This is a genomic window from Bacillus sp. 11C, from assembly GCF_055486375.1.
In genome coordinates, this window is sequence record NZ_JBUPVZ010000007.1 from 1 (window position 1) to 112665 (window position 112665).

The 112665-nt window shown below is 45.1% G+C and carries 126 protein-coding genes, 4 riboswitches and 1 other annotated feature; of the genes, 27 read left to right on the forward strand and 99 right to left on the reverse strand.

Annotated features, from left to right (window positions below; genetic code table 11):
• Window positions 1-89: 89 nt before the first annotated feature.
• A complete protein-coding gene (locus tag ACY3LV_RS11310; protein WP_148963793.1) occupies window positions 90-272 on the reverse strand; it encodes a stress protein in 183 nt (60 codons plus the stop codon).
• 87 nt (window positions 273-359) lie between these two features.
• Window positions 360-515, reverse strand: coding sequence for a hypothetical protein (locus tag ACY3LV_RS11315; protein WP_087990954.1), 156 nt, complete (start codon window positions 513-515; stop codon window positions 360-362).
• A gap of 193 nt (window positions 516-708) precedes the next feature.
• Between ACY3LV_RS11315 and tnrA the strand changes: the two genes are divergently transcribed.
• On the forward strand, window positions 709-1041 hold the full coding sequence (gene tnrA / locus ACY3LV_RS11320) for a MerR family transcriptional regulator TnrA (RefSeq protein ID WP_003218544.1): 333 nt from the start codon (window positions 709-711) through the stop codon (window positions 1039-1041).
• 42 nt (window positions 1042-1083) lie between these two features.
• On the opposite strand, the gene mgtE is transcribed toward tnrA, so the two are convergent.
• From mgtE to ykoG, 6 genes are all read right to left on the reverse strand, one after another.
• A complete protein-coding gene (gene mgtE, locus ACY3LV_RS11325) occupies window positions 1084-2439 on the reverse strand; it encodes a magnesium transporter (RefSeq protein WP_087990953.1) in 1356 nt (451 codons plus the stop codon).
• 229 nt (window positions 2440-2668) lie between these two features.
• Window positions 2669-2835, reverse strand: a riboswitch (M-box (ykoK) riboswitch).
• 107 nt (window positions 2836-2942) lie between these two features.
• Window positions 2943-3080 carry a transcriptional regulator SplA domain-containing protein gene (locus ACY3LV_RS11330; protein WP_003218541.1) on the reverse strand — a complete coding sequence of 46 codons (138 nt, stop codon included), beginning with the start codon at window positions 3078-3080 and terminating at the stop codon, window positions 2943-2945.
• An 84-nt stretch (window positions 3081-3164) separates the two neighbouring features.
• A complete protein-coding gene (locus ACY3LV_RS11335; RefSeq protein ID WP_333560554.1) occupies window positions 3165-3680 on the reverse strand; it encodes a PepSY domain-containing protein in 516 nt (171 codons plus the stop codon).
• Between the two features lie 92 nt (window positions 3681-3772).
• Window positions 3773-4450, reverse strand: coding sequence for a PepSY domain-containing protein (locus ACY3LV_RS11340; protein ID WP_464863803.1), 678 nt, complete (start codon window positions 4448-4450; stop codon window positions 3773-3775).
• A complete protein-coding gene (locus ACY3LV_RS11345) occupies window positions 4450-5811 on the reverse strand; it encodes an ATP-binding protein (RefSeq protein ID WP_464863804.1) in 1362 nt (453 codons plus the stop codon). The genes ACY3LV_RS11340 and ACY3LV_RS11345 overlap by 1 nt, the downstream gene beginning before the upstream one ends.
• Window positions 5812-5814: 3 nt before the next feature.
• Complete coding sequence (ykoG, locus tag ACY3LV_RS11350) at window positions 5815-6501, reverse strand: two-component system response regulator YkoG (RefSeq protein ID WP_333517772.1); 687 nt, start codon at window positions 6499-6501, stop codon at window positions 5815-5817.
• Window positions 6502-6603: 102 nt separating this feature from the next.
• Window positions 6604-6716, forward strand: a riboswitch (TPP riboswitch).
• Window positions 6717-6810: 94 nt separating this feature from the next.
• Here ykoG and ACY3LV_RS11355 point away from each other — a divergent pair.
• The 4 genes from ACY3LV_RS11355 to thiX are packed head-to-tail and all read left to right on the forward strand — an operon-like array spanning window position 6811 to window position 10383.
• Window positions 6811-7374, forward strand: a complete 564-nt coding sequence (locus ACY3LV_RS11355) for a YkoF family thiamine/hydroxymethylpyrimidine-binding protein (RefSeq protein WP_464863805.1) — start codon at window positions 6811-6813, stop codon at window positions 7372-7374.
• Window positions 7375-7414: 40 nt separating this feature from the next.
• Window positions 7415-8014, forward strand: a complete 600-nt coding sequence (locus ACY3LV_RS11360) for an ECF transporter S component (RefSeq protein WP_148963799.1) — start codon at window positions 7415-7417, stop codon at window positions 8012-8014.
• Window positions 8001-9644 carry an ABC transporter ATP-binding protein gene (locus tag ACY3LV_RS11365; protein ID WP_464863806.1) on the forward strand — a complete coding sequence of 548 codons (1644 nt, stop codon included), beginning with the start codon at window positions 8001-8003 and terminating at the stop codon, window positions 9642-9644. Before ACY3LV_RS11360 ends, ACY3LV_RS11365 begins: the two co-directional genes overlap by 14 nt.
• Window positions 9619-10383 (forward strand): HMP/thiamine ABC transporter permease ThiX, encoded by a 765-nt coding sequence (thiX, locus tag ACY3LV_RS11370; RefSeq protein ID WP_464863807.1) that lies wholly within the window; start codon window positions 9619-9621, stop codon window positions 10381-10383. The genes ACY3LV_RS11365 and thiX overlap by 26 nt, the downstream gene beginning before the upstream one ends.
• Before the next feature lie 33 nt (window positions 10384-10416).
• On the opposite strand, the gene rsbRB is transcribed toward thiX, so the two are convergent.
• Window positions 10417-11250, reverse strand: coding sequence for an RsbT co-antagonist RsbRB (gene rsbRB / locus ACY3LV_RS11375; protein WP_333560559.1), 834 nt, complete (start codon window positions 11248-11250; stop codon window positions 10417-10419).
• Between the two features lie 223 nt (window positions 11251-11473).
• On the opposite strand from rsbRB, the gene isp reads away from it, so the two are divergent.
• Together isp and metE are read left to right on the forward strand one after the other, a co-directional pair.
• Window positions 11474-12433, forward strand: a complete 960-nt coding sequence (gene isp / locus ACY3LV_RS11380) for a serine protease Isp (RefSeq protein WP_333560560.1) — start codon at window positions 11474-11476, stop codon at window positions 12431-12433.
• 131 nt (window positions 12434-12564) lie between these two features.
• Window positions 12565-12720, forward strand: a riboswitch (SAM riboswitch).
• Window positions 12721-12847: 127 nt separating this feature from the next.
• Window positions 12848-15136: a 5-methyltetrahydropteroyltriglutamate--homocysteine S-methyltransferase gene (gene metE, locus ACY3LV_RS11385; RefSeq protein WP_464863808.1), complete on the forward strand. Its 2289-nt coding sequence runs from the start codon at window positions 12848-12850 to the stop codon at window positions 15134-15136.
• A 42-nt stretch (window positions 15137-15178) separates the two neighbouring features.
• Here metE and ACY3LV_RS11390 read toward each other — a convergent pair whose 3' ends face one another.
• On the reverse strand, window positions 15179-15805 hold the full coding sequence (locus tag ACY3LV_RS11390) for a histidine phosphatase family protein (protein ID WP_464863809.1): 627 nt from the start codon (window positions 15803-15805) through the stop codon (window positions 15179-15181).
• Between the two features lie 135 nt (window positions 15806-15940).
• Here ACY3LV_RS11390 and guaD point away from each other — a divergent pair, with 135 nt between their 5' ends.
• Complete coding sequence (gene guaD / locus ACY3LV_RS11395; RefSeq protein WP_464863810.1) at window positions 15941-16411, forward strand: guanine deaminase; 471 nt, start codon at window positions 15941-15943, stop codon at window positions 16409-16411.
• Between the two features lie 4 nt (window positions 16412-16415).
• Here the strand turns inward: guaD and ACY3LV_RS11400 are convergent, their stop codons facing one another.
• Both ACY3LV_RS11400 and ACY3LV_RS11405 read right to left on the reverse strand, forming a co-directional pair.
• Window positions 16416-17519: a glycosyltransferase family 2 protein gene (locus tag ACY3LV_RS11400; RefSeq protein WP_464863811.1), complete on the reverse strand. Its 1104-nt coding sequence runs from the start codon at window positions 17517-17519 to the stop codon at window positions 16416-16418.
• Window positions 17520-17644: 125 nt separating this feature from the next.
• Window positions 17645-18055, reverse strand: a complete 411-nt coding sequence (locus tag ACY3LV_RS11405) for an organic hydroperoxide resistance protein (protein ID WP_333560565.1) — start codon at window positions 18053-18055, stop codon at window positions 17645-17647.
• A 141-nt stretch (window positions 18056-18196) separates the two neighbouring features.
• On the opposite strand from ACY3LV_RS11405, the gene ohrR reads away from it, so the two are divergent.
• Window positions 18197-18640 carry an organic hydroperoxide resistance transcriptional regulator OhrR gene (gene ohrR / locus ACY3LV_RS11410; protein ID WP_087990939.1) on the forward strand — a complete coding sequence of 148 codons (444 nt, stop codon included), beginning with the start codon at window positions 18197-18199 and terminating at the stop codon, window positions 18638-18640.
• A 32-nt stretch (window positions 18641-18672) separates the two neighbouring features.
• Here ohrR and ACY3LV_RS11415 read toward each other — a convergent pair whose 3' ends face one another.
• The 11 genes from ACY3LV_RS11415 to ACY3LV_RS11465 form a co-directional block, all read right to left on the reverse strand.
• Entirely contained in the window at window positions 18673-19098 is a 426-nt protein-coding gene (locus ACY3LV_RS11415; protein WP_087990938.1) for an organic hydroperoxide resistance protein, read from the reverse strand.
• 131 nt (window positions 19099-19229) lie between these two features.
• Window positions 19230-20477: a glutamate-5-semialdehyde dehydrogenase gene (gene proA, locus ACY3LV_RS11420; protein ID WP_148963809.1), complete on the reverse strand. Its 1248-nt coding sequence runs from the start codon at window positions 20475-20477 to the stop codon at window positions 19230-19232.
• An 11-nt stretch (window positions 20478-20488) separates the two neighbouring features.
• Complete coding sequence (proB, locus tag ACY3LV_RS11425; protein WP_333517785.1) at window positions 20489-21586, reverse strand: glutamate 5-kinase; 1098 nt, start codon at window positions 21584-21586, stop codon at window positions 20489-20491.
• Window positions 21587-21649: 63 nt separating this feature from the next.
• Window positions 21650-21860, reverse strand: a binding site (T-box leader).
• 85 nt (window positions 21861-21945) lie between these two features.
• Window positions 21946-22848, reverse strand: coding sequence for a formyltetrahydrofolate deformylase (purU, locus tag ACY3LV_RS11430; protein ID WP_202328577.1), 903 nt, complete (start codon window positions 22846-22848; stop codon window positions 21946-21948).
• 70 nt (window positions 22849-22918) lie between these two features.
• A complete protein-coding gene (gene ykkD / locus ACY3LV_RS11435; RefSeq protein WP_003218500.1) occupies window positions 22919-23236 on the reverse strand; it encodes a multidrug efflux SMR transporter subunit YkkD in 318 nt (105 codons plus the stop codon).
• Window positions 23236-23574, reverse strand: a complete 339-nt coding sequence (locus ACY3LV_RS11440; protein WP_333560567.1) for an SMR family transporter — start codon at window positions 23572-23574, stop codon at window positions 23236-23238. The genes ykkD and ACY3LV_RS11440 overlap by 1 nt, the downstream gene beginning before the upstream one ends.
• 76 nt (window positions 23575-23650) lie before the next feature.
• Window positions 23651-23762: riboswitch (guanidine-I (ykkC/yxkD leader) on the reverse strand.
• 32 nt (window positions 23763-23794) lie between these two features.
• Entirely contained in the window at window positions 23795-24310 is a 516-nt protein-coding gene (locus ACY3LV_RS11445) for a GNAT family N-acetyltransferase (protein WP_333560568.1), read from the reverse strand.
• On the reverse strand, window positions 24300-24827 hold the full coding sequence (locus ACY3LV_RS11450) for a DinB family protein (RefSeq protein WP_464863812.1): 528 nt from the start codon (window positions 24825-24827) through the stop codon (window positions 24300-24302). Before ACY3LV_RS11450 ends, ACY3LV_RS11445 begins: the two co-directional genes overlap by 11 nt.
• 90 nt (window positions 24828-24917) lie before the next feature.
• Window positions 24918-25649, reverse strand: a complete 732-nt coding sequence (locus tag ACY3LV_RS11455) for a DUF421 domain-containing protein (RefSeq protein ID WP_464863813.1) — start codon at window positions 25647-25649, stop codon at window positions 24918-24920.
• A 215-nt stretch (window positions 25650-25864) separates the two neighbouring features.
• On the reverse strand, window positions 25865-27064 hold the full coding sequence (gene hmpA / locus ACY3LV_RS11460) for an NO-inducible flavohemoprotein (RefSeq protein WP_333560570.1): 1200 nt from the start codon (window positions 27062-27064) through the stop codon (window positions 25865-25867).
• Between the two features lie 244 nt (window positions 27065-27308).
• Window positions 27309-27827, reverse strand: a complete 519-nt coding sequence (locus ACY3LV_RS11465; RefSeq protein ID WP_087991041.1) for an acyl-CoA thioesterase — start codon at window positions 27825-27827, stop codon at window positions 27309-27311.
• Window positions 27828-28012: 185 nt separating this feature from the next.
• Here ACY3LV_RS11465 and ACY3LV_RS11470 point away from each other — a divergent pair, with 185 nt between their 5' ends.
• Together ACY3LV_RS11470 and ACY3LV_RS11475 are read left to right on the forward strand one after the other, a co-directional pair.
• Window positions 28013-28873 (forward strand): dimethylarginine dimethylaminohydrolase family protein, encoded by an 861-nt coding sequence (locus tag ACY3LV_RS11470; protein ID WP_148963816.1) that lies wholly within the window; start codon window positions 28013-28015, stop codon window positions 28871-28873.
• Between the two features lie 89 nt (window positions 28874-28962).
• Window positions 28963-30012 (forward strand): lactonase family protein, encoded by a 1050-nt coding sequence (locus tag ACY3LV_RS11475; RefSeq protein ID WP_087990927.1) that lies wholly within the window; start codon window positions 28963-28965, stop codon window positions 30010-30012.
• A gap of 41 nt (window positions 30013-30053) precedes the next feature.
• Here the strand turns inward: ACY3LV_RS11475 and ACY3LV_RS11480 are convergent, their stop codons facing one another.
• From ACY3LV_RS11480 to proG, 10 genes are all read right to left on the reverse strand, one after another.
• Window positions 30054-31043: an ABC transporter ATP-binding protein gene (locus ACY3LV_RS11480; protein ID WP_333517793.1), complete on the reverse strand. Its 990-nt coding sequence runs from the start codon at window positions 31041-31043 to the stop codon at window positions 30054-30056.
• Window positions 31044-31055: 12 nt separating this feature from the next.
• Entirely contained in the window at window positions 31056-31946 is an 891-nt protein-coding gene (locus ACY3LV_RS11485; protein WP_464863814.1) for a C40 family peptidase, read from the reverse strand.
• Window positions 31947-31963: 17 nt separating this feature from the next.
• The gene (gene ykfB, locus ACY3LV_RS11490; protein ID WP_333560573.1) at window positions 31964-33043 is read right to left on the reverse strand and encodes an L-Ala-D/L-Glu epimerase; all 1080 of its coding nucleotides are present in this window, start codon (window positions 33041-33043) and stop codon (window positions 31964-31966) included.
• A complete protein-coding gene (locus ACY3LV_RS11495; RefSeq protein ID WP_202328571.1) occupies window positions 33040-33999 on the reverse strand; it encodes a S66 peptidase family protein in 960 nt (319 codons plus the stop codon). Before ACY3LV_RS11495 ends, ykfB begins: the two co-directional genes overlap by 4 nt.
• Before the next feature lie 88 nt (window positions 34000-34087).
• Complete coding sequence (gene dppE, locus ACY3LV_RS11500) at window positions 34088-35737, reverse strand: dipeptide ABC transporter substrate-binding protein DppE (RefSeq protein ID WP_464863815.1); 1650 nt, start codon at window positions 35735-35737, stop codon at window positions 34088-34090.
• A 2-nt stretch (window positions 35738-35739) separates the two neighbouring features.
• Window positions 35740-36747, reverse strand: coding sequence for a dipeptide ABC transporter ATP-binding subunit DppD (gene dppD, locus ACY3LV_RS11505; RefSeq protein ID WP_333560576.1), 1008 nt, complete (start codon window positions 36745-36747; stop codon window positions 35740-35742).
• 4 nt (window positions 36748-36751) lie between these two features.
• Entirely contained in the window at window positions 36752-37714 is a 963-nt protein-coding gene (dppC, locus tag ACY3LV_RS11510; protein WP_464863816.1) for a dipeptide ABC transporter permease DppC, read from the reverse strand.
• Between the two features lie 5 nt (window positions 37715-37719).
• On the reverse strand, window positions 37720-38646 hold the full coding sequence (gene dppB / locus ACY3LV_RS11515) for a dipeptide ABC transporter permease DppB (protein ID WP_148963825.1): 927 nt from the start codon (window positions 38644-38646) through the stop codon (window positions 37720-37722).
• A 16-nt stretch (window positions 38647-38662) separates the two neighbouring features.
• Window positions 38663-39487 carry a D-aminopeptidase DppA gene (gene dppA / locus ACY3LV_RS11520; protein ID WP_333560577.1) on the reverse strand — a complete coding sequence of 275 codons (825 nt, stop codon included), beginning with the start codon at window positions 39485-39487 and terminating at the stop codon, window positions 38663-38665.
• Between the two features lie 127 nt (window positions 39488-39614).
• Window positions 39615-40433, reverse strand: coding sequence for a pyrroline-5-carboxylate reductase ProG (proG, locus tag ACY3LV_RS11525; protein ID WP_333560578.1), 819 nt, complete (start codon window positions 40431-40433; stop codon window positions 39615-39617).
• Window positions 40434-40603: 170 nt separating this feature from the next.
• Between proG and htrA the strand changes: the two genes are divergently transcribed.
• Window positions 40604-41962, forward strand: a complete 1359-nt coding sequence (gene htrA, locus ACY3LV_RS11530) for a serine protease HtrA (RefSeq protein WP_148963828.1) — start codon at window positions 40604-40606, stop codon at window positions 41960-41962.
• A gap of 489 nt (window positions 41963-42451) precedes the next feature.
• Here htrA and ACY3LV_RS11535 read toward each other — a convergent pair whose 3' ends face one another.
• The 4 genes from ACY3LV_RS11535 to ACY3LV_RS11550 all read right to left on the reverse strand — a co-directional run bounded on the left by ACY3LV_RS11535 (window position 42452) and on the right by ACY3LV_RS11550 (window position 46827).
• Window positions 42452-43423 carry a glycosyltransferase family 2 protein gene (locus tag ACY3LV_RS11535; protein ID WP_333560579.1) on the reverse strand — a complete coding sequence of 324 codons (972 nt, stop codon included), beginning with the start codon at window positions 43421-43423 and terminating at the stop codon, window positions 42452-42454.
• An 11-nt stretch (window positions 43424-43434) separates the two neighbouring features.
• Entirely contained in the window at window positions 43435-45636 is a 2202-nt protein-coding gene (locus tag ACY3LV_RS11540) for a glycosyltransferase family 39 protein (RefSeq protein WP_464863817.1), read from the reverse strand.
• A 22-nt stretch (window positions 45637-45658) separates the two neighbouring features.
• Entirely contained in the window at window positions 45659-45790 is a 132-nt protein-coding gene (locus tag ACY3LV_RS11545; RefSeq protein ID WP_148963831.1) for a hypothetical protein, read from the reverse strand.
• A gap of 86 nt (window positions 45791-45876) precedes the next feature.
• Window positions 45877-46827, reverse strand: coding sequence for a ring-cleaving dioxygenase (locus ACY3LV_RS11550; protein ID WP_333560581.1), 951 nt, complete (start codon window positions 46825-46827; stop codon window positions 45877-45879).
• A 386-nt stretch (window positions 46828-47213) separates the two neighbouring features.
• On the opposite strand from ACY3LV_RS11550, the gene steT reads away from it, so the two are divergent.
• From steT to spoIISC, 6 genes are all read left to right on the forward strand, one after another.
• The gene (gene steT, locus ACY3LV_RS11555) at window positions 47214-48530 is read left to right on the forward strand and encodes a serine/threonine exchanger (protein ID WP_333517804.1); all 1317 of its coding nucleotides are present in this window, start codon (window positions 47214-47216) and stop codon (window positions 48528-48530) included.
• Between the two features lie 276 nt (window positions 48531-48806).
• Window positions 48807-49424 carry a DUF47 domain-containing protein gene (locus tag ACY3LV_RS11560; RefSeq protein WP_003218470.1) on the forward strand — a complete coding sequence of 206 codons (618 nt, stop codon included), beginning with the start codon at window positions 48807-48809 and terminating at the stop codon, window positions 49422-49424.
• Window positions 49425-49436: 12 nt separating this feature from the next.
• On the forward strand, window positions 49437-50438 hold the full coding sequence (locus ACY3LV_RS11565; protein WP_148963834.1) for an inorganic phosphate transporter: 1002 nt from the start codon (window positions 49437-49439) through the stop codon (window positions 50436-50438).
• Between the two features lie 109 nt (window positions 50439-50547).
• Complete coding sequence (spoIISA, locus tag ACY3LV_RS11570) at window positions 50548-51294, forward strand: toxin-antitoxin-antitoxin system toxin SpoIISA (RefSeq protein WP_148963835.1); 747 nt, start codon at window positions 50548-50550, stop codon at window positions 51292-51294.
• Entirely contained in the window at window positions 51294-51464 is a 171-nt protein-coding gene (spoIISB, locus tag ACY3LV_RS11575; RefSeq protein WP_010330434.1) for a three component toxin-antitoxin-antitoxin system antitoxin SpoIISB, read from the forward strand. Before spoIISA ends, spoIISB begins: the two co-directional genes overlap by 1 nt.
• An 84-nt stretch (window positions 51465-51548) precedes the next feature.
• On the forward strand, window positions 51549-51701 hold the full coding sequence (gene spoIISC / locus ACY3LV_RS11580; RefSeq protein ID WP_138140496.1) for a three component toxin-antitoxin-antitoxin system antitoxin SpoIISC: 153 nt from the start codon (window positions 51549-51551) through the stop codon (window positions 51699-51701).
• On the opposite strand, the gene ACY3LV_RS11585 is transcribed toward spoIISC, so the two are convergent.
• The 37 genes from ACY3LV_RS11585 to ACY3LV_RS11765 all read right to left on the reverse strand — a co-directional run bounded on the left by ACY3LV_RS11585 (window position 51698) and on the right by ACY3LV_RS11765 (window position 80014).
• Complete coding sequence (locus ACY3LV_RS11585; RefSeq protein ID WP_464863818.1) at window positions 51698-52789, reverse strand: acyltransferase family protein; 1092 nt, start codon at window positions 52787-52789, stop codon at window positions 51698-51700. The two genes, spoIISC and ACY3LV_RS11585, sit on opposite strands and share 4 nt — an antisense overlap.
• A 75-nt stretch (window positions 52790-52864) precedes the next feature.
• Window positions 52865-53761: an N-acetylmuramoyl-L-alanine amidase gene (locus ACY3LV_RS11590; protein ID WP_333560583.1), complete on the reverse strand. Its 897-nt coding sequence runs from the start codon at window positions 53759-53761 to the stop codon at window positions 52865-52867.
• 11 nt (window positions 53762-53772) lie between these two features.
• Entirely contained in the window at window positions 53773-54036 is a 264-nt protein-coding gene (locus tag ACY3LV_RS11595; RefSeq protein ID WP_333560584.1) for a phage holin, read from the reverse strand.
• A 12-nt stretch (window positions 54037-54048) separates the two neighbouring features.
• Entirely contained in the window at window positions 54049-54318 is a 270-nt protein-coding gene (locus ACY3LV_RS11600; RefSeq protein ID WP_333560585.1) for a hemolysin XhlA family protein, read from the reverse strand.
• A 52-nt stretch (window positions 54319-54370) separates the two neighbouring features.
• A complete protein-coding gene (gene xepA / locus ACY3LV_RS11605) occupies window positions 54371-55210 on the reverse strand; it encodes a phage-like element PBSX protein XepA (protein ID WP_464863819.1) in 840 nt (279 codons plus the stop codon).
• A gap of 43 nt (window positions 55211-55253) precedes the next feature.
• On the reverse strand, window positions 55254-55418 hold the full coding sequence (locus tag ACY3LV_RS11610; RefSeq protein WP_333560587.1) for an XkdX family protein: 165 nt from the start codon (window positions 55416-55418) through the stop codon (window positions 55254-55256).
• Window positions 55415-55744 (reverse strand): XkdW family protein, encoded by a 330-nt coding sequence (locus ACY3LV_RS11615; protein WP_464863820.1) that lies wholly within the window; start codon window positions 55742-55744, stop codon window positions 55415-55417. Before ACY3LV_RS11615 ends, ACY3LV_RS11610 begins: the two co-directional genes overlap by 4 nt.
• A gap of 11 nt (window positions 55745-55755) precedes the next feature.
• Window positions 55756-57819 (reverse strand): terminase, encoded by a 2064-nt coding sequence (locus tag ACY3LV_RS11620; RefSeq protein WP_464863821.1) that lies wholly within the window; start codon window positions 57817-57819, stop codon window positions 55756-55758.
• A gap of 2 nt (window positions 57820-57821) precedes the next feature.
• Window positions 57822-58094, reverse strand: coding sequence for a hypothetical protein (locus ACY3LV_RS11625; protein ID WP_333517809.1), 273 nt, complete (start codon window positions 58092-58094; stop codon window positions 57822-57824).
• Window positions 58091-58669, reverse strand: a complete 579-nt coding sequence (locus ACY3LV_RS11630) for a YmfQ family protein (RefSeq protein WP_148963843.1) — start codon at window positions 58667-58669, stop codon at window positions 58091-58093. Before ACY3LV_RS11630 ends, ACY3LV_RS11625 begins: the two co-directional genes overlap by 4 nt.
• Window positions 58653-59699, reverse strand: coding sequence for a baseplate J/gp47 family protein (locus tag ACY3LV_RS11635; RefSeq protein ID WP_333517810.1), 1047 nt, complete (start codon window positions 59697-59699; stop codon window positions 58653-58655). The genes ACY3LV_RS11630 and ACY3LV_RS11635 overlap by 17 nt, the downstream gene beginning before the upstream one ends.
• Window positions 59692-60117: a DUF2634 domain-containing protein gene (locus tag ACY3LV_RS11640; RefSeq protein WP_333560590.1), complete on the reverse strand. Its 426-nt coding sequence runs from the start codon at window positions 60115-60117 to the stop codon at window positions 59692-59694. The genes ACY3LV_RS11635 and ACY3LV_RS11640 overlap by 8 nt, the downstream gene beginning before the upstream one ends.
• Window positions 60118-60174: 57 nt before the next feature.
• On the reverse strand, window positions 60175-60441 hold the full coding sequence (locus tag ACY3LV_RS11645; protein ID WP_333560591.1) for a DUF2577 family protein: 267 nt from the start codon (window positions 60439-60441) through the stop codon (window positions 60175-60177).
• The gene (locus ACY3LV_RS11650) at window positions 60441-61418 is read right to left on the reverse strand and encodes an XkdQ/YqbQ family protein (protein WP_119913747.1); all 978 of its coding nucleotides are present in this window, start codon (window positions 61416-61418) and stop codon (window positions 60441-60443) included. Before ACY3LV_RS11650 ends, ACY3LV_RS11645 begins: the two co-directional genes overlap by 1 nt.
• A gap of 15 nt (window positions 61419-61433) precedes the next feature.
• On the reverse strand, window positions 61434-62093 hold the full coding sequence (locus ACY3LV_RS11655) for a LysM peptidoglycan-binding domain-containing protein (protein WP_333560592.1): 660 nt from the start codon (window positions 62091-62093) through the stop codon (window positions 61434-61436).
• Window positions 62086-66693: a transglycosylase SLT domain-containing protein gene (locus ACY3LV_RS11660; RefSeq protein WP_464863822.1), complete on the reverse strand. Its 4608-nt coding sequence runs from the start codon at window positions 66691-66693 to the stop codon at window positions 62086-62088. The genes ACY3LV_RS11655 and ACY3LV_RS11660 overlap by 8 nt, the downstream gene beginning before the upstream one ends.
• A complete protein-coding gene (locus ACY3LV_RS11665) occupies window positions 66694-66834 on the reverse strand; it encodes a hypothetical protein (protein ID WP_333560694.1) in 141 nt (46 codons plus the stop codon).
• A 41-nt stretch (window positions 66835-66875) separates the two neighbouring features.
• On the reverse strand, window positions 66876-67322 hold the full coding sequence (locus tag ACY3LV_RS11670; protein ID WP_010330418.1) for a phage tail assembly chaperone: 447 nt from the start codon (window positions 67320-67322) through the stop codon (window positions 66876-66878).
• A gap of 290 nt (window positions 67323-67612) precedes the next feature.
• Window positions 67613-68056, reverse strand: a complete 444-nt coding sequence (locus ACY3LV_RS11675; RefSeq protein ID WP_087990896.1) for a phage tail tube protein — start codon at window positions 68054-68056, stop codon at window positions 67613-67615.
• A gap of 1 nt (window position 68057) precedes the next feature.
• Window positions 68058-69458 (reverse strand): phage tail sheath family protein, encoded by a 1401-nt coding sequence (locus tag ACY3LV_RS11680; protein ID WP_464863823.1) that lies wholly within the window; start codon window positions 69456-69458, stop codon window positions 68058-68060.
• The gene (locus ACY3LV_RS11685) at window positions 69455-69673 is read right to left on the reverse strand and encodes a hypothetical protein (protein WP_003220589.1); all 219 of its coding nucleotides are present in this window, start codon (window positions 69671-69673) and stop codon (window positions 69455-69457) included. The genes ACY3LV_RS11680 and ACY3LV_RS11685 overlap by 4 nt, the downstream gene beginning before the upstream one ends.
• Window positions 69674-69676: 3 nt before the next feature.
• Window positions 69677-70120, reverse strand: a complete 444-nt coding sequence (locus ACY3LV_RS11690) for a phage tail terminator family protein (RefSeq protein WP_464863824.1) — start codon at window positions 70118-70120, stop codon at window positions 69677-69679.
• A 12-nt stretch (window positions 70121-70132) separates the two neighbouring features.
• Complete coding sequence (locus ACY3LV_RS11695; protein WP_464863825.1) at window positions 70133-70618, reverse strand: HK97 gp10 family phage protein; 486 nt, start codon at window positions 70616-70618, stop codon at window positions 70133-70135.
• Window positions 70615-70971, reverse strand: coding sequence for a YqbH/XkdH family protein (locus ACY3LV_RS11700; protein ID WP_464863826.1), 357 nt, complete (start codon window positions 70969-70971; stop codon window positions 70615-70617). The genes ACY3LV_RS11695 and ACY3LV_RS11700 overlap by 4 nt, the downstream gene beginning before the upstream one ends.
• Window positions 70968-71351: a protein YqbG gene (gene yqbG, locus ACY3LV_RS11705; protein WP_333560598.1), complete on the reverse strand. Its 384-nt coding sequence runs from the start codon at window positions 71349-71351 to the stop codon at window positions 70968-70970. Before yqbG ends, ACY3LV_RS11700 begins: the two co-directional genes overlap by 4 nt.
• Window positions 71352-71368: 17 nt before the next feature.
• Entirely contained in the window at window positions 71369-72304 is a 936-nt protein-coding gene (locus ACY3LV_RS11710) for a phage major capsid family protein (RefSeq protein ID WP_087990890.1), read from the reverse strand.
• Between the two features lie 25 nt (window positions 72305-72329).
• Window positions 72330-73157: an XkdF-like putative serine protease domain-containing protein gene (locus ACY3LV_RS11715; protein WP_148963853.1), complete on the reverse strand. Its 828-nt coding sequence runs from the start codon at window positions 73155-73157 to the stop codon at window positions 72330-72332.
• 19 nt (window positions 73158-73176) lie between these two features.
• Window positions 73177-74664: a phage portal protein gene (locus ACY3LV_RS11720; protein ID WP_464863900.1), complete on the reverse strand. Its 1488-nt coding sequence runs from the start codon at window positions 74662-74664 to the stop codon at window positions 73177-73179.
• A 3-nt stretch (window positions 74665-74667) separates the two neighbouring features.
• Window positions 74668-75969 (reverse strand): PBSX family phage terminase large subunit, encoded by a 1302-nt coding sequence (locus ACY3LV_RS11725; protein WP_464863827.1) that lies wholly within the window; start codon window positions 75967-75969, stop codon window positions 74668-74670.
• Window positions 75966-76763 (reverse strand): phage terminase small subunit, encoded by a 798-nt coding sequence (gene xtmA / locus ACY3LV_RS11730; protein ID WP_464863828.1) that lies wholly within the window; start codon window positions 76761-76763, stop codon window positions 75966-75968. Before xtmA ends, ACY3LV_RS11725 begins: the two co-directional genes overlap by 4 nt.
• A 117-nt stretch (window positions 76764-76880) precedes the next feature.
• Window positions 76881-77390 carry a sigma-70 family RNA polymerase sigma factor gene (locus ACY3LV_RS11735; protein ID WP_464863829.1) on the reverse strand — a complete coding sequence of 170 codons (510 nt, stop codon included), beginning with the start codon at window positions 77388-77390 and terminating at the stop codon, window positions 76881-76883.
• A 113-nt stretch (window positions 77391-77503) separates the two neighbouring features.
• Window positions 77504-77710, reverse strand: coding sequence for an XtrA/YqaO family protein (locus ACY3LV_RS11740; protein ID WP_464863830.1), 207 nt, complete (start codon window positions 77708-77710; stop codon window positions 77504-77506).
• On the reverse strand, window positions 77707-78060 hold the full coding sequence (locus ACY3LV_RS11745) for a phage portal protein (protein ID WP_087990885.1): 354 nt from the start codon (window positions 78058-78060) through the stop codon (window positions 77707-77709). The genes ACY3LV_RS11740 and ACY3LV_RS11745 overlap by 4 nt, the downstream gene beginning before the upstream one ends.
• Window positions 78061-78144: 84 nt before the next feature.
• Window positions 78145-78312, reverse strand: coding sequence for a hypothetical protein (locus ACY3LV_RS11750; protein ID WP_087990884.1), 168 nt, complete (start codon window positions 78310-78312; stop codon window positions 78145-78147).
• Window positions 78312-79112, reverse strand: coding sequence for a DnaA ATPase domain-containing protein (locus ACY3LV_RS11755; protein WP_464863831.1), 801 nt, complete (start codon window positions 79110-79112; stop codon window positions 78312-78314). The genes ACY3LV_RS11750 and ACY3LV_RS11755 overlap by 1 nt, the downstream gene beginning before the upstream one ends.
• Window positions 79012-79848, reverse strand: a complete 837-nt coding sequence (locus ACY3LV_RS11760; RefSeq protein ID WP_464863832.1) for a phage portal protein — start codon at window positions 79846-79848, stop codon at window positions 79012-79014. Before ACY3LV_RS11760 ends, ACY3LV_RS11755 begins: the two co-directional genes overlap by 101 nt.
• On the reverse strand, window positions 79835-80014 hold the full coding sequence (locus ACY3LV_RS11765) for a hypothetical protein (RefSeq protein ID WP_464863833.1): 180 nt from the start codon (window positions 80012-80014) through the stop codon (window positions 79835-79837). Before ACY3LV_RS11765 ends, ACY3LV_RS11760 begins: the two co-directional genes overlap by 14 nt.
• 177 nt (window positions 80015-80191) lie before the next feature.
• Here ACY3LV_RS11765 and xre point away from each other — a divergent pair, with 177 nt between their 5' ends.
• Window positions 80192-80527, forward strand: coding sequence for an HTH-type transcriptional regulator Xre (gene xre, locus ACY3LV_RS11770; RefSeq protein WP_148963861.1), 336 nt, complete (start codon window positions 80192-80194; stop codon window positions 80525-80527).
• Between the two features lie 162 nt (window positions 80528-80689).
• Window positions 80690-81286, forward strand: coding sequence for an ImmA/IrrE family metallo-endopeptidase (locus tag ACY3LV_RS11775; protein WP_148963862.1), 597 nt, complete (start codon window positions 80690-80692; stop codon window positions 81284-81286).
• Window positions 81287-81336: 50 nt separating this feature from the next.
• Here the strand turns inward: ACY3LV_RS11775 and ACY3LV_RS11780 are convergent, their stop codons facing one another.
• Complete coding sequence (locus ACY3LV_RS11780; protein ID WP_087990878.1) at window positions 81337-82173, reverse strand: manganese catalase; 837 nt, start codon at window positions 82171-82173, stop codon at window positions 81337-81339.
• Between the two features lie 76 nt (window positions 82174-82249).
• Window positions 82250-82852, reverse strand: coding sequence for a poly-gamma-glutamate hydrolase family protein (locus tag ACY3LV_RS11785; RefSeq protein WP_464863834.1), 603 nt, complete (start codon window positions 82850-82852; stop codon window positions 82250-82252).
• A gap of 105 nt (window positions 82853-82957) precedes the next feature.
• On the opposite strand from ACY3LV_RS11785, the gene ACY3LV_RS11790 reads away from it, so the two are divergent.
• Window positions 82958-83335: a PH domain-containing protein gene (locus ACY3LV_RS11790; protein ID WP_464863901.1), complete on the forward strand. Its 378-nt coding sequence runs from the start codon at window positions 82958-82960 to the stop codon at window positions 83333-83335.
• Window positions 83336-83369: 34 nt separating this feature from the next.
• Here the strand turns inward: ACY3LV_RS11790 and ACY3LV_RS11795 are convergent, their stop codons facing one another.
• Window positions 83370-84323, reverse strand: coding sequence for an N-acetylmuramoyl-L-alanine amidase (locus ACY3LV_RS11795; RefSeq protein WP_333560605.1), 954 nt, complete (start codon window positions 84321-84323; stop codon window positions 83370-83372).
• A 125-nt stretch (window positions 84324-84448) separates the two neighbouring features.
• On the opposite strand from ACY3LV_RS11795, the gene ACY3LV_RS11800 reads away from it, so the two are divergent.
• Entirely contained in the window at window positions 84449-84703 is a 255-nt protein-coding gene (locus ACY3LV_RS11800; RefSeq protein ID WP_087990874.1) for a YciI family protein, read from the forward strand.
• A gap of 35 nt (window positions 84704-84738) precedes the next feature.
• On the opposite strand, the gene phrA is transcribed toward ACY3LV_RS11800, so the two are convergent.
• The 3 genes from phrA to yjoB all read right to left on the reverse strand — a co-directional run bounded on the left by phrA (window position 84739) and on the right by yjoB (window position 87414).
• Window positions 84739-84873 (reverse strand): phosphatase RapA inhibitor PhrA, encoded by a 135-nt coding sequence (gene phrA, locus ACY3LV_RS11805; RefSeq protein WP_087990873.1) that lies wholly within the window; start codon window positions 84871-84873, stop codon window positions 84739-84741.
• The gene (rapA, locus tag ACY3LV_RS11810) at window positions 84863-85999 is read right to left on the reverse strand and encodes a response regulator aspartate phosphatase RapA (RefSeq protein WP_148963867.1); all 1137 of its coding nucleotides are present in this window, start codon (window positions 85997-85999) and stop codon (window positions 84863-84865) included. Before rapA ends, phrA begins: the two co-directional genes overlap by 11 nt.
• A 143-nt stretch (window positions 86000-86142) precedes the next feature.
• Window positions 86143-87414 carry an ATPase YjoB gene (gene yjoB / locus ACY3LV_RS11815; RefSeq protein ID WP_464863835.1) on the reverse strand — a complete coding sequence of 424 codons (1272 nt, stop codon included), beginning with the start codon at window positions 87412-87414 and terminating at the stop codon, window positions 86143-86145.
• A gap of 147 nt (window positions 87415-87561) precedes the next feature.
• Between yjoB and ACY3LV_RS11820 the strand changes: the two genes are divergently transcribed.
• Both ACY3LV_RS11820 and ACY3LV_RS11825 read left to right on the forward strand, forming a co-directional pair.
• A complete protein-coding gene (locus ACY3LV_RS11820; protein ID WP_464863836.1) occupies window positions 87562-88026 on the forward strand; it encodes a DinB family protein in 465 nt (154 codons plus the stop codon).
• 223 nt (window positions 88027-88249) lie between these two features.
• Window positions 88250-89014 (forward strand): sulfite exporter TauE/SafE family protein, encoded by a 765-nt coding sequence (locus ACY3LV_RS11825; RefSeq protein ID WP_148963871.1) that lies wholly within the window; start codon window positions 88250-88252, stop codon window positions 89012-89014.
• Window positions 89015-89051: 37 nt separating this feature from the next.
• Here the strand turns inward: ACY3LV_RS11825 and ACY3LV_RS11830 are convergent, their stop codons facing one another.
• The 13 genes from ACY3LV_RS11830 to ACY3LV_RS11890 form a co-directional block, all read right to left on the reverse strand.
• Window positions 89052-90545 carry a UxaA family hydrolase gene (locus ACY3LV_RS11830; protein ID WP_464863837.1) on the reverse strand — a complete coding sequence of 498 codons (1494 nt, stop codon included), beginning with the start codon at window positions 90543-90545 and terminating at the stop codon, window positions 89052-89054.
• Complete coding sequence (locus ACY3LV_RS11835; RefSeq protein WP_464863838.1) at window positions 90542-91984, reverse strand: tagaturonate reductase; 1443 nt, start codon at window positions 91982-91984, stop codon at window positions 90542-90544. The genes ACY3LV_RS11830 and ACY3LV_RS11835 overlap by 4 nt, the downstream gene beginning before the upstream one ends.
• A gap of 78 nt (window positions 91985-92062) precedes the next feature.
• Window positions 92063-93064, reverse strand: a complete 1002-nt coding sequence (locus ACY3LV_RS11840) for a LacI family DNA-binding transcriptional regulator (RefSeq protein WP_464863839.1) — start codon at window positions 93062-93064, stop codon at window positions 92063-92065.
• An 87-nt stretch (window positions 93065-93151) separates the two neighbouring features.
• Complete coding sequence (locus tag ACY3LV_RS11845) at window positions 93152-94420, reverse strand: MFS transporter (protein ID WP_464863840.1); 1269 nt, start codon at window positions 94418-94420, stop codon at window positions 93152-93154.
• A 46-nt stretch (window positions 94421-94466) separates the two neighbouring features.
• Window positions 94467-95303, reverse strand: coding sequence for an SDR family oxidoreductase (locus tag ACY3LV_RS11850; RefSeq protein WP_333560612.1), 837 nt, complete (start codon window positions 95301-95303; stop codon window positions 94467-94469).
• Window positions 95300-96379, reverse strand: a complete 1080-nt coding sequence (uxuA, locus tag ACY3LV_RS11855) for a mannonate dehydratase (RefSeq protein WP_464863841.1) — start codon at window positions 96377-96379, stop codon at window positions 95300-95302. The genes ACY3LV_RS11850 and uxuA overlap by 4 nt, the downstream gene beginning before the upstream one ends.
• Before the next feature lie 24 nt (window positions 96380-96403).
• On the reverse strand, window positions 96404-97423 hold the full coding sequence (locus ACY3LV_RS11860; RefSeq protein WP_464863842.1) for a zinc-binding alcohol dehydrogenase family protein: 1020 nt from the start codon (window positions 97421-97423) through the stop codon (window positions 96404-96406).
• 5 nt (window positions 97424-97428) lie between these two features.
• Window positions 97429-98442, reverse strand: coding sequence for an ureidoglycolate dehydrogenase (gene allD, locus ACY3LV_RS11865; protein WP_464863843.1), 1014 nt, complete (start codon window positions 98440-98442; stop codon window positions 97429-97431).
• A 103-nt stretch (window positions 98443-98545) separates the two neighbouring features.
• Window positions 98546-99925, reverse strand: a complete 1380-nt coding sequence (locus tag ACY3LV_RS11870) for an MFS transporter (protein ID WP_464863844.1) — start codon at window positions 99923-99925, stop codon at window positions 98546-98548.
• 82 nt (window positions 99926-100007) lie between these two features.
• Complete coding sequence (gene uxaC / locus ACY3LV_RS11875) at window positions 100008-101429, reverse strand: glucuronate isomerase (RefSeq protein ID WP_464863845.1); 1422 nt, start codon at window positions 101427-101429, stop codon at window positions 100008-100010.
• A gap of 199 nt (window positions 101430-101628) precedes the next feature.
• Entirely contained in the window at window positions 101629-102807 is a 1179-nt protein-coding gene (locus ACY3LV_RS11880) for an NAD(P)/FAD-dependent oxidoreductase (protein WP_148963877.1), read from the reverse strand.
• 39 nt (window positions 102808-102846) lie between these two features.
• Window positions 102847-103269: a helical membrane plugin domain-containing protein gene (locus tag ACY3LV_RS11885; RefSeq protein ID WP_148963878.1), complete on the reverse strand. Its 423-nt coding sequence runs from the start codon at window positions 103267-103269 to the stop codon at window positions 102847-102849.
• A gap of 391 nt (window positions 103270-103660) precedes the next feature.
• The gene (locus ACY3LV_RS11890; RefSeq protein ID WP_464863846.1) at window positions 103661-104158 is read right to left on the reverse strand and encodes a cupin domain-containing protein; all 498 of its coding nucleotides are present in this window, start codon (window positions 104156-104158) and stop codon (window positions 103661-103663) included.
• Between the two features lie 130 nt (window positions 104159-104288).
• On the opposite strand from ACY3LV_RS11890, the gene ACY3LV_RS11895 reads away from it, so the two are divergent.
• The 3 genes from ACY3LV_RS11895 (at window position 104289) to ACY3LV_RS11905 (ending at window position 106901) form a co-directional block, all read left to right on the forward strand.
• Window positions 104289-105263: a DMT family transporter gene (locus ACY3LV_RS11895; RefSeq protein ID WP_464863847.1), complete on the forward strand. Its 975-nt coding sequence runs from the start codon at window positions 104289-104291 to the stop codon at window positions 105261-105263.
• Window positions 105264-105381: 118 nt separating this feature from the next.
• Entirely contained in the window at window positions 105382-106134 is a 753-nt protein-coding gene (locus ACY3LV_RS11900) for an ABC transporter ATP-binding protein (RefSeq protein ID WP_464863848.1), read from the forward strand.
• The gene (locus tag ACY3LV_RS11905) at window positions 106134-106901 is read left to right on the forward strand and encodes an ABC transporter permease (protein WP_464863849.1); all 768 of its coding nucleotides are present in this window, start codon (window positions 106134-106136) and stop codon (window positions 106899-106901) included. The genes ACY3LV_RS11900 and ACY3LV_RS11905 overlap by 1 nt, the downstream gene beginning before the upstream one ends.
• A 71-nt stretch (window positions 106902-106972) precedes the next feature.
• On the opposite strand, the gene ACY3LV_RS11910 is transcribed toward ACY3LV_RS11905, so the two are convergent.
• Genes ACY3LV_RS11910 through ACY3LV_RS11935 form a run of 6 tightly spaced genes read right to left on the reverse strand, consistent with a single transcriptional unit; the run spans window position 106973 to window position 112449 of the window.
• Entirely contained in the window at window positions 106973-107845 is an 873-nt protein-coding gene (locus tag ACY3LV_RS11910) for a DUF6282 family protein (RefSeq protein ID WP_464863850.1), read from the reverse strand.
• Complete coding sequence (locus ACY3LV_RS11915; RefSeq protein WP_464863851.1) at window positions 107842-108516, reverse strand: RraA family protein; 675 nt, start codon at window positions 108514-108516, stop codon at window positions 107842-107844. Before ACY3LV_RS11915 ends, ACY3LV_RS11910 begins: the two co-directional genes overlap by 4 nt.
• Before the next feature lie 13 nt (window positions 108517-108529).
• Window positions 108530-109639, reverse strand: coding sequence for an isocitrate/isopropylmalate family dehydrogenase (locus ACY3LV_RS11920; protein WP_333560622.1), 1110 nt, complete (start codon window positions 109637-109639; stop codon window positions 108530-108532).
• 6 nt (window positions 109640-109645) lie between these two features.
• Window positions 109646-110452, reverse strand: a complete 807-nt coding sequence (locus ACY3LV_RS11925) for an alpha/beta hydrolase (RefSeq protein WP_333560623.1) — start codon at window positions 110450-110452, stop codon at window positions 109646-109648.
• 5 nt (window positions 110453-110457) lie between these two features.
• Window positions 110458-111459, reverse strand: coding sequence for a beta/alpha barrel domain-containing protein (locus ACY3LV_RS11930; protein ID WP_464863852.1), 1002 nt, complete (start codon window positions 111457-111459; stop codon window positions 110458-110460).
• Between the two features lie 30 nt (window positions 111460-111489).
• On the reverse strand, window positions 111490-112449 hold the full coding sequence (locus tag ACY3LV_RS11935; RefSeq protein WP_333560625.1) for a DMT family transporter: 960 nt from the start codon (window positions 112447-112449) through the stop codon (window positions 111490-111492).
• Window positions 112450-112665: the final 216 nt, after the last annotated feature.

The following is a 112665-nucleotide window of genomic DNA, read 5'->3' on the forward strand; positions in this document are numbered from 1 at the left end:
AATTAGCTGAACAACTAAAGAAACAGCAGAAAACAAAAAAGCTTGTAGAAAAAACGTCGTTTTCTCTACAAGCTGAATATCCTTATACATTATCTTGTATAAGGATATCTTTTGTCATTTGGAATGCTTCGAAAGAAATATGCGTATTCCTTCCGCAGTTCAGAAATCGTCATTTTGTTCATGACTTCTTTATTATAAACTCCTATTTGAAAGAGTTTTTCAGAATAATGGCTTCGTTCTTTTTCTAAAGCCGATTTCAATAAATTACTCATGGCGTCCTCCTTTATTATGAGGTATCCTATACACAAGATACTCTATTTAAATGAACGTGGTATGAATCTAATGTAAAGAATTTATAATTACGAAGATTTTCGGTAATGTCCGTTTTGAACCGATCTTAATAATTGAAAAGCATGTTCTCCGGCGAGCTGCATAAACGTCTCCAGCATTTCATCACGCTTGATATCCAACTCTATAATTTCTTTTGCCAGTGAGACCGCTTTTTCTTCCTCCATGATTATCCTTCCTCCTCAGTTAATCGTTATATAAAGGATAAAACGCACTTGTGTGTTACGCATTATTCTTGTTAATTTTTCTTCCGTATTTTTTCAAAAATCTTCTATTTGATGTTAGGAAATATGACAAGCGTCAGGTTTTTTCTCTTTGTTTTTTGTATAATATTATCAAAAGACATCCAGGGGTGGAAAAATGGCCACAGAAGATCATTCTTATAAAGACAAAAAAGTGATTTCAATCGGGATTGTGAGTGAATTAACAGGATTGTCCGTAAGACAGATCAGGTATTATGAGGAACGAAAACTCATTTATCCGCAGCGTTCTTCAAGGGGAACAAGAAAATATTCTTTTGCCGATGTTGAACGGCTGATGGATATCGCCAATAAGCGTGAAGACGGCGTACAGACGGCAGAGATTTTAAAAGATATGCGGAAAAAAGAGCAAATGTTAAAAAACGATCCGCAAGTGCGGAAAAAAATGCTGGAGGGGCAGCTTAATGCGCACTTTCGGTACAAAAACCGTTAAATGATAAAAGTCCGACTCGCAATTGAGACGGACTTTTTACCTTTATAATGAGTGTATGAATGCAGTGGCAATGCCAAAGTAAATTAATAAAGACAAAATATCGTTTAATGTTGTGATCAGCGGCCCTGAAGCGATCGCCGGGTCTACTTTCAGCTTGTGCAAAATAATAGGGATAATTGTTCCTGACATTGTGCCGATAATTAAAGTGAAGAATAGTGAAGAAGCGACAACAAACCCCAGCAGTGCGTTTCCCTGCCATAAGATGGAGACAATCGCAATCAGCACAGAACAAACCGCTCCGATATAAATACTTGTTCTGAACTCCCGAAAGATCAGGCGTACAATCGTTTTTTTGTTCAATTCTTCTTTAGACAACCCTCTGATGACAACCGCGAGGGATTGTGTTCCCGTATTTCCTGTCATCCCTGACACCATCGGCATGAAAAATGCCAGCGCGACAACCTGCTGCAGCGCATCTTCAAAATAACTGATAATGCTTCCTGAAATCAGCCCGATAAACAAGAGCAAAATCAGCCATGGCAAGCGTCGGTATGCCGCCACATAAGACTTTGTGTCAAAGGTGATGTCTTTACCGGAAGCGGCAAATTTTTCGTAATCCTCATCAGCTTCCCGAATGACGACGTCGATAATATCATCGACTGTTACAATGCCGACAAGAACATTGTTTTCTTCCACAACCGGGATCGCCAAGAAATCGTAACGTTCAATCAGACGGGCAACTTCTTCCTGATCCTGAAGAGCGTCTGCTGATATGACGCGGGTAAACATTAAATCCTGCACCTTTTCTTCAGGTTCGCCCAAAATCAAATCACGGTAGGATAACACGCCCACCAGCTGTTTGCTTTCATTGATGACATATAAGTAGTTGATCGATTCAGCTATTTCAGCAAAGCTTTTTAATTTGACGACCGCGTCTTTTACCGTGTAATGCTGAGGAATCCACACAAACCGGTTTGTCATCATGCGTCCCGCTGAGTCGGCCGGATAGTTCATCAAAAGCTGTACAGCTTTTGACTCTGACGCTTCCATGCTGGACAAAAGCTGTTCCTTCAGTTCTTCATCCATTTCTTCAAGCAATTGCGCGAGGTCATCGTTGTCCATTTTGTTCATCGCAAGTGTTGCTTTTGTTTTTCCGACTTTATTTAAGACGGCAAGCTGAAATTCGCGCTCCAGCTCCCCGATCATATCCGTGATATCATCTACAGTTAAATAAGATAAATAGCGGGCGCGGTGTTTTTCCGGCATTTCTTTGAAAATAAATGCCATATCATAGGGCTGAAGCTCATCAATAACGCTTCTGAAATCCTTAATCTTCCCGTCTCGCAATAAAATAATGATGCGTAAAATGAGTTCGTCATAGGTCATGTTTTGAACCATAAGGACTCGTACCTCCTCTACGGAGACGTGCCGGCCTCGCCTGAAGGTGCGGCACGTCTCCTCACCGTGTAATCAATTGTCTTGCTGTCATAGTATATGGGTACTTCTTCAGATTGACTCGAATGGGGAGAATCCATACTCCGCACCTCCTTTGATAAGATTCGTTTTAAAGGCATAAAAAAAGCCTTCGGGATTGAAGGAGAAAGAAACACGGCAAAAAAAAGCGTGCGGGCGCCTTCAATCGTAGAGCTTTAGCACTGTATGGCATAGGAGCAATCATCCAGCTGCATTAAAAATCACCTTATGTCGATGATTTCTGTTGACCCATTGGCGTCTTTGGACATTTTTGGGCAGCAGCGTATCTCCATACAGGAGCCTCACCTAACGAAGTTCATAATTGAATTGACACACTGAGATTACAGAAAAAAACAAGCTGTGTCAACTCAAAAAAGTAATTAATGCGCTTTCATCACAATAACGGAACAAAACAAGGGCCTAAGCCCTTATTCTGTTGTTTGCGTTTCATCATCTTCCGAGAGCAAATGATATGTTTCATGAAGAAATAAAGCATATTCTCCTTCTTTTGTCGGATGAGGGACATATTCAGCCTGATTGATGTATTGCTCCTCTTTCTTTTCCATGTGTTTCGCCTCCTTTTCTATTTAGATTGTCCAAACGAAGGCTTCTTATCATGAAAAAACCCCCCGCTGCTGCGGGGGTTTTGATTAGTCGTCTATCTCCTGCTTGATGATACGGCCATCCTTTGCGGAGATGTCAAATTCCGCCTCAGTGCCTTGTTTCGTTTGGATCTCAATTTCGTAGATGTAAGCGCCGTCGTCTACATCAAGCTTGCTTTCTGTTACGGTTCCGTTGGTTTGCTTTAAGGCCATTTCTTCAGCTTCTTCTTTTGTTATAGCGACTTGTTCTGCTTTCTCCTTTAACGGGTCATTAAGCGCTTGTCTTGTCTTAATATCTACATAAACGTCGTAGTCTTCACCGTCTTTTTCGATCTCTACTTCATAGACTTCTTTACCGTTGTAAATATCTCTGTCGATGTCTTCCACTGTGCCGTCAACAACCGTTTTGGCAATTGATTGTGCTTCCTGTTCAGTGAGTGCACCAGTCTCGGAAGCGGCAGTCTGTGTGTTATCATTGTTTTCTTTCGCAAACGCGTTGTAGCTGAATCCGCCAGCCGCTAAACATCCTGCTAAAAGACCAACCATCCATCGTTTCTTAAGCATATGTGATTCCTCCTTTGTATGTGTATGAGTACAGTTTACATACTTAACATGAAAGGAAAACGAAAGAAAGATGAGAATTTGATGAGAAAACGTCAGTCTTCATACACAATGTTCGCAACTTTTCCGGTGTAGGCATTGATTTTCACTGTCGCTTCTTTATCATCCGGAAGATCAACATCCACTTCAAAGATGAGAGTGCCCCCACTTTCTTCGAGATCTGCGTCATCCGCCGTCCCGCCCGTTTCTCTCTCTGCAATGGTTTTCGCTTCGTTTTCCGTAATCGGTGTTTTGGGTTGGTCTTTACTGCTGATTTGGTCAGCAGACACAACTGCTTTTTCCTGCATGTCTACCTTCACTTCGTATGTTTTTCCGTCTTTTTTTTGAATGGTATATGTGGCAACACGATTCTGATGTGTTTGTTTTTTGACGGTTCCCGGGACCCGCTCAAGTGCGAGTTGCTCGGCTTCTTTTTCTGTCATGACAGATGGATTCATCTCTTTAACTCTGTTCATCGAAAGAATGTCTGCCGATTTTGCATCAGCTTTTATAAAATAAGTTCCCTTTGGATTTTCAAGGGTCATATCATATGTTTTTTTATCCTTTGATTGTGTTACATTCGTGATTTCGCCTTCATAAGAGGCTTCGACTTTTTTTACGACAGCCTTCTTTGACATTACATCTTCATGGGTTTGCCGAATGATAAGAACCGCACAGATGATGATGGCTAAAACCGCCGCTGCAGCAGAAATTGCTTTGATTGTTTTGTTCATCAGCCTCCCCCATTCTGTTCTCTGAATTCCATGGTGACAGCTGTTCCTTGTTCCGGCGTACTTTTTACAGACAGCTCAAGGCCGTGCTCATCGGCGATTTGCTTGGCAATGGAAAGGCCTAAACCCGTTCCGCCTGTTTTTCTGTTTCGTGCCTCATCCGCTCGGTAGAACCGTTCGAACAGGTGCGGGATATGCTCCTCAGGTATTCCGATGCCTTCATCCCTTACTGACAGAAACGGCAGCCCATTCCTCGTTTTGGCTGTCATCACAATGGCTTTTTCACTATATTTAATGGCATTATCGAGCAAAATGGTCAGCAGCTGCTTGATGCGTTCTTCATCAGCTATTACAAACAGGCTCTCCTTATCTGTTTCAAGAAAAATGTCACGCTGATAGACAGGCTGGAGCGTTTGCATGACAGTGCGCGACACTTCAACCAGATCGATTGTTTTCAGATCAAGCTCAATGCCTTCGTGGCTTTTGGCCAACGTCAGAAGCTGATTGGTCAGTTTTTTCATATGCAGCGCTTCTGAATAAATGGCTTCTATCGATTCCTCAAGCACTTCCGGCTTTTTTGCCCCCCATCGCTTCATCAGGCTGCTGTAGCTTTCTATAATCGTGAGCGGGGTTTTCAATTCGTGTGAAGCATCTTGAACGAATTGCTGCTGTTTATCGTAATGATCTTTCAGCATCATCGCCATCTCATTAAACGTCAGCCCCATCTGATATAACTCGTCGTGGGACTGTCCTTCCAAGGAAATCGTTTTGAATGCTTTCTCCCGCTGTATGTCTTTCATCGTCATCATTAATCGCCTGATTGGATTGATGATCCGGCGGGCGAGCAAGCTTCCCGCAAAAAAAGAAGCGATACAGACAGCAGCACTCGCAGCGATTAAGATGATTTTCAGCAGAAACAGACTCTCTTCTGTGTTCTCCAGCCTTTCAACCAGCTGAAGAGATACCACTTGCCCATCGGTCCAAATAACCGGAACAGCAGCTTCAGCAAACAGTTTGCCGTCATGTTTCCTTACATCTGCAGTTTCACCGCTATGAAAAGCGAGAGGGAAATCTTTATACGCTTTTTCTTTTGTCATCGTCATAACGGCTTTTTGATCTCCATTCACAACACGGACCATGCCGTTTGCCGGAAGATAGGCCTGCAGCATGTCCTGCAAAGCCACTCCTTCTGTTTCAGCAGCATGCAGTGCTTCGGCGATGTTACTGGTCTCATCTGCAAGCCGGGCCGCATCCTTTGATGTCAGGGCGGATGAAAAAATGAGATAGACCGCGGTATGGACCAGAATTAATAACAGTAACAGCGATAGTGATGTGTATAGATGAATCTTGGTCTTTAGCTTCATTTTTTACCCCTTAATGGCATAGCCAACCCCGCGAATCGTATGGATCAGCTGTTTTTCGTAAGGATAATCCAACTTTTTTCTGATGTATCTGATGTAGACGTCCACGACATTTGTATCACCAATATAATCAAATCCCCATACTGAGCTTAAAATCTGCTCCCGTGTCAGCACTTGCTGCGGATGCTTCAGCATATAGACGAGCAAATCAAATTCCCGCGGCGTTAATTCCACCTCTTTGTCTCCGCGTCTCACTTCACGTGTTTTTTCATTCACCCGTAAGTCGTCATAAGTAAGAAAGGTGTCAATATCTTTTGTTTTTGTCCCTTTTTGGCGCAGTGCCGCCCTGATTCTGGCAAGTAATTCTTCAATTTCAAACGGCTTTGTGACATAGTCATTGGCACCGATGTCCAGTCCAGTTACCTTATCAGGCACACTGTCGCGCGCCGTTAATAAAATGACCGGTGTTTGCGAATCCGTTTTTCTCAAGCGGCGCAGCACCTCCAGGCCGCTAAGTCCCGGAAGCATAACATCAAGAAGCACCAAGGTATACCCGCCTTCCGCTGCCGCATTCAGCCCTTCCGTACCATTGTGTTTCATGGTAACGCTGTAACCTTCATACTCCAATTCAAGCTGAAGCACTCTGGCGATTTTTTCTTCATCTTCCACAATTAATATGTGTCCTTTTTCCAAATCCGATCATCCCTCTCCTGACTCGATATGAAAAAAATGATTTCTTGGTTTACAAAATGATTCTTATCATCTATTATGATGTCAACATAAAAAATTGTATACGGAAAGCACTAGGGGTGCTGTTTTGGCTGAGATAAAGCGCGAGAGTAACGCGCTTTGATCCCTTATGACCCGATCTGGATAATACCAGCGTGGGGAAGTGCAGGTTGACCGAATGGTGTATTTTTTGTGCGCTTAATCGATCTCTTACTGCATATTCCCTTAGAATATGCAGTTTTTTATTTTACCAAAAAACAAGAGGTGAAAGAAATGCAGCAAATATGCGGTACAAGCAGAATCGCCGGTTTTCGGTTCTCTTTATATCCGATGACAGATGATTTTATCAATGTGATCAAGTCTGCACTGAAAAAAACCGACACATCTAAGGTTTGGACGAAAACCGACCATATCAGCACAATCTTACGAGGATCGGCTGATCATGTATTCGATGCAGCCAAAGCCATTTATCTTAACGCGGCAAACAGCGAAAAACACATCGTCATGAACGGCACGTTTTCCATCGGATGCCCGGGCGACACACAAGGAGATACATATCTTTCCGCAGACGATAATCGTGTCAATGAAGATGCTGTCCGGAGCCTGAACGCGGAAGCGCCGTGCCAATTTGCCCTTTATCCGATGAATGAGCCCGATTATATGGGCTTGATCATGGAAGCTGTCGACATTGCGAAAGCAGAAGGCACCTTCGTACAAGGTGTCCATTACGCGAGTGAGCTTGACGGGGATGCGCATGACGTATTCAGGACATTGGAAGCCGTTTTCCGTATGGCTGGAAAGCAAACAAAGCACGTAACCATGACTGTGAATGTTTAGGCTAACAGTCCATCTAGAAAAAACAGAAAGCAGGGATAAAATGAAAAGCTGGAAAGTAAAAGAAATTGTCATTATGTCCGTTATCAGTATTGTTTTTGCCGTGGTTTATTTATTATTTACGCATTTTGGAAACGTACTTGCAGGTATGTTCGGTCCAATCGCTTATGAACCTATTTTCGGTATTTGGTTTATCGTTTCCATCATCGCCGCGTACATTATTCGAAAACCCGGAGCAGCGCTAGTTTCTGAAGTCATAGCCGCTCTCGTTGAATGCCTGCTGGGAAATCCATCTGGCCCGATGGTCATCGTCGTCGGCATCGTTCAAGGTCTCGGGGCTGAAGCTGTATTTCTCGCGACGCGCTGGAAAGCATATTCTCTGCCTGTACTTATGCTGGCAGGAATGGGATCTTCAGTAGCCAGCTTTATCTATAATCTATTTGTTTCTGGCTATATTGCCTATTCACCAGGTTATCTTCTCATTTTGTTTATAATCCGTCTTGCTTCCGGCGCACTTCTTGCGGGACTTCTCGGGAAGGCTGTCAGCGACTCTCTCGCTTATACGGGCGTGCTAAACGGAATGGCACTCGGAAAGGAACTGAAAAAGAAACGGAAACGGGTATCAGAACATGCAAGCCTTTGATAAGCTTCTCACGGTTGACAGGCTCAGCTTCTCTTATGAAGAAGACGCGAACCCGGTTTTTCAAAATATTTCGTTTGAGCTTCAAAAAGGAGAATGCGCTTTATTGCTAGGACCGAGCGGATGCGGAAAAAGCTCGCTCGCCCTTTGTTTAAACGGTCTCTACCCGGAGGCTTGTGACGGCACACAGTCGGGGCATGTATTTTTACTTGAAAAGCCGGTCACAGACCCTGGAGCCTCCGAAACGGTAGCCCAGTATGCCGGGGTCGTCTTTCAGGACCCCGATCAGCAGTTTTGCATGCTGACGGTGGAGGACGAAATCGCTTTCGGGCTGGAAAATCTGCAGATTCCGAAAGAAGAGATGACGGAGAAGATCGATGCCGTTTTAGAAAAATTACGTATTGCTCATTTAAAAGAAAAAACAATATCCACTTTGTCAGGGGGACAAAAACAGAAAGTTGCTCTTGCCTGTATACTGGCCATGGAACCCGAGCTCATTATGTTAGACGAGCCGACTTCTCTTCTAGATCCTTATTCAGCGCGGGAGTTCGTTCACATGATGAAAGATCTTCAGCGTGATAAAGGCTTCAGCCTCCTTGTCATTGAGCATCAGCTTGATGACTGGACGCCTTGGGTTGAAAGAACGATCGTGCTGGACAAAGCAGGAAAAAAAGCGCTGGATGGCCGAACGCAAGATCTATTTCAGTACGAAGCGGCAACCCTAAAGCAAATGGGCATCGCGATTCCAAAAGTATCTGATCTGCAGAAAAAATGCAGTATGCCGTTTACTTTATCAAAGGAAACGCTGTTCAAAAAGCCTTTTCCTGCCGAGTATGCAGAAAAGAAAGAAACTCCTTCTGGGAAGAGTGTGCTGGAAGTCAGCGGCCTTTCATTCGCAAGAGGACATCAGACGATTTTCAAAGACCTTAGCTTTTCATTGCACGAAGGCTCTTTGACGGCGCTTGTCGGCCCTAACGGCACTGGTAAATCGACGCTTTTATCTGTTCTCGCACGTCTTATGAAGCCGCAAAGCGGCAAGATTCTTCTATATGATCAGCCGCTGCATTCATATAAAGAAAAAGAACTGCGAAAACGTTTGGGATTTGTTTTTCAAAACCCGGAGCATCAGTTCGTCACCAATACGGTGTATGACGAGCTGATGTTCGGTCAAAAAGTAAATGCTGAAACTAAGGAAAAAGCGCACCATCTGCTGGATCGTTTCAGTCTTGCGCATTTGGCTGATCATCATCCGTTTGCGATCAGCCAAGGACAAAAACGGCGCCTGAGTGTCGCTACTATGCTCATGCATGATGTAAAGGTTTTATTATTAGACGAACCAACCTTTGGCCAGGACGCCCATACGGCGGCTGAATGCATGGATATGATTCGGCGTATTAAGGAAGAAGGAACCGCTGTCCTTATGATTACGCACGATATGGAGCTTGTCTCTTCGTATGCCGACAGCGTGCTTGTTCTCCATGATACGAATCTAGCTTTTGACGGATCTCCAGCGCAGTTATTTTCTCAGGAAAAAGGGCTTGTCCAAAAAGCAAAGCTCACCCTCCCCCTTCTATATGAATGGATGGCCTACCAAGAGGAGGTGCGTGATGAAGCAGCCGTTACATCTCATTAATCCGACAGTGAAAGCCGCGGCGGTTTTTTTGTGTGTCGTCATGCTGTCGTTTATTTACAATCCTTACACTCCTGTGTGTTTTTATATCATCATCGTTGCCGGTGTCCTATTGGCGGCCAGAATCCCTTTAAAAAAATGGTTTTTGTTTACGATTCCGTTTTTGATTTTGGCATTCGGATGCGTATGGACAGCCGCTGTTTTTGGCAAGGTCCCGACAACTCCGGATAATTTCTTGTTTCAAGCAGGCCCTATCTCAATCAACAGCGATAATGTCTCTGTCGGCATTTCTCTCGGGTTTCGTATTTTGTGCTTTTCCGCGTTATCGATGATGTTTGTCTTTACGACCGATCCCATTTTATTTATGCTGAGCCTTGTCCAGCAATGCAAGCTCTCACCAAAGCTCGCATACGGGGTCATTGCAGGCTTTCGTTTTCTTCCGCTGTTAAAGGATGAAATCCAGCTGATCCAGCAGGCTCATAAAATCAGAGGAGGAGCGGCAGAGAGCGGCTTCATTGAGAAAATCAGCGCGCTAAAGCGGTATACCATCCCGCTGTTGGCCAGCGCCATCAGAAAAGCGGAACGGACAGCGCTTGCGATGGAATCAAAAGGTTTTACAGGAAGCAGAAACCGGACATATTACCGGACACTGACCGTAAACCGCCGCGATTGGCTGTTCTTTTGCCTCGTTCTCTTGTTATTCGCAGGATCTTTACTCGTATCCCTATGTTTTGCCTCATAAAAATCCGCTATCGGTTGATAGCGGATTTTTTTCTTATTGATGATAGTTTAATGCCTGGGCAAGATTGGTTTTAATTGTAATATTCGAAAAATCAATCCCCAGCTGTACAGCGGTTTGCGCGATTTCAGGCCTGATTCCTGACAGGGTTGACCTGACACCGATTAAAGTGAGCGCCTCAATCAATTTAAAGATTTGGTGCGCCACCATCGTATCAACCACCACCACACCTGATAGATCGATTAACAGATGCTCCACGCGTCTTTTTGCACAAGCATGAAGCGTGTTTTCCAGAATAAACTTTGCACGTTCAGTGTCAATGTCACCGACAAGCGGCAGCAGAGCTGTTGATTTGCTCAGGGTAATGATAGGCGAGCTTAATTCCAATATCATTTCTCTCTGGGCGTTTAATTGCTGTTTGGCATTTGCTTCAGCGTGATCGACGAATGTATAAATGGTAAAATCAAAAACTTTTACAATCAAATCGGCCCATTTTTGTTTCTCTCCCGGTTCAAACGCCGACTCATTTTCTTCTGCGAACTTCTCAAAATACTTCGTATATAATCTCCGGTTTCTCATAAACTCCCGAATCACATACTGAACCGGAGTGTCGAGATGCTTTTGATCGTTCGTCAGCTCAATGACCCACACTCGAAATTCTTCGAGAAATTGTTTTTCCGGTAAAACATACATGTCATTCAGATGCCGGTAAAATTCTCTGTCCTGTTCTTTCAATTCTTCCGTTACAGATGCATTATGTAAGGCATAAATCGAATTCGGATCGCTTTCTTCCATCGTTTCAATCCATTCATCAGCCATTTGTTCCACATACTCTGAAAAAAATGCATATAATTTTTCATTCAGTTTCATCACACTACTCCTTTCCCCAAACACTATTATAACTTGACTGACCGCTGAATCCCAGTCATACAAGCTGAAGCCATCCAATATTTTGAAAATTACTAATTCTTTGGGTTGTATCCTATTTTTTCAAAATGCTTCAAATGGCTCTGTCCGAGCGGTTGCTTTTTTCATATAATGTGAAGCAACATCCTTGTATCCACTTGCAAGCATAAAAAAGGAGGGCTTTTTTATGAATGGTGAAATCCGCTTGATCCCGTATGTGACGAATGAGCAGATCATGGATGTAAACGAGCTTCCTGAAGGCATTAAAGTGATTAAGGCGCCAGAAATATGGGCAAAAGGGGTAAAAGGAAAAAATGTGAAAATTGCTGTATTGGACACGGGCTGCGACATAAGCCACCCTGATTTAAAAAATCAAGTCATCGGCGGAAAGAACTTCACGGATGATGACGGCGGCAAGGAAGATGCGATTTCCGATTACAACGGACACGGCACACACGTCGCCGGAACGATTGCAGCTAACGATTCAAACGGCGGCATTGCCGGGGTCGCGCCTGAGGCAAGCCTATTGATTGTGAAAGTTCTTGGCGGTGCAAACGGCAGCGGCCAATATGAATGGATTATTAACGGCATTAACTACGCTGTGGAACAGAAAGCCGATATCATCTCGATGTCCCTTGGCGGACCGAACGATGTGCCGGAGCTTGAAGAAGCGGTGAAAAACGCCGTCAAAAACGGAGTGCTTGTCGTTTGCGCAGCGGGAAATGAAGGTGACGGAAACGAACGAACAGAAGAGCTTTCCTACCCTGCGGCTTATAATGAAGTGATCGCGGTTGGATCTGTTTCCGTAGCGCGTGAATTATCAGAATTTTCTAACGCCAATAAAGAGATTGATCTTGTGGCACCGGGAGAAAATATAGTGTCCACCCTTCCTAACAAGAAGTACGGTAAGCTTACCGGCACTTCAATGGCTGCCCCTCATGTCAGCGGAGCGCTTGCTTTAATCAAAAGCTATGAAGAAGAATCATTTCAACGAAAGCTTTCTGAAACTGAAGTTTATGCACAGCTGGTCCGCAGAACACTCCCTCTCGATATTGCAAAAACGCTGGCAGGTAATGGATTCCTGTATTTAACCGCTCCTGATGAGCTGGCAGAAAGAGCAGCGCAATCACATTTGATGACCCTATAAAATTATTTTTCTTATATAACATAAACCACATAGAGTAAATAAAATTTCAAATTCTATGTTGACAACAAATTTGAATTACTGTTAAGATTACCAACAAATGATTTAACTTTTCAAAAAATTAATAACATTTTCTCTTATCGAGAGTTGGGCGAGGGATTGGCCTTTTGACCCCAACAGCAACCGACCGTAATTCCATTGTGAAATGGGGCGCACTGCTTTTCGCGCCGAGACTGCTGTCTCATAAGGCACGGTGCTAATTCCATCAGATTGTGTCTGAGAGATGAGAGAGGCAGTGTTTTACGCAGAAAAGCCTCTTTCTCTCATGGGAAAGAGGCTTTTTGTTGTGAGAAAACCTCTTAGCAGCCTGTATCCGCGGGTTAACGAGAGTGTTTTACATATAAAGGAGGAGAAACAATGACAACCATCAAAACATCGAATTTAGGATTTCCAAGAATCGGACTGAACAGAGAATGGAAAAAAGCGCTTGAAGCGTATTGGAAAGGCAGCACTGATAAAGATACGTTTTTAAAGCAAATCGACGACCTCTTTTTATCCGCAGTAAAAACACAAATCGACCAGCAGATTGATGTTGTGCCTGTTTCTGATTTCACACAGTATGACCATGTACTCGACACAGCAATCAGCTTCAACTGGATTCCGAAACGATTCAGACATTTGACTGACGCTACCGATACATACTTCGCTATCGCCCGCGGAATAAAAGACGCCGTATCTAGTGAAATGACAAAATGGTTTAATACAAATTACCATTACATCGTTCCTGAATATGACGAAAGCATTGAATTCCGCCTGACAAGAAACAAACAGCTCACAGACTACCGCCGGATCAAACAGGAATACGGCGTTGAAACAAAACCTGTGATTGTCGGCCCTTATACGTTCGTTACGCTTGCTAAAGGCTATGAACCGTCTGAAGCAAAAGCGATCCAAAAACGTCTTGTGCCGTTATATGTACAGCTTTTGAAAGAACTTGAAGAAGAAGGCGTACAATGGGTTCAAATCGATGAGCCGGCGCTTGTTACAGCCTCTAGCGAAGATGTCCGCGGTGCAAAAGAATTATTCGAAAACATCACAAGTGAACTTTCATCCTTGAATGTGCTGTTGCAAACGTATTTTGATTCTGTTGATGCTTACGAAGAGCTGATCTCTTACCCAGTACAGGGAATTGGCCTTGATTTCGTTCACGATAAAGGCAGAAACCTGGAACAGCTGAAAACACACGGCTTTCCAGCAGACAAAGTGCTGGCAGCTGGCGTTATCGACGGACGCAACATTTGGAAAGCGGATCTCGAAGAACGTCTCGATGCCGTTCTTGATATTCTCAGCATTGCAAAAGTGGATGAACTGTGGATTCAGCCTTCCAGCAGCCTGCTGCACGTTCCGGTAGCGAAGCACCCTGACGAGCATTTGGAAAAGGATCTGCTGAACGGATTATCATACGCAAAAGAAAAACTAGCTGAGCTGACAGCTTTGAAAGAAGGCTTAGTATCAGGAAAAGCGGCGATCAGCGAACACATTCAGCAGGCTAAAACGGATATTCAGGCGCTCAAACAGTTTGCAACAGGCGCGAATTCCGAACAGAAGAAAGAGCTTGAGCAATTAACCGATAAAGACTTCAAACGCCCGATTCCGTTTGAAGAACGTTTAGCCCTGCAAAATGAATCTCTTGGCCTTCCGCTTTTGCCGACGACTACGATCGGAAGCTTCCCGCAGTCTGCTGAAGTGCGGAGCGCACGCCAAAAATGGCGGAAAAATGAGTGGTCTGATGAACAGTATCAAAACTTTATCAATGCAGAAACAAAACGATGGATTGATATTCAGGAAGAATTGGAACTTGATGTCCTTGTTCACGGTGAATTTGAACGGACAGACATGGTCGAATACTTCGGTGAGAAGCTGGCCGGCTTTGCCTTCACAAAATACGCATGGGTTCAATCATACGGCTCACGCTGTGTCCGCCCGCCAGTCATTTACGGAGATGTTGAATTTATTGAACCGATGACAGTGAAAGACACGTTATATGCACAGTCATTGACATCCAAGCATGTGAAAGGAATGCTGACCGGCCCAGTTACAATCTTGAACTGGTCTTTCCCTCGAAACGACATTTCGAGAAAAGATATCGCCTTCCAAATCGGGCTCGCCCTTCGCAAAGAAGTAAAAGCGCTTGAGGACGCAGGCATTCAAATCATTCAAGTCGATGAGCCATCGCTGCGAGAAGGCCTTCCATTGAAAACCCGCGATTGGGATGAGTATTTGACTTGGGCGGCTGAAGCATTCAGATTAACCACTTCTTCCGTGAAAAACGAGACGCAAATTCATACACATATGTGCTACAGCAACTTCGAAGACATCGTCGATACGATCAATGATCTTGATGCCGATGTGATTACAATCGAACACAGCAGAAGCCACGGAGGATTTTTAGATTACTTAAAAAACCATCCGTATTTGAAAGGGCTCGGCCTTGGTGTATATGACATTCACAGCCCTCGGGTGCCGTCAATTGAAGAAATGTACGACATTATCGTGGATGCGCTTGCCGTCTGTCCGACTGACCGCTTCTGGGTAAATCCAGACTGCGGATTGAAAACAAGACAACAGGAAGAAACGGTCGCAGCCTTGAAAAATATGGTTGAGGCAGCGAAGCAGGCAAGAGCTAAACAAACACAGCTTGTATAAGTAAGATAGAAACCATCTGCCTTTGGCAGATGGTTTTTTCTATTAGAAAGCGGAAATCGGTTTCCGATGCTTCCCATCCCCTTCTACTACTATTTTGGCTGCTCCATTTTTATCAAATTCCACAAGACTCAATGATGTATCATGTATGTAAGCAGAATTCCATATGTCATTAATGCGTCTTCTCTTAATGATATTTAACAGCATTAATATAAAAACAGAATGGGTAACCAAAAGAACATTACCGGCAGAATGACTGTCTAAAATCGTTTGGAGAGCAAGCCTTACCCGGCTTTCAAGATCAAAGAATGTTTCACATCCCGGCTGGCGATAAGCTTCGGGATGATGTAAATAAGCATGAAAAAGATCAGGTTCGCTTCTTTCAATATCCTCTTGTTTTTTTCCTTCCCATGAGCCTAGTGACATTTCTCTGAACATATGATCTTTAACCAACGGGGGCCGACGCGATCCCAGTATAGTTTTTGCCGTCTCTTCTGTCCGTTTGCTCGGGCTGATGTATACCTGATTCAATTCAATATCCTTCAGACGCTCCCCAAGAGCACGGGCGTTGTAGAGACCAAGTTCTGTTAAATCAGAATCCAGCCAGCCCTGCATCCGTTTTTCCACATTCCATTGAGTCTGTCCGTGCCTGGCAATATATAAATGCAGCATGATCACCCCTCCACTTTTCTCCTCTTATCTTAGCAAATCCCCCAAATATTTTGTTTATTTTGCACATTTTTGAGAATGTTCTTTTGACTTCTTTTCGGCTATACTGATAACACTCAATTGACAGGAGGGTTTAGGATGAATCATGAAACGTTCTTAAAACGGGCTGTCGACCTTGCTCGCGAAGGAGTGAACGCAGGAATTGGCGGGCCTTTCGGTGCTGTTATTGTGAAAGACGGAGCCATTATTGCCAAGGGGCAGAACAACGTCACAACAAGCAATGATCCGACTGCCCACGCGGAAGTGACGGCTATTCGAAACGCCTGCAAGGCGCTTGGAACATACCAGCTTGATGACTGCATTTTGTATACGAGCTGCGAGCCATGCCCCATGTGCTTGGGCGCCATCTACTGGGCCCGGCCGAAAGCCGTTTTCTATGCAGCGGAGCATACAGACGCCGCCGAAGCTGGATTTGATGATTCATTCATTTATAAAGAAATTCATAAACCTGCTGAAGAAAGAACAATCCCCTGTTATCAAGTGACTCTGACGGAGCATTTATCCCCGTTTCAGGCATGGCTTGCTTTTGACAATAAAAAAGAATATTAAAGGATCAGGCATGTGCGGCCTGATCCTTGGTTAATTCGCTGAGAAGCCGCTGCGCCCGTGCGCACTTCGGGTTTGCTTTCAGCGCTTTTTGCAAATACAAAACAGCAGTCATATGCTGACGCAATTCAGCATGGCAGACACCGAGCCAGCAGCTTGATCTAAAATCGGCTGCTCCCCTCACCTGTACGTACAGATGATGTTCACTACCGGTTTGCAGGCAAGCCTCAAACGCTGTGATCGCTTCTCTGACTTTTTTAAGCTGGTACATAATGATTCCTTTATAATAGTGAAGGGTGCAGTAATCCGGATAATGCCCCAGCGCTTCATGGATATCCTGTTCCGCTTCTTCGTACCGTTCTGCTTCAATTAATAATTTAACCTTTACATAATAGCTAGCTGGCGGCGGAATTTGTTTTTTTCTTTTACATTCATTGATACAATCCATTGCCTGCCGGAAGGCTTTATCAGTTTTGTTTCCTCTGTCATACTCAGCTGCTTTCTGACAAATGAGAGACGGCTCAGCAGAGGATGTCAGCAATTCTGCATTTAATAAACTTATGTTGCGTTGATGCTTTTGCTGTGCCTCCTGCTCTAAATAGCCGTAATGGTGAATGATACATGGCAGCGAGAAAGTGCTGCTTGCTTCTTCTCCCTCAGGTCTCTCGCCGATACTTCCCGTAAATGTTATGTTTCGCTGATTCCGGATCAGCCTGATCTGCCTTTGTTCAAACGCTTCATTTTCAACCCATTGCTTTCCTGTATAATTCACGACCTTCACGCAACCGAGAGACGGCAGGCTGTCAGTCAGCAGCGAAGGCAATAGGCTGCCCGTTTCCGGGTCTAGTTCTTCGTCGGCATCCAAGATCAATATCCACTCTCCCTTGGCATGCTGTAAACTAATATTTCTCGCTTGTGAAAAGTTCTGTTCCCATATATGATGATACACTTGGGCATGAAAGCTTTTGCAAATGTCTTCCGTCCGATCGCTTGATCCCGTATCAACCACAATGATTTCATCAGCCATATACTGCACACTCTCTAAACAGCGGGCGATATGGCGTTCTTCATTTTTCACAATCATACAGACGGACAGCTTTGGTCTTTTCATGTACTCACCTTTTCTCTAGTCTGAATTCACCTATACTACATGTATTCACACTTCAAAAAGTTCATGCCCGCCTCGCATGCTTCCGCATAAAAAAAACATCCTGAGAATCCTCAGGATGCCGGTCATTATTTTAATTCTAACGTTACCTCAATATTTCCTCTCGTAGCCTTTGAATAAGGACAGAATTCATGAGCAGCATTAACAAGCTCCTCTGCCTTGTCCCGATCCAAATCTTTCGTGTTCACCACAAGTGTGACGCCGATTTTAAACCCGTCGTCGCTCTCATCCTTCATAAGGCTGACCTGACCTTCAATTTCGGAATCAATGGTAATATTTTGCTCTTTGGCCACGTGTTCGAGCGCGCCGCCGAAGCACGCAGCATATCCTGCCGCAAAGAGCTGTTCCGGGTTTGTGCCGGTTTGTCCTTCTTTTTTTGCATTAGGCATGACAATATCAAAATCAAGAACACCGTCATCTGATGTAATATGTCCTGCCCGTCCGCCGCGAGCGGTTGCTTTTGCTGTAAATAGTGCCATCATTCTCATCCTCCTTATTTCGATCTAGTTGTTATATTTCCCATTCTGAACTTTTTAAACATGCTAGGTTTGCCGAGAATAGGAAAAGTAGCATTTTTCAGATACAATAGAATGGAATGACGGAAAGAGTTGGTGAACAAGATGGAAAATGAATTTGACCATATGAAATTGGAGAATCAGCTTTGTTTTTTGCTATATGCAAGTTCGCGGGAAATGACAAAGCAATACAAGCCGCTGCTTGACAAGCTGAATGTGACGTACCCTCAATATTTGGCCTTGCTATTGTTATGGGAACACGAAACGCTTACTGTCAAAAAAATGGGTGAGCTGCTATATTTAGATTCGGGGACGCTCACTCCGATGCTAAAGCGAATGGAACAGCAGGATTTGATTACAAGAAAAAGGTCTGAAGAGGATGAGCGGTCCGTGCTGATCAGCCTGACAGAAGACGGAGCGTTATTAAAAGAAAAAGCGGCTGACATTCCGGGAACGATCCTGGGGCTCTCAAAGCAGTCCGGGGAGGAACTGAAACTGTTAAAATCCGCTCTATATACATTGCTGGAAACACTTCATCAAAAAAATTGAGGATGCCTTTTATGAGGCATCCTCTTTTTCGTTTATTCAGCTACTTCAAGCGTAACATCGATATTTCCGGAAGTTGCTTTTGAATACGGGCAGACGCCGTGCGCTTTTTGCACAAGTGCCTGTAATTCTGATGCACTGATTCCTTTTCCTTTCACCTGAAGCGTCACACCCAGCTTGTAGCCTTGATCCGCTTCATCCTTTAACAGGCTGACATGCGCTGTAACCTCTGTTTCCACTTTCACTCGTTCTGTTCTTGCTACCAGCTGCAGCGCGCTGTCAAAGCAAGCTGCGTAACCTGCTGCAAACAGCTGCTCCGGATTTGTCGCTTTTTCTAATTTATTTGCTCTCGGTGTCCCCGGCATTGCGACATCAAGCTCAAGAACGCGGTCTGATGAAATTACCTTTCCTTCTCTTCCTCCTACCGCTGAAACAGTAGCTGTAAATAATGGCTGGCTCATTTTCCATTCCCCCAAGTATATATTTTATACAATTTAATTGTAGACAATCTAATTTACAGTGTCAATTTTTCAGCGCACAAAAAAAGCTTATCCCGGTGTGAGATAAGCTTTATCATTGAACTTTGCTCCCGCTATTCGCGGATTTGCCCTGTTCCTTTAATAACGTATTTAGTAGAAGTCAGTGCAGGAAGCCCCATCGGCCCTCTTGCATGTAGCTTTTGCGTACTGATGCCGATTTCAGCTCCGTAGCCAAATTCAAAGCCGTCGGTAAAACGGGTTGACGCATTATGATAGACCGCAGCAGCGTCGACAGCCGTTTGAAAATAAACCGCATTCTTATCATCTTCAGTTAAAATCGCTTCTGAATGATTGGTGCCGTATTGTTGGATATGCTTCACAGCTTCTTGGACATTGTCAATCGTCTTTATGCTGAGGACAGGCGCTAAAAATTCTGTCTCCCAATCTTCTTCCGACGCTTGTTTGCTTGAAGGATGAAGTTCACACACAAATTCATCACCGCGAATGTCAACTCCCGCTTTTTCCAGTTGGGCAAGCAATTCTTTCCCGTGCTTCTCCGCCCACGCCTTGTGAATCAGCAATGATTCAATTGCATTACACACAGAAGGGCGCTGCGTTTTGGCATTTACAACAACCTTTTCCGCCATTTGCGGTTTGGCTGTCTCGTCAATGAAAATGTGGCAGTTTCCTGCTCCGGTTTCTAACACAGGCACTGTTGATTCTCTCACAACGAGATCGATCAGCTTTTTGCCTCCGCGCGGGATTAATACGTCTAAGCCATCATTTAACGTAAAGAGTTCTTTTGCCGTTTCTCTGCTCGTATCCTCAATCAGCTGTACGGCGTCAATTGGAAGCGGAGACTGCTCAAGCGCTCTGTGAATGACACTGACGAGGGCTTTGTTGCTGTGTATGGCTGAGGAGCTTCCCCGCAGGACAACCGCGTTTCCCGTTTTTAAGCAGAGGGTTGCCGCGTCGACTGTAACGTTCGGTCTCGCTTCATAGATCATTCCGACCACACCAAGCGGAACACGGATTTTTTCGATAAGCAGGCCGTTCTCCTTTTCAATCGTTTCAAGTGATTCACCGACCGGATCTGCCAAATCAATTAAAAGCTCTACTGCATCCGCTATATCACGAATGCGTTTCTCATCCAGTGTCAGGCGATCAATGATATCAGATGTTAAGCCATTGTTCTTTCCGTTCTCAATGTCTTTCGCATTTTCGGCTAAGAGAAAGTCCTTTTCATGTCGGAGCCCGTTTGCAATGAGGCTGAGCGCCTCATTTTTTTCAGCCGTTGTTTTCATGATCAGTTCCGCTGCTGCTTCGTTTGCCAGCTTCGCTTTTACAGAAACTTCACTCATTTTTCCGCCTCCTAGTCTTTTAAATTGACCCAGTCATTCCTGTGGATCACCTCAAACGTTTTCTCAAAATCAAGTTCATCACTGCGTTTGCCTTTGGCCGCCACAATCTCCTCGGAGGAGTAATGCGTTTGGCCTTTTCCGATCACGCCGCCCGGCCCCCGGACTTCTACGACCGCCCCTTTTGGAAAACTTCCATTTACGCCCACTACGCCAGCCGGCAACAGACTGCTTCCGTTATGGATCATCGCCTCCTCGGCACCCGCATCAATCACGATTTCTCCTGCTATTGGCGAGTGGAACTGAATCCACTGTCTCGTGTTGTTAACTGAGGACAGTTCTTTGTCTCCGATATAAGTGCCATCTCCCCTGCCGTCCAAAATGTCCGCAAGCTTTTGCTCTCCGCTGCCTGTTCCAATGAACACTTTCACGCCAAGAGACAGCGCGGTTTGTGCGGCTAACAGCTTTGATTTCATACCGCCGGTGCCGACCTTTGATCCGGCTGAACCGGCATACCCCAGCAATTCGGGCGTGATCTCAGGCAAATCATCAAATCGTTTCGCCTCAGGATTTTCATTCGGATTGGCATCATACAGACCGTTGATATCAGTGAGAATCATGAGCTGGTCCGCATGAATCAATCCGCTGACTAACGCAGAAAGCATGTCATTATCCCCGAATGTCAATTCTTCAACAGATGTAGAGTCGTTTTCATTGATAATCGGAATGACGCCGCGCTCCAGTAATTCCATAATCGTTGCATACGCGTTTCGATACCGTTCTCTTTTCGAAAAATCATTTCTCGTTAAAAGGATCTGTCCCGGAGTCAGTGAGTATTGTTTGAATTGATTCATATATTGCTGCATTAACAGTGTTTGTCCGACCGCGGCCGCCGCCTGTTTTCCTTTAATGGTAACGGGGCGGGACGGATAACCGAGGCTGAAAAACCCCGCCGCTACGGCTCCCGAGGTAATCAGAATCATTTCATGTCCCGCTTTCTTCAACAGGGAAATAGCCTGAACATGCTCTCTGATTTTCGCCTCATCAATGCTTCCGTTGCTATTCGTGAGCGAACTGCTTCCTATTTTCACTACTATTCTTTGTTTTTTCATTTATTCTCCTCCGAGGCTCTTCGCCAGCCAACTTACAATAAAAAAACCCATTCGATCCTGATTCATAAGGACGAAATGGGTTTCCGTGGTGCCACCTTGATTGAACGTGCTTATGCACGCTCCGCTCTCCTGTAACGCCAGGTTATGCGCCTAGGTTTTCCCCCTAAGACTCCAAGGCAGGTTCGGCAGGTTTCATGCGGCAAAATGTTTCAGCGATTCATTTTGCTCTCTGTCACAGAAAGGTCTGCTTACTAATCCTCTTCAACGCTCAATGATTTTTTTATATTATGCAAAGAAAAAAGTCTCTTGTCAAGTTTTCGCCACCAAAAAATGCCCGCATAGCGCGGGCATTTTTCAGTCTAGTTAAAGACGATTGTTTTATTTTCATGAACGATAACGCGGTCTTCCAAATGCCATTTCACAGCACGCGCAAGCACGCTGCGTTCAATTGTTCTGCCGATGTTTTTCAGCGCTTCCGCATTGTCCCGGTGGTCCACACGCTCAATATCCTGTTCAATGATCGGCCCTTCGTCAAGATCATTTGTGACATAGTGAGATGTCGCTCCGATCAGTTTCACGCCGCGCTCGTAAGCCCGTTTGTACGGATTCGCACCGATAAAAGCAGGCAGGAACGAATGGTGGATATTGATGATGCGATTCGGATGAGCCGAAACAAAGTCAGGTGTTAAGATCTGCATATAGCGAGCGAGAACAATTACGTCAATCTCGTATTGCTCAAGCAGCTCAAGCTGCTTCTTTTCGACTTCCGCTCTGATGTCCTTGTTCGCTTTCATATAGTGGAATGGAATGTTCAGCCGCTCTACCAGCTCTCTCGCATCCTCATGGTTGCTGATGACAACAGCAATTTCCGCCATCAGGTTGCCGGTTTGCCATTCCCAAATCAGCTCATGCAGACAGTGAAGTTCCTTTGAAACAAAAATGGCGACACGCTTCAGCTCGCTTGCCAATGTTAAGCTCCATGTCATGTCGAAGTTTTCCGCTGTAGAGGCAAACGCCTCCTGCAGTGTTTCTTTTTTCTCGCGAATGTCCGCGCAGTCGAATTCGATTCTCAGGAAGAACCGGCCACCTTCAGGGTCTGTCGTATATTGGTTGGATTCTATAATATTGGCGCCGTGTTCAAATAAAAACGCGGAAACCGCCGAGACGATACCCGGCTGATCGGGACAGCTCACCAAAAGACGCCCTTTATCCTCATTTCCGTCACGGTATTCGTTTAACCGCTGGGTCATATATGATTTCATGAATAATCCCTCTTATCTTTGTAAGTCTAAACTATTTATCCATTATACTGAAGATTTGATAAAAATCAATTTATGACAGAATTTTTAAACCAACCGCTGAACATAAAATCAAAGCGATAAAAAAGATCCGTTTGGCGTCTTTCGGCTCCTTGTAAAAAAGGATGCCGACAAGCGCTCCGCCGGCTGTGCCAATGCCTGTCCAGACAGCGTAAGCCGTGCCCATTGGAATAGTCTCCATTGCATACGACAGCAAGGAAAATGAAGCGGCAAAACCAACAATGATCAACAGCACCCACTTCACGCTTTTTTCTTTCGCATATTGATTCATAAGGGCCACGCCGGCCATCTCCAAACAGCCCGCGCACAATAAACTGATCCAGTGCAGCATTATGCCTCGCCTCCTTTTTCCTCTGTCTCATCCGGTGTCACAAGCTTCAATCCGATCACACCGACTAGGAGCACGCCAATTAACAAAAGCTTCGGCCAGCCAATCGGTTCATGAAACAGTATCATTTCACTCAGCACTGTTCCTGTCGTGCCGAGCCCGGTAAAGACAGCGTACACGGTTCCGACAGGCAGACTGTTTGTCGCTTTCATTAAAAGATAAAAGCTGACTATAATGCCGGCGGCAGTGCCGCTCCATGTTAAGGCTGAGTCAGCGTGCTTTAAGCCTACCACCCAAACCACCTCGAAAACAGCGGCAAGCACGACTAATCCCCATTTCATTTCAGTCATTCCTTTCTATCTATTAAGATTATCCGAAAACAAAAAAAACCCGGACAGTCGTCTCACATGAGATTGACTCTCCCGGGCTTTTTTCCCTCCGTGTGCATACGCGCTTCTATTTACGCGTATGTGTTTTCTCTCGGACCAGTCCATGTCCATTGACATGCGGAACCCTAGAAAACTTTACCTGACATCATGATACTAAACTCAGCTCTATCTTTCAATTGGAAGATTTTCTTTCATATACTGCGATCGGTTTATTCCATTTTCTGATCGTTCTATCGTGCAGCATGCCTATTTTCTCCGCTACCCGTACGGACGCTTTATTGTCAGGGTCAATCAAAGCCGTTATTTTGCCGAATTGCCGCTCGTTGAAGCCGTAATCCATGCAGGCTTTAGCCGCTTCTTGCGCATAGCCGTTCCCCCAGTGGCGGCGGGCAAACATATAGCCGATTTCCATTACGGTTTGATTTTCGATCTGCTGAGGAACAATGCCGCATTGCCCCAAAAAGTCCCCTGTCCGCTTATCTTCGGCGATCCACAGACTGACGCCGTACCCTTTTTCATTTCTCTTGTTCCAATTGATCCACTCGCGGGTTTGCCTTTTATCTTTTAAGCCGGAATAATATTTCATGACGTCAGGATCGTTAAATAGCTCAAACAAAGAGGCTTGATCCTGATCTTCCATACAGCGCAAACGCATTCGATCGGTCACAAGCTTCGTTTTAGCGCTCATATTTCACCATATCCTGCTTCCATTCTTTTTTGAGGGCTTCAATATGGGCTTGATGATAGCGGTTATGATCCGCCATATGCCAAATGCCCCACCGTATGGTCGCGGTGTCACCATCGTAAGAAAGCGGCTGATGCAAATCATTTTCAGTTAAGGTGTAACATACCGATTTCAGCTCGTTTACGACATGCCGATGTCTTTTCAGGAGTTCATCTAATCGGGGCTGATTCTCCGGTTCAGGCAGCCGTCCGTTTTCATCTGTCATCGGGCCGTATGTCTGTTCAATATGATCCGGTATTCGGTTCTCCTTGATACGCCAGACCCATCTGATATCAACAGTTGCGATATGGCACAAAAGCTGAGCTGTGCTGTTTTTTGTTTGGCAGCACCCCTTATAATATAGTTCACTGTATGTCATGTGCCTTACAATAGAAGCCAGACAGAGACTGTTTTCTTCCACTGCGGAATACAGCAGACTGACCGTCGGCGCCATGTCGTTTCTAATGGATAAGTCCTTCATGTCCAGTTCCCCCCTAACTAGGTACATTTGACACCAAACAAAAATTCCCTTTAAAAAAGAAAAAGCTCTCGTTAAAAACAGAGAGCAATCTCAATTGTTATTTCCCGGTTTATATAAATAAGGATCATGCTGCGATTCATTTGAGGAATTCAAATCAAGCGAGATATCGCCATGGGCATTCATCGTGCCTAGTGTGATCGAGGACAGCAGTTTGGGGCTGTACCCTTTTTCTTCAAGCTGCTCAAACAGCCAGGATCGGTTTTTTTGGAGGTACTTCAAATTATGGTCAAGAATTTCGCCATCCAGTATGAGTGGAATCGGGATAAAATTCCGTTCAGCTTCCATATTCAAATCCCGCACCTGCACCGCTCTCGCTTCCTCTTTTGGAATGACGCTTACTTCTCCCGTTTCTTCTATGATGGCAAGATCAATATCAGCTGGATTCGCATAGCCCTTTTCCCTCAGCTTTCCGAGCAGTTCATTAACAGTCAGCCTTTCTTTGCGCAATCCCTGTTCATCAATATCTCCGTTTCGGATTAAGACTGTCGGGCTTACGACAAGCAACCATCTCCATTTATTAGAAAGGGAGAGTTTGGTCATCAGGAGATAAAGCACCAAAAAAGCGCCCGCGTAATAAATCGACATTGGCAGCTTGGATGTAAGAATCGGTTCACTGATAATCGTACCAATCGCGAAGGTCAAAAGCAGATCAAAATTGTTCATTTGTGACACGGCTTTTTTACCGGCAAGCCGAAACAGAATATACGCAATCGAAAATACGATAACTGGCTTCAGTAAAAATGCCCATACCATCCATAACACTGATCTTTACCTCCATCCGCTCGTTATATTGAGCCTATTGTTCCCTGAAGCAGATCCTCTATGCATCATACCCTTTTATCCGGCCTTAAATAGGCTAGGCGAATATCTCTGGCGGCGGGGAGTCAGTATCGTCGGATGCAGAAACAGTCGCCTCTCTGCCACTACTACCATGATAAAAAAACTCTTCTCTTAGTGAGAAGAGTTTCGCGGGGTGCTCAAACGGATTGCGCCAAACTTAATTGCGGGCCAAACAGCTCGTAATGGATTGACTCCGGCGCTGATCCTAGTTTTGACACAAGCTGATGCATCGCCGTAATAAATGACGGTGAACCGCAAATATAATAATCCGCATCTGTATTGATAATCAGTTGTTTGAGGAACTGTTGATCAATCTGTCCTTCATGAAACAGAAGGTCACCTGCACGATCTTGCTCTGTCGCCTCGCGATACACAAATGCGGTTTTGACAGAAGCATGGTTTGCCGCTTCTTCCACCTCATGGCGCAATGCGTGGTATTCACTGTTTTTCGCGGCATGAATGAAAAGAATCTGCCGTTCAGGCTGCTTGGAAACAGACGTTTTCAGCATGCTGATCATTGGTGTTATGCCAACTCCGGCACTGATTAGAACAAGATCTTTTTGTGATGAAGGATCTAAAACAAAGTCCCCCGCCGGTGCGCTGATCTCTATTGAATCTCCCTCATGCAGTCCATCGTGTAAATACGAAGACACGGCACCGTCTTTCTTCACTGAGATTCGATAATAGTCTTTTCTCGGCATATCAGACAGGCTGTATTGACGGATTTGCGTATATTCAGCATCAGGAATCCGCACTTTGATGCTGATATACTGCCCCGCTTGAAATTCAGGTAACGGCTTGCCGTCTTCCGGCTTCAAATAGAAGGATGTAATTTCTTTGCTTTCGTGCTCTTTTTTTGCGATGACAAATGGCTTATACTCCTTCCAGCCGCCGGCTTGATCCTCTGCCCGCTCATACATTTCTTTTTCAATTCCGATGAACGCGTCAGCGATTACTCCGTACGCTTTCTCCCATGCCTGCATAATGTCAGGTGTCGCAGCGTCTCCCAGAACATCTTTAATCGCAATCAGCAAGTATTTGCCGACGATCGGATAATGTTCAGCCTTGATTCCGATACTGCGGTGTTTGTGGCCGATTTGTTTGACGACCGGAATGATATTTCCGAGCTGGTCAATATTTGCTGCAGCTGCAATAACGGCATTTGCAAGGGCAGTGCGCTGTGTTTTTTTCTTTTGGTTTGTTTGATTAAAAATGTTCAGAAGCTCTGGATGGCCTTGGAACATCAGATCGTAAAAACGGCCAGTGATGGCTTCTCCATGCTGTTGTAATACGGGTACAGTGCTTTTAATGATTTCGATTGTTTTATTATCTAACATTTCATAAACAATCCTTTCAAAAGATGTATTTAAAATATATCTTTAAGATACAAGATCTCGCAGATAAAAGATATATCTAAAATGAATCTTTAATAAAGTTGTCACAAGATTTTCAATTTATCGTGACAATTGTTGCTTTTTTATAGAATCCCCTAGCAAAAACGGACTAACCCTTGTAATGATCACCATAAGAAAGGTGCAAAGCACAAAAAACCCAAAACAACATATGTCTTGGGTTTAACATTTACCAAGGCCTTTCAGTTCCGAGCGCATTTGCAAGGGCCTGGCTGTGCTTTTTGCGGTTTTTTCGTTCATTGGCGCGCTGAACCGCCGTATTATGCAGCATGATTTCTTCTTCTGTTTCCGGTACAACTCTCGGTACAGGCACCGGCTTGCCATTTGAATCCAATGCGACAAATGTCAAAAAGGATGTCGCGGCGAGTTCCCGTTCGCCAGTCATCAGGTGCTCCTTAATGACTTTTACAAACACCTCCATGGACGATGTGCCGACCCATGTCACATATGACTCTAAGCAGACAGACTCCTTTTGGCCGATCGGCTTCAGAAAATCCACTGAGTCCATCGAAGCGGTTACTGTTTCACGTCTGCAATGGCGCGCCGCGGAAATTGAAGCAATGTCGTCAATGTAACTCATTAATTTTCCGCCAAACAGCGTGTTATGGTTGTTCGTATCAAGCGGGAACACCCTGCTGGTTTTTACAACCTTTGACTCTTTACAAAATCTTGTTTCCGGTGTTTCCATATCTTTCTCCCCTTTGATGTCTGATCGTTTAGCTACATACACTCATATTCTCCTATTAAACAATATTCTCTGCCATTTGTCTAAAATTTAAAATGGTCTGTCAGATTTACTTTCCAACACGTTTAATGATTTTCATGATGAGGGAATAATACATGTATTCTTCATACGGTCAGGAGGAGAACCAAATGGACGTATCCATCCCGAAACATCAGCGCAAAACGGTATGCCGAACGGAATACGGCGCACTTGAGAAAGTCATTTTATGCAGACCGGAGCATATGACGATAAAAGATGTCATAAACGAAACACAAAAACATTTTGAAGATGACAATATTCATGTGAAAACCGCTACAGATCAGCACAGCCGCTTTATTGAAGCACTCAGGTCACACAACATCGACGTCATCCTTTTACCTGTCCGCGACGGACTCCCCGAGCAGGTCTTTACCCGGGACATCGGATTTGTCATCGGAGAAAAAGCCTTCCTCTCGAGCATGACGGAACCGATTCGCCAAGGGGAAGAAGCTATTATAAAAGAGTTTTTTCACACTCAAGGCATTCCTTACACCCACATGCTTCATACAAGCATTGAAGGCGGTGATGTCATTGTCGATGGTGAGATCGTCTACGTCGGAATCAGCCAGCGCACGGATATGTCAGCCATCGGTCAGCTGGAAGAGGCGCTTCCTGACTATACAGTCGTTCCCGTTCACCTGCATGAAAAATATTTGCATTTGGACTGCGTATTTAACATCGTATCTGAAAGCGAAGCGTTAATTTATCCAAAAGCCCTTGAGCCAGAGGAAGTTGAAATGCTGGCAAAACGCTATGATCTCATTGAAGTGCCCGAGGATGAACAATTTACACTTGGTACCAACGTCCTTTCAATCGGGAGAAAAACGATTATTACCCTTCCTTGCAACCGCCATGTCAATCAGCAGTTATCGAATAGAGGCTATCACATCATTGAAATCGACCTTACAGAAATTATTAAATCAGGCGGTTCCTTCCGGTGCTGTACGATGCCGCTGATGCGCGGCGAATGATCAATATTCCCCTTTTTCAAGTTTTGAACAGCTTATTTTATCAAGATACGTTAATATAGAGGTGACATCATTTTTAAGGGGGCATTCGCATGACAAAGTACATAGGGTATGTCGGAACATATACAAAAGGCGGAAGCGAAGGGGTTTATTCATTTGAGCTTGATACTGAGAAAAAAACACTCAGCGAGCCAAAGCTTGCCGCTAAGCTGGGCAACCCCACATATGTGACGCCGAATAAAGACAACACCATTCTTTATTCCATTGAAAAAGCAGATGGCCAAGGCGGAGTTGCTGCTTATAAAATTGATCAAAACAGCGGCGAATTGACATTTCTGAATCATCAGTTAATTGACGGCCCATCGCCGTGCCACGTAAACGCCGATGAACATAATCAATTCGTATTGACAGCCAACTATCACAGCGGGAAAATCCACGCTTTTCCGATTCAGGAAGACGGGAGCTTACAATCACCTGCTTCAGAAGCCGCTCACACAGGAAAAGGGCCGCACGAAAGGCAAGAAAAACCGCATATACATTACGCGGGGTTCACACCTGAACACAATTATGTCGTAGCGGTTGACTTAGGAATCGATAAGCTGTACACCTATAAAATGGAAGACGGAGTATTGACTGAATCCGGAAGCCATGCCTTCGCTCCCGGCACAGGACCTCGCCATATCGCTTTTCATCCGAAAGAAAAATACGCTTACGTGATGACAGAATTAAGCAATGAAGTGATTGCGCTTGAATATAATCCGACAGCCGGCGAATTCAGAGAAACCCAGGTCGTCTCTGCCATTCCTGATGATTTTACGGATAACAGCCAAGGAAGCGCAATTCATGTCACACAGGACGGCCGTTTTGTTTACGTCGCAAACCGCGGCCATGACAGTATCGCTGTATTTGAAGTGAATCAATATTCAGGCGAGCTGGCATTCGTAGAAAGAGTCTCGACAGAAGGAAACTGGCCTCGCGACTTCGTCCTTGATCCAACGGAAGCGTTTCTTGTTGCTTCAAATGAAGAAACAGGCAATCTTGTCCTGTTTGAAAGAGACAAAGAAACCGGCCGATTGACAGTGCTTCCTTCAACTGTTTCCGTCCCTTACCCGGTTTGTGTGAAATTTTTACATCAAGCATAAAAACAAAGACTGGCTCCGCAAAGCGGGCCAGTCTTTTTGGTTTATCTCACCTTTTCTTTCGTATCAGCATTTCGATACAAATGGCAAGCGACAAATCGGCCGGCTTCGATTTCTTGAAGCTGGGGACGGGATTCCCCGCATTCTGGCATCGCCTCCGGACAGCGGGTCCGAAACACGCAGCCGCTCGGCGGATTGACCGGGCTCGGCAGCTCCCCTTTTAAGAGGATGCGCTCGCGCTTGTCCTCCAATTCAGGGTCTGGAATCGGAATCGAGGATAAAAGCGCCTTTGTATAGGGATGCAGCGGTTCACGATACAGGATACCGCTCTCTGTGATTTCCATCATGTGCCCTAAATACATGACACCAATCCTGTCACTGATATGCTTCACCATCGAAAGATCATGGGCGATAAATAAAAACGTGAGCCCTTTCTCTTTTTGAAGCCGCTTCAGCAGGTTGACGACCTGCGCCTGAACCGAAACATCAAGTGCAGAAATCGGTTCGTCCGCCACGATAAATTCAGGATTCAGCGACAGTGCTCTGGCAATGCCGATTCTTTGCCTTTGTCCGCCGCTGAATTCATGGGGATAACGGCTGCCAAAATCGGGGTGAAGCCCCACTGCCTCAAGCAGCTCGTCCACGATGAGAAGCCGAGCTTTATGCGTATTGTAAAGGTTGTGAATTTCCATAGGCTCCAAAATGATGTCTCGAACGGTCATGCGCGGGTTAAGCGAAGCATAAGGATCCTGAAAAATCATCTGCAGCTTGCGGTTGAAGGCAAACTGCTCTTTGACACTTAGTGCGTGAAGGTTCGTTCCGCGGTATTTCACACTTCCTTCTGTCGGCTGATACAGGCGCATCAGCACCCTCCCCAAGGTTGATTTCCCGCACCCTGACTCTCCGACAAGCCCGAACGTTTCTCCTTCACGAATCTGAAAGGTGACCCCGTCGACAGCTTTGACTGTCCGCTTTTTTCCTGCGTCAAAATGCATTTTCAGCTGGCTGACCTCCAACAAAGGCAGTGGCGTCATTTGTCTCCCTCCTTATTCTGAAAAACAGCGGCGCACCGCACATCGTTCTTTTTCATAAATTGTTTCTTTTAATGTAAGGATTTCGATTGATTTTCCTGTCTTTGGAGAATGAAGCATTTTCCCACCGCCTACGGACAGACCGACGTGATGAATCGCTCCTTTTCCTTCCTCATAAGCAAAAAACAGCAGATCACCGGCTTTCATATCATCAAGCGGAACATCTTCCCCCGCCTTTGCCTGATCTCCCGCATCACGGGGGATGTTGTATCCATTGGCCTTAAATATACTGTACATAAACCCGGAGCAATCAAACCCAAACCCGCTGATCCCTCCCCACAGGTATGGAAGCCCGAGAAAAAAAGCCCCCGTTTGAACGATGTCTTCAGCAGTCCCTTTCTGTTCGCGGACAGGCACTGCATCACTTTGCTTCACAAACCTTTCCCCAAAAACGGTCGCAACCTTAAAATATCCGTTTTCTTCTGCAATGAAGGGGAGAACCGTCAAAAAGCTCAATTCGATCTCCTTTTCTCCATTACTTTTGTACAAAAAGGCAGCCGGTTTACTAATCATGACATCGTTTTGTATATGGATAGGACTTGTTTTTTTCAGCTGGTTCTTTTTCATCCAGCCCGGATATCCGCGCGGATCTTTTCGGGATGGCTGGCTCGGCACAATGACAGAAACCCATTCGCCCTGTTCCGCCGTCACCAGTACCTTTTCACCAAAGAGAACCTGAGTTTGGATGATATTGTCTGCACATAATCCAAGCCGCTCATCATACGTCATGCGCTCCAGCCAGTCTCTGATCATTACGGTCGGACGAAGCATCACTTGGTCAGCAGGACGCGGCGAATCAGGCGCGGTCCAAATGTTGGCCACTGCTGAGATGACAGTATGCATCATGGTTTTATTTCCCCTTTCTATAGCGCAGCTCCGGTGACTCCGAGACCCGGTCTATCAGGCATCGCAATCGTGCTGCCGCTGTATGTGATGCCGCCTTTGATGACATCTGTTTTCAGCATCAGCGGCGCGTCAAAATCAAACCTTGTGATGTTTTTTTGGCTTGCGGCGAAATGTGCCGCGGCCGTAATGCCCAGCTTCGTTTCGATCATGCTGCCGACCATGCACTCCACTCCGCACGCCTCAGCCATGGCATTGATTTTCTCTGCTCCGCTGATGCCTCCCGCTTTCATCAGTTTAATATTGATTAAGTCTGCGCTCCGCGTTTGAAGAACTTCGAACGCCTGACGCGGCGTAAAAACACTTTCATCGGCCATAATCGGCGTGGCTGTCGCATCTGTCACCTTTTTAAGCCCAGCGAGATCATCTTTAAGGACAGGCTGTTCGACAAGCTCAATACCAAGACCTGCATCCTCCATTTTCCGAATGGCAGCTATCGCTTCCTTAGGTGTCCATCCCTGGTTGGCGTCTAAACGAAGTTTCACGGCTGGTCCGACACGTTTTCTTATTTCTTGGATACGGGCGATATCTGTTGCGATATCATCTTTGCCGACCTTTATTTTCAGTGTTTGAAAGCCTTGTTTGAGATAATGCTCGGCATCCGCTGCCATCTCTTCAGGTGAGTTGACACTGACGGTATAATCTGTTTCCAGCGTATCCCGGTATCCGCCGAGCATTTGATAAAGCGGAAGTCCGCACATCTGCGCCCAGCCGTCGTATACCGCCATTTCCACAGCCGCCTTCGCGCTCTGGTTTCCTGTAAGGAGATGCTGGATGTCATGCAAAATGGCCCCACAACCAGACAGGCTTTTTCCAAGCAGTGCCGGTTTCAAGACATTGTGAATCGCACTTTCAATGCTATCCATGCTGTCTCCTGTAATCACCATCGTTGGAGGTGCTTCCCCCCATCCGATGGCGCCGCTGTCATAAGTGATCCTTACAATGACCGATTCAGCCGTATATACAGTGCGAAGTGCGGTTTTAAACGGTTTTGTCAGCGGTACGGCGATTCGACTTGTGTCTATTTGAATGATTTTCATGTCTTCAGCGCCCCTTCTGAAACGCCTGCCTCAATGACGACTGTTTTTTCTGCTGTATTCATAGCAGCTTGCGCGCCTACCGGTACGGCGATACTCGGTGAACAGTGGCCGATTTTAAAACCTCTCAGTGCAGGCTTGCCCGCCGATACAATATAGTCTTCAAGCACTTGCTCAAGTGAGAGGGACTTCTCTCTTTTCACCGGGACACAGTTATGAAAATCACAAACAAGAATTCCGGCTGCGTCCGTCAGTTTCCCTGCCATTTTCAGCTGATTCAGCATCCGGTCGATTTGGTAAGGCTCCTCGTCAATATCTTCAATAAACAGAAGCTTCCCTCTCGTATCCATTTCAAACGGCGTGCCCAGCGTAGACGTCAGCAAAGAGAGATTTCCTCCGACAAGCTCCCCTTCCGCTTTTCCGGGAACAAGCACGGTCAGCGGAGAAAGCTCTTCTGTATAGGTGAATTCCGTCTCTCGGAAGAGCTGCTCATACGACGCTTTTGTCAGCGGGTGAACGTCGTCGAGGCCAATATCTGAACTGAGCATCGGGCCGTGGAAGGTGACAAGACCTGTGTTTTGATGGATGGCAGTATGTAAAAACGTAATATCGCTGTATCCCCAAAAGATTTTAGGATGTTTGCGGATTAAGCTGAAATCAATGCCGGCGGCGATACGTCCTGTCCCAAAACCCCCGCATGCGCACAGCACTGCTTTTACCTCCTCGTCTCTGAACATCTCATGGAGATCAGCCAGTCTCTCATCATCCTGTCCCGCTAAATAGCCGTGCTGGTTTTTCAGCGCCTTGCCCAATTTCACCTTTAAACCGAGCTCTTCTAAAAATAAAAGCGCAGTTTCAAGCTTTTTTGGATCCGGCGGGCTTGCGGGCGCGATCACTCCAACTGTATCACCCTTTTTAAGCGCTTTTGGCTTGTGATTCAACTGAACCACTCCTTTCATTTGCTCTGCACCCTACGTATACGTGCAAAAAAGAGAAAAAATACCGCTCCTTCGCTATAAAGAAGCAGTATTTTCCCAATCGCCGGCGTTACTTTTTGTCAGCCCATTTTAAATCGATATAACCGACAGGATGCCGGACGATTCCCTTCACATGTTCGTTTTGCAGGTTGACCTGGTTGTAAAAATAAACCGGAATGATCGGCGCTTCATTGACCAGCAGCTTTTCAGCTTGATGCATAAGCGAGAAACGTGTTTTTTCATCGGCTTCATGTTTCGCCTGCTTGATCAGCTGATCGTATTCTTTATTGGCCCAGCCTGTGCGGTTCATCGAATTTCCTGTTTGGAAGGCTTCCAGAAAACTGATAGGGTCCGCGTAGTCAGGCAAAAATGAGCTTTGAGAGAATTGGAATTTCAGCGCTTTTTGATCCTCTAAAAATACGTTCCATTCCATATTGGCCAGCTTCACATCGACTCCAAGAGTATTTTTCAATTTTTGCTGGATCGCCTCGGCAATCTTTTTATGCTCTGGCTTTGTGCTGTAAGTAAGGTTGATCGCAGGAAGCTTATCATAGTTTTCTTCCTTCATGCCCTTTTCCAGCAGCTGCTTCGCTTTGCTTTCATTTGGCGTGACCAGGTCTCCGCCCGCTTCACGGAAATCCTTGCCGTCAGGCTGCGTAAATCCGGGCGATACAAAGGCACGCGCCGGTTTTTCATTGTTTTTCGTGACGTACTTGACAATTTCCTTTTGATCCACAGCCATCGCAAAGGCTTTTCTGATGTTTTTATTTTGGAACGGCTCCATGTTCACATTAAACCGGTAGAAATATAGGCCCGCTTGGTCAACAATGCTGACGTTATCCTGATCAAGCAGCTGATCACTTAATTCAGCAGGGACATAAGCGGTATCCAGTTCCCCAGACTGAAACATCTGGTAATCTGTATTTCTGTCACTGACCATCGCCCATTTCACCTTATCAAGCTTCACGGTATCTTGATCCCAATACGTGTCGCTTTTCTCCATTGTGATGCTGTCATCATGCTTCCATTCCGCCAGCTTAAACGGACCGTTCCCAACAAATGTATCCGCCTCAGCAAACCACTTCGGATTTTCTTTATCGACCTTTTCGTTTACCGGAAAATACGCCGGATTGGACACGACGCTGAGAAAGTATTTTTGCGGTGCTTCAAGCGTTACTTCAAGGGTACGATCATCCTTTGCCGTCACCTTCACATCGTCTTTTTTCCCTTTTCCGCTGTTATACGCTTCGCCGCCTTCAATAAAATAACCGAGAAACGCAGATGAAGCGCCTTTTTTCGGATCAAGCATCCGTTTCCACGCGTATTCAAAGTCTCCGGCAGTTACCGGATCTCCGTTTGTCCATTTCGCATTTTCCCGAATCGTAAATGTGTAGGTTTTTTTATCTTTTGATACAGACCACTTTTCCGCCATTGCTGGTTCAGGCTCATTCTCTTTGCCAAGACGCGTCAGCCCCTCCATGATGTTATTTAACGGCTGCCACGACACATTATTAAAACCGATCGGCGGATCGAACGAAGTCGGTTCATTTTCGTTATTTAAATACAGCACCTTTTCTCCGCTTGTTTTTGCCTTATCATTTCCGCTTTCTTTTCCGGCCTTTTCGTTTGCTGTACATCCCATCAGCGCAAACGAAAGTCCTAATGCAAGACCCATCCCCCATAGCTTTTTCACTCGTTTCATCCTCTTCCCCCTTTTCATGATCAATCCTTCGCATCTCCGGACAGCACCGCATGCTCGGCCCGTTGATCCTGCAGCCAGCAGTTGACGGTGTGCGTGTCAGATCTGATGGTCTTTCCCGGGTATACCCTGTCACACACGATCATCCTGTTTGGACAGCGTGCGGCAAACGGGCAGCCTGGAGGAGGTGAAAATAAATCCGGCGGCGTTCCGTCGATCGGAATCAGCTCCGCGCCCTCCATATCCAGCCGCGGGACAGAGCTCAGCAGCCCTTTTGTATAAGGGTGCTGCGGCTGATAAAAAATATCTTTTCTCGTGCCGATCTCCGCCATTTTCCCGGCATACATAACTGCGACTCTGTCAGCAACCTGGGCAACGATCCCTAAATCGTGTGTAATCAGAATGACAGACACATTGGTTTTTCTCTGAATCTCTTTAAACAGCTCCAAAATCTGCGCCTGAATGGGCACATCAAGAGCGGTGGTTGGTTCATCTGCGATTAAGATGTCAGGCTCGCAAATCAGGGCCATCGCAATGACAATCCGCTGTCTCATGCCGCCGCTGAATTGGTGGGGATACTGCTTCAGACGCTCTTCGGGATCGGGAATGCCGACCAATGACAGCATGGAAAGCACCTCTTTCCTCACCGCCTTTTTGTTCATTTTTTTGTGGCGCAGGAGCGCTTCCCCAAGCTGGTCTCCGACAGTCAGTGTCGGGTTTAACGCCGTCATCGGGTCTTGAAAAATCATAGAAATGTCGGCTCCCCTTATGCCTCTCATGTCTTTGTCAGAAAGACGGCAAAGGTCTTTGTTTTTAAATAGAACGCTGCCGTTTGTCACCTTCGCCGAATAGGGCGGAAGCAGACCCATGATGCTTTGAGAGGTAACGCTTTTGCCGCAGCCGGATTCGCCGACGATTGCAAAGGTTTCACCTTGATACAAATCAAAGCTCACCCCTCTGACCGCCTGAACCGTCCCGCCGTAAGTCGTAAAAGAAACGTGCAGATTTTTGACTGACAGAACTTTTTCCATACAACTACCTCCTCAGCTTAGGGTCGAGCGCATCCTGCAATCCGTCTCCCAGCACATTAAACGCATACATCGTCAAGGAGATGAAAAAGGCCGGAAAAAACAGGCGCCACCAATGCCCGGATAAAATCGCAGGCAGACCGTCATTCGCCATCACACCCCAGCTGGCAAACGGTGCCTGTATGCCGAGGCCGAGAAAGCTTAAAAAGGATTCTGCGAATATGGCGGCAGGTACGGTTAATGTCATTTGTACGATAATCGCTCCCATTGTATTCGGCAGCAGATTCTTCCGGATGATGCGAAAGGTTTTCGCGCCAAAGGTTTTCGAGGCGAGTACATATTCATAATGTTTAATTTGAAGCACCTGGCCTCTAACAATTCTCGCCATGCCGACCCATCCGGTTACAGTCAGCGCGACAATAATGGTGCCCAGCCCCGGCCCCATCAGCACCATCAGCAAAATGACAACAAGCAGATACGGCAGGCCGTACAGCACTTCGATAACCCGCATCATGATACCGTCAGTTCTGCCGCCTTTATAGCCGGCAACGCCTCCGTAAATGACACCGATCACAAAATCAATCAGCGCTGCCATCACGCCGACAAATAGCGAAATCCTCGCTCCATACCATGTTCGGGTAAACACATCCCGGCCGAGCTCATCGGTGCCGAACCAATGCTCGGCTGAAGGCGGACGATTTTGTTCGGTCAGCGATTGGTGCGCGACACTATGAGGTGATAAAAAAGGTCCGATAACAGCCATGACAAATAGAAATAAAAGAATAAAGAGTCCCGCCATCGCTAATTTATTTTTCTTCAGCCTCCTCCAAGCATCCTGCGTGTATGACAAACTCGGCCGCTTGACCGAATCGGCTTCTCGATTTTTTTCTTGATTCGAGACAAACCACTCATCCGGCACCTGAATATGCTGCTCTGGCTGGCGTTCATCTGTTTGTACAGGGAGATTCACACGCTTCACCCTTTCTTATGCAGTTTAATGCGCGGGTCTAAGAGACCGTAGGCCAAGTCGACCAAAAACAGCATGATGATCAGAATGACACTGTAAAAAACGGTCGTTCCCATAATCACGGGATAGTCCCTCTGATTAATGCTTTCAACAAAATATTTTCCCATTCCGGGAATGGCAAAGATTTTTTCAATAACAAAGCTTCCAGTTAAAATACTGGCGACGAGTGTGCCCAGAACGGTAACGACGGGCATGAGTGCATTTCTGAGTGCGTGTTTTACGATAATTTTGAACGGAGAAAGCCCTTTTGCTTTTGCTGTGCGGATATAATCCTGTGTCAGGACTTCGACCATGCTTGACCGTGTCAGCCTGGCAATGATCGCCATTGGCCCTACGGCAAGCGCTGCGGTCGGAAGCACCATATGGATCGGGCTCGTCCATGTGGCAGCGGGAAATAGGTTGAGATTGACGGCAAACTGCTGAATAAGCAATGTTGCCAGAATAAAATTCGGGATGGAGATGCCGAGTACCGCAAGACTCATCGCGGCGTAGTCCAAAAAGCCATTGCGGCGGAGCGCAGCGATTACGCCCAGCACGAGCCCAGAGATCACAGCAATGACAATCGCTGTCAATCCAAGCTCAAAGGAAACGGGAAATCCGCGTTCCAGCATATCATTGACGCTGTCTGACGGTTTTTTAATTGAAGGTCCGAAATCGAATGTAATGATGGATTTTAGGTAGATGATGTATTGGAAAATGAGAGGATCGTCTAAGTGATAGTAGGCTTCGAGATTTCTTTGAACGACTTCATTTGTGCCTCTTTCCTCGTTAAAAGGAGATCCGGGAATGACCTTCATGAGAACAAAAGTCAAGGTGGTAATCACCAAAATTGTAGCTGCCATTGCCCAAAAACGCTTCATCATGTATCGCACCAAAGCCTAAAACACCCCTTTAGCAGAATGATGTCCGCATCGCAAGCTCAGTCATGACAAGCATCGCCTGATAGGCTTCAAGCATGTCCTTCGCCTGAAATTGAACGGTTGTGGTACCCGGCTTCATTTCAGTTCCCGGCATCAGATTTGCCCATTCTGCCTGCCCGTAATTGGCAAATTCAATGCTCAAAACGGGTCTGTCAGGCGGTGTGAGCGGTTTGACTTTGTCCTTGTTTTGCAGGGCAAATGCGGTTTTTTCTGTCAGCAGCCGGCCGGCTTTCGCGGGGGACAAGCACTTCACTGCTGATCTTGAAATGGTTTGTTTGACAGCGGCTGTCGTGACATTCGGTATGAGCTCTTCCGCTTCTTTTGCGGCACGGTCATCACCGGCTACCATTAACACCGGGACATCATAATAACCGGCAACATATGCATTTAACCCAAGCTCACCGACAGGCCGATCGTTTATGTAAAAATGCCGGACGCCAAAAATCATGCTGTGTGACATCACACCGGGAGTCGAAGCTCTCGCATGGTAACCGAGAAACAAAGCGCCTGTAAACGTATCATCCAGCCCCTCTACCATCGAAAATGGTTTGACGTCACCGGAAATCAAGTCGGCTTCAGGGTGAAGCTTTTCAACCATCAGATTATTCATCTTCGAATGGCTGTCATTGACCAGCACCTCTGTACACCCGCTGTTAAACGCTTCGGCAATACAGTAGTTTGCTTCTTCGGTCATGATGAGCCGCCCGCGTTCATAATTGCGCTTGCCGGAATCCACAAAGGTATCGTCCGGAAGACCCGAAATACCTTCCATATCTACTGACATGTACAGTTTCATAACGTTCCTCCTTTTTACTAAATTATGAATATTCTAACAAATTATATTAAAAAAAGAGGAAAAATGCAATATAACTGGGGAAAATCACAACTTTTCATTGATAAAAAAAGAACCCTCTTTCAAGGATTCATGTCTGTTTCTCCGCCTGTTCTGCAAGCAGCTCATATTTTTTCAAGGTTTTATCAAACATCCGATCAAAAACGTCTGGCAAAGAGGCGCGGATCACCTCAGCCCCCTCTCCAGTAATTCCGCCTTTGGTTGCGACACGTTCCAGCGTTTCCCCGAAAGACATCTTCTTTTCGATCAGCAGTTTGCCAGTACCGTGTAACGAATGAATCAGAAAATCAAAGGCTTCTTCTTTGGACAGGCCGCTGTTTCTGACCGCAGACAGCGCCAGTTCTTCGAAAACTGCAGCTATGAATCCTGGTGCCGAGCTCGTCAAATTGCTGGCGGCATCCAAATTCGATTCTTTGATTTCCCGTACACTGCTGAAAGCCGATAACCGTTCATTCAGACGTTCTTTTTGATCGGCTGTCAGTGCTTCACTGTGAACGACAAGCGAGACGCCCGCTTCTGCTTCGGACGTTATGGCAGGAATGAAACGTGATAGACCAGCCTCCGTTTCAGCCTCCAAAAGACGCAGCGGCACACCGGCGGCAATGGAAACGATATGCGTATTCCTGTTTACATACGGGTGCAGACGGCGCAGTGTTTCAATGACATGGAGCGGCGGGACACATATCAAAATCAAACCGCACGTTTCAGCCCAGTTCTCAAGCGAATCCGCCGATACATTTGGATAATCTGACATCAGCGCCTGAAGCCGCTCCCCTTTCGTTCTTGTTTCAATAAAGAGCTCATTCTCCTTGATTTGGCCATGCTTCAACAGCTGCCTGGCGATCATATCGGCCATGCTGCCATATCCAATCAATCCAATCTGTTCCATCGACTCAGTCCTTTCATATACAATAAAGAGTGTACCGTTTTCAGCCCTTTTTCACAATTTCCCATAATCCTTTCATTTTTATCCCACAGTTTTTGTTTATGATAAACTCAAGTCATAAACCTATCATAATTAAATAGATTTAGTGAAAATAGAGAAACGGAGTGAACATGATGAATAACTATCGTGACGAAAACAGAACGGAAGGAAATGAGAATGAGGTCTTTCTAGCGAAAGAAAACGATCAGAGCCCCTCCTACTCAGCCCGCAATGTGATTCATGACCAGGAGAAGAAAAAACGAGGGTTCGGATGGTTCAGACCGCTGCTTGGCGGAGTGATCGGCGGCAGTCTTGCTCTCGGCATTTACACGTTTACACCGCTAGGCGACCATGATTCTCAGGACACTGGAAAACAATCATCCAGCCAGCAGCAAACGCAATCGGTTACAGCTAAAAGCACGTCCTCTGAATCTGGCAAAAGCTCGTCAAACTCAAGCAGCTCTTCTGCATTCAAGAGCGAGGATTCTTCTAAAATCTCAAATATGGTGGAAGACATTTCACCGGCGATTGTCGGTATTACAAATCTTCAGGCCCAGTCCAACAGCTCTTTGTTCGGCTCTGACTCATCCGGTTCCAGCGAAGGTACAGAAAGCGGATCGGGATCGGGTGTCATTTTCAAAAAAGAGAACGGCAAGGCTTATATCATTACGAATAACCACGTCGTAGAAGGTGCGTCTTCACTGAAGGTATCTTTATATGACGGCACTGAGGCGACAGCAAAGCTGGTAGGCAGTGACTCGTTAACAGATTTAGCGGTCCTTCAAATCAGTGATGACCACGTAACAAAAGTGGCAAGCTTCGGTGATTCATCTGATCTCAGAACAGGCGAGACCGTCATTGCGATTGGAGATCCGCTCGGAAAAGACCTGTCCCGCACAGTAACGCAAGGAATTGTAAGCGGTGTGGACCGAACGGTTTCAATGTCAACATCTGCTGGCCAAACCAGCATTAACGTGATTCAAACTGACGCAGCGATTAACCCAGGTAACAGCGGCGGTCCATTGTTAAGCACTTCCGGCAAAATTGTCGGCATTAACAGTATGAAAATCAGTGAAGATGATGTTGAGGGCATTGGATTTGCAATCCCAAGCAACGACGTAAAACCTATTGCTGAAGAATTGCTGTCTAAGGGGCAAATTGAACGTCCGTATATCGGTGTCAGTATGCTTGATTTAGAACAAGTGCCGCAAAACTACCAAGAAGGCACACTCGGCCTATTCGGAAGCCAGCTGAATAAGGGCGTATACATCCGTGAGGTCGCTTCAGGCTCTCCTGCTGAAAAGGCCGGTTTGAAAGCGGAGGATATTATCATCAGCCTGAAGGGCAAAGAAATCAATACAGGCAGTGAACTGCGAAATATCTTATATAAAGACGCAAACATCGGTGATACCGTTGAAGTGAAAATCCTCAGAAACGGCAAAGAAATGACGAAAAAAATCAAACTCGACCAAAAAGAAGAAACAACTTCTTAAGAAATAGCGCCTCAGGCCGCAAAAGCGGTCTGAGGCTTTTTATTGAACAAAAGACCTATCGCTCTATGAAACACTCTGCCTCAACATCTGACATTATACTAATCAGATGTTGAGGCATCATTTGAGAAAGCGGTATGAACATGAAAACCGTGGGATTGAGCATGATCTGGGCAGGGTCAAACTTTTCTGTGATAAGCTTTCTCCTTTCTGAATCGACTGTCGTGGGGAATTACACTGGGTGCCAGTAGTCTATTACACATAACCGATACGGCTATCATCATGCGTTTCTGTAAAGCCCTCCAATATATCAGCTGACATTCAGCATAGCCGAGGACGACTGCTTTTAGGCTTTGCCGTTTTTATTGCAGCATGCTAAAACCGCAGTCCAAGTTCACAATCCCTTAGTCTCATAAAATGATCAGCGTCTGTTGCTTTGATCATCTCACAGAATATAAAAAACCCCTGTCCGTAAAGGATAGGGGGTTCAGGTTATGACATATGCTGGTCTCTATAGAGTCTTTTATTTTCAATTCCATATGATTTCTGCACGATGTAAAGCGGCCTGTCTTTGGCTTCATCGTAGATTCTGCCGATATATTCGCCGATCATCCCTAGAATCAGAAGGACGATGCCGCTGAACAGGAGCTGGATCACAATAAGGGATGACCAGCCCGTAATCGTGCTGTCTGTGAATAGCTTCAGGTACAGCACGATAAACATATACAGAAATCCCGCACCTGACATGAACATCCCCGCATAGCTTGCCAGCTTCAGCGGTTTATGTGAAAATGTCGTGATGCCATCCATTGACAGCTTGAGCATTTTCTTCAGCGGGTACTTTGTTTCTCCGGCGAGCCTTTCATCACGTACGTACTCGACCGCTGTCTGTTTGAATCCCACCCAGCTGACGAGCCCTCTGACAAAAGGATTTTTTTCTTTTAATCTCTTCATTTCATCACAGACTTTTCTGTCCATAAGGCGGAAGTCCCCTGTATCAATCGGGATATCAATATCTGTCATGCTGCTGAGAAGACGGTAAAACATAGCCGCTGTTTGTTTTTTGAAAAAGGTTTCCCCTTTTCGTTTTGTCCGCACGGCGTACACAACCTCATAGCCTTCCTTCCACTTTTCAATCATATCTAAAATCAACTCAGGAGGGTCCTGCAAATCGGCGTCAATGACGGCAATTGCATTCCCCTGTGCATAATCCATACCCGCTGTAATGGCGATCTGGTGCCCAAAGTTCCTTGAAAAATCAATGATTTTCACTCTCGGATCGATCAGGCTGTGCTCTCTTAAAATCTCAATACTGCGATCTTTGCTTCCATCATTGACAAAAAGAAGCTCGTAGTTTTCCTTCGTTTGATCCATGACCTCTTTTAAGCGCTGATAGGTTTCATGAATGACAAGCTCTTCGTTATACACAGGTACAACAACTGAATATTGAATATGTCTGCTCATGTTTTTTCCTCCTATTCATCAGCATTTAGTTCGTATAATGCAGCTGACTGATTCATTCCGCCAGATCTGCCGCCCATTTGGCTGTTTTCGCCTGAAGACTCGCTATTGCTTGATGTATCAGCTGAATCATTATTTTCTGTTTTCTGATCAGATGATGATTGTTGATCAGAACTTGATTGCCATTTAGATGAAGACACTTCTTTCCCGTTTTTCTCAACCCATTCAACAATGTCATTGTTTCCGCCTCTTCCCATTCCAGAAGCCAAGAAGTATTTCACTTTTCCTTCTTTTACTAGTTTTTTAAATTGAGTCAGTGTGATAGCCGGGTCAGAACCGCTGAATCCGCCAATAGCCATGACAGCTTTTTTCGTTTTAATAATATATGGCGCTGCTGTGTTCGAGTCTGTTGTGGCGAATAGATATTCAGCTTCGGAGTTATTCTCCTCTAGATATTTGATCAGTTTTTCATTTACAGTCGCATCTGACATACCCATGCCTTTTCCGCTGGCTGAAGCGAGCTGAGGCCCTGTTTCAGGCTGTGAGCTGTTGCCTCCGTACAGAAGCGGTGTGCTTGCCCAATAAATCGGCATCACCAGCAATGCGAGAAGAGCTGCAAGTGATACATAATAACTGATCGGTTTTTGGCGCTGTTTGAACAGCAGCAGAGCAATCGCTGACAACGCCCCGATAATCCCTACGCCAATGCTCCAGCCTGCGCCGATTTGATCGTTGTAATTCCTGAGAATAAACAATTCAAACCCAGTTGTCGCAAGAATCGCTGCCGGCAGAAGCCATGATGTCCAGCCTGTCTGATTGCGGTACAGGTGAACAAGGGCAACCCACCCCGCCCCGACAAGAGCCGCAATCGGCGGTGCCAGCATAATGAGATAATAATGATGGAAAAATTCTGCGACACTGAAGAATCCGGCAATCGGTACAAGCCATGCGACCCAGAACACCGTTTCCTTCTGCTCTGCAGATAATCTTCTTTCTCTCGCACCCGCGATCAGTAAACCTGCGATTCCAAAAATCGCAAATGGCAGAAGCCAGCTGATTTGATCAGACAATTCTTGTTGGAAAAGCCGCAGCGGACCAGGTGTTCCCGTTCCGAACATTCCTGAACCTGATTGCATTTTCGAGCCGGTTCCTGCACCGCCTTCCCCTCCGTCTCCGCCAGGTCCGCCCTGATCGCCGTCTCCGCCGCTTGGAGGGCCTTCTTGACCGCCGCTCGGCATTTCTCCGCCGTTTGGCATTTGACCGTTGGATGGAGGTGCCGCCATATTGCCATTTGATGATTTGTCATCACTTGATGAGCTGTTGCTTGCTGACTGGTTAGGCGGCGTTTGAGTTTGTGATAAATTGTTATCAGAAGACGGCATTTCTTTTGAGGCGTCTCCGGTTGATCCGCTCTGTCCGCCGCCGGAATTTTGGCCTGTCAGCCGCTGAATCCCGTTATATCCGAAAGCCAATTCCAAAACAGAGTTGGTCTGGCTGCTTCCGATATAAGGCCGCTTGCTTGCAGGGATATTGTCAACAATGAGCGGCCATGATAACGAAACAGCTGCTAATACAGCTAACGCACTTACCAAAGAAATGATTTTTTTCTTGATTGTGGCGTTTGCCGCAATCAGATAGAACAATAAGAAGGCCGGTAAAATCATATAAGCTTGAAGCATTTTTGTATTGAAACCTATTCCAACGACGAAAAATGCTGCTAACAGCCAGATCAGCTTTCCTTTTCTGATCGCTTTAAAGAGGAGCCATGTGGCAAGCAATAAGAAAAATACCAGTAATGCATCGACATTGTTTGTTCGTGCTACAGCTACAGCAATCGGCGTACATGCCATAACAAATGAGGCAATGCGCGCCGCCGTTTTACCGAATGTCGGCTTAATCAGCAAGTACATCAGAAGGACTGAACCTACACCCGCCAATGCTTGAGGGAGAATGACGCTCCACCCGTGCATACCGAATATTAATGCGCTGATCGTTTGGATTTGGTATGTAACAGGCGGTTTATCAACTGTTATAAAGCCGGCAGCATCGAACGAAGCATAAAAGAAATGATGAAAGCTTTGCATCATACTTGTAACTGCCGCGGTGTAATAAGGATTCACCGTGTCGTCATTCCAAATGTTATAGATATTTAAAAATGCAGATGCGAGCAAAATGAGGATAAGGACGATATCCAGCTCGCGTTTTTTCTTTTCCACTTGTTCTTCACTCCTTTTTGTCTCACTTTGAAATAGTGTAACAAGCAAATATGAATAAACTATTAATAAACAAAGGCAATATTTTTGCCGAGGCCATTTCGTGCCAATCGTCCATATATACAACGGGTTTTAAGCCATTTCTCCCAACCGTCAACTGATATGTCCTGCCCAATGTTTATGCAGCCTTTATGATAATAAAAAAAGCCTCCCGGCAGCGCCGGAAGGCAAATCAATCTCAATTTAGTGTATCGGTTTTAGTTTTGCTTCTATTTCAGCTCTTCGATGCTCAAGATACGGAGGAAGAGCGATCGTTTGGCCGAGCTCATCAAGATTTTCATCAACCATAAATCCCGGTCCATCTGTTGATAACTCGAACAAAATGCCGTTCGGCTCTCTGAAATACAGCGCCTTGAAATAGTAGCGTTCAACGATGCCGGAATTACTATAGCCTTCCCGGCTGATGATCTGATGCCACCCGGCAAGCTCTTCTTCATCTCTTACCCGAAACGCGACATGGTGAACACTTCCTTTTCCTTGGCGTTCGCGCGGAAGATCGTTTCTTTCTATTAAATGGATTTCTGTTGCAGCACCGCCTTCTCCAGATTCCAAAATGACGGCGGCTCCTTGTCCTTCGACTGTTTCACGGCTGATTTCTGTAAATCCGAGAATATTCGTCAATACGTGTAAAGTTGGTTCAGCGTAAGGTACAGTCAGCTCAACCGGCCCTAACCCGCGAAACGAAAATTCTTCCGGAATACCGCTTTGTTTAACAGGCAGACCATATCCTTTTCCTTTCTCATCCGCAGTCAGCACAAGGCGCTGTCCTTCATGATCTCGGAATGCCAATATGTCACGTCCCGCTCTTTGGGTGACTCCGCTATGCGCCACCTGATGCTCTTCAAAACGTTCTTTCCAAAAATGCAGGGCTTTTGTGCTTGGAACACGCAAACCAATAGAAGAAATACTGTTTGTGCCCGCATGAAACGGCGCAATGCGGGGAATCTCGAAAAACGTCAGCTCAGTTCCCGGATTTGCCACTTCATCTCCGTAGAACAGATGGTACATTGTCGGTTCATCCTGGTTGACGGATTTTTTGACGAGCTTTAATCCTAATACTTTCTTATAGAAATCTAAGTTTTTTTGTGCGTCGGCCGTTAATGCCGACACGTGGTGAATGCCGTTGACTTTCATATGCTGTCCCTCCAGGTCATTTTATCTCGATTTCGAGATATTATATCATAGTTATATATTTAGTGTTCTAATAACAAGGTATTTTATTCCCATGGGAAAGTCAACATATCAGCTTCATCGGAGGTTCGTTATTTTGCTAGGTTCTTACAGCATCTTCTCTGACAGTTGAAACCCGACCGAAAAACACGAACTTTAGAACTTAAAAAACACATTTTTATTCGTTTATTAATTATTAAAGCAGGCGTTTCCATAGGTTTATCAGCCACACAGAAAGCAAATATCGAAAATCAGAAAATTTATTTTATTTCACTTTTCTAAAATAGGGTTTACAATATGAAAAATAGATTCTTCATCATGAAGCTTCAACATCATAGGAGGTTAAGGACATGCATACTGAAGACAACGGTTTGAAAAAAGAGATAGGCCTTTTGTTTGCCCTTACTCTTGTCATCGGAACCATTATCGGTTCAGGTGTGTTTATGAAGCCTGGCGCTGTGCTCGCTTATTCGGGTGATTCAAAGACAGCGCTATTCGCCTGGCTGTTAGGCGGTATTTTAACACTGGCGGGCGGTTTGACAATCGCGGAAATCGGAACACAGATTCCGAAAACCGGCGGGCTCTATACGTACCTTGAAGAAGTGTACGGAGAGTTTTGGGGGTTTTTGTGCGGCTGGGTGCAGATTATCATTTACGGTCCGGCGATTATCGGCGCGCTGGGTTTATATTTTGGATCTTTAATGGCGAATCTTTTCGGCTGGGGATCTGGACTATCAAAAGGAATCGGAATTATAGCCGTTCTCTTTTTATGCATCATTAATATTATCGGTACAAAATACGGCGGCTTTGTCCAAACGCTGACAACGATCGGCAAGCTGATTCCGATTGCATGCATCATCATCTTCGGTCTTTGGAAAGGCGATCAGCACATCTTTACAGCAGTAAACGAAAGCATTTCCGATATGAATTTCGGAGCAGCCATCTTGGCTACACTGTTTGCTTACGACGGATGGATTCTTCTGGCCGCTCTCGGCGGAGAAATGAAAAATCCCGAAAAGCTGCTGCCACGCGCAATGACTGGCGGATTATTAATTGTTACAGCCATCTATATTTTCATTAATTTTGCATTGCTTCACATCCTGTCTGCGAACGAAATTGTCACACTTGGTGAAAATGCGACAAGCACTGCTGCGACCATGCTGTTCGGTTCAGTTGGCGGAAAGCTGATCAGTGTCGGGATTATTGTCAGCATCTTCGGCTGCTTAAACGGAAAGATCCTTTCTTTCCCGCGAGTGTCCTACGCGATGGCGGAACGCAAACAGCTTCCATTTGCAGAAAAACTGTCACATGTGCATCCGACGTTCCGCACACCATGGATTGCGATTACCTTCCAGATTGCTGTGTCTTTGATTATGATGCTGATCAGCAACCCTGATAAACTTTCGGAAATCTCTATTTTCATGATCTACATTTTTTATGTAATGGCCTTTTTTGCGGTGTTTATCCTCCGCAAGCGAACAAAGGGAGAAAAGCGCGCCTACAGTGTTCCGCTTTACCCATTCATGCCGATTTTGGCAATCGCGGGCTCATTCTTTGTGTTAGGAAGCACACTGATTACAGATACACTGAGCTGTGGATTATCAATCCTCATCGGCCTTGCTGGACTGCCTGTTTATTACTGGATGAAAAAACGAAAAGCTAGCTGATAAAACGGTTCCCTTGTTTAGGGAACCGTTTTTTGGTGAAACAGAAGAAAAAAGTTGACAGGAAAAACACAACTTTTGATATACTTTTTACGTTAAGCAGCAGGGTTTTGCTAACTTGGGTCGTTTTTTTGTACCGAAGCAGGCCATGATAAGGAGACATGATTTACCGAAAAAGTCAAGCCGCGTTTTTTTCGACTTTTCCTGTTTTTTTTCGACAAAAGGCTATATAATAATTTGATGTGTGCATTGTCTCATTCAAACTATGGAGGGTTTTTAATGATAAGAAGAAAAAAAGATAAGTTCTCACTCCTTTTAACAGAAATCGCAAAGAATATAGACGAAACTGCCGAATATTTTGTGAACTTTAAGGTCACAAACCAAACGACGCTTAAAGAATTCGCAGATACGTTAAAGGAATATGAAACAAAAGGTGACAATCATGTTCATGTAATGATTAAAGAGCTTAACAAAGCGTTCATCACTCCTATTGAACGCGAAGATATCCTTCAGCTGACAAACAGCCTGGATGATGTGCTTGACGGAATCGAGCATTTCTCTGCCATGATGGAGATTTTTTCAATTACTTCATCAGACGAGCATATCGATAAATTCAGCGGATACATCAGAGAATGTGCAAAAGAAATTTTGATTACAATTGAGCTGCTGGCAGAAAACCGCTTAAAGGATATTCAGCCTCACGCGATCAAAATTAAAGAATATGAGCACAGCTGTGACAACCTGCACAGAAAATCATTAAAGAATCTTTTCGGAAATGAAACAGATCCGATCAAAGTGATTCAATACCGTGAAATTTACGAAACGCTTGAAGAAATTGCCGACTCTTGCCAAAGTGTTGCCAATAATCTTGAAACCATCATTATGAAAAACGCGTAACGAGGGGTAAAAATGGATATTCTATTCATATTAACGATACTAATAGTCATTTGTGCTCTGGTGTTTGATTTCATCAACGGGTTTCATGATACGGCGAACGCAATTGCCACTTCGGTATCCACAAAAGCGCTGAAACCGCGTCACGCCATTATAATGGCGGCTGTGATGAACTTTATCGGGGCAATGACATTTACAGGTGTTGCAAAAACCATTACGAAAGACATCGTGGACCCTTATACACTGGAAAATGGTTCAGTTGTCATTTTGGCTGCGCTACTCGCTGCGATTGCCTGGAACCTGATCACATGGTACTACGGCATTCCAAGCAGCTCATCTCATGCCATCATTGGAGCTATTGCCGGTGCAGCTATTGCCGCGGCCGGATTTGCTGCGTTAAATTATAAGGGCTTTATCAAAATTATTGAAGCACTGATCTTATCACCCATTATTGCCTTTGTTCTTGGTTTTATTCTTTACAGCATCGTTAAGCTGATTTTCAAAGACAGCAATTTGTCGAAAACGAACAAGCAGTTCCGCAGAGTGCAAATTGTAACAGCTGCCCTGCAATCGTATACACACGGAACAAACGATGCGCAAAAAGCAATGGGAATTATCACAATGGCTCTCATCACAGCGAATTTACATACTTCTGCTAATGTCATTCCAACCTGGGTGCAATTCGCCTGCGCGACAGCCATGGGTCTTGGAACTTCAATCGGCGGCTGGAAAATCATCAAAACCGTTGGCGGAAAGATCATGAAAATCCGTCCGGTAAACGGTGTTTCTGCTGACTTAACCGGGGCAGCCATTATTTTCGGCGCCACATTTATACATTTGCCGGTCAGCACAACCCACGTCATTTCTTCATCTATCCTTGGCGTCGGTGCGTCACACCGGGTAAAAGGCGTAAACTGGGGTACAGCTAAACGTATGCTCGTGACATGGGTCATCACGCTTCCGATTTCAGCGACACTCGGTGCCATCGCCTACTTTATTTTAAATATGATCTTTTAATGTTACACCGCTTCTGTCAAAGGAGCGGTTTTTTTGATGGAACAGGAAAATCAGCCGGATCTCTCGAATACAATAAGCAGAACCTATTTCAGATGTGAGGGATTCATGTATGCTTTTATTCTTTCAGATCATGGTCTGGTGCATCATGGCCGGATTAGGCTTATACGTGTACGCCACGTGGCGTTTCGAAGCGAAGGTCAAAGAAAAAATGTCCGCCATCCGGAAAACATGGTACTTGCTGTTTGTTTTGGGTGCTATGATATACTGGACATATGAGCCCTTTTCCCTGTTTACCGACTGGGAACGGTATCTCATTGTCGCTGTCAGTTTCGCTTTAATTGACGCTTTCATCTTCTTAAGCGCATACGTCAAAAAACTGGCCGGCAGCGAACTGGAAACCGACACAAGAGAAATCCTCGAAGAAAACAACGAAATGCTTCACATGTATCTCGATCGGCTGAAAACATACCAATACCTATTGAAAAACGAACCGATCCACGTTTATTATGGAAGTATAGATGCATATGCTGAAGGTATTGATAAGCTGCTGAAAGCCTATGCCGATAAAATGAACTTAACGGCCTCACTTTGTCACTATTCGACACAGGCCGATAAGGACCGGTTAACCGAGCATATGGACGATCCGGCAGACGTGCAGACACGGCTCGATCGAAAGGATGTTTATTACGACCAATACGGAAAAGTGGTTCTCATCCCATTTACCATCGAGACACAGAGCTACGTCATCAAGCTGACGTCGGACAGCATTGTCACGGAATTTGATTATTTGCTTTTCACATCATTAACGAGCATATATGATTTAGTTCTGCCAATTGAGGAGGAAGGTGAAGGATAATGGAACGCGCGTTTCAAAACGGATGCGAGCCCCGGGCGGCAAAACCGTCAAAGATCCTGAAAAAACGTTCAACCACCAGTGTCGCAAGCTATCAAGTCAGCCCGCATACAGCAAGAATCTTCAAAGAAAACGAACGGCTGATTGACGAGTATAAACGAAAAAAAGCATGATCACACTAAAAGGACAAGGGAAAACAGCTCTTGTCCTTATTCCTTTTCTTAAAGGGTTACATATACTAAAACAAACAGAGGATATTGTCAGGTGATACAGTGAAAAAATTAGTGAGGCGTGTGAAGTTTGTTGATTACGGAAGGTTTGGCCTTTCCGGGTATTCGCTTCGGGTGCGGGAGCGCAGTGCCATGGTATTGAAGCATCTAAAAAAACGAACAAAAAAAAGCGACATTTAAACAATATGTCGCTTTTTATAGTCATCATTTTTATCTGTTTGAATAATAAGCCGTGCATAAATGATTTCTAAATACTTCATCGGATGAATGATGTATTTCACTATTCGGTTAAATGCGCGCGATCCAAATAGAGACGTTATTCCTAATGCCATCGTAAAACATAACACCAATCGTGTGTCAGGACTTTGCTCGTTTAACCAGCTATTATGAGTAAATAACGGGAAGACAAAAATCATATGAAATAAAAAGATCGCAAGTGAATTTTCTCCCCATTGAGTCAATTTGTTTTTGCCAGCACCCACTGCATTTAATAAAAAGAAAATGCCTAACACAGCTAAGGAATAATGAAAGAATACAATTCCAGAATAACTATGATTCTCTATTTGGAACTTTTGATAGCCAAGAAAACCAAAAAACAGCTGATCAAATTTATCATGATGATCATCTAAAATAATGAATACCAATACAGATACAGATAAAATGAAAAATAGTTTAAATTTTAATTTGTCTAATGAACTGCATATTTTATTCATGAAATCTTTTGAACAATAAAAACCGGCCAGGAAAAACGGGAGGAAAACAAAAGTTCTTAATACTGACATTGTTTGCGTATGCATGTTGCTATAGTATATTTTGATAAATTCAATAATCTGATCTGCATAAAACCTAGAAATAAAGCTCAGCAGTAGCAACAAAATCAGCAATATCGCTTTAAAGACGTTTCTACAGTTTATTTTCTTGAGAATAATAGCTAACGCATACCAGCTGCCGAGACTGACAATATACCACAAATGAGTATGCGGCCTGCCGTAAGTAAATTGAATGACAGAAAAATTACCTGCGTAGTAACGGTACACACAGTAAAAGGTTTGAAAAATAACATATAAGAGGATAAGATTGATGACTTTTTTCATTGATGGCCTTTTTGAAAAATAACCATTAAGAAAAATAAAAGCAGGCATGTGGAATGAATAAATAATTTCAATCATATTTTCCAGCCCGCTTTTACTAACCCCCAGCAGATGGGCAAATACAACCAAAAATATCAATACGCCTTTGACATTATTTAATTTAATATCTTTTTGCACAGTATAACCACCCAAAATACAAATTCATCATATTCAGTATGGTTTTACTAGCAGGCATTGTCAATGTTTTCTTTTCTACAAAACTAATAAAGCACTAATCTTTGCTTTAGTCGCCGGCCCGTAAATACCGTCGGCCGCTAAACCGTTAACAGACTGAAAACGCGCAACCGCATCAGCAGTTTTCGGTCCGTAAATGCCATCAATTCCGTTATTGGCAGCTCCTTTATCAGGGTAAAAATAGAGAGCGGCCAGTGCTCGCTGTACCTGAAAGACATGTTCGCCTGAGGCGTAAGGTGTTGTCAGTTTGATTATTCCGTCCGGGAGCGGATATAGATCTGGTTCTTCAGCGTACGATGGTGCACTTACAATTAGCACTTGACCGGCCTGAATGAGATTCGGATCTTCGATATTGTTCCACTCTTGCAGCTGGGCAACAGTCACACCGAACGCTCTCGCTATGGATGTAAGCGTATCACCCTGTTTCACGACATAGGTTTGGCTCCCGCCTCCCCCAATCCCAGCTTTAAACATATCCCATATATTCAACAGCTGGCGCGGACATTCCTTCCCTGACCAATACTTATGAGGGACGACACTGGCGAGACTGATATGGTGCTCAGCCATTAATATTTTAATAAGCCACTGGGCATTTGCTGTTGCTTGAGCGAAATCTCCATCGGCATTTTCACAAATTTCAATCCCAATAGAAGCCCGGTTGCCGCTGCCGTTTCCGTCTCCCGCATGCCAGCCGTTTTCATTTAATGGCAGATGCTGATAAATTTCTGTATCATCAACAGTAAAATGCCAGCTAGTCGCCGTATCAGGATTTTTCAAATAGCGGGCATGTGCCTCGGCATCCGCTCCGGGTGCAGTGTTCGCTGTATTATGCACTGTAATGTAGAACGGTGTCATGAGGTAGCCTGGACGGTTATTTGCACCGACTGGAATAAAGTCTTGAATGATGTTAACCATATGATCTCTCCTTATTTCATCAGATTATTTTCCTTTAACAAGTCACGCTGTTTTTTCCCTTTTTCTGTTACATAGTTGTTTTTAAACCAAGCGGCAACTGTTGTCCCTATTGTAAAAATGAGAGATCCGGCAGAATAAAGAGCGTCAGCAAGCTGATTGACCTGCTCTTCTTGAATGTCCAATGGTGATTTGCCAAACATCAGCATGGTTTGGTTAATGAATGCAACCAAAAGAAGCACCGTCCTGATGACCGTGCCTTTGTCGTAAGTTTTCATGAAAATCCCCCTTTAATGCTGCAGCAGGTTGTACATAATAGCGATGGCTCCGCCAATGATCCCTGTGCATACTGCTGTAATGATGGCACCTGTGATGGTGCGTTTAATCCACGTTGTATTTTCATCAATTTTGTTTAACTTCTCGTTCAGCGTCATGATTTGCTGGTCTTGCCGGTCTGACACGCGTTCTAATACGGAAACCCGCTGCTCTAGCGCTTTGTGCTCACCTTTCATGTCTGCTAAATCCTGCTGAAACACATTCACATCTATCTCTTGCTGCATCATTCACTCCTCCTTTACATGCGGATCACCTCCCTTCCGAGGGCCGAAATGGTTATGAAAGCACGGTTCCTTTTACGGAAAGAGTCCCGCCTGTGATATTGGCAATCTCCATGATAATCTCCTTGAACCCTTTAATATCAAAAGCCCACGCCTCAGCTTTCCCTAACGTACTTGAGGCAGAGGACGCATCATCAGATTTCACGCCTCTGATCGGAAGTTTCTGTCCTGACATCGATTTACCCCAGAATTTCACCTCACTCGTTTCCGCTGTGCCGTATACTTCAACGAGTAAATGTGCGACACCGTTTACAGGTAAAGCAGCACCTTCTCCGGCGGAATTTGCATTTTCATGAAAGACAAAGTCAACCGTGTTGCCGGCTTCCACTTTCAGCCGTCCATCGTCTGTCTGAATCTCCGAAAAGTCAATCTGCAAAGGGGCTTTTTCACTTACACGCACATCCATTTCTCCCGCCCCGACTGATTGGTAGACTGCAAATTCCGATTGCTGAAGGTTCCCGTTCACATAACGGAAGCGGTAATAGCGTTTAGAGAGGTACACCCAGTCCGTCTCCGTCAGGACACCGGCTGCGACATTAACGGCTGCTGTCGTTGTCCAAGCATTGTTATTGTCGCTTTCTTCAACAAAGAGCGTACCTTCACGATCTGCATACACCCAGCCCTTTACTTTTGAAATCAGAACCGCGCCCAGCCTGTCTTGCCCGAGCTGACTGTATGCCTCAGTCGCCTTTAAGGCAGCGTTTGTTAAAATCTCTGCGACACCTGACAAGTTCGCAACAGGTGTCAAAAAATCATTTTTTCCTCCTCTGTAGGGCTTTACAGCTCCGGCTTTTCCAGCCTTATCGAGAGGAAACTCATATTGATACTTCACCATCTTCATCCTCCTTTTATCTAAAAACAGGCAAAATAAAAAAGCCTTATATGGCTTTACCGGTAATGTCTTTATACTGGTCAGGTGTAATCAGCTTTTTGTTCACACCCTCTGCCAGATCCTCAATTGAACAGTCTTTATATAAGATGGCCTGTTTCACCATCTCCGCTGTTGCCCACTCAAAATGCAAGGCAAGCACCCAATAATTCATTCAGCATGATCTCCTTTCAAGGAAAGTAATGAAAGCTTTATATCTGCCAGCTCGCTCCCCAAAGTTTTGTTCAGTTCTTCAAGTTGCTTGCGTACCAGCTTTTCCTGTGACAATTCCTGAGCGAGAAGCTCAACCTGATTAGGCAGCTCGTACGGCGGGTTTTTTTGTAGCTCCTCCCACCAGGATTCGAGCTCTTTTTGGGTTGGGATTGGAGCGCGCAGGTTCCATTTTTCAATATAAGAACCATTCCCGTCATTACGCAGCTCAAAATCTTTTCTTGGAACAGCATTCGGGTATTTGTACATGATGGCGTCGTATAATATCATTTAAGCTCCTCCTATATTGTAGGGAAATTTCGGCCGCCTATTTCAGTAATATCAAAATAATTGTACCAGCCTGAATTATCCGTAGTATACCTAGTTTTATCACCGCTGTATCCGACATATAAGTAAATCTCAATATAGTCACCTTTATTAGCAGGAACTGTCGCGGCTCCATAGAGACCTAAGTTTATTTCAGTAGTATCCGATTGGTCACCAGGGTTCGCCCTATAGTGTGCAATATTTTTATACCTCATACCATTTAAATAAATGTCCATTTCATAGTTTACATACCTTTGATAATTTTCTACATACAATCCCGCATTCACCAAAAACATCCCATCATTCGGAACAATAAATCTATTATTTTTTGCATCGAATGTATTGTGACTATCTTTAATTTTTCTGTTAAAATTTACCTTCTGAAGCTCTCCTTTTATCAATAGCTGCTTTCCAGTAGTTCCTATATTCGCATGAGCAAAGCCGGAAATTTTCTGCCAAGCCGTCCAGCCGGAACCACTCCACCAGTGCCGTATCCATGTGCCAGTATTCTCAAAATAACTGTTAGATTCATTTCCAGTCCCATAAAGATATTGAGTAAATCTATAATCATGATATTTCTCATTTTTTACGATTCCGTAACCAAGTGGATAACCCGTAGTATTTCCTTGACCAACATCCATTAATGTTAGCCCCCGAGGATATTCATCTCCTCCAGTTCTTGCATCTTGAATTGCATTAGAGCCTGTAAGTATGGTTAATTTTTGATTCGTATAATTTGTGTCAACATAGTTTTTAGCCTCAGCTAAGGATTTATCTGCTTTACTTTGCGAACCTTCTGAGGTTTCTAATACATACCAATCAGAATAATCAGTACCATTAACAGCTATCCTTGTATAAAGAGTTTTCGTAGAGATGCTAAACCAATCTTGGCGTGTAGCCCAGTTATTTGCAGATGGATAGATAACTAATAAACCGGTTCTGTTATCATTGCTCGGAAATTGATTTTGCAAAACTGGATTAGCTACCATATAATTAGTGTCTAAGCGATAAGTGCCTGGCGGCAGACTCAGATCATTCGCATCGGTTATTGAATTTAATGGTCTAGTAATAAAGGCTGTGCTATTAGTATAATCTTTTGATTGATTCAAAGCAGTATCAGCTTTTTTTTGCGCACCATCAGGCGTTTCTTGCTTAACATTTTCGACATTTCCGAGACCCACTTGTTGTTTAGTAATAGAATGCGGGTTAGTTTTATCATTTTTATGAAGTTCTAATCCAAATTGAACTTTATCCACAATATCCGTTGTTGCAATTTGTTTCCATCCTCTAAACTCACCGTCTGTGTGAATCATTCCAATCCACATTGTAATTCCCCAACTCTGGTAAGCTACTATCGTTTTCCTTCCTGCAACGCCTTCTATAATATCGTAGTTATACCAAGATACATCTCCTTCCACCGGATTGTTTACAACTGATTTACCAACTCCATAATAAAATCCAGTAGATAGTGTTAGGACATCAGTACCTTCTGGGATTAGCGTTCTTTTACCGTCATCTCCAGTAAGTTTAATCAGTTGTGCAGCATTCCATTTATTTCTTTCATCATCAGATATATGAGACTTAGTATCACTTAAATGAGCATCAAAATCTGCTTGCGAGGCTTGTTTCACATTTTCGACATTTCCAAGCCCAACTTGTGCTTTGGTTACCTGGTTAGGGTTATCTCTCCGTGCAGCAAAACTGTCTGTATAGGCTTTGGCGTTTCCTTCTGCTTGATCTGCCTTATTCTGAGCTCCTGCTGGTGTTTCCTTCGCATTCCATTTTTCGCGTTCTGCTGACGTAATATGCCGTGTTGAATCATTATGATGTTCATTAAATTCCGTCTTTGAAGCCTGCTGCACGTTATCCACATTCCCCAGCCCGACTTGCGCCTTTGTTGTGTTGTGGGGATTGTTCATGTCGTTTTTGTGGGCGGCGAGGTCTGTGTGGGCGTCTTTTATGCCTTTTTCCCAGCGGTTGACGTCGTCTTCGTTGATCGGGTCGTCGGGGAGCCAGTCTGTTTTTTCTTCGTATGCCATGTTTACACCACCTCAAAAGTAAATCTGAAATCGAGTGTTCTGTTTTCGCTGACGTCCAGGTCTGTTTTTCTCTCTGTGATTACATTGCCCAGTTCGTCAAAAATTTGCACCGTTTCGATATGCTTGATGTCTTCCTCACGTTTTGTCAGAACGGTGACTGTCGCTCCGTCAATTGCGAGTTCTACTATGTCTGTTTTTTGTCCGTTCAGCAGCACGTGATCAATTCTGCTTTTTAGATCTGCCGCTGTACGTTCTCTGTATATGGTTGAAATCAAGTTAAAACCACCTCATTGTTGTTAAGGGTGACCGAATAACCGACCTTCAGCTCACTGGCTGTTCGGTATCTGCGGTGATTCAGGATGACTGTGTCTTTGATTTGTAGCGTCTCGTTCAATCCGCCTCTGAGCGTATAGGCCAAATGAGCGGGCTTCATGTTTTCTATGGCTTCGATCAGCTCATTCATGTGCTGAAGGTCATCAACATTGATATCCACGTTAAATCGGTATTCGCCGGGCAGCAGGCGGACCTGCGCAGACGGTTTTTTCAAGAAACGATTGACTGCCTGCTCAATAGCCTTGTAGGTAATTGGCGGGATGTTCGACATTTTTGAAATCAGCCGCAATCGTCTGATCTCATCGGTGTCACCCGATTCCCGCGGCACGTTTAAAATCTTTTCCCAGCGGCTTAGCCCCCATGTCGCTGTCGGCACGAACAACTGATCCGTCAGATCAAAGATGCTGTTATTCTGTTTATCAAACTCAGGCGCTTCCGCTTTCAGCAGCTCGGCCATTTCTTTCAGGCTGGTAAGAAACGGCGGCAGATACGCTGTCATGTCATCTTGTTTGCTCAATGATCTTCACCTGCCCAAGCTTAGGAATTTCCACGTCGCTCAGTACCAGATTTTCTGAGGTGCCATTGATTTTAATGTTGGAATAATCACTGACTGACGGTGAATTATAGACGATATTGTTAATTTGAGAAAGACGGATGACGTTGTCTTCGAACGCCATTTTCTTAAAGAGGTTTAAAACGCCCTCTTTAATTTCCGACTTTACTTCATCAATTGAGTGATTGATCTCCGGCAGCACTTCGGCCGAAATCTCAACATCCTTCCAGACCGCGCTTTCCACTGTGACATAGGCTCCAATTGGCGCCTGTCCTTCACCCTGTCCTGGTTCAGGGTCAATATAATCTTTCACTTTTTGAATCAAGATATCGGAAGCCGGCTCGAGATTCACATTCGTGACGACAATTTTGACCGTGCCGTTTCCGCTCCAAAGCGGGAAAATCTTTGCTTTTCCAACACCGTCCACTTCTTCAGCCCACTCTTTATAGTGCATTTTGTTAGCGCTGACAGCCTCGCGCCGAACCCTTGTAAAATACCGTTCTCTTAAGCTGTCGTCTCCTTCTTCCTCTCGCCCCGGGATCAGGATTTCTTTAACAATGGCTGTCTCTAATCCGGGAATGGTATCCAGCGAAAGTAAATGGCGTCCAGTCAGATTGGCGTTTCCCGCATCACCAGGTGTTTCACAGATGAGCGTCCCATCTGCCGTATATTGAAAATAAAGATTATCCACATAAAAGCGGGAGCCCGCAGGAATGGTAACTCCCGACGTAAACTCTCCCGCTCTGACCGCCTTTGTTGCGGCTGTCCGTTCAATGCCGGCTTCCGCTGCGCGCCGGTCTAAAAATTCGCCTTGGGCGGTATCAGAAAAGACCAGCTCAAGCACGGTGTCCAGCCATATATATGACTTCGCAAGCTCGGCTGCCGCCGGGGCTAACGCATTATAAATGACGCTGCCTTCTCTTGTGTCAATATCTGCGGAGATGCTGTTCAGCATACGTTCCATAATATTTTCAAAGGTCTGCTCCTCAAACATCTTCGCCAATCACCTCCTCAATCTCAAGCGCCCCTTCATCTGTCTCCACCACAAAGGAAACATGAAACGCATCGCCTTGTTTTTCTATCTCAAAGTCTGTTACGGCGGAAATCCGGTCGTCATAAATCAGTGCTTCTTCTATCAGCCTCGGAATCTCCATTTTTTTATAGGCATCAGTCGTCTCATGATCTGTCAGTACGTCCGAAAGCTCATTTCCGACATTATGGCTGTATACCGAATACGCATATCGTTCTGTTTGTAAGGCGATATACACGAATTGTCTGATCGCTTCAAGCCCGGTAATCAGCTCATTTGTAATTCTTCCGTTTTCAAAATCTATTTTGTATGTTTGCGAGGTTTCAATAACGTCACTTTCATCCTCAAAATCCTCAAACTCCACTTCTGGTGTCAGGGCCATGATGCCCACTCCTTTTTGACAAGCTAAATAAAAAACCCCTTCGTGCAAGCGGTTTGTCTATACTTTATCTAAAATAAAAAACGATTGACCGCCAGTCAGAGCCGCGGTCATGACGCGGTCCCCCGGCTCGAGTGCATCGTCTCCTCCAGGCTGCATCCGTTTTGGGATGATAAGAGCGTCTGCCGGTATGATCAGTTTGCTGTTTTCTTTTAATTTGATTTCAACAGGAGAAACCGAAACCACCTCAGCCGGGAGCAGCTCCACCGGAGACTCAGCGTCAACTGCGCCGACGGCCAAATGTTTAATAGCCTCACTCAATCTCATCAGGAAACTCCTTCCGGCATGGTGTTCTTTTCGACAACATCAATGGTCATCGTATGTTTCGTTCCTTTAAACTCGTGCCGGTCCGTATCTACCCAATAGGTCTTCTTGATCCCGGCCTCCGGAATGGAAATATAGACAGGCAAGCCGCTCTGCACTTCTGGTATGCCGACCGCCTGAATATTTTTCAGTTCTTTTTTCACGCCCTTTTTTTCAGCAAGGCGCACATCTGCCCGCTGCTGAAGCTGAGCTTGGTTGATATCATCTGTGACCGTCTCCGTATATTGAAGCACACCGTATTTGTTTAAGCCTGAACTGTCCTTGGCAGACGCTTTATACGTCTTATTGTCCTTCTGCCGGCGGAGCACAACCCGTGTTGCAGTGTCGTTTATGGAAGTGCTGTATTGGTAACCCGTGATATTGACGCCTGTTTCCAACACCCATACCTCTGACGGATCTGGCCAAGCACGCAGACCGAGCTTTCCTTTTTCTGAATACAGCTGATAATGTCGCCCTGTCTGGCTTTTCGTCTGTTTCAACGCTTTTAAGATGATGTCATATAAGGTCGTATCATTTTTTATGACAAGGCTTTTGATCGTATGGCCTGTGTTCGCAATCGAAGTTGTCGGTATTTGAAAATCATTGGCGATCCGCCTGATCATCTGGTCGGCCCGCTGATTGGAAAACACGTACACATCTTGGTTTTTAACCAAGTATTGGAGCATATCATACGCACTGAAGGCAAGCGTATGCTCGTCCGGTGTTCTTGCAAAAACAATGCCGCGAAAAAGCTCTTTTCCCTTCCACTTAAACAAGACCGTATCTCCCTCAGTAACGCTGTAATACGTCTGGTCGCCCTGTTTGATGACGATGGTCGCTTCTATAGAGCGTGGCGCCTGATAACGGTGGCCTTCAAGCGATACGCTTTCTGCCACTAGCTCAAGCCACTCTGTGTCTTTAATGACAAACAGTTCTATCATCACACATCACCTGTTTCATTGCGGTATCTTTAATTTTTGGCCGGGAAAAATCCAGTGCCCCGGCTGCCTGATGTTCCGTTTGCTCCGTTTGATCATTGCGGTTTTATTAGCGTTCCAAATTTTGCGCCATTGCGTGCTGTTCCCGTAAAACCTGCCGGCAATGTCCCACAGCGTGTCTCCCTTTTTCACTGTATAGGTTTTAGGAGATGCCTTCGACGGACGTTTTGCCTTTGTTTTTTTCTTCTGCTTGATTTTTCGGGGAGAAGCGGTTTTGTATTCTTTCAGGACGATATCAAAATCCCTATCTCCTATTTCGTTGTCCCCTTCACTGTATTTAAGGCTTTCAATGCTGCATGTCATATTGATTTTTGTTCCCGTAATTAAAAATTGGACAGGCTTTTTAGCCTTCATCCATTTTTCAATTTTCGCAATGGCATTCTCAGGAGACGGGAGATTTTGATATTCAGCTATCGGTGTATACTTTTTTGGAAAAAAAGAAGAAAATGAAATTTCTTTCGCTCCAGATTCTTCAATAAACGTTATTTCTCCCAGCCCTGTTATCTTTACTGAGTCATTCTGTACACTATTCGCTATATCCATTGCTTCAGGAAGAACAGGAAACCGCAGCTTTTCCTTCCCCTGTGATATCCAAAATTCATAAACAGACTTAGTCAAAAGCTACGACCCCCTTTGTTCCGGTGTTCATGTCTTTTTGTAATTCATCAAGTAATGCCTGCTTAATTTTTGCTACCAGGCTGTCAGCGTCCTGTCCATTATGGAAATGCTGATCGCCATTAAACTCAATCTTAATTTCTTTCGTTCCGGCCGTTTGTATCGTTTGCCGGGTTCCAGAGGTAAAGGCTGAAACTTGTCCTGAGGAAAGCTCAGACTGCTGGGATTGAGACGGATCTGTCACTTCCATCCCGAGAGCTTGCGCCGCTTTCTGAAGGAGGTAACGGCCGCGGATGCCCCGCTCCTCCGGAATGATCCATTCCCGCTTGTTTCCTTCACCGACACGGGCAATTTGTTCTTTTGTGATCAGCCCGCCGTTTGCATAACCGACATAGGGACCGCCATGATTCAAGCTTTTTATACCTGGCACGTTATTGATAGAACCGTATCTGCTTTTGATATAGCCGATCGCAGCAGCTGCATTGTGAATCGGGTTTTTAATGTTCCCCATGCCCGGTGCTTTATGATCGTTAAAGGTACTCGGGATTGTTTGCATGAGCCCTTGTGACGGGTGCCCCGCTTTTGCGTTACTGTCCCATAGGTTAATTGCGTTCGGGTTGCCGCCTGACTCATTCTGGGCAATTGTCATGAGGCCAGGAAGCCAGCTCATCGGTGTCTTTGTGGCCATGAGAGCCGCCATAACCCACTGTTTCACATTCCCGCTCATCGCACCCATTCCTGAATAAGCAGCAGCCAGTGATCCAGCTTGTTTTTCAGCATATTTTTTTACATCTACTGAGCCAAGACCTTTGACAACACCAATTGAAGCAAAACGCCCCAAACTCATCATGACGCGGGAAGGTGAATGGATATCCAGCTCTTCACGAAATGCCTTCTCAACTTTTTTCGCGAGTTCCTTGGCTGCTTCGTGGACTTCACTTGTCTTAGAAGTCATACCTGAAACAAAATTCCCGATCATTCCGCTGCCCCAGCCGTTTGAGGATTCCTTAGAACGGACAAACGGTTTATTCACATGAGTATTAACGTACTGATCAGTTCCGGTTTGTGAACTATTTTGTCCGGAAGCAAACCCTTTGATCGTACCGCTGCCCCATGATGATGATTTGTTTACAGTAGCTTGGAACGGTGTTTTGACTTTAGATTGCAAAAAGCCGTCTGTACCGGTTGCAGTACCGTTTTGACCCTTGGCATACCCGCTTACCATTAGTTTTCCGTAATTGGGTGAAGCAGAAATCATTTGTGTAAATGGCGTATTGATGTTTTTCTTTTTCCAGTCTTCAATATTGACCGGCTCTTTGCTGATGCCTTTGCCAATGCCTTCTGAAAATTGCTGTCCGAGTGCGGACGCTTGGCCTGTAAGATTTGCAGTGTCCATTGATGGAGAAGCTGATCCTGATAACGGGCTGGCAGCTGCTCCTCCTGAGACAGATACCGAACTTCCACCAGAAGACGAAGCGGCTCCCATGTCATCTACGACTTGCATACCGAGTTTAGACGCCGCTTGTGAAAGAAGCATTTTGCCACGGCCTCGATTGTTATCAACTGGGATAACGAATTCCTTGCCGGCTTCACCGATCCACGAGATGGTTGGTTTGGTGATGTAACCGCCTGTGGCCTTTTTATCCGGATCCTTACCTTTATCCGGATCTCCGCCGCCGGTTACAAAATTGATCACTTTACTAGCTACGCCGCCAGCTTTATCCCAAATTTTCTTCACCCAGCCGAACGCTTTAGAAAAAGCATCTGAGATGGCTTCTCCAACCTTTGCAAGAGGTTCTTGGATATTCTTTTTAAACCAGCCGCTCAGACCCTTCCATATCTTCTTGACGGTATCTATTGCTTTTTGGAAAGCGTCAGAAATTCCCTTACCTACATCTGAGACTGTATTTTTGACCGGGTTCCAAACTGTATTCATGAACCATCCCGATACTGTACTGAAAACACTCTTAATCTTATTCCAAGCACCAGTCATTTTATCCCAGATTGTGGTTGCCGCTCCGATAACAGCGGATTTGACTGGCCCCCACACATTGCTCATAAACCAGGAAGCAACTGCACTGAACACATTTTTAATCGTCGTCCATGCGCCTACAATTTTAGACCAAATGGCTGTAGCCACACCAACAACCGCAGATGACACAGGTGTCCAGACATTGTCCATAAACCATGTTGATACGGTACTAAAAATGGTTTGTATCGTTGTCCATGCGTTTACGATGTTTGACCATAGACTTGTAGCTACACCCACAACCGCGGATGATACAGGTGTCCAAACATTGTCCATAAACCATGTTGATACAGTGCCCCAAGTACCCTGAATGGCTGACCACGCATTTTGCGCCCCCTCTGTAATGCTGTTCCATGTATCATTTAGAGCGCCAGCATCAATTGCCTTACCTAAACTTTCTCCACCGAAAGATCCTGCAATTCCTCCTATTGCACCGCCAATCACTGTCCCGACCCCCGGAACAACGCTTCCAATTGCCGCTCCTGCTGCTGCTCCTGCCAAACCTCCGCCGGCTGAACCTACTTTTTCACCGGCATTATCCTTATTGATTCCGGCTAAGTCAGTAAGAGACAAGATTTCGCCTAGTCCTGGGATTCCTTTCGCGGCTCCTTTTAAGCCCTTCAGTCCGCCCTTCAAACCTTTTGAACCTCCCAATGATTTCAGAAGACCTGAAAAACCTTTACCTGATGCGCCTTTAGCTGCTTTTGCGGATTTCGGCGTATTCACAGAATTTGTTTTATTGCCTTTCGTTGATGAACCGTTTCTGTTTTTGACTTTTTTGCTTTTGCCTGTACTGATTCCGGCACAGCAGCATCCGCAAGCCCCGCCCCATTTTCCGCCTGACTTCTTCGATTTAGAACCCGACGCTTTTTTGTTCATAGACGGTTTTTTAGTGCGGTTTGAGTTATTAGAAGTTGCGTTCTTTGTATTGACTTTTGAGGCTTTTTGTTTCCCTTTACTTCCGCCGGATTTGCCGCCAAGCAATCCTCCAAAATCGAGATTCCCCAGCTTTTCAACAATGCCTTTTATAATCTTTTCAAAAAACTCTCCCACTTTTTCAATCATTTTATCAGGGCTGAATTTCTCAAATTTTTTCGCTATTTTTGAGACAATGTTATCAACAAACTTTTCGGCTTTATTGGCGATTTTATCCGGGTTCAGAAAATTGAACTTTTCTGAAATTTTGTCAACAATATTTGTTACAAAGTCTTCTGCTTTAGTAATAATGGCTTCCGGGCTGAATTTACTTACGACATCATCCACTTTTTTCATAAAGGAATCTGTAAATTTGTCCAGCTGCTTAAAAATGGCTTCCGGGCTGAATTTGCTTACGATATCATCTACTTTTTTCATAAATGAGCCGGTAAACTTGTCCAGCTGCTTAAATATAGCTTCCGGGCTGAATTTACTTGCGATACTGTCCACTTTCTTCATAAATGAGCCGGTAAACTTGTCCAGCTGTTTCAAAAGCGTCTCCGGACTGAACTTCGTGGCGATTGCATCCACCTTACTCATGAATGATGTTGTAAACTTATCCAGCTGTGACAGTATCGTTTCCGGACTGAACTTTGTCGCAATTGCATCTACTTTTCCCATAAATGATGTGGTGAACTTATCTAGTTGCGCAAGGATCGTTTCCGGGCTGAACTTTGTTGCAATTGCATCCACTTTTCCCATGAATGATGTGGTGAACTTGTCCAGCTCTGTCAAAATTGTTTCCGGGCTGAATTTTGTCGCAATCGCATCCACCTTATTCATGAACGATGTTGTAAATTTATCCAGCTCTGTTAAGATTGTTTCCGGGCTGAATTTTGTTGCGATGTCATCCACTTTTTCCATGAATGATGCAGCAAATTTGTCCAGTGCTGTCAAAATTGTTTCTGGATCAAACATGCTTGCAATATCGCCCGTATTTCCTCCGGATTGAGGGGCTGCTTTATCGGCTGAACCTGAGATTCCCATACTGTCAATTTTTCTCTGCAATGAATCCAGCTTCTCTGACACCTTGTCATTAATAGCCAGCTCCAATTTGTTGTCTTTTCCTGTTAAGGCATCAATACCTGCTGAAATGCGACCGACTGTTTTCATGACGTGATCAATCACGCGTATCGTAACAGAGTAACCATTTTGAAGTGCGGTTTCCATATAACGCTTTATTTTTTGCACAGCCGGCGAAACTTGATCTTCTGCTCTCAGCATGATCGTAAAACCTTTAAAACCTGCAACGAACTTTCTTAATCGTTCAAACCTTGCTGTTGCTTGATCACTAGCGCCAATTTTAATGGATACGGATGCCGGCAATCCCTGCAATTGAGTTTGAACCTGCTGAATGACATTGCTGGCATTATCCTCAGCTGAGATAGAAATCATTTGAGAACCAAGCTTTTTCTTTAGAGATTTTTGTATGCGGTCAATCGTTCTTAATATGGTTTTACTATCTTTTCGTATATCGATAGCGCTTTTTCGCTGCGCCATTTTTCTATATTTTTCAAGCGCTCTAAATCCATTTTGTATTCTTCTTAATTTTTTGCTTACACGGTCTTCCATATCAAATCTCGCTGTCAGTTTTGCCAATTACGATGTCCCCCCTTTCTTTGCTTGTTTTTCAAGGAGATCCAGCTTATAGCCAATCAGCCCATACAACAGCGCCTTAAAGTTTCGGGGCGCTTCGTAGAGCGCTAATAAATCCGATGGAGAATAATGAAGCTCGTGCATCGCATAATAGAGATACACGGCTTCTTTATGCCCATCTTTTATTAGTTTTTTGCTTCTTCTTCCAGATCCTCTAATTCATCTTCAAAACCATTAATCTCAATCGCTTTGTTTAACCAGTTTGCGTATTCGCCTCCGACTGAGAGGACGCGTTTCGCAACTTCTACCGGGTCGGCCGTTTTGTATGCTTCTCGAAGATCTTTTGAACGGAAGTCCGGATAAACGGTTGATTCAACTGCGATTCGGGCATAAAAGCGCTGGCTGTCTAAATCTTTTACACGGCCTCTGCCTTTGACATTTTTATACGTTGTTGTTTCTTTCTCCAGTTCATCAATACGCTCTGTCGTGATCGCTTTAAAAACAAATGGCACGATGTTCCCTTTTTTATCAACAAAACGCTTTGAGATCGGCACTTTGATTTCCTCAGCTTCAATTGTTTTTCCCGGCATAAAAAAGGAAAGATCATATACGTTTTCGTTCTTCTCGCTCATGTAAAAAACTCCCTTATCTTTTGATTGATTTCATCATGTAAAATCAGGCCTTTCTGAGAAAGGCCTGCCAGATTGTTGACAAAGTCCTAAAACGGTTTTCGTTTTAGGACTTTGTCATCTTTTCAGCGTGATTGAAAACCCTTGAAGTCTAGGAAGGGCGAGCATCGGAGCACAGCGAATGTTGGAATTCGTGAGCACCGACGCGCAGGCCTGACAACGAATGCGAGGGTTTGTCGACACGCTGACAGACCTTTCTGAGAAAGGCCTGCGTATGGCTGGTTCAGCTTTGATTAAAACGTGTCGGAAAGCTTTTCAGGCACGTCGAAGTCTTCGAATGTAAATGGAACTTCTTCCTCTAATGCTTCTGAATCGACATCAAGGCTTGCGATTTTGGCAGAGTCGAAGTTGACGTCGTACAGGGTGACTCGCTCTGTGCCTCGTCCGGAGGATTGATCATCCAGGACAGCTTGAAGTGTGAAGTAAGGATCGTTGCCTTTTTTGACATAGTCCATCATCAGGAGCACGAATTTTGATGTGACTTTATAGAACGTCGCTGTTCCAGTTCCATTTGCCCCTGTTGTTTTATGGCCTGTCATGCGGCGGCCCATAATGTTTACTTCTGACTTGTTTTTCTCGACGTTTGCTTCAAATGTTTTGATGTGCGCCATTTCTTCGCCATCAAGAAATAAGCGGCCTTCTTTTCCTGAGATTGTATTTTGCGCTTTTAATGCCATATTAGTTTACCTCCACATTAAAGTAGAATTTTTCTGCTGCGTCGACAGGCTGTACAGCCAGGTCAATCAAGAAGCCGTCACGGTCTTCATTCATTGAAATTGTGATATCTTCATCAGAATCAAAGCCAGTGATGCCGCCCGCATCCTGAAGAGTTGTCATGTATTGCGTGATCATCGTTTTTACATACTGAAGCCCGTCTTCAGAGGCCGGGATATCGCTTCCGCTGCCTTTTCTTGATTTGATTAAGGTCTTCAGCTCGCGTGTTAAATCATTATTCACAGCGTCAAGGACACGAACGATTTTGTTTTTCGCAAACTTTTTGTTTTTCTCGGCTGTGAACGTAACGAGTGAGTTAATGTCTTTTTCTACACTGACGGATTTATCGCGGGCGTCGAATGTGAATAAAAATTCGCCTTTGCCCAAACGTTCAACAATCGCATCGTGGTCAAGGCGTTGTAACACATCAACGGCGCCTTCGTACTCTACAAATGTCAGTGATTGGTTAAAGGTAGCTCCCGCGCTTGCCCCAGCTACCCAAGCCGTTGCTTTGTCAGGCGTAACTTCTGTGCCATCTTCCAGCAGCACACCTTCTGTTACGTTGATGATCCCTTCATAATCACCGGCATAATTAGCTGTGACCCCTTGCACTTTTTGTCCCTGGCCGTCGCGCAGGCGCTTAATGAACGCAGCAAACGTCGCCTTCAGCTGATCCCCTTCCGCAACAGGCAGCACAATCACATCAAAGCTCTCCGTTTCAGCCGCGGCTAAAAAATCTGTATAGTCGGAGTTGACAGGTGTTTGATCCGTACCGCCGGACAAACGGATTCCTGCAGATGCATTCAGTGTCTCAGCTCCAGTGTCACCTTCTGAACCAGTGAGCGGAATGGTCGAAGAAAGTTCGCCTGTTCCGGTAAAGGTGACATAGCCGTTAGCTGTTAATTCTTCAGCCTTTTTGACGGTTTGTTTATCAACCTCTGATTCATCCATATACGTTGTCACATCAAAAGAAGCAGCATCCAGCACATTTGGGTTAATGCGGATGATAATGTCATTTCCTTTTGATCCGCCATATACAGCTGTCGCTTTGACGCCTTCAGCAATATCAGCAGATGCTCGGACACCTTCGGATAGACGGTACATCAATACCGTTTGCGCATTTTTCTTTGCTTCACGCAAAAGCAATAAGGACGGGTCATCAATGCTGAGGCCCACTTTTTTGTTTAGGTCCTCAACACTGGAAATGGAAACGAACGTTTTCGCTTCGCCCCAGCTTGATGCGACTGGAAGCGCGACGGTTCCCCGCTCACCGAGTGACACCCGCTCCTGTGCTGTCGTTTTAAAGTTAAAATAAATGCCTGCACGTTCTTTTTCTTTGCCTGTTGTAAATGTTCCGCCATTCATGATGACATGACCTCCTTGGTTAGAAATGTTTGAATCAATTGATTGGCTTCTGATTTCGTCATACGTGTTTGATCCACGCCAAATAAAGCCCCCTGAAGGATATCCGGCTTAACGCCGAACAGCTCCTTCGCGTGCTTAATTAAATCCGCTGTATCAAAAAGAGCTTCCCGGCTCTCCGTATGTACAGCCTTCTTCTGTTGTTTGTTCTTTGCCACCGCTTATTTCACCCCGCTGTTCATGTCGATATCCTGTAAGACAGGCTGTTCTGTTTTGTGATAATAATATCGGCTGCTCCACCTGATCACCATGACCGCCTCGCCCCTGTCTCCTACCCTTGTCTCGATTCGGGTAATGCGAACCATATCCCGCGTCTTCTCACCGGATTCATTGAGCAGCGGAACCATGTTTCTCGCCTCTCGGATGGCATCCGCGAGCCTGTCCGCTTCATCCAGCGCCTGAACGGAGTCATGATGAAACAGCTTCACATTGAGACTGTAGGTTTTTTTAAATGTGGAGACCGTATCTGTTTCCTCAAAAACAGATGGCGATGGGACGTATAACGACGGCACCTGAAACTGATCAGGCAACTCTCGTTCATATATGGGAACAGACCACCGGCTGTATAAAAATGCCATGATCGATCCTATTTCTTCGCTGTTCATTCTGCTCCTCCTTTACAGCTTCTTCAGCCACTGGCGCCATTTGTTTTCCAGCGATGTTTCAAACAGCTGTTCATATAAAAGCAGCGCATGATCCCAGTAGCTCGTGCCCGGGATCCATTTTCTCTTGAGCGCCATTCCCGTTGAAGCCGCGGGATCATAAATAAACCGCGCACCTTGGAAATGCCCCGGCACCCATCTGACATTTTCTTTAGACGTCCAATGGCCGTCATTAAGAAAAGAAGCGTAATCAAGCTGTGTCCCCACCTCAAGCGAAAGCCCGCCGCTTTGCGCAATCCAGAGATTGTCATCTGCGCCTTTCTCGAAGGAGCTGAGCAGTTTTTCTGTATCAATCGTTTGTGTGCTGATCAGTTCAGATTGAACGATCTCCAGAAAATCTTGTCCGCACTCCTCAAGCCAGCGGGACGCCTGACGTGAAAAGCCGCCTGATGCCGCTTTTTTTAATGATGTGTTTAGCTGTTTCAGCCCCGTTATTTTCATAGGCTTTCATCCCTGACCGCGATGACTTCCCAATGATGATGTCTGATCCTTTTCGGCAGCTTTAGTATATATTGATGATTCTCCCAAATGATTTTATCGTTCACGCGGATGTCCGCTGACAACGGAAAATGGACGAGAAAGCTGTGATATACAGTTTGATTCGGCTCTTTCTGGATCAGCTGCTGCGTTTTTTCGGTAAAATAGCAAGGGACATCTTGTTCATCGGGTGTATCTGGATACGAAATCACCGCCTGAAGCTTATCCGCCGGAATTCCGAATCGGCCTGCAGACGGCGCTTGCACCGCTTCATGATAAATGTCACAGCGGTGAATGAGCATGTTCTGATAGCTCATAAGGACCTCACCTTCAGCCTGGAGGATTCAGGGACGTAGCCCGGCGCGATAAACGCTTCGAGCAAATGATATACCTCCGGCCGCTGAATACCGCCGTCTCCGGAAATCGTGTAGGAATAATCCCCCATTTTTTCAGACTGATAGCTTGATGAGGCTGATTCATCGCTGTTCACAAGCGCAAAATACTGGGCAAGCTTCAGCAAAGCCAGTTTCGCCTTATCGGGCAGCGGTTCGTACATGCTGTCTTCAAAGCGGTGGCCTGTGATGAGGGCCGCTTCCGCTTCCGCCTCGATAATATCCTGCGCCAGCAGTTCTTCCGGCCTGTTTTTCACTCGATCAAAGACCGAATAGGAGGCTACGTCAGTCGGTTCAATGAGCATGAGCTGACCACCCCCTATTATTCTTTTACGTTAATTAATTTCGCGCAGGCATCCTCTTCCTCGAACTTGCTGTCCAGCTTGGCCGTTAAGACAATAATGAATTTACGGGAGCGGATGTCTTTGTCGACTTCAATTCGGATATTGCGAGAGAAGCCGAGAATGATATTTTTCGGATGTGTGAGAATGATATCGGAAGCGTCATATTGCGCGTCTCCCTCACCGACTGTGTACGGCTGCATATTGGATACCCCTTTAACCGGTACGCCGAATGCAGTTGACAAGCCGCCCTGAACAGCCTGGTCCCCTAAGTTTGTCTGGCGGTCTGCCACGCGATCCTTCCATTCAACTTCTAAGCCGTGAGATGTATAGAATCTGAATTCCTGAGGGATGCGCAAATATTTTGCGGGAACAGCCTTTAAGCCTTTCTTGAATGTCGCTCTGGACAGTTCTTCACCGTTCATATCAACGATGTGGGACACCGCTTGTTTGCGAATGCCGTCCAGCTGTGCCAAATACGGATCCGCTGATGCAGTATCGCCGTTTACAATCAACTCTTCAATATCTACTGCCGCGCGCTCTGCTAAAATCTTCATGATCGTCTGCTGCAGGCCGTCTTTTTCAATATTGTTTTCGAGTGTGTCATACGTAATGTTGATTTCCGCAATGACTTCCTTCGTGTTCAGTTGGACAGTGCTAGTCGTTGGAACAGTCAGCTCGTCGTTTGACAGTGCTTTTCCTTCTTGAGCCGCCCGCAAAATACGCTGGCCGAAGCCGATTTTCTCAAACTTTTGCGAGTCATTTTCCATTTGAATCACACGGGATTCACTGAAAATGGTCGGCGTGTTTTGCACCATGCGGATAAAAGCCGATGCTTGTGCAGGGTTCATAAGTCCGCCGCTTTTTAAAGCAGAAAGCGACATTTCCGCTTTCCGAATGATCTCTTGATTTCTCAATTGATTTCCTCCTCTTTGACTGGTTTTACAGCAGTCCGCTCCAGATTGATTTTTTAACTTGCTCTGTATTGCCGCCCGCATCGTCCGCTGTCTGCTTAGATGCGCCTCGCGCTTTTTCCAAAGCCTCGATTCGTTCAATCAGCGGGGCGAGCATCTCTTCAACGACTTTTTTCAGACGCTCGTCATCACCCGTCTGCTCCGGGTTTTCCTCCGCGTCTGTGTTTTTTTCAATCCGTTCAAGCCGTTTAAGCAGAGGGTAAAGCGCATGCTCGAATGATTCTTTCATGTCTTCTTTTCTCATTTCTTCAGTCTCCTTTCCTGTTTTGTCAGCCAGCATCTGCTTGAACACACTGAAGAATCCCGCTTTTTCAACCGGTTCTTCCTCATACACATCAGCAGTGCCCGCCATACTGTAGCCGGTGATGATTCCAGCCTTGATCTGTTCCCACACCTCGTCAGACGCTCTCGTCACGAGCACCCACGAGCCCTTCGCAATCTGCTTTGACCCGATCATAAAATCATCGGGCGCCACATAGGACTCGACCACGACGCCGGTTCCGCCCTCAAAACTGTGATTAATGTCAATCTCCCGTGCCTCCGCGAGAAAGCCGTGCGCCGCTTTTTCAATTTCCTCGGCGGTCATAAAATCGCCGTGGGCGTCAGGAACATCTGGCTCATACACGATTCCGTACACAAGCTTTTGTTCATCCTGCTCACTTTTTGTAAACAGCCGAACCTTTTTTTCGAATGACGGAGGTCCGGCTGACTTCGTAAAGAAAAATTCTGTCTGGTTAGCCGCCTTGTCCACATAGCTGACAAAGCTGATTTTGGCATTTTTTAATTCCCGCGCCACCTGCTTGATTCACCTCCCTTCAGGACGTTTTGATCTCTTCGATGCTTTCTTTCAGCTCCTGCATGAGCGCAGTCAAGTTTGTCTTTTCCGCATCCTGTCCTGCAGGCCGTTTATAAATTTCCTCAGGCCACTCTTCCAGCGTTTTGCCAAGCACCCGTCCGGCAAGGTCGCGTAAATCATTCGGCGAGACGGCTCCCGCTGTAATAAAAGGACCGAGCACTTTCGCAATCTCAAGCGGATCACGAAAGTCCGGTCCTTTTAATGTCAGCCTGACGTCATGAATATTCAGCTCTGGCAAAAGCAGCGTGTTCAGTTTACTCACGAGCGTTTTCCGTTCCGGCTGAAAGACCTGTTCCTCCGTGATTTTTCTGGCGGTATCGGCTGTCGCCCGGTTGTATTCCTGAGCCTCGCCTGTATAAAGCGGCGGGAGGCGGAACGCCGAGCGCAGCTTGTTTCTGCTTTTTTCATCGTACTCAAGAAACAAGGCGTCGTTTTGGAGAATTTCCGCCAAGGATTTGATTTCCACGGAAACTGGTGTAATGTCCTCGCCCCCGTGTAGGTCCTTCTCCTTTGCGATTCCCTCCGCTTCAATCAGGAGAAATTTATGGGCGTTTTCCACACCTTCAAGATCATTCATATACTCTTGCAACTCACGATAAGAAGCTTCTGACAGCATCCCATTTTCCACTGTGATCGCAGCGGGTACGTGCCGTCCCTGTTTAAAATACATAAAATTGAGCTCTTCCGCTTTTCGCGCACCGTATAAATTGACGATATTGCCGACCCAGCGGGGCACCCCGTATACGCCGCTTCCGATTTTGAGATGAATCGCTTCATTCGCTTGATGCTTCTCTGCCAATGTGTTTACATATTCACCCGTTCGCATGTCCATTTTTCGAGGATCGCCATATTCCTTGAAAAATACTTTCTCTCCATTAATCATTTGCACATATTTTCGGAAGCGTTTTTGCCTTTTGATCCTTTTCATTTTCCCGTTTTCTTCATATACAAATGAGACCTCGACTGGCTCACCAGCTCCGCATACACGCATATATTTCACATCTAAATATTCAATGCCGGCTGGTTTTCCCATTCCGTCGCGGAGCACTTCCATAAACCCGTTGCCTGTTTTTTCTCTGTCTTCAATGGCATAGCCTAAAATCATTTCGGCTGATTCGTCAAAGTGAAGACATTTATAAAAGGCTTCAAGTCTGGCCCATTCTTTTTCCGCTTTTTGCTTTTTCGTCTGATCCACGTCATTCGCATTGACATCAAACGTGTACTCAACATCAAAGCCAAAACCTGTAATATTCACCCTATACGCATCAATGCATTGCTGAAGAATCGTCGAGTATTCAGCAATGGTTTTAAGCTCGATGATGTTGTAGGGCGGTGCGATAATATCCTCTCCATACAAATCTGAAAAGTCATCTTCATAGATTTGTTTTGTCTGAGGAGCGGCGGCATTGGCTTTGAATACAGTCGCTCTGACGGTTTGATTGTGCATCATTTATGACCTCTTCCTTTCCCGGTTCGGCCGGATTCGTTTATGTGCTGTCTCTTTCATATCAGCAACTTCATAATCATCAAGCGCATACCAAATGGCAGACAGCGTATGCGGGTCAATTGTGAATTCATCCTCTATCAGCGCGCCGTTTTTGTCTTTGGCATACGTCAGCGTCTTCAGCTCATAGATGATATTTTCACAGCGGTCCGAACAGAAGATCTTTTTGAATCGTTTCACCTTTTTGGTGTATTGAAGCCTTGAGCCAGGAAACTTTCTGGCTCCGACCATGCGAAAGCCCTGCTGGCGGAAATATTGGATGCTTTTCGGCTCAGCAGCGTCGGCTTTGATCAATTCCTGTGTATCAATAAACTCGCGCAGCTCCTCAGCCGTCCTGTCATCTGTCATTTTGTTTTGATAATACTCCCAATAAATGTAGAGATATTTTTTTTCAGGGTCGACGGCGAGCCGGACGACGGCATTGTAGGATTCCTCGAAGCCAAAATCCATGCCTGTCCGAAATATCGGCTTGCTGATAGCTGCGATGCGTTCTTTTACTTGGCCGTGCGGGAGCACCTCGAATTGCGGCAGCACCCTGATCCCATTGACGCCGAATTGTCCTTTGCGGGCAATCCGGTACAGGTCAGGATCATACGCCTTGAGTCCGTCAAGCTGTTTCACATAGCTCTTCGGGAGAAAGAGGTTGTCGTTTGCTGTGGAATGATGATAATACGTATCTCCCTTAACAATCGTCCGCTTTTCGTAAAGTTCACTGTCATCCAGAACAAACCGTTTATTGCGTTCATCCCGAAAAAAATGCCGGTACGTCCAATTGGAGGTGCCGACGGGATTGGTGGTGCAGATCATATGAAGCTTCAAGTCAGGGTGGCGAAGACGTCCGATTAATTCCTTAAAGCCTTCATACTTCACCTCTGAGCACTCTTCAATCCATATTAATGAAATGTTATGAACTGATTTTAATTTAGCTGGATTATCCATCCCCTTGAACATGATCCGGCTGCCGTTTTGAAACCGCAGCTGCAGCGGGGAAGAAAGGGATGCCACAGCCTTTGTGAGGCCGAGCTCTTCGATCACCTCTTGAAACAAGGCGAAGGTCGAATCCCGATGGGTATCGAACACCTCACGGATGACAAGCGCCGTCCTTTTTTCCTTCAGCAGCTTTAACACGATTTTCAATGCGGTATGATAGCTTTTGGATGAGCCGTAGCCGCCGACGAGAAATTGGTACGTCTGCTCCCAATTGAACACGTAATCTTCGAAATGAGGGTTGATTTCTTTTACAATCATGGCTTGCCCTCTTTTCGTTTGATCATAATTTCAACCGGTTCTTGGCTATCATCTGTTTTCTCCGCTTTTTGTTTGGCAAGCTTTAATTTCTCGTTTTCAATTTTTTGTTTAAATTGATCCGGAAACAAATCAAAATATAAGGACAGCTTTTCGAGCGCCTTCATTTTATCGGCCAGCTTGATGGCGATGCCTTCTTTGCCGAGCTTCGCTTCCGTCACAATGGTGCCGTCAACAAGCCCGGAATCTTTGACATCGACAAAGCTGATTTCCTTCATAATCGGATTATCATCTTCATCAAACAACGGCCCCGATTTCCCGACAGCCTGGACCTCTTTTTTTCCGAAAGTCACATAGTCCGTAATATCCGCGAACGCGATTTTAATGTAAACCTGCAGCACATCCATCGCTTCAATAAACATTTCATTGACCATTTCTTTTTTAACGCGTCTGATTTCAGCAGCGACCTTTTCATTCTTTAACAGCCGGCTGCCCGTCACATGGGCGCTGTCCGGAGAATAGCCCGCTTTGATTGCGGATTGTGTGGCATTGAAGCTTTTGACGTAATACAGGCAAAACAGCCGCTGCCGTTCATTTAATTCATCATTATCTATCCGGCGCTGTTTTTGTTCGTTTCTGGTTTCAGAAAACAAGGCCTCTTTCCATTTGTCTTGTTTTTTCCAGATGCCGATTGTTTTCGCGGAAACACCGATTGTATCCGCAATCGCCCGATTTGTGATCTTTCCTTGATGTTGTTGATAGATTGCTAATGCTTGTTCGCGCTGTTGTGCTTTCATGCTACGGCATCACCGCCACCTCCAGCATGGATGTCTATTCATAAAAACGGCTGATTCTGCCAGCCGCTTATGTGTCATGCTCTATTCACTTATAGGTGGCAAACGTATGACAAGCTTTCAGGCAAGCGATCGATTTATTTCTTCCTGCTGTCTTTGCATCTTTACGATCGCCCGTTTAATGGTCGTTTGCACCGTTGATTTTTTCACGCCGAGAAGATCAGCAATCCGTTCGTAAGAAAAGCATTCTACCTTATGCAGCAAAAACATTTCTTTTTCTCTGTCCGTTAACAGGGATAACGCTTCTCGGATTCTCTCTCTGTCTTCTTCTGATACCTGTCCGTCCGGCTCAAACATCATAGCGCCGGAAAATGATTCGATGATTCTCGGGTCTTTGATCATCAGCCGCTGGTACGCATCACGCCGGTCAATCGCCCGTCTGATGCCGGGCTGTCTTCCTTTTTCAAGCCATTCTGTTACATATTCCAGATCAGTAATCATGTTTCTGATGATTTTTTTATCCTTCAGCTCTTCAGCTGAGAGTATGGATTCATCTGCTTCTGCGAGCGGTTTATATTGTGTTCTTGTTTGTTTTAGCGTGCGTTTATATTCAAATAGTAAGTCTTGCATTCTATGATCCTCCTTATTTTGGAACAAAAAAACGGACACCAATCAACGCACAAATGCTGTGCAAGTTGATCAGTGTCCGCAGGCTTTCCGTCTTGGACGTATTCTTTTTCGCTTTAATTTAATTTGTAGCCGATTTCAAATTCCACGCGGGCAAGGTCTCCCTTTCTCGTTTCGACAAGCGTTTTTCCATGCTCCGGCGCTTCTATGATCCATGCTTCTTGCTTGATGCCGTCCACAATAATCACACGGATTTTTCCGTCCTCCAGCTGGCTCTCCAGCGTGATGGAATCAATATTTAATAGTTTTTTAGGATTAATCATGTTTCTTTTCCTCCCTTTTGCGGTTTTTCCGCGCTTGTTTTGGCTTTTTCTAATAGCTGAATGATGCGCTCCTTTGAATGAACAGAATTCCCTTTCAGAAAATCAAGAGCTGCTTTAGACGCTTCCAGCAGTTCAGGTGCTGCCGCCATCAAAGCGGCATTGTTTTTTTGCGAATATGAGCTGAGGTCAAATACAGCGGCAATCAGCCTCCCGTTTGAATAGGGGAACCTTTCTTTTTCTTCTTCGCTGTAAGCTGAATAAATATAGATCGGTTTCGTATCCCCGCATGGGACGGCACGCCACGGTGCAGGGCTTTTCTCTGCCTGTTTCGTTTTTGCCAACACTTTCACTTCCCGTCATCCTTATACCATTGTTCAATGTTTTTTTCCGTTCGCTTCGCTCGAATCAGCAAAGCAATTAAAGCGGTCAGTTTTTTAATCATGGACATTCAGCCTCGCTTTTCCCGCTGTCAGCATTTCCTCCAGCTTTTGAATGACCGGCGTTAAATCAGTGCCGGATCGGCAGTTCGGACATGGATGAAAAACGGCTCCAATTTCGGTATGCTCCACAATGACTTTTTTTGTTTGACAAAGTTTGCACATTATCTGATCCCCTCCAATCTATGGTTCAGCTCGCAGGCAGCTCCTTTGATAATCACTAAATAGTCACTGCACATTTCGTAGATTCTCGTGCCGAGCGCTTCATCGACCCGGACAAGTGTTTCAATCGTCAGCTCGCTCGAAAGCAAAAGCGGTTTATGATTTAAGTAGCGATAGTTGAGTACTGAATACATTTGCTCTAACTGCCAATCTGTGGCGCGGGGTTTGCCGTTAACCGGTTTAAACAAGTCATCGATGAACAGCACATCTGCCTGCTTCATCCGGTTCAGCTTCGCTTCCAAAAGATCAAAGTCATTTTTCAGATCGGTAAAGCCCTCCACATACGGAAAATAAATGACCGGCACATGTCGTGTTCTCATCAAATCATTGGCAGCAGCGGTCAAAAGGTGTGTCTTCCCTGATCCAGGCTGTCCTAAAAGGGCGATGCTGTTTTTACGGTTTTCCTTGATTTGTTCATAATCCGCCACATACTCTTTTGTGCATTCAAACGCGTCTTGTATGGCCTGCGGCTTTCCTTCAATGCAGAACTCTTTTAAGCCCAGCTGTCTGAAGGCAGGGGTAATCTCACTAGCACCGAGCAGCCGCTTCACTTTTCGTTCTGCCATGCAGCTGCACATCGTCCATACTTCCAGATCGTTCTGCCGGATGAGATAGCCTCCCTGATCCTTGCATCGCGGGCAATCATAGCGGCTTGCGTCTGATTCGGCCGGTTTGTCCGCCAGTAATGGACGTCTCCCTCTTCTCAGCTCGTCCAAAATCTGCTCGATTGTTCGTTTTGTCATGTCTTTCCATCCTCTCATGTTGAATTGCGCCATTCTTTTTGGCCTGCTGCGCGAAAAATCGGTCTTCAATGAATTTCGAGCAGTAGCGAAAGGCCTTGATTGTTTCTGAAGCGGCGGTCCGCCGGTTTTCAAAGGCTTGAAAGCATTCTTCAAGCCATTTGATTGTTTGCGTCACAGGAACACCGATGGCAACAATACGGGCGATGGCTTGATAATCTCTGGAGGAAGGATACACGGTGCGTCCTTCTTGAGCCGACCGTAATTGTGTAAACCGCTTCGCAATATAATCCACTGCATCATCAGCAGCAGTATTTATGTTTGTTTTATCTTTATCTGAGCGGACGTCTGTGTCCGGTGCCCGCGGCGAAAATGTCCGTTCCGTTATACTCCGGTGTACAGTTTTGTCCGATCTGAAGCTGAATTTTTTGGAATGCTTTACCGAAATCACCAGTCCGTACGGCGCGCGGACAGCCTTTATGTACTCATGCATTTCGAGGAGCTCCAGCCATCTTCTGACGGTTTTTTCACTGACACCGAATACAGCTGCCATCTCTCTCGCTTTTAACGGCTTATGGCCAAGCACGGCTCCCCAGCTTACGCCGTCTTTTTCAATTTCTTTTGTTGTTGAGCTGATGAACCAGAGAAACAGCCATAGCGCCGGACCCATTTTGTCATAATGTTCTGAATTCAAAAGCCCTGAATACATAGGAAAAGGATAGCTTTTATCGGTTTTCATTGTACGGAGCTTCTCCTTTTAACAACATGTATATTTGAAACTGCTCTTGTGTTTCAAATTGGAATACCGGATGGCCGCACGCCGTAAACGAAATGGTGCCGCCGGATTGTCCGAGATGGCGCTGATCTATGGGGTTTTCACTAAAAACAATTTGGATGGGATACATATGATCACTCTCCTGACATGTTTTCGATACATTTCGTATCAACTGTTACCAAGTATAAACGATACATTATGTATCATCAAGTTATTTTTGATACTTTTTTTATCATAACTTTATTTTGATACAGATTGTATCTATAATCATAAGTAACTTAGGGAGTTTAAAAAGAGAGGTCATAGCATGATAGGCGGCAGATTGAAGAGTCTCAGAGGGAAAAGGACACAGGAAGAAATCGCATCACACATCGGTGTGTCTCGGGCACGATATTCCCATTATGAAAACGGGCGGAGCGAACCTGATTACGACACACTGCAAAAGCTGGCTGATTACTTTCAAGTAACGGCTGATTACTTATTAACAGGGAAAGACAAAAAATCCGACGACGATATGTTTTCAGATCCGGACTTGCAGCTCGCATACCGTGATATGCAGGATTTTTCCCCAGAAAGCAAACAGCAGGCCATCGAATTTATCAACTATTTAAAAGAAAAAGAGAAAAACCGAAAAAATAAATAAATCTTTCTCTGTTCTCTAAAACATATAAAAAATAGACCGATATAAAGAAAAAAACTGTTTATTTTTTTTAGAAAAGGGAAAGATTTCTACACACTTTCCAGTCCTATACGGGCTTTTCTTTCTCGCCAAAAACAGAACAAACGTTCGAAAGGGAGTATTCAATTGGGCGATTACTTATCACATCTGGAGGAATACGTAAAAAATATATACAGCCGGCTAGGCGTCACCTCCCCCCATCACATTGACATGCTGAAAATCGCAAAGGACCTTGATATTTGGGTTCATTTTGAGGATATGGGGAGCATGATGGTCAAATACGACGGCATGTACAGTATTGTATTGAACCAGAGAAAATCACCGGAAGAGCAATGGGAGGATTTCGGCCATGAACTGTGCCACGTGTTAAAGCATGCAGGCAATCATTTTCACATGAACAAGCTCTTCAGGGAATTGCAGGAATTTCAGGCAAATCAATTTATGTACCACTTCTGTGTGCCAACCTTTATGCTGTTACAGATGGAACTGCCGCAATGGAGAAGCCAGGCGCTCGCTACAATCGCAGCGGTATTCCGGGTAACAAAAGAATTTGCGGAAAAAAGGCTTGAAATGTTTGAACGGCGTAAAGCAGGTATTCAATTTCAGAAGCGGCTCGCTTACTTATTATCACACAAGCGGCCAAATGCGTACGAGGAAGACGATCAGCAGCACTTGCAGGTCGCCGAAGAAAAAGCGTTATATCATATCGGCAAAAACAGATAAGCAAAAACGGGCTGGGAACAGAAATCCTCTATCTCAGCCCGGCAGAGAAACTAACATTTCGACATTGGGGGAATAGTATCATGCACCCACATAGGCGCCGGTTTAAGATGAGGCGCAGGCCCGAACGCAATCGGCGCAGGAATATATCTGAACTCGCCCCGGCCGTCAAAGGCTTCGCCATGAGCCCATCTTCCTTGTGAACTTTCATCCCCTCTGGAAAAGTTAAACAGGTCATAAGCGACTTCCCGCTTTTCGAGTTCACGCGGGAACGTCGTTGGCACGACTATATCCCGTTCTCTTTCTTCGAGCTCTTTAATGGCCGCATACCACATATTTTGATGATAAGTATCCCTTGCAATTAAAAATGACAGCATATCTCTTACCCCAGGATCATCCGTCATCGCATAGAGACGGGTCACCTGAAGGCGCCCTTGAGATTCCGCATTTAAGTTTGCGCGAAAATCCGCCAGCAAATTCCCGCTTGAAATAATGTATTTGGCATTCCATGGATATCCTTCACTGTCAGCCGCCATCGCGCCTAAACCTGCGACAATGGCGTGCTGCGGATTCATGCCTGACATCACAGCCGCAACAGCCGGATCACTCTTATAAGCATCCTCCTGCACATCAGCCGGCGCATGATCCAGAAGCCTGGAAATCATTGTCGCCAGCATTTCCACATGGGCAATCTCTTCCGTTCCGATGTCACAAAGCAAGTCTTTATATTTCGCATCAGCGCGGCAGTTAAACCCTTGGAACAAATATTGCATCATGACACTGATCTCACCGAATTGGCCGCCCAGCACCTCTTGAAGTTTTTTCGCATAAACAGGATCGGGATGAGCCGGCTTTGCTTGATATTGAAGCTCTTTAATATGATAAAACATTAATTCATTCCTCCCTACACTTTCGCACAACCTCAGCGTATGAAGGAATAGGCGGATCGTGCAGGTCCCGCTTCAATCAATCATAAAAACCAAGCTTAACAGCTTCCACATATCGACAAAATAAATCGTTTTGTTTGTAACCTTCATCACGGCAGCCAAAATTGCGGAACAACGCGTTTCGCTGTGCCGTGCTTACTTCCAATTGCAGTCCCTTTTTCCTTTTCGTCCGATTGACAATATTGTTCGGATGCACACCTGCCAGCCGGTCTTTCTCACTCGTAAGCTCGGCACTGAAGCCTGCTTCATTCAGCAGCTCACAAATGCGCCTGGCTTTTTTACGATCCGCGCCACCGACCAATGTATGCGGAGTTTTTGGATCATGATACCCATGAAATGCTAATGCGCAGTGGTGGGCGTTCACTTTTTCTAAAGCCATCGGCTCGTCAAACCGAGTGCTTGTCAGGTGTAAGGAACGGTTGTTTCGCTGCTTCACACCTTCAAACAAATAAATGGAACATTGATCGGAAAATGCCCGCACCAGCTCACTGACGCCTGGCTCAATTCTGCCGCCGTGAGGACCGAGAACAATAAGCTCACTTCCGTTTTTCTCTTCGTAAACTATCCGGTACTCTGATTCAGAAGCAGAAAGGGCTGCAAAGCTGTCATACCTATCTTTCATTTTGAACGCTCTCCTTTGCCAGTCAGCACCAGTTTACTCTACTCATCTATGAATGAAAACCTTTTTATAGTATGATTTGATAGACTACATATCAGGAGGTATATGATGGGATTTATTGGTGGATTACTTGGCAATGCGTCAACACTGTCAACAGCTGAGGCAAAAGAAGAGCTGGCTCGCATTTTACTGGAAGGTGAAAATGTTGATGCCGCGTTTAAGTTGGTTCGAGATGTCATTGTCTTTACTGATAAGCGGCTTATTCTTGTAGATAAGCAGGGAATCACAGGTAAAAAAACGGAATTTCAATCGATTCCGTATAAAAGCATTTCCAGATTCAGCGTGGAAACCGCCGGCCGCTTTGACCTAGATTCAGAGCTGAAAATTTGGATTTCCGGCGCGGAACTTCCCGCTGTCTCAAAACAGTTTAAAAAAGATGAAAGCATTTATGATATTCAAAAGGTTCTTGCCGCAGTTTGTATGTAAGATGAAAACGGAAGCTGCCGCTTCCGTTTATTGATTACAGCTTTTCCTTTATTTTCGCTTTCGTTTTCGGACCATAAATTCCATCGGCCGTTAATCCGCTGACAGACTGAAAACGTTTCACGGCATTTGCTGTTTTCGGGCCATAAACGCTGTCAACGCCGTGATTTTTCGCTCCTTTATCAGGATAAAAATAAAGGGCAGCTAAAGCAGTCTGCACCTGTTTTACGTTTGCCCCTTTCGTCAGCGGGCTTGTCACTTTGATCACTCCGGATGGGAGCGGGTATGAAGACGAGGCATGGCTTTTAGAAGAAGACGCCGTTTGCGACAGTTTAATCATCTGGCCGACTTGGATGTGATTCGGGTCAATAATATGATTTATGTTTTGCAGCGTTTTCACACTGACACCGTGCGATGCGGCAATACCCGACAGTGTGTCGCCTTTTTTCACATGGTATACAGACGCCGAAGAAGAGACTGAAGCCTTTTTCGCCGACACGCCTCCGTTTAATTCCTTTTCAATTGCTGCCTTCACTTGATCCCAGCGCCCGTCCGATAAAATGCGGTGCGGACAGTACTTTCCGCTCCAGTCCTGATGCTTTCTCACCCGATCGATTCCCCAGCCGCGCTCCTTTAAAAGCTGTGCGACAAATGAAATCGCCAAGGCTTCAGCTGCCTCGTACTTTGGACCTCCCGATTTGCTGTAGCAAATCTCAACGCCAATCGATTTGCGGTTGCCTGTCCCGTTTGTGCCGTCACCCGTGTGCCAGGCGTTTCGGTTAAGCGGCAGACCTTGAATCACCTCTTTATCATCCACCGCAAAATGGAAGCTTGTCGAGCTGGTGTTCCCAATCATATAGCTGATTTCATTAGCCGCTGACGCATCGTTTGCCGTGTTGTGAATGGTAATGTATTCAGCGCACATCGCATTGGGGCACTTCAACGCGTATTTCGCCTCAGAAACCAAATTTTTCTTCACTTGAATGCTCACCCATCATCTCTCCTTTTTTTCTTTTTCATCAATAGGTGGCATTCGTAGGACGAAAAGCTCATTTCATCCGTCACCGCTATATGGATAATTGTGTTAAACTGAAATTCATTAGGAGGGGAATGATCATGCATACGTATTTAATGCTGACAACAAGAACAGATCAATTCAATCAGGAGCATGTAGCTGGACACTATGAGTTTTTGGACCGCTTACAGGCAGAAAAACGCATAAAAATGTTCGGGCCATTCAGCGATGCCACAGGCGGAGCCTACGTCATCGAAGCAGGTTCGCCGGAAGAGGCTGCGAAAATCGGACATGAAGATCCGCTGGTGGCAAGCGGATCTTCCGAGCTGACCATAAAAGAATGGAATCTGAAATAAAAAAGACCCCTTTTGGGGGTCTTTTTTCGTCATCATCATGTTTGATTACGTGCCGCAACATGAAATGTTTTATCTTCTGTGTCTGCTGTTTCTCCCGGATGTACCATCACCTGAGTAAAGCTGAACCCGACCGCAACGAGCAACAAACCTGACATCCATTTAGATTTCATATAAACAATCTCCTCTCTGGATTTGTTTTTGTGCGTGCACCATTTTCTCATAAAACGAAAGTGCTTTTTCGGGCTGTCCGTTTTCTATATAGAATTGGGCAGCATCATGCGCCAGCTCTTCAATATAAGGATACAGCATATGTTCTTCAAGAAATTGAAAGGTGTGTGAGATTGATTCTGTGTTTACGTTTTTTCCGTATAACGCATGTAAAAATTGAAAAAGCTCCACAAATAATTCATCACTGTATTGACGGGCGATTTCCAATCCTTCACGATACTTTTTTTGCGCTTCGGCATCATTTTTTTGTTTATACAGAACCTGTGTTAAAGAGTAGATAGAATGCGGAAGATTATCGAACTTTTCCGACTTGCAAATAGAAACAGATTTCTCAAAGTATTCGGCTGCCTTTTGCAGTTCACCCATTTTCTCATAACAGTTTCCGAGATTGTACAGGGCAGAACTGATCAGGCGGGGATTGCCTTCTTTCTTTGCAAGATCTAAAGCCAGTTCTAAGTGGGGCAATGCTCTTTCTGGATACTGCATATCATCATAATTCCCTGCAATAACGAATTCACATTGGATTCTGCGGACGGTGTATGTTTCATACATTTGGTACGTTTCTAACGCCTGAACGGCGTAGCTCATCGAAACATAGGTTTGTTTTAAATTGTAAAAAATCTCGGCCATTTTAAAAGCAAACTCGGCTTTCTCAATATCATCCGAGACAAGGGCCAGATTCTTTTCCGCCCGTTTATAATACATCATGGCACTGACAAACATTTTCTGCTTAAATTCATACATTCCACGAAAAAAATTAAAGTAATAATCGAGAAGCCCTGTCAGCTTGTACTGATTCCCCTCAATATCTTCTAATAATTCTGAAAACTCAAGCTGCGACGTATCCTCTCCAAAAGGCTTAATGTAATCCAGCATGACACGATGCCTGAAATCCATTAAAGAATAATACAGCAGCAAATCTTGGTCTTCTTCCATATCCTCGATTTCTCTTTCTACTTCGAGCTTGACCCGTTCGGCTTCAGCGACGTGAAACTGCCGGATATGGGTATACCATTCATTAATTTTAAGCCCGACATAAGAGGACGGAATCGTCTGCTTCATCCTCAATTAATCCCCCCTTTTAAGTTACCCGAGATATGTCATATTTTATCATATTTACTAGAAAAAGAAGAACGCAAAAAGACCGCAATTGTCAAATTTCGGCTAACCGCAACAAAAAAGCGCAGGTTTTTTAAAACCCGCGCTTTCAATTAGTGAAAACCGACCTTTTTTCTTTCCATCCAGCTTCCCTGCCGGCTTTTTCGTTGCTCTCCTGTCATGTCTTTCACCATGGTTTCAATATGATGACTCCCTTCTTGATGCCATTGAAGGGCTGAAGATACATATAATTCTCCCAGCTGCGCAAAGGAAAAACCTTCTGTAAGCTTCGCGGCGCTTTTTATGTCTTCTTCACTCAAAAAGATGTCAAAGCCTCGCATTTTCATATAGTCCCGCCGCAGCCCTTCATCCGGGAGCCCGACTTCATAAGCACGGTCAAACCGTCCTGCACGATTCATCAAACCTGGATCGATCTCCTCGGGATAGTTTGTCGTGCCGATGAGAAATAGCCCCTCTTTTGATGTCGCGCCGTCCAGCGTATTAAGAAAAAATGACCGCACATCTTCCGGCATTGAATCGATATCCTCGATGACCAGAACCGCAGGAGCAAGGCGTCTCGCTGACTGAAAGACTTCTTCTATTGTCTCGCTCGACGTAAATTCTGTTATTTGCCAATAAGCAACAGGTGCATCGATACTGCCTGCAATTGACTTCACTAATGTCGTCTTTCCATTCCCGGGAGGTCCATATAACAGAATACCGCGCTTGTAAGGAATGTCATACGTTTGATAAAACGATTTATCACTATGAAAAAATTGATCTATTGATCGGTATATCTCTTTTTTCAATAACGGATTCATGATCACCTGACTTCGTTGAACCTCTCTGACAATCGCTTCCTGCTCTCTTGAAGTCCCTCCATCTCCATCCGTAAAAACGGTCACTTTCCGCTTGCTTTTTTCCCAGAGGCGTGGTCTGACTCCCTCTAGAAATGCACGCATCTTTTCATCGTTAACCGCAAACAGGCAATCGAAACTCATGATGCTCCCATCTTGAAAATATGGAATTCTGGCAAAAGCGACACCCTTTTCAGGATAAGCATATACGCTGTTTCTGATAGACTTATGGACGGTATAATCCGGTTCTTTTTCATCTTCATCATAAGCAAAGGTTTTCTTTTCAAGCTTTTCAAATATATATGCCACATGCTCAGGCTCCAATGAACCGCTCCGGACATCTTCTTCAAGAAGCTCCCAGTACTCAGTGTTCGGGTCATCACTGGCATAGAACTCGTAGAAAATGCCGTATTGATCATAAAGCGCCTCTTCAATTCGTGTGATAAGGTAACCGAAAGTGCCGTAGCCTGCCGCAGCTCTTTCATTCTCTTTTTCTTCGTACTGATAAATGAAAGGTATGTTTGTCATGTTTATACTCCATTTCATATTTTGTGAACGTTATGAATACGATTGACACAGCATTTTGTTTCATCCCACAGCATATTGCTTGTGAATTGATAATTGTTGGTATAGGATTTCATTGCACCATTCATTTTACATATGGAGGAGATCATATTGAGTCAATCCAATCAAATTGTCAGCCATTTTTTATCTCATCGAAACGTGACAAATGAGCTGGCTGAAAAAATCAGCAAAGACCATTACAGCTACAAACCGGCAGAAACATCAATGTCAGCGGAAGAGCTGGTCATACACATTCTGACGTCTTTCCACTTGTTTGCAAATGTCATTAAAGAAGGCAACGCCTCACCATTTCAAAACAAACAGGCAGAAACAGAAACAGACCTCAATGTTCTGGCAAAAACATATACAGAAAAAACGGCCGCTATCCTTGAGCAGCTGAATGAAGAGCAACTGGATAGAGAAATTGATCTGACAGCCACTTTCGGCAGAAAACTCACAGGCAGCGCACTGCTTCAGCTTGCAATGGAACATGAAATTCACCATAAAGGCAACCTGTTCGTTTATGTGCGGGAAATGGGTCACACAGAACTTCCTTTTTATCAGCAGCGCATGTAAATATACGAGAAAAGATACCTGTTTAAAGGGTATCTTTTTTTGTGCCTCCGGCTTCCTTCTCGATCTTGACCAGACACTCATTCTAGGGCAAATGAATAAAGATATTGGGCAAACCAAAATTTTAAGAAGTGAATGCACAAATATTCTAAACATTCAATTGATTATCACGACCTAATCATATATAATCTGATAAAAATAGTCGGGTTTTCAGGAGGCCTTTATCATGAGTGTAAGCATCATATTGATGGGTTTGTTTGTCGGAGCCTTAGTGGGATTGACGGGAGTGGGCGGAGCGGCCTTATTAACTCCTCTTTTAATTGTGCTTGGAATTAATCCTTCCATCGCGGTCGGTACGGATCTTGTATATAACTCGATCACAAAGCTGTTTGGCGTTGCCTCCCATTGGCGGCAGAAAACCATTAACTTTAAATTGGTAAAATACTTAGCCATCGGCAGTATTCCGAGTGCTTCGCTCGCCATTAGCATATTGCATTTGTTCCCCTCCTTCCATCAGCATCAGGAAGACATTATTAAGCACGCTCTTGGCTATGTGTTAACGCTTGTTGCCATTTCAATCATCGTTCGCTTGTTTTTGGATCGAAAACTTCGCCCGAACCGCTGGCAGCTGATGCCGCTTGAAAATAAGCGAGCGCTGACGATTCTCATTGGTGTTGTGTTCGGATTTATCGTCGGATTGACATCAATCGGTTCCGGCTCATTATTTGCAATCGCCATGATTTACTTATTTAACATGAAAGCGTCACAGATTGTCGGAACCGATATCGCACATGCTTTTCTTCTCGTGACGGCAGCAGGCATTTTGAACGCAAGCTTCGGAAGCGTCGACTATATGCTGGCAGCTAATCTGCTGCTTGGCTCGATTCCCGGCGTGCTGATCGGAAGCCATCTCTCGCCTCGATTCTCTCCGCGTCCGCTGCAATTTATTATGGCGTCCATCATTTTGATCAGCGGATTGAAGCTGATTTAATGAAGAAGGCTATCCCCTTGGAGGATAGCCTTCTTCATTATAACGTCACACCTGATTTAAAAATGGCGAGTTCTCTGAAGTCATTTTTTTCATGGTTCACAAGCTGGCCGCTTGCCACCTCAATCATATAGTGGATAAACTCCCGCAGCACATATTCCTCATGAACATCATCCTCCGCTAAAAGACCTGCGTTGAAATCAATCCAATGCGGCTTCGCCTCGTACAGCTGGGTGTTTGTCGCGACCTTCACCGTCGGGACAAAGGTGCCGAACGGCGTGCCTCTTCCCGTTGTAAACAGGACAATTTGGCAGCCGGCCGCTGCCAATGCGGAGGACGCGATCAAGTCATTTCCAGGCGCGCTCAAAAGCGTCAGCCCTTTTGTCTTGAGCACTTCGCCGTATTTCAAGACATCCGCGACAGGAGAAATCCCCGCTTTTTGCGTGCAGCCCAGCGATTTATCCTCAAGCGTAGAGATGCCGCCCGCTTTGTTGCCCGGTGAAGGGTTTTCGTACACCGGCTGATCGTGTTTTATAAAATATTGTTTGAAATCATTGATTAAATGGACAATCTTATGAAATACTTCTTCATTGGCAGCCCTCTGCATCAGGATGGTTTCCGCACCAAACATCTCCGGGACCTCCGTCAGCACCGTGCTCCCTCCCTGTGCGATGATATAATCTGAAAAACGGCCAAGCAGCGGGTTTGCCGTTATGCCGGAAAAACCGTCCGAACCTCCGCATTTCAGCCCGATTTTCAGTTCGGACAGCGGAATGTCTTCTCGTCTATCCCCTTTAGCGGCTTCATGAATTTCCTTCAGCAAAGCAACGCCTGCCTCCATTTCGTCGGTCACCGACTGCGATTCAAGAAACTTCACCCGATTCAGATTCACATCCTGCAGCGCTTCTTTCATTCCCGCAAGCTCGTTGTTTTCACAGCCAAGCCCTAACACCAAGACACCGCCGGCATTTGGATGGCTAATGGCATTCAGCAGGATTTGCTTCGTATTTTCGTGATCATCGCCAAGCTGCGAGCATCCGTATTGGTGTTTTAACACGAGTATGTTATCAAATGGAGCGATATCCCCGGTTTCTCTGACAAAACGCTGGAGCATTTTTTCAGCTATCCCATTGACGCAGCCGACAGTCGGCACAATCCACAATTCATTGCGTACACCTGCATCTCCATTTTCTCTTCTAAATCCTTTAAACGTCCGGTTCTCTTTTGAGTACGGATTTTCATCAAACCTCGGTGTATAGCTGTATGTTTGGATCTCAGACAGATTTGTTTTCGTATTATGGACATGAATATGCTCTCCGATCGATATATCTTGTGATGCATGCCCGATTGGAAACCCGTATTTGATGATGCTGTCGTTTTCTTTGATAGGCTGCAGCGCGATCTTGTGGCCTCTTTTTATATCATCCTTCACTTCAATCGATACGCCTTCCGGATTCAGCCGCTCCCCCTTCTGGATATCCCGCAGAGCAAGAAGGACATTATCTTGTTTATGAATCTTGATAAATGACTTCATCGCACTTCTCCCCTTTGTGTGCAGCAGTGTTCAAGAGCCCGCTGCATGCCCAGCTCATGAATATGATTCAAGTAATCAGCGACTCTCTCAGTCAGCATTGGTATCACGTTGAGGTCTGTTCCCCACAGCCGCTGTTCGCCTAACACTTTTGAGGCGATACGAAGCATGTCTCCGTTCTCCTGATCCCAAATCTCTTTGAAAAATTGAAGAACAGCCGGATCATCCTGCAATTTGTCGTTTCCCTGATAAAAATAAAGCAGAGCGCTGAATGAAAACACCAAGCGTTCAGGAAGCTGTCCCTTCTGTTCAGCATATTCCTGAATGGTCGGCAGGTTTCTCGTTTTGAATTTGGAAACGGAGTTCAATGCAATGCTTTCTAGGTAATGCTTCATATACGGGTTTTTGAAACGGTTCAGCACATCGACAGCATATTGAGAAAGTCCTTCCATTTTTAAAACAGGAAGAATGTCATCCCCGATCAGCTCTCTCATAAACCGCCCCACTTCCGGGTGCTCGACAGCATCCCGTACCGTTTTCAAGCCGTATAATAAAGCAACTGGCGTCATTGCCGTATGTGCGCCATTTAAAATTCTCACTTTTTTAATCCTATAAGGGGTTAGGTCACTGACAATCTTTGTATGGAGCCCGGCAGCCGCAAAGGGCAGTTCTTCCCCAATCCAATCCGGCCCCTCGATGACCCATAAATAATACTGTTCTCCCACAACAATCAAATCATCTTGATAGCCCAGATCAGCTGTGATCTCATCAATGCTGTCGACAGGAAAACCCGGGACAATGCGGTCTACTAAACTATTGCAAAACGTGTTGGCCTCATGAATCCACTGTGTAAACCCTTCTTCCAGCTTCCATAGATCCGCATAATGAAGAATCGTTTCCTTCAGTTTTTCTCCGTTATTCTCAATCAGTTCACATGGGATCAAAACACACCCTTTTGTCTGATCTCCTTTAAAAGCCTGATAGCGAAAGTAGAGAAATGCAGTTAATTTCCCAGGGAATGTTTTTTGTGGTCTATCCTTTAACCGATCTGTTTCATCACATACGATACCGGCTTCAGTTGTATTGGAGATGATAAACCGAAGCTCTTCGCTTGAAGCCAATTCTTTGTATGCTTCATAATCAGAAAACAAATCAATTCCCCGGCTGATTGAATTGATAATCATATGCTCGTTTACCGCATCTCCGTCTTTCATTCCCTGTAAAAAAAGCGTGTATAAACCATCTTGATCATTTAATCTTTTAATTTTTTCTGACCCTCTCGGCTGGACAACTGCGACACTCCCACTAAAATCAGTGTGTTGATTCAATAAATCAATCTGCCAATCGACAAACCCTCGAAGAAAGTTCCCTTCTCCAAATTGGAGAATTTTTTCCGGGTACTGAGTATAGTGATCATACACGTCTTTATTCAGTTTCTGCACCTTCATTGCCTCCCTCTCTCATTCATGCACACGTTAACATTTTTCAGTATAAAGAATGCCCGCCGAAAAACGAGGGCATCACGTGGTCCATTGTCTAACAGAATCACGCACCATGAATTCTGTATTTTCCAAGATTTTTTCTGCTTTTGTTTCCGGCTCACTGATCAGCGACAACAGTTTTTGTGCGCCAAGCACGCTGATTTTCTCAACCGGACGCTTCACTGTCGAAAGCCTTGGCGTAATGTATTGCGAAAACCCAATATCATCAAATCCGATTACGGAAATATCGTCAGGAACACGCAGGCCCTTTGCGAATATCGCATTCATCGCTCCGATTGCCATATCATCATTCGAACAAAAGACAGCGGTTGGAGGATTCGGCAGCGCCAGCAACCGTTCCATCGCTTGAAAGCCGCTTTCCATATCGTATTGCCCTTTGACACTGTATTCATGTTTGATCGGTATATGATGATGAATCAATGCGGCTAAGTAGCCCTCCTTTCGCTGCTGGGAGGATTTAAAGCCTTCGATCCCCTCGATGATGGCGATGTCTTGATGTCCGTTCTTAATGAAGGATTCTACAGCTTCCTGAGAGCCTTCCTTGTCATTAGACAAAATATTCGTGATGCCTCGATCATCAATATCGCGATTCAGCACGACGAGCGGGATGTTTTTTTCCCGAATATGATAAATAAAAGAATTATCAATGTCACTTTGGCTCATTAAAATGATGCCGTCATATCTCATCGGCGTAACAGAGTCATAGTTTTTTAGATCATCAATGCCGCGTACATACAGATTGTAATTCTCACTAATGGCTCGATTGACGCCTTTGATTGTATCAGCAAAGAAGCTGTGTGAGGTTCCATTTGTGATGCTTGTAAAGAAAAGCCCGATTGTATGTGACTTTTGCATCGCCAAGCTTTTCGCGTTTACATTCGGCGTATAGTTGAGCTGTGCTGCGAGCTCCAGTATTTTTTTCTTCGTATGTTCTTTGATGTAAGGGCTGTTGTTGAGTGCTCTGGAAACGGTTGTGTGGGATACGTTTGCGAGTTTTGCGATATCTTTTATGGTTACCATCTAATTCCCTTCCTTATTCATACCGGCTACGATATTTACTGTATATTGTATCATCAAACATACCGTCTCTCCCACTATATTTCCAGATTAATAAGACACCGGATTCTCAGCTTCTGTTCCTGCCAGTTTTCCGATGATCGGACGGACAAAACGAATAACAGCAAGTGAAGCGAAGACCGCCAGCCCTCCGGCAAGCAAAAATGCTCCAGAAAACGTGCCCGTTTGGTCAACGATAAAACCGGTTAAAGCCGGGCCGATAATTCCTGCCGTGTTGGCGAGGAAATGCATGAAGCCGCCTACAGAACCGACATTGTTTTGATCGACCACATCTTGAATGACAGCCCAATAGATCGCGCCGGTCAAATAGAGAAAGAACACTGATAAAGCGACAAGTGTGACAGCGCCCGCAGTAGTTGTCACAATCCCTGCCAAACCAATCAGGATCGCTGATGAAAACAAACATGATACAAGCACAACCTTGCGCGAGAACAGCACACCTTTTCGGGCTGTTTTTTTATACACATAGTCAGAAACAAATCCCCCCGCTGCAAGGCCGATGAAGCCTAAAATCCACGGAATGACCGTAATCACACTCATCGATTCAACACTTAACCCCCGCTCTTCGACAAGGTAGCTCGGAAACCACGTCAAAAAGAAGAAGAGGATGTAGTTGTAAGCGAAAAAAGCAAATGCTGTGAACAGGACTGTTTTTTGCTTCAGGTAAAAAATAAGCGGAATGTTTTCACGGGGAGACGTTTCTATTTTGATCGCGGGGGCATCTCCCATCGCCGCTGGCGGCTTTTCTTTGACGAACTTGAGCCAAAGCACTGCCCATAATAATCCAATGATCATAATGAGAACGAAGGATACCTTCCAGCTGAACGCGATTGCGATCATGCCGACGATCGGTCCGGAAATGGCTCCCCCGAGCGGCGTTCCGCTATTGGTCACCCCGATAACGGACGCCCGTTGTGTCGGCGGGAACCAGTTATTCACCATCTTGTTGATGGTCGCAGACAGCGGACCTTCTCCCATTCCAAAGAGGATGCGTATCATCAGCAGGCTGACAAAACCAAAGGCGAGGGCGACTGCGCCGCTGAACAGCGACCAAACGACCATGGCGACAAACAAAGTCAGCTTCGCCCCATAGCGGTCAGACGCCACTCCCCCAAGAAAGTTGAAAATGGCGTAACCAACCGAAAAACTGCTGAAAATCAAGCCCATTTGCGTGGCAGACAATGTGAGATCATCCTGAATAAAAGGTGCGGCAATAGAAAGCGCCGAGCGATCCAGATAATTAATCACTCCTGCCAGGAACAAAAAAAGGATAATGGGAAGCTTATCTTTTGAGAACATCTCAACCTCACCCCTATGTTGGTTCAGTTTCTGTTGCGCTGATTCGCTACACGCCTGAATAAGCCATAAATCCTCCATCGACAGGGACGGTAATTCCGGTGACAAAACCGGAATAGGATTCATCCGCCAGCCAAAGAAGCGTGCCGAGCAGGTCTTCCGGTTTTCCAAAGCGCTTCATCGGTGTTCCCGCAATAATGTTGTTAGATCGGCTGGTGAATGTTCCATCTTGATTGATCAGCAGATCATGATTTTGTTTCGTCAGAAAGAATCCAGGGGCAATCGCATTGACCCGCAGTCCGGTCTCGGCAAAATGAACGGCCATCCACATCGTAAAATTATTGATGGATGCTTTGGCGGCACTGTATGCCGGAACCTTCGTCATCGGTGAATAAGCACTCATGGAAGAAAGGTTGATAATCGCAGGTGAATCAGCCTTCAGCAGCTCTTTTCCAAACACTTGAGAGGCCAGAAACGCACCGGTGAAGTTGGTGGAGAATACAGTTAAAAAGCCCCCCTCATCCAGATCAAAAAAGGATTGGCCTTCTCCCGCTTCTTCATACGTCTCCACATCGGTTATCGCTGCAGGATGATTGCCGCCAGCCCCGTTTATTAGCAGATCGACAGAGCCAAACCGGCCGAGGATATCCTCCTTTGCCTGCACCAGTGACCCCCTGTCCAGCACATCCGCAGAAACAGAGCATGCTGTGCCGCCAGCAGCCGCAATCTTATCCACGACCGCTTGGCCTTTTTCAGCCGTCCGGTTCAATATCGCTACCTTCATGCCTTGTCTGGCAAGCTCCCGGGCCATCGCTGAGCAAAGCACGCCGCTCCCGCCAGTGATGACAGCCGTTTTACCAGCCAGGTTCTCATGCAGCGGAATCATGCTTCCACCTCTTTTTTCGCCATTGCTTCATATGCGTCCCATAGCCCGTTCAAATACATAATGCCAAGGGCCCGATCGTACAAGCCATAACCCGGGCGGCATTGCTCACCCCAAAGATGGCGCCCATGATCTGGTCTCACATATCCTTCGTAATCCTGCTTATGCAGTTCTTCCATTACGCCTTGAAGGTTGATCGAACCATCATTTGTCAGATGAGAGGTTTCAATAAAATCGCCATTCTCGTAAATTTTCACATTGCGAATATGTGAAAAGGGGGCGATGCCGGCATACGTTTTAGCGATTTCCATCATGTCATTAGCGGGATTGGCTCCCATTGAACCTGTACAAAAGGTGATGCCATTAGACGGTGAATCTGATATCGCTCTTAGTCTCTTATAACTTGCCTCCCCTGTGATTATGCGCGGCAGTCCGAAAATCGGCCATGGCGGGTCATCCGGATGAATAGCCATTTGAACACCGTGACTTTCTGCAACCGGAAGAATTTCTTCCAAAAAGAATGATAAATTGTCCCATAGCTGTTCTTCATCGACCGTTCTGTATGCTGCAAACAGCTCTTTGATCCGGGCTAATTTTTCCGGCTCCCACCCCGGCAGTGTCATGTCAGATGCTTGCTCCACCGTCCGAATCAGCTCTTGGGGCTCAAGGCTCTCCACCTTGGCCTTTTCAAAAAACAAAGCGGTTGATCCATCTTCCAGCGGGCGGAACATGTCCGTGCGTGTCCAGTCAAACACCGGCATGAAATTATAGCAAATCACTTTCACGCCAAATTCGGCAAGATTGCGGATTGTTTGTTTGTAGTTTTCAATATACCGGCCGCGTTCTTCATTACCGAGTTTAATCGCTTCATGAACATTCACGCTTTCTACAACTTCAGCATGAAAACCATAGGATTGAATATATTCGGTCTCGGCTCTAATTTCATCTTTTTCCCACACATCGCCGACAGGTTTTTGATGGAGAGCCCAGACGATGCCTTTGACTCCGGGAATTTGCTTCACGTGTTCAAGTGTGACTGTATCGTTGCCTCGTCCATACCATCGAAATGTCATATTCATGTGCACACCTCCGGATTCAGTCGATTAATCAAACGTGATGACGGCTTTCCGCACTTGATCTGGTTGCTCCTTGATAAGCTGAAATGCGTGATGGACGTCATCTACTGAAAATGTATGCGTTATCAACCCATTATGCGTTAACCGTCCTTTATTCAAAAGCTCTACCACTTTCGGAAACTGATTGGTCTGCAATCTCGATCCGGTTATCGTGACTTCTTTTTTGGTTATCGGCAGCTGAGAAATTTGTGCCGCTCTTTCATCAAATCCAAGGACAACCACATGCCCCGCCGGAGAAACGGCCTCAACTGAAAGCTCAAAAGTCGCCGGCAGACAAACCGCATCAATGACCACATTGGCTCCTTCATTCCCAGTCCATTCCCGGACCCGCTCAGCAACATGTTCTGTTTGTGCATTTACGACAGCATCGGCACCGTTTTCTTTCGCAAATGCCAGCCGTTCGCTGTTCAAGTCAGTCATCAAGACGGCAGCGCCCGCAAGCTTTGCCATTTTTAACACACAGATCCCGATGGGCCCCGCTCCCTGGATCAGAACGGTGTCTCCTTTTTCCACCTGGCCTCTCCACACTGCCTGGGCACCTATCGTATAAGGCTCGGCCATGACCGCTTCCTCCCAAGGCAAGTCCTTTGAGACTGCGTGAAGCTGTCTTTCCGGAAGCACAACATATTCCCGCATGCCGCCGTCCACATGTACGCCGAACACAGAAAGCTTTGCGCAGACATTCGGGCGCCCTTTGCGGCAGGCATAACACGTCCCGCAATAAGAAATCGGCTCAATCACAACGTGGTCACCGGTTTTTAGGCTCTGCACATTCGCGCCAACTTCCTCCACTTGCCCCGTTACCTCGTGTCCGATGACTCTCGGGAGGGTGGCGAGCGGATTCGTGCCATGATAAATGTGCATGTCTGAGCCGCAAATCCCGGCTCGCTTGACTTTCACGAGCACTTCATCATCCTTTGATAGAACCGGCTTCTTCATCTCCGCTGTCACCAGATCATACGCCTTTCGCACTTGAACCGCTTTCATTTTTCTCACCTGCTTTTTAAGAATTCATACACGCTCCGAGCGATTGATATTCCGTGCACCTTATTTCTTTCTTCATGCAGCTGCTCGATCTCGCCGGGTACATACACTCTCTCGACTCCAGCAGCCGGCGGTGACTGCTGCAATTCATTGAGCATGGCATCCATCTGCTCTAAAAACGTATCATGGTCTGTAAAAAAGGACGGATTGATCGCGCAAACGTAATGCCCCAGCTTTCTTTTTTGCTCAAGCCCGCTGTACATTTTGGCTATATGAGGGCCAAAAGCCGCGCCCGCCAGCAATCCGGAAAACACATCCACTATTATAGATAGCCCATAGCCTTTCGGGCCGCCGAATGTTGAAAGAGAGGCGACCTTGTAGGGATCGGTTACTGCTTCTCCGTTTTCATCGACTCCCCATCCCTCAGGAATGGCTTCGCCCTCTTCACGGGCCTGCAAAATCTTCCCAAAGGCCACTTTGGAGGTCGCCATATCTAGGATAAACGGTTTTTTATGCTTAGCAGGGACACCGTAAGCAATCGGATTTGTCCCTAAAAATGGAGACCTCCCTCCAAAAGGGACAACGATACTGTCCGTATGCGTCATTGCCATACCGATCAGCTTTTCGTCAGCCGCTTTTTGCACAAAATAGCTTAGCGCTCCGCAATGGCTGCTGTTTACAGCCGTCACCATGCCGACTCCGTTTTTCTTCGCCATGTCCATTGCACGGTCCATCGCCATATCACAAATCACATGGCCGAATCCGTCATCACCATCAAGTATCCCGGTCACAGGCCCGGTTTCTTTAAAAATAGGATGTGCTTCGGGGCTGACCCCTCCCGCCCTTAGCCTGTTTACATAGTGTTCTGTTCGCAACACACCATGTGAGTGCACATTGCGTAAATCGGCGTGTACGAGGACATCTGCCACTTTTTCTGCGTCTCGTTCATTCAAATGGGCACAGGCCAGCTTTTGCCGAACAAGTTTCTTTGCTTCTTCAGCTGATATCGTTACCGTGTTCAATCACATGCCTCCTTCCTCTTTCATTCTTTGGGCACTCTCAATAGAAAACCCTTACAAATATATTTATTTATGGATTATTTTAAATATTCTTTACTTTATTTTGTCAGCTCTTTTGATGAAGATCCTGAACAATCTGTGCATGCTGCTGGTCTGTGAGTTTATAGAGAAAGCCGATAATGATCATCGCTAATGCCAAAGCTATAGCCGGATACAGAAGCAGCAGCGCTTTGATGCCGATCAGCGCCTGTGCTGACTGGACAGCATTCGGCACATAGCCGATAATTCCCAAACCGATGCCCGAGAGAAAACCCGACAATGACTGAGCAAGCTTTCTGGAGAAGTTAAAAAGTGAATATGTCGTTGCTTCTTTCCGTTCACCGGATTTCCATTCGCCATAGTCAATAATATCGGAGACAAGCGCCCACGTGATGCCATTTGGGATACTGATTCCGATAAAGGCGATGCTGGCGAGAATCGTAAACATATAAACGTTTGATGGAAGCATAAAGTTGATCAGATCCGCGGCCACACTGATGCCGAAGCCGATCATTGCCGTTCGTTTCTTACCAAATATCTTGACGAGCTTTGGCAGGAATACGACGCCCAAAAAGGAAGAACCGATAATTATAAAATTCATATATGCCATCAGTTCAACATTGCCCAGATTATATTGTGCGAAATAGATGAGCATGGCGGATTTAATGTTGTATGCGGAAATTGAAAAAATCGTCATCAGGACCAGGGTTAAGAGCGGTTTGTTTGTGATAAATGTTTTGACGATAGATGAGAGTGTTAATTTTTCTTTTGGCGCCTCCGATATGACAATGCGCTCTTTGCAGTTGCGGTAGCAAATATAAAACCAAAGCACACCGAGTGCGGCGAATAAGCCCATGACCACCGGGTAGCCGACCTTCGGATTATCAAACTTGACGAGCAGCGGCATCACAGCCACACTTGTGATAAACAAGGCTCCAAGCGATCCGATTTGGCGGAAAGTCGAAATGGAGGTCCGATCCTCAGAATTTTGAGTCATCGCTGCTCCTAATGAGCCGTACGGAATGTTCACAAACGAATAGCCGATGCCCCAAATCATATATGATGCATATGCATAAATCAGTTTTCCAGTCGTTGATACATTGGGAGACAGAAAAATAAGAACAGTAAGCAGCGCAAGCACGATGCTGCCGATTAATAGATAAGGCCTGAATTTACCCCGTTTGCCGATATGTTTGCGATAATCAATTGATGAGCCGACAATCGGATCGGTTATCGCCGCAAACAGCTTGCTGACTAAAAAAATGCCGCCGGCCATCGCAGCCGGGATTCCCGCTACATCAGTAAAGTACTTCAATAAATAAATCTGGCCGAGATCAAACATAAAACCGTTGCCAAAATCACCAAATCCATAGGAAATTTTCTCTTTCAACGAAAGCCTTTTCTCCGTTTCAATCGACACAACCTTATTTGCCAGTTCAGTTCGCATCTTCCACCTCTGTATCATAAAAATTTTCGGGTAGTGGTCCGCTCAGGATGACACATGATTGTGATGCTGAGCGGACATTGGGTTACACGTTTGCTTTCTCTTCTTGAAATTGAAAGTAGTGTTTCGCATTGTCATAGCAAATTCCCTGAACAATGCTTCCCAAAAGCTTCATATCATGCGGCACTTCACCGTTTTCCACCCATTCACCGATCAAGTTGCAGACGATCCGCCTGAAATATTCGTGGCGCGTATAGGAAAGAAAGCTTCTGGAATCTGTGAGCATGCCGATAAAACGGCTGAAAAGGCCGACATTTGACAACGCTTTCATTTGATCGAGCATCCCGTCTTTTGTGTCGTTAAACCACCAGGCTGTACCGAATTGTATTTTCCCAGGGGTGATGCCGTCCTGAAAACTGTTGATCATGCTGGCGATAACATAGTTATCGTTTGGATTAAGTGAATATAAAATCGTTTTAGGCAGCTGGTTCTTTATTTCAACTGAGTTCAGCAGCTTATACAAAGGCTTAGCGATTAATTCATCATTCATAGAATCATAGCCTGTGTCGGGTCCGAGCCTCTTCATCATTTTAGTATTCGTGTTTCTTAAAGCGTTGATATGAAACTGCATTGCCCAATCGAGCTCCGCATACAAACCGCAAAGAAACTGAAGCGTATACGTCTTAAATTTTTTCTCATCTTCATAAGAAACCTCTGCCCCTTGTAATCTGTCAGAAAAAATCCGCCCCGCTTCCTCTTTTGTCGTTTCGGCAAATACCATCGAATCTATCGCGTGATCAGACACTCTTCCGCCGGCTGAGTGGAAGTATCGCACTCGTTTTTCCAGCGCCTTTAGAAACTCATCGTAGGTTGTAATCGATATGGCTGCGGCATCTTCAAGCGCCTTCACCCAATCAGGAAAGCCTTCACGATTGATCTCAAGTCCCTTATCCGGCCGAAATCCCGGCAGTACGCTGACAGGAAAATCTTTGTCTTCTTTTAATAATAGATGGTATTCAAGAGAATCGACAGGATCATCAGTTGTGCAAACGACCTTTACATTTGATTTCACGATCAAATCCCTTGCCCCGAAGCCCTCTCCTTGGAGCAGTTCATTCGTCCGTTTCCATATAGCCGGCGCGGATTGCTCATTAAAAATCTCATAAATCCCAAAAAAGCGCTGCAGTTCTAAGTGAGTCCAATTGTAGAGCGGATTGCCGATCGCCATCGGCACAGTTTTCGCCCAAGCCGTAAATTTCTCCTCATCAGACGCATCGCCGGTAATGTATGTCTCATCAATTCCATTGGCTCTCATGACGCGCCATTTGTAATGGTCTCCATACAGCCAGGCTTCCGTGATGTTTTGAAATGTCTTATTTTCATAGATTTCTTTCGGGCTTAAGTGGCAGTGGTAATCAATAATCGGCATGTCTTTCGCATAATTGTGATAGAGGCTGACAGCGGTTTCATTTTTCAGCAAAAAATTGTCGCCCATAAAGGGTTCCATGTCCTCACCGTCTTTCATTCGATTTCAAAATGTTAACGTGAACATTTTGATTTAGCTTTATTTTACCTTTATATTCCTCTGCGATCAATCTCTTTTTTGAAAATGAAATGTTAACGTTATCAAACAAGTAAAAAAAAGACATCGCCGGAAAACACTCCGTGAGGAACGCTTCCTGCAATGTCGATTCTATAAGAAAAGATTAGTAAGCCAGACTGAAAAGTCCTTTAATATGTGTTAAGTAGCGTACGTTACTTGCTTCTTTCATCAAGGAAGCAGGAAGACCTTTAAGCGGTGTAGAATTTTCACCAATGATGGCAACCGCGTCTTTGCGTCCAAGGCTTGCAAGTGTACCAGAGTTTACTGGATTGAATGTTTCAAGCGTTTTGCCTTCTAAGTAAGCGAATAGGTTGTAACCGATCAGCTCACCCATTTGCCATGCGATTTGTGCAGTCGGCGGGTATGGACGGCCGTCTGGAGCGAAGTAAACTGCGCTGTCTCCGGCAACGAATACATCTTCATGAGATGCAGATTGCAGGAAGTCATTTACTGTAGCGCGTCCGCGGTTCACTTCAAGACCTGATTCACCGACTAATGGGTTGCCTTGTACGCCGCCAGTCCAAACAAATGTGTTGGCAACAACTTTAGATCCGTCTTTCAGATCAATCACGTTACCTTCCACATTTGTAACAGGAAGACCTGTTAAGAACTCAACGCCGCGTTTTTCAAGGCTCGCAGTCGCGCGTTCGATCAGATCATCCGGTAGAACAGGAAGGATTTTCGGACCTGCTTCAACCAGTTTCAATTTGATTTCTTTATGGTCTACGCCGTATTTTTTCGTAAGGTTCGGCATGATGTCAGCAAGCTCACCGACAAGCTCAACACCTGTTAAGCCGCCTCCGCCGATAAGGATTGTTGCATCAGCTTCGTTTTTCGTTTGAGCGTACTCGCGCACACGATCTTCAACATGCTGGAAGACTTTGTTCGCATCGGCAGCAGATTTCAATACCATGCTGTTTTCTTCAAGACCCGGGATGCCGAAGTAAGCTGTTACAGAACCAAGGCCTACAACAAGCGCATCGTAAGATAATGCAGAACCGTCAGCAAGCGCTACTTCTTTTTTATCAACAGAGAAAGAGCTTACTTCCGCAATTTTAAGGTCAATGTCTTTACCTTTGAAAAGTTTTTCTAATGGCATTGCAATCGCTTTTTCAGACACGTTGCCTGCTGCAAGACGGTGTAATTCCGTAATGATTTGGTGAGTTGGGTATTTGTTTACCACTGTCACTTTTGCTTGTTCTTTAGTGTAATGTTTGCGAACTGTTAGAGCAGAAAGAACTCCGCCATAACCAGCGCCTAGAATGACAATATGTTTTGACATCGTATATCCTCCGTCCTTTATATCAATTTGAATCTGAGATTATTTTTGGTTTTCGCGTTCGTTCATGACTTCAAGGTAGCTGTTAGCAAAACGGAACAGCTTTTGAGCTTGAGGATCTTTCAGCATGCGTAACAGGCCGAATAGACCAATCGTTTCGCTGCTTGCATCAGCGCGGTCTTTCGCTTCGATTGCAGTCGCAGCCACTTCTTTCGCTGTTTCTTTTACAGGCTCAAGCATTTCAGTGATCGCACCGACAGTGTCGCTTTTTAACACTTCGTCAGTTGCTACAGACTGAGCGAAATCATAAGACTTCGTTAAAATATTCACTAACTCAGTCAGTTTTGGAAGCTGGTCAACTAAAACAGTCAGTGATTCTTGAACTTCTGGCTTTAACAGCTGATCAATAAGATCTTGCTGGCTTTGGCTGACAGACGCATTTGTTTGATCGATTGTTTCTGGCATATCCAATTCTCCTTTACTATAAGCAGTTTGCAGATTTTTTTGGAAAGGGTAGTGCCTCTCCCTGATCTCATACTTGAAAGCATAAGAATAAGGATTGTGAATTCATGCACAATCATTTACAAAAATAAATGTTTACTACCCAGTTTTTCATCTTGCCATATTCAGTATTATTTTTATCTCAAAAATAAACAATTGAATAAGTCAAAAATCCTTTACTCTCTCTGAAAATAGCAAACACAAAAAACTCCAATTCGATTACCTTCTATATGATAACACTTTTTGAACAAAATTTGAACGTGAATTGCTTCGATTATGAAATTAATTTAGATGGAGCCCGTGTCATAACGTTTCTGCGGCACTAGTTATTGACAATCCGCCAATTTTCTCCCCTTCACTTTACCCATATTTTTAAAAGAGGCGCTCTTTTTCCTGTGATCGGGTCATTCTCCGGCAATGACACCTGCTTGATCTGTTCCATCGCTTCCTCTCTTTCACTTGGCTCTCCCGTCTTCATATCATACTGAACGCCTCCCGGATAAGCGCCAATGACGGTAAAATCGGAGCTCGCGCTTCGCTTTTTATGGCCGACTCCGGCTGGAATCACGACTGCGTCGCCCGATTTGATAGGAATGGCGGCCCCTTTTTCTCCCCCAAATTGAATCACAGCCTCTCCCCGGACTGCAATCAGGACTTCATGCGTATTGCTGTGATAGTGATGGTATGGAAAAACACTCCCTGACCAGCTGTTCGACCAGCCATGCCGGTTGACAATCCGCTCTGCCCAACCGGTGTCCTTGAGTGCGTTTTGATACACAATAAGCGGAAAATCAGGGTGATTCGGAATCCTGCCGTCATCCTGAAAGAAATACGTCTTTGTCTCTGCTTCCATCAATGCCACCTCCATTTTTTGTCTTCCACACATAGCGGTTTGTAAAACATGTTTATTTTCTCACGACTCCATTGATCTGGGCGATACCGAATAGTATAGTATAAAAAATAATGCCAGAATGAGGGATATCATGAAAGCAATCTTTATCGGAATATTGGCTTCACTCTTTTTCGCCGTTACCTTTATTTTAAACAGAGCGATGGAATTATCCGGAGGCAGCTGGCTTTGGAGCTCTTCGCTGCGCTTTATTTTTATGGTGCCGTTTTTATGTTTGATTGTCATCATAAGAGGGACATTCGCCCCTCTCTTACAAGAGATGCGGAAAAAGCCGTTTTTTTGGATCAAATGGAGCTTTATCGGCTTCGTGCTTTTTTACGCGCCGATCACATTTGCGGCTGCATACGGTCCCGGGTGGCTTGTAGCCGGCACTTGGCAAATCACCATTGTAGCCGGTGTGCTCCTATCTCCACTTTTTTATGTCAAAAAAGAGTTGCAGGGAGGCCCGCAGCTCGTTCGGCAAAAGATTCCCCTTGTTTCACTTGGCACGTCCGTGATCATTCTGATCGGAGCGGCGCTCATTCAGCTTCAGCATGCAGAATCGCTTTCTGGGAAGACACTGCTTTTCAGTGTGCTGCCGGTTGTCATTGCGGCTTTTGCCTATCCGTTAGGGAACCGGAGGATGCTCGAGGAATACGGAGGCCGGCTTGATACATTTCAGCGTGTGCTGGGAATGACCTTGGCCAGCCTTCCGTTCTGGCTGATCATAGCAGCTTACGGCTGGTGGTCAGACGGACTTCCGACAGCGGGGCAAACCGTTCAATCCTTCAGCGTGGCCGTCAGCTCAGGCATCATTGCGACCGTTTTATTTTTCTGGGCCACTGATATGGTAAGAGACAATCCGCAAAAGCTCGCAGCAGTTGAAGCAACTCAATCCGGTGAAGTGATTTTCGCGCTGCTTGGTGAAATTGTTCTGCTGTCAGGCGTTTTCCCATCCCTATTATCATTTGCCGGTTTATTCATTATTATGGCGGGGATGGTATTGCACACCTTTGCTTCACAACCGGGAAAACTGAAAAAGAAAACACAGTCAAATCTGACCGCGTAGCATCTGCCGGAGAATGGGTGAAAACCTGTTCTCTTTTATTATTGCTACCAAAAGATATCTGTTTCACGTTATATTTACATATAGTATCAGCCTACTTTACTGAAAGGTGATTATTGTAATGGAAGCAAACAATCAAACACAAAACAACCCAGCCATCTCCTTCAGATCAGTTAGAAAAAGCTATGAACAAGATGGACAAATCTATGATGTGTTGCAAGATGTCACCGGAGACATTCAACAGGGCGCAATCGCGGCCGTTTTAGGCCCTTCCGGTTCAGGCAAAAGCACCCTCCTGTCCATGTGCAATTTAATGAGAACGCCTGATAGCGGCGAAGTAAAAATATACGGAAAGGAAGTCAGGCATTGGAATGTCAATGAGCTGAGGCGAACGGCAGCCCTCGCGTTTCAATCTGCCCCCGTCCTCGATGGGACAGTGCGCGATAATCTAAGTCTGGTCCAAAGGCTGCATCAATCCCAGCTGTACTCCCCTGAAGAGCTCGCTTCTCTTACAGGGCTCCCGCCAGAGCTGTTAGACAGAAGCGCCAAGGATTTATCGGGCGGGCAGCGGCAACGGCTGTCACTAGCCAGAACGCTCACTAATCCTTCCTCTATTCTATTGCTGGACGAAATCACATCGGCCTTGGATCCGGTTTCTGCTCTTGAGATTGAAGAACTGATCAAACGTCAGCATCAAAAGAAAAAATGGACAGTCATGTGGGTGACTCATAATATGGAGCAAGCAAAACGAGTTGCCGATACCATTTGGTTTATGGCGGATGGCCGGCTTCTTGAAATCGCAGCAGCCGAAACCTTTTTCTCCGATCCGCAGCATGAAGCAGCCAAAGAATTTTTGAAGGGAGGCACCCGGTAATGGATTACCTTTCCCTCTCTTTAACGATGATCTTTGTTTTGATCGCCTTGTTTTTATCAAAATCCTTTAAAGCCGGCGTTGAAAAAGACATGATCATCGCCACGATCCGGGCCGCGGTACAGCTGCTTGTCATCGGTTATGTACTGTCGCTGATTTTCCGCGGAGACCACCCTGTATTTATTTTGCTGATGGTGCTGTTAATGCTGGTAGTGGCGGCGCAAAATGTCATCAAACGAAAGAAAAATACAGTTGGTTCGTTTTGGAGAGTGTTCGCAGCGTTAGCGATTGTAGAAATTGTGACGCAGGGAATTTTGCTGTCTCTTCACATCATTCCGCTTACTGCCCGATATGTCATTCCGATCAGCGGGATGGTCATCGGAAATTCGATGGTGCTCGCAAGTCTGTTTTTAAACCGGCTTAGCTCAGAAATCGGCGTTCGCAAAGAAGAGATACAATTGATACTGTCTCTTGGAGGCACACCGAAGCAATCCATACAGCGTATTCTTACTTCAGCGATGAAAATGAGTATGATCCCGACGCTGGAAAGCCAAAAAACGCTGGGGCTTGTTCAGCTTCCAGGCATGATGACCGGCCAGATACTAGCCGGCGCGGACCCGATTCAGGCGGTACGCTTTCAGCTGCTGATCGTGTTCACAACGATGGCGTCAGCCGCACTGACATGTGTGATCTTAAGTGTGCTGACATACCCGTCATTATTCACAGCGCATCAGCAGCTGAAGGAGAACGGGTTTACTGATTCTGCTTGACAGAGAATATTTATACATCACAATCATTCCATAAAAAGATCAGCCCTTCCCGAAAAGGAAAGGGCTGACCATTATTTCACACCTAAAAAAGCAGTTGGATTCAAATAGCAAATCTCGTCAGCGATGTTTTGATTCAAATCAAACCCGTTTGCTTCAGCAGCTTTTTTTACCTCTGTCAAATATTCCGTATATGCCTCAGTCACTGTCCCATTCTTCAACTGACCGAAATCCGTTGATACGCATATGCGATCTGTTCCCCATGTTTTCAGCACTTTAACTAAATCCTCGTGCCGATCGTAACCGATTTTGCTCATTAAAACGGCAAATTCAACATAGACGTTTTTTGAAGAAGACAGCATGTCGATGACCTCAGCCATTGTAAAATTCGTACACTGGTAAAACGGGTGCGTAATCATCAGCTTACATTTTTGTTTTTCTGTTTCTTCAATCAGCATATACACTTCTTCTTTTGAGGAGTGGCCTGTCGCTAATGGAATGTTAAACGCCGATGCTGTTTGAATGACTTCCTTTGTTTCTTGGCGCAGTTTTCCGTTTTCGCTGACCCTTTCATATTTCACTGTATGTTCAGCTAAAACCGGGTGAGATGTTGTTTGTTTTGTTTTTGGTTTGTTTGACGGTATGGTCAGAGTGGGAAACCAAATCATCATTGAAGAATGATCCGGGCCGTTTGCAGCAATCGCTGCTTCAACCACCGCTCGGTTGATACCGCCGTTATACTGGTTCAATGTAATAGACCCAAAGAGCGGAAGACCCATCTCCCGGGCCGCATGCGCAAGCGGCGTTGTGGCCATCAAATGGCTTTTCATAACGGCTGCACCATTGTTCGCTTTTAATTCTTCACCCAGATTAAAAATCGTATATCTTCTATTGTACGTATCAGGCCATGCGTGTACATGAAGATCTAAAAAACGCTCAAGCTTCATTTGGCTGTCACTTCATTCTCCCAAGGGCGATGATAGTTATACATTTCACGCGCTTCTTTTAAATGTATGCCTCGAGAAACGGCTTCTTTGATTTTCTCTTCCGTTTCTTCAATGGCTCTGGAACGCTTGATGACTTCTTCGGCAACGTCTTGGGGAATGGCGATCACTCCATTTTGGTCCGCGCGAACAAAATCGTTCGGCTGAATGACCGTGCCGCTGATCGTGACGGGCACCTGATGGGCTGTTTTTTTCGTTCGGCCTTTTCCCGTTTTCATATAGACAGATTTACTGAACATGGCGTACTCCGTTTCTCGAATATAATCAATATCACGGCAAGCACCATCTATTACAGTGCCCGCGATTTTCTTTTGAATAGCCAGTTGGGTTAAAATGTTGCCCCACACTGTGCAGTCCGTACGGCCGTTATTGGCAAGAATGACAACTGAATCCTCGTCAGCCGCATCAATGAAATCGGCTGCTTTGGCAACTTGCTGTTCCTCTTCGTTCGGGTCTCTGTATTCCACTGTAAACGCTGTTCCGCAAATATTTGCAGACGTGTTTCTCGGTACGATACCGCATAATCCGCCATCTATATGTAAACTGTCCAATGCGTCAGAAATCGTCGGCGTATCAAACGATTTCAATTCTTTTATGATTTGTTGATTATCCACTTATTTGGTCCTCCTAGCAGTTTTGAATGATGGCATTTGCCGTTTCTTTTGTGCTTGCGATACCGCCTAAATCGTACGTTAGCGTTTTTCCTTCTTTTAACACTTTATTGACAGCGGTTTTGATCCGCATGCTTTCTTCCATATATCCGCAATGCTCAAGCAAAAGAGAAATGGTTAAAAATTGAGCCATCGGATTCACTTTCATTTTACCGGCATGTTTTGGGGCTGAGCCGTGTACCGGTTCAAAATAAGCATTCTCGTACCCGAAGTTTGAACTCGGTGCAAGGCCTAAGCCGCCCATGATTCCTGCCCCGAGATCGGAGAGGATGTCGCCGAATTGATTTTCACTGACAATGACGCCGAAATGTCCCGGATCTTTCACCATCCACATCGCTGTCGCATCAACGTTTTGGACCTCCCAATCCACTTCTGGGTAGTCCTTCGCCACTTCTTCTAAAATGGTTAACGCAAACTGACCGGACTGTCTCATCACATTTGGCTTATCTGACCACGTCACTCGTTGGTAGTTGTATTTTTTAGCCCATTCAAAGGCAAACTTCAACAACCGCCTTAAGCCATTTTTCGTAATCAGCCGAATTGCGGCGCCGCCATCATCTTCCCCGTCAAGCTGCCAATTATTTAGTCCGTTCTTGTTTGCCTGAATAAAATCAAACAGGTCTTTGGGAATAGGCGAAAAGTCGAGCCCTGCATAAAGTCCCTCTGTATTTTCGCGAATAACGGTCATTCTAAACTTTTTAGATTGCTGATGGTCTAAACTGTAAGCCGGACGCACATTCGCGAACAAATTTAATTTTTGTCGCAGCTGAATGACAGGCGAGACATACTTCAGGTTTTGATCTTGTAATGACGGATCTAATTCTTTTAAGCCCTGAGCGTGAGGTTTGCTGGTGATTGCGCCTAATAGTGTCACATCACTTGTTTCAATTAAATCCCACGTTCTTTGCGGAACTGGGTCACCTTCTTTTTTCCAAAACTCCCATCCGATATCACCGAACTTTAAATCAATATCGACACCTAATCGATCAAATACCGGTAAACTGCATTCGATAACCTCAGGACCGATTCCATCTCCTGGTAAAACCGCTGCTGTTATTTTTGCCATATGTTTTTACACCTCTGCTCCAAAATGTGAATCAATAAATTTTTCGATTACTTGTTTGACTTCGTCTGGTTTTTCACCAAACATGCGCATACCGCTGTTTTGGATAAAATGAATGTTCGCCTGCGGCATATATTTTTCGAAGTATTCGGACTCTTCTTTCCCTAATAATATCGATTCTTCTCCGAAAATGATTTGAATCGGCGACTTCATCTGATCATGATATGTTTTGCCGTTATGGTTTATAATGGCTTGCACACCGGCTTTCATTTTGGCAACCGCAATCGCCTCATCTTCTATGTCTGTTGTCTCCAATCGGAATATCGGCAGCTCGCTTTCTTTTACGACCCATGGCACTAGACCCGCTTGAAGCCCTTTGACGCCAAATTTGTCGCAAAGCATATACCATGTGGAAAAGACAGCCTTTAATTTTTTATTTGGATAAAGCATGGTGGACACCAATAAAATAGGAGTGTCTGCATATTCATTAAACGTGCTTAAATACTGAGCCATCATCCCACCGAGTGAAAAGCCCCAAATCATATAAGGTGTAATGTTGTTCTTTTCGACATATTCATGTGCCCACTGTGCCAGTTCAGGGACGGTAAATGAATCTTTTTCATTATTTTCTTGAATCAGTTTTTCCGGGACATCTAGAATGATAAATGTATAGTCGTCAATGTACGGCGCAAGTGACACCATCCATTCTTCCCGGCTTAATGCGTCTGCGTCCATTCTTGGCAAAACCAAAATCACTCTGTCTCCGGTTCCTAGCTCTAGTTTCCAGCTGCGTTTTACATTTTCTTTGTTCATCATCATACTCACCCTACTTGACTCAGCTCGGTGCTTCGTAGCGCAAATTCCGCACGATGAACCAACGTCTGCTTTTCTAAAATGACTAATAGATCCAATAATTTAAGACCGCTTGATTGTGCCATTCTATCGAGCTTGTCCAGTACATCTAAATTCAAATTATGCAGTCCCGACAAAATCCCTTCCTCTTTGTCATAGAAGGAATTCTCTGATGTATCATTGATGAACAGGGAGTAGGCTTGTCTTGATAACTGGATTAATTCACAAATGTCATATTTTTTGCTGAGGTCTAAGCGATTGAGTATCGCTGCAAATGTCTCGATGCACAGGTTCCCCGGTCCTTTCCCAAAACCGTATAAACTTCCGTCAATGAACTGGACACCGCATTGGATCGCATCAATCGCATTTGCCGAAGCAAGGCCCAAATTGTCATGAGGATGAAAACCGAGTTCTACAGATGAATGTTCTTTCAGCTTGGTAAATAAAGAGGACACAGCGGGTGGCATCATGGCTCCGTTAGAATCAGCCAAGTAAATGTAATCGGCTCCCGCCTCTATAACTTTTTCTGTAAATACGATGATATCTTGGATATTCGCGTGACTTGCTCTGATTAAGTTTGCGCTGACATGAATCCGGTGTGCTTTCAATTCTTTGATAACCGGCAGGCTGGCATCCGTTTTCGCAAGAGGAATGCATAAACGGACCATACCGACTGAAGGATGCTTCATCCGTTCGAGAAATTCTTCTTTATATTGTGCCGGATGCAGCATGAGCACCAATTGTGAGCTTGACCCCGCACCTATCGCGCAAGCCATTTCTTCTATGTATTCAATCGGACAGCAGCTTTGCAGATTCATCCCTTCGTTCGAAGACACATATCCGATTTCGATAAAATCAACATTCGCTTTTGAAAGTCCGCTGACGACTTGACGGGCAGCATCTAAATTGATCTTCGCCCCTTCAACATGAACTGATTCTCTTAACGTGACATCCATTAATTTTATACTCATCTTAAAACCCCTTTTTGTTTGGATTTGATGTTATACCGCTTCTTTTTTGCTTGTCCTCACCGCAGGCATCACAGAACGCCGTCTCTGATAAATATTATTTAACACAATCGCACCGATCGTTAAGAAGGCTCCGCCCGCTTCAACAGGCGACATTTTATAGCCTGTGATAATGGAAATCATAAACGACACAATCGGAACCAAGTTCATAAACAAAGAACCGTTGATCGGTGTCAGTATCTTATTGCCGATATTCCATGCAAACACACCGATAACACCTGCAAAAATACTCATGTACATCATTTCCCATTTGATCTCCATGACTTGATTGACAGCAGGCACTTCTACTTTTCCCAAGATTACGAATATTGAAATAACAACTATAGACGTAACATTTCCGAAAATACAGCTCAACGCTGTGTAACGCAAGGATGACCAATCCGGAAAGCTGCTTCCTCCAATCGTATAAAGAACCCACGCTAACACGCTGATTGACATTAAAATAATAGGAACTGCCTGTTTATTGCTGTCCGCAAAGAAAGCAATATCTCCCTTTGTCACAACCAGCAATACGCCGATGAAAGACACGCCAACCAAAAGCAATGTAACATTCGCCGGTCTGTTCTTTTTGTAAACCCATAAAACAAGCAGTGACACCATCGGGATCAATGCCATTAATATAGAGCCTAAAATAGCCCCGTTATCACCTGCCATCTTTTGCCCTAAAAACACAAGAAAATTATAAGCGCAGAATGCCATACTCCCATAAAACCAAATCGGAACCAGTTTCCCTTCCGTCTTAAAACTTTTAGCTCCCTCTGTAAAAAACAGAATGATAGATAGTACGACTGCCACAATCAGATAACGTATCAGTGTAAAAAAGAATGGATCAATATGTTTCAGAGCTCTTCCAGCTACAGGCCATTGCGCTCCAAAACAAATACCTGCAATCAGGCAAAAAAGCACGCCTTTTTTAAAATGGGATGTTGTCATGTTCTTGCTCTCTCCTTTTATTGAAATACTCCCAATTTTCTCCTTTCCGTAAGATATTTCCTAATATACACAGGAGGGTAATATTTGTAAACTATTATTTTCAAAAAATTTTTATTTTTATTAATTTTGAATTAACAACTTTCGACTTACGAAAAAATATATTAAAACCCTAATAAATCAAGGTTTTACGTATCATGGAAACGTGCACATCTCTCC

Coding starts and splice junctions, on each gene's coding strand:
- ACY3LV_RS11310 (WP_148963793.1), bottom strand. CDS start 272: ATGAGTAATTTATTGAAATCGGCTTTAGAAAAAGAACGAAGCCATTAT.
- ACY3LV_RS11315 (WP_087990954.1), bottom strand. CDS start 515: ATGGAGGAAGAAAAAGCGGTCTCACTGGCAAAAGAAATTATAGAGTTG.
- tnrA (WP_003218544.1), top strand. CDS start 709: ATGGCCACAGAAGATCATTCTTATAAAGACAAAAAAGTGATTTCAATC.
- mgtE (WP_087990953.1), bottom strand. CDS start 2,439: ATGGTTCAAAACATGACCTATGACGAACTCATTTTACGCATCATTATT.
- ACY3LV_RS11330 (WP_003218541.1), bottom strand. CDS start 3,080: ATGGAAAAGAAAGAGGAGCAATACATCAATCAGGCTGAATATGTCCCT.
- ACY3LV_RS11335 (WP_333560554.1), bottom strand. CDS start 3,680: ATGCTTAAGAAACGATGGATGGTTGGTCTTTTAGCAGGATGTTTAGCG.
- ACY3LV_RS11340 (WP_464863803.1), bottom strand. CDS start 4,450: ATGAACAAAACAATCAAAGCAATTTCTGCTGCAGCGGCGGTTTTAGCC.
- ACY3LV_RS11345 (WP_464863804.1), bottom strand. CDS start 5,811: ATGAAGCTAAAGACCAAGATTCATCTATACACATCACTATCGCTGTTA.
- ACY3LV_RS11355 (WP_464863805.1), top strand. CDS start 6,811: ATGCAGCAAATATGCGGTACAAGCAGAATCGCCGGTTTTCGGTTCTCT.
- ACY3LV_RS11360 (WP_148963799.1), top strand. CDS start 7,415: ATGAAAAGCTGGAAAGTAAAAGAAATTGTCATTATGTCCGTTATCAGT.
- ACY3LV_RS11365 (WP_464863806.1), top strand. CDS start 8,001: ATGCAAGCCTTTGATAAGCTTCTCACGGTTGACAGGCTCAGCTTCTCT.
- thiX (WP_464863807.1), top strand. CDS start 9,619: ATGAAGCAGCCGTTACATCTCATTAATCCGACAGTGAAAGCCGCGGCG.
- rsbRB (WP_333560559.1), bottom strand. CDS start 11,250: ATGAAACTGAATGAAAAATTATATGCATTTTTTTCAGAGTATGTGGAA.
- isp (WP_333560560.1), top strand. CDS start 11,474: ATGAATGGTGAAATCCGCTTGATCCCGTATGTGACGAATGAGCAGATC.
- metE (WP_464863808.1), top strand. CDS start 12,848: ATGACAACCATCAAAACATCGAATTTAGGATTTCCAAGAATCGGACTG.
- ACY3LV_RS11390 (WP_464863809.1), bottom strand. CDS start 15,805: ATGCTGCATTTATATATTGCCAGGCACGGACAGACTCAATGGAATGTG.
- guaD (WP_464863810.1), top strand. CDS start 15,941: ATGAATCATGAAACGTTCTTAAAACGGGCTGTCGACCTTGCTCGCGAA.
- ACY3LV_RS11400 (WP_464863811.1), bottom strand. CDS start 17,519: ATGAAAAGACCAAAGCTGTCCGTCTGTATGATTGTGAAAAATGAAGAA.
- ACY3LV_RS11405 (WP_333560565.1), bottom strand. CDS start 18,055: ATGGCACTATTTACAGCAAAAGCAACCGCTCGCGGCGGACGGGCAGGA.
- ohrR (WP_087990939.1), top strand. CDS start 18,197: ATGGAAAATGAATTTGACCATATGAAATTGGAGAATCAGCTTTGTTTT.
- ACY3LV_RS11415 (WP_087990938.1), bottom strand. CDS start 19,098: ATGAGCCAGCCATTATTTACAGCTACTGTTTCAGCGGTAGGAGGAAGA.
- proA (WP_148963809.1), bottom strand. CDS start 20,477: ATGAGTGAAGTTTCTGTAAAAGCGAAGCTGGCAAACGAAGCAGCAGCG.
- proB (WP_333517785.1), bottom strand. CDS start 21,586: ATGAAAAAACAAAGAATAGTAGTGAAAATAGGAAGCAGTTCGCTCACG.
- purU (WP_202328577.1), bottom strand. CDS start 22,848: ATGAAATCATATATGACCCAGCGGTTAAACGAATACCGTGACGGAAAT.
- ykkD (WP_003218500.1), bottom strand. CDS start 23,236: ATGCTGCACTGGATCAGTTTATTGTGCGCGGGCTGTTTGGAGATGGCC.
- ACY3LV_RS11440 (WP_333560567.1), bottom strand. CDS start 23,574: ATGAAATGGGGATTAGTCGTGCTTGCCGCTGTTTTCGAGGTGGTTTGG.
- ACY3LV_RS11445 (WP_333560568.1), bottom strand. CDS start 24,310: ATGAGCGCTAAAACGAAGCTTGTGACCGATCGAATGCGTTTGCGCTGT.
- ACY3LV_RS11450 (WP_464863812.1), bottom strand. CDS start 24,827: ATGAAGGACTTATCCATTAGAAACGACATGGCGCCGACGGTCAGTCTG.
- hmpA (WP_333560570.1), bottom strand. CDS start 27,064: ATGTTAGATAATAAAACAATCGAAATCATTAAAAGCACTGTACCCGTA.
- ACY3LV_RS11465 (WP_087991041.1), bottom strand. CDS start 27,827: ATGGAAACACCGGAAACAAGATTTTGTAAAGAGTCAAAGGTTGTAAAA.
- ACY3LV_RS11470 (WP_148963816.1), top strand. CDS start 28,013: ATGGACGTATCCATCCCGAAACATCAGCGCAAAACGGTATGCCGAACG.
- ACY3LV_RS11475 (WP_087990927.1), top strand. CDS start 28,963: ATGACAAAGTACATAGGGTATGTCGGAACATATACAAAAGGCGGAAGC.
- ACY3LV_RS11480 (WP_333517793.1), bottom strand. CDS start 31,043: ATGACGCCACTGCCTTTGTTGGAGGTCAGCCAGCTGAAAATGCATTTT.
- ACY3LV_RS11485 (WP_464863814.1), bottom strand. CDS start 31,946: ATGATGCATACTGTCATCTCAGCAGTGGCCAACATTTGGACCGCGCCT.
- ykfB (WP_333560573.1), bottom strand. CDS start 33,043: ATGAAAATCATTCAAATAGACACAAGTCGAATCGCCGTACCGCTGACA.
- ACY3LV_RS11495 (WP_202328571.1), bottom strand. CDS start 33,999: ATGAAAGGAGTGGTTCAGTTGAATCACAAGCCAAAAGCGCTTAAAAAG.
- dppE (WP_464863815.1), bottom strand. CDS start 35,737: ATGAAAAGGGGGAAGAGGATGAAACGAGTGAAAAAGCTATGGGGGATG.
- dppD (WP_333560576.1), bottom strand. CDS start 36,747: ATGGAAAAAGTTCTGTCAGTCAAAAATCTGCACGTTTCTTTTACGACT.
- dppA (WP_333560577.1), bottom strand. CDS start 39,487: ATGAAACTGTACATGTCAGTAGATATGGAAGGTATTTCGGGTCTTCCG.
- proG (WP_333560578.1), bottom strand. CDS start 40,433: ATGGAACAGATTGGATTGATTGGATATGGCAGCATGGCCGATATGATC.
- htrA (WP_148963828.1), top strand. CDS start 40,604: ATGAATAACTATCGTGACGAAAACAGAACGGAAGGAAATGAGAATGAG.
- ACY3LV_RS11535 (WP_333560579.1), bottom strand. CDS start 43,423: ATGAGCAGACATATTCAATATTCAGTTGTTGTACCTGTGTATAACGAA.
- ACY3LV_RS11550 (WP_333560581.1), bottom strand. CDS start 46,827: ATGAAAGTCAACGGCATTCACCACGTGTCGGCATTAACGGCCGACGCA.
- steT (WP_333517804.1), top strand. CDS start 47,214: ATGCATACTGAAGACAACGGTTTGAAAAAAGAGATAGGCCTTTTGTTT.
- ACY3LV_RS11560 (WP_003218470.1), top strand. CDS start 48,807: ATGATAAGAAGAAAAAAAGATAAGTTCTCACTCCTTTTAACAGAAATC.
- ACY3LV_RS11565 (WP_148963834.1), top strand. CDS start 49,437: ATGGATATTCTATTCATATTAACGATACTAATAGTCATTTGTGCTCTG.
- spoIISA (WP_148963835.1), top strand. CDS start 50,548: ATGCTTTTATTCTTTCAGATCATGGTCTGGTGCATCATGGCCGGATTA.
- spoIISB (WP_010330434.1), top strand. CDS start 51,294: ATGGAACGCGCGTTTCAAAACGGATGCGAGCCCCGGGCGGCAAAACCG.
- ACY3LV_RS11590 (WP_333560583.1), bottom strand. CDS start 53,761: ATGGTTAACATCATTCAAGACTTTATTCCAGTCGGTGCAAATAACCGT.
- ACY3LV_RS11595 (WP_333560584.1), bottom strand. CDS start 54,036: ATGAAAACTTACGACAAAGGCACGGTCATCAGGACGGTGCTTCTTTTG.
- ACY3LV_RS11600 (WP_333560585.1), bottom strand. CDS start 54,318: ATGCAGCAAGAGATAGATGTGAATGTGTTTCAGCAGGATTTAGCAGAC.
- xepA (WP_464863819.1), bottom strand. CDS start 55,210: ATGGTGAAGTATCAATATGAGTTTCCTCTCGATAAGGCTGGAAAAGCC.
- ACY3LV_RS11610 (WP_333560587.1), bottom strand. CDS start 55,418: ATGAATTATTGGGTGCTTGCCTTGCATTTTGAGTGGGCAACAGCGGAG.
- ACY3LV_RS11615 (WP_464863820.1), bottom strand. CDS start 55,744: ATGATATTATACGACGCCATCATGTACAAATACCCGAATGCTGTTCCA.
- ACY3LV_RS11620 (WP_464863821.1), bottom strand. CDS start 57,819: ATGGCATACGAAGAAAAAACAGACTGGCTCCCCGACGACCCGATCAAC.
- ACY3LV_RS11635 (WP_333517810.1), bottom strand. CDS start 59,699: ATGTTTGAGGAGCAGACCTTTGAAAATATTATGGAACGTATGCTGAAC.
- ACY3LV_RS11640 (WP_333560590.1), bottom strand. CDS start 60,117: ATGGCCCTGACACCAGAAGTGGAGTTTGAGGATTTTGAGGATGAAAGT.
- ACY3LV_RS11645 (WP_333560591.1), bottom strand. CDS start 60,441: ATGAGATTGAGTGAGGCTATTAAACATTTGGCCGTCGGCGCAGTTGAC.
- ACY3LV_RS11650 (WP_119913747.1), bottom strand. CDS start 61,418: ATGATAGAACTGTTTGTCATTAAAGACACAGAGTGGCTTGAGCTAGTG.
- ACY3LV_RS11665 (WP_333560694.1), bottom strand. CDS start 66,834: ATGCACGAGCTTCATTATTCTCCATCGGATTTATTAGCGCTCTACGAA.
- ACY3LV_RS11670 (WP_010330418.1), bottom strand. CDS start 67,322: ATGAGCGAGAAGAACGAAAACGTATATGATCTTTCCTTTTTTATGCCG.
- ACY3LV_RS11675 (WP_087990896.1), bottom strand. CDS start 68,056: ATGGCATTAAAAGCGCAAAATACAATCTCAGGAAAAGAAGGCCGCTTA.
- ACY3LV_RS11680 (WP_464863823.1), bottom strand. CDS start 69,458: ATGAATGGCGGAACATTTACAACAGGCAAAGAAAAAGAACGTGCAGGC.
- ACY3LV_RS11690 (WP_464863824.1), bottom strand. CDS start 70,120: ATGAACAGCGAAGAAATAGGATCGATCATGGCATTTTTATACAGCCGG.
- ACY3LV_RS11695 (WP_464863825.1), bottom strand. CDS start 70,618: ATGAAAATAACGGGGCTGAAACAGCTAAACACATCATTAAAAAAAGCG.
- ACY3LV_RS11700 (WP_464863826.1), bottom strand. CDS start 70,971: ATGAGCTATCAGAACATGCTCATTCACCGCTGTGACATTTATCATGAA.
- yqbG (WP_333560598.1), bottom strand. CDS start 71,351: ATGCTCATTGAACCGACTGACGTAGCCTCCTATTCGGTCTTTGATCGA.
- ACY3LV_RS11720 (WP_464863900.1), bottom strand. CDS start 74,664: ATGCACAATCAAACCGTCAGAGCGACTGTATTCAAAGCCAATGCCGCC.
- ACY3LV_RS11725 (WP_464863827.1), bottom strand. CDS start 75,969: ATGATTGTAAAAGAAATCAACCCTCATTTCGAAGATTACGTGTTCAAT.
- xtmA (WP_464863828.1), bottom strand. CDS start 76,763: ATGAAAGCACAACAGCGCGAACAAGCATTAGCAATCTATCAACAACAT.
- ACY3LV_RS11735 (WP_464863829.1), bottom strand. CDS start 77,390: ATGCAAGACTTACTATTTGAATATAAACGCACGCTAAAACAAACAAGA.
- ACY3LV_RS11740 (WP_464863830.1), bottom strand. CDS start 77,710: ATGATTAATCCTAAAAAACTATTAAATATTGATTCCATCACGCTGGAG.
- ACY3LV_RS11750 (WP_087990884.1), bottom strand. CDS start 78,312: ATGTGCAAACTTTGTCAAACAAAAAAAGTCATTGTGGAGCATACCGAA.
- ACY3LV_RS11755 (WP_464863831.1), bottom strand. CDS start 79,112: ATGACAAAACGAACAATCGAGCAGATTTTGGACGAGCTGAGAAGAGGG.
- ACY3LV_RS11760 (WP_464863832.1), bottom strand. CDS start 79,848: ATGAAAACCGATAAAAGCTATCCTTTTCCTATGTATTCAGGGCTTTTG.
- ACY3LV_RS11765 (WP_464863833.1), bottom strand. CDS start 80,014: ATGTATCCCATCCAAATTGTTTTTAGTGAAAACCCCATAGATCAGCGC.
- xre (WP_148963861.1), top strand. CDS start 80,192: ATGATAGGCGGCAGATTGAAGAGTCTCAGAGGGAAAAGGACACAGGAA.
- ACY3LV_RS11780 (WP_087990878.1), bottom strand. CDS start 82,173: ATGTTTTATCATATTAAAGAGCTTCAATATCAAGCAAAGCCGGCTCAT.
- ACY3LV_RS11785 (WP_464863834.1), bottom strand. CDS start 82,852: ATGAAAGATAGGTATGACAGCTTTGCAGCCCTTTCTGCTTCTGAATCA.
- ACY3LV_RS11790 (WP_464863901.1), top strand. CDS start 82,958: ATGGGATTTATTGGTGGATTACTTGGCAATGCGTCAACACTGTCAACA.
- ACY3LV_RS11800 (WP_087990874.1), top strand. CDS start 84,449: ATGCATACGTATTTAATGCTGACAACAAGAACAGATCAATTCAATCAG.
- phrA (WP_087990873.1), bottom strand. CDS start 84,873: ATGAAATCTAAATGGATGTCAGGTTTGTTGCTCGTTGCGGTCGGGTTC.
- yjoB (WP_464863835.1), bottom strand. CDS start 87,414: ATGACAAACATACCTTTCATTTATCAGTACGAAGAAAAAGAGAATGAA.
- ACY3LV_RS11825 (WP_148963871.1), top strand. CDS start 88,250: ATGAGTGTAAGCATCATATTGATGGGTTTGTTTGTCGGAGCCTTAGTG.
- ACY3LV_RS11830 (WP_464863837.1), bottom strand. CDS start 90,545: ATGAAGTCATTTATCAAGATTCATAAACAAGATAATGTCCTTCTTGCT.
- ACY3LV_RS11840 (WP_464863839.1), bottom strand. CDS start 93,064: ATGGTAACCATAAAAGATATCGCAAAACTCGCAAACGTATCCCACACA.
- ACY3LV_RS11845 (WP_464863840.1), bottom strand. CDS start 94,420: ATGTTCTCAAAAGATAAGCTTCCCATTATCCTTTTTTTGTTCCTGGCA.
- ACY3LV_RS11850 (WP_333560612.1), bottom strand. CDS start 95,303: ATGATTCCGCTGCATGAGAACCTGGCTGGTAAAACGGCTGTCATCACT.
- uxuA (WP_464863841.1), bottom strand. CDS start 96,379: ATGAATATGACATTTCGATGGTATGGACGAGGCAACGATACAGTCACA.
- ACY3LV_RS11860 (WP_464863842.1), bottom strand. CDS start 97,423: ATGAAAGCGGTTCAAGTGCGAAAGGCGTATGATCTGGTGACAGCGGAG.
- ACY3LV_RS11870 (WP_464863844.1), bottom strand. CDS start 99,925: ATGCGAACTGAACTGGCAAATAAGGTTGTGTCGATTGAAACGGAGAAA.
- uxaC (WP_464863845.1), bottom strand. CDS start 101,429: ATGGAACCCTTTATGGGCGACAATTTTTTGCTGAAAAATGAAACCGCT.
- ACY3LV_RS11880 (WP_148963877.1), bottom strand. CDS start 102,807: ATGTCAAAACATATTGTCATTCTAGGCGCTGGTTATGGCGGAGTTCTT.
- ACY3LV_RS11885 (WP_148963878.1), bottom strand. CDS start 103,269: ATGCCAGAAACAATCGATCAAACAAATGCGTCTGTCAGCCAAAGCCAG.
- ACY3LV_RS11890 (WP_464863846.1), bottom strand. CDS start 104,158: ATGGAAGCAGAGACAAAGACGTATTTCTTTCAGGATGACGGCAGGATT.
- ACY3LV_RS11895 (WP_464863847.1), top strand. CDS start 104,289: ATGAAAGCAATCTTTATCGGAATATTGGCTTCACTCTTTTTCGCCGTT.
- ACY3LV_RS11900 (WP_464863848.1), top strand. CDS start 105,382: ATGGAAGCAAACAATCAAACACAAAACAACCCAGCCATCTCCTTCAGA.
- ACY3LV_RS11905 (WP_464863849.1), top strand. CDS start 106,134: ATGGATTACCTTTCCCTCTCTTTAACGATGATCTTTGTTTTGATCGCC.
- ACY3LV_RS11910 (WP_464863850.1), bottom strand. CDS start 107,845: ATGAAGCTTGAGCGTTTTTTAGATCTTCATGTACACGCATGGCCTGAT.
- ACY3LV_RS11920 (WP_333560622.1), bottom strand. CDS start 109,639: ATGGCAAAAATAACAGCAGCGGTTTTACCAGGAGATGGAATCGGTCCT.
- ACY3LV_RS11925 (WP_333560623.1), bottom strand. CDS start 110,452: ATGATGAACAAAGAAAATGTAAAACGCAGCTGGAAACTAGAGCTAGGA.
- ACY3LV_RS11930 (WP_464863852.1), bottom strand. CDS start 111,459: ATGAGTATAAAATTAATGGATGTCACGTTAAGAGAATCAGTTCATGTT.
- ACY3LV_RS11935 (WP_333560625.1), bottom strand. CDS start 112,449: ATGACAACATCCCATTTTAAAAAAGGCGTGCTTTTTTGCCTGATTGCA.